Annotated in this window: 123 protein-coding genes, 4 pseudogenes and 1 riboswitch (1 of these 128 cut by a window edge); of the genes and pseudogenes, 54 read left to right on the forward strand and 73 right to left on the reverse strand. The window is 70.6% G+C overall.

What is annotated here, in order from left to right:
• Positions 1–88 precede the first annotated feature (88 nt).
• The gene (locus ACIRVH_RS33645) at positions 89–949 is read right to left on the reverse strand and encodes an SAM-dependent methyltransferase (protein WP_403961235.1); all 861 of its coding nucleotides are present in this window, start codon (positions 947–949) and stop codon (positions 89–91) included.
• A gap of 522 nt (positions 950–1,471) precedes the next feature.
• On the opposite strand from ACIRVH_RS33645, the gene ACIRVH_RS33650 reads away from it, so the two are divergent.
• The 14 genes and pseudogenes from ACIRVH_RS33650 to ACIRVH_RS33715 form a co-directional block, all read left to right on the forward strand.
• The gene (locus ACIRVH_RS33650) at positions 1,472–2,074 is read left to right on the forward strand and encodes a hypothetical protein (protein ID WP_145883433.1); all 603 of its coding nucleotides are present in this window, start codon (positions 1,472–1,474) and stop codon (positions 2,072–2,074) included.
• A gap of 299 nt (positions 2,075–2,373) precedes the next feature.
• Positions 2,374–2,793, forward strand: coding sequence for a 30S ribosomal protein S16 (gene rpsP, locus ACIRVH_RS33655; RefSeq protein WP_023546467.1), 420 nt, complete (start codon positions 2,374–2,376; stop codon positions 2,791–2,793).
• Between the two features lie 5 nt (positions 2,794–2,798).
• On the forward strand, positions 2,799–3,038 hold the full coding sequence (locus ACIRVH_RS33660) for an RNA-binding protein (protein ID WP_005479813.1): 240 nt from the start codon (positions 2,799–2,801) through the stop codon (positions 3,036–3,038).
• Between the two features lie 82 nt (positions 3,039–3,120).
• A complete protein-coding gene (gene rimM, locus ACIRVH_RS33665; RefSeq protein WP_403961239.1) occupies positions 3,121–3,663 on the forward strand; it encodes a ribosome maturation factor RimM in 543 nt (180 codons plus the stop codon).
• Positions 3,663–4,496, forward strand: coding sequence for a tRNA (guanosine(37)-N1)-methyltransferase TrmD (gene trmD / locus ACIRVH_RS33670; protein WP_403961242.1), 834 nt, complete (start codon positions 3,663–3,665; stop codon positions 4,494–4,496). The genes rimM and trmD overlap by 1 nt, the downstream gene beginning before the upstream one ends.
• A 133-nt stretch (positions 4,497–4,629) precedes the next feature.
• Positions 4,630–4,980, forward strand: coding sequence for a 50S ribosomal protein L19 (gene rplS / locus ACIRVH_RS33675; RefSeq protein ID WP_403961245.1), 351 nt, complete (start codon positions 4,630–4,632; stop codon positions 4,978–4,980).
• Positions 4,981–5,025: 45 nt separating this feature from the next.
• Positions 5,026–5,721: a signal peptidase I gene (gene lepB, locus ACIRVH_RS33680; RefSeq protein ID WP_403961247.1), complete on the forward strand. Its 696-nt coding sequence runs from the start codon at positions 5,026–5,028 to the stop codon at positions 5,719–5,721.
• Complete coding sequence (gene lepB / locus ACIRVH_RS33685) at positions 5,714–6,856, forward strand: signal peptidase I (RefSeq protein ID WP_403961250.1); 1,143 nt, start codon at positions 5,714–5,716, stop codon at positions 6,854–6,856. Before lepB (ACIRVH_RS33680) ends, lepB (ACIRVH_RS33685) begins: the two co-directional genes overlap by 8 nt.
• Positions 6,789–7,670 (forward strand): signal peptidase I, encoded by an 882-nt coding sequence (gene lepB, locus ACIRVH_RS33690; RefSeq protein ID WP_403961253.1) that lies wholly within the window; start codon positions 6,789–6,791, stop codon positions 7,668–7,670. Before lepB (ACIRVH_RS33685) ends, lepB (ACIRVH_RS33690) begins: the two co-directional genes overlap by 68 nt.
• Before the next feature lie 65 nt (positions 7,671–7,735).
• A complete protein-coding gene (gene lepB, locus ACIRVH_RS33695) occupies positions 7,736–8,518 on the forward strand; it encodes a signal peptidase I (RefSeq protein ID WP_403961256.1) in 783 nt (260 codons plus the stop codon).
• On the forward strand, positions 8,508–9,032 hold the full coding sequence (locus ACIRVH_RS33700; RefSeq protein ID WP_403961259.1) for an NUDIX hydrolase: 525 nt from the start codon (positions 8,508–8,510) through the stop codon (positions 9,030–9,032). Before lepB (ACIRVH_RS33695) ends, ACIRVH_RS33700 begins: the two co-directional genes overlap by 11 nt.
• A gap of 56 nt (positions 9,033–9,088) precedes the next feature.
• Positions 9,089–9,397, forward strand: a complete 309-nt coding sequence (locus ACIRVH_RS33705; protein WP_043444228.1) for a DUF2469 domain-containing protein — start codon at positions 9,089–9,091, stop codon at positions 9,395–9,397.
• Positions 9,398–9,455: 58 nt separating this feature from the next.
• Positions 9,456–9,851 carry a YraN family protein gene (locus ACIRVH_RS33710; RefSeq protein WP_403961264.1) on the forward strand — a complete coding sequence of 132 codons (396 nt, stop codon included), beginning with the start codon at positions 9,456–9,458 and terminating at the stop codon, positions 9,849–9,851.
• 1 nt (position 9,852) lies between these two features.
• Positions 9,853–10,917, forward strand: a pseudogene (locus ACIRVH_RS33715) (YifB family Mg chelatase-like AAA ATPase); the annotation flags it as partial.
• Positions 10,918–11,013: 96 nt separating this feature from the next.
• Here the strand turns inward: ACIRVH_RS33715 and ACIRVH_RS33720 are convergent.
• From ACIRVH_RS33720 to ACIRVH_RS33965, 50 genes are all read right to left on the reverse strand, one after another.
• Positions 11,014–11,559, reverse strand: coding sequence for an NUDIX hydrolase (locus tag ACIRVH_RS33720; protein ID WP_403961749.1), 546 nt, complete (start codon positions 11,557–11,559; stop codon positions 11,014–11,016).
• Between the two features lie 13 nt (positions 11,560–11,572).
• Complete coding sequence (locus ACIRVH_RS33725) at positions 11,573–12,694, reverse strand: adenosylhomocysteinase (protein ID WP_403961267.1); 1,122 nt, start codon at positions 12,692–12,694, stop codon at positions 11,573–11,575.
• A gap of 95 nt (positions 12,695–12,789) precedes the next feature.
• Positions 12,790–13,227 carry a hypothetical protein gene (locus tag ACIRVH_RS33730; RefSeq protein ID WP_403961270.1) on the reverse strand — a complete coding sequence of 146 codons (438 nt, stop codon included), beginning with the start codon at positions 13,225–13,227 and terminating at the stop codon, positions 12,790–12,792.
• Between the two features lie 77 nt (positions 13,228–13,304).
• Entirely contained in the window at positions 13,305–13,745 is a 441-nt protein-coding gene (locus ACIRVH_RS33735; RefSeq protein WP_403961274.1) for a hypothetical protein, read from the reverse strand.
• Positions 13,746–13,800: 55 nt separating this feature from the next.
• Entirely contained in the window at positions 13,801–15,030 is a 1,230-nt protein-coding gene (locus tag ACIRVH_RS33740; RefSeq protein WP_403961277.1) for a helix-turn-helix domain-containing protein, read from the reverse strand.
• Between the two features lie 210 nt (positions 15,031–15,240).
• Entirely contained in the window at positions 15,241–15,564 is a 324-nt protein-coding gene (locus ACIRVH_RS33745; RefSeq protein WP_403961279.1) for a hypothetical protein, read from the reverse strand.
• Positions 15,561–15,794, reverse strand: coding sequence for a hypothetical protein (locus ACIRVH_RS33750; RefSeq protein ID WP_402037774.1), 234 nt, complete (start codon positions 15,792–15,794; stop codon positions 15,561–15,563). Before ACIRVH_RS33750 ends, ACIRVH_RS33745 begins: the two co-directional genes overlap by 4 nt.
• Positions 15,795–15,819: 25 nt before the next feature.
• Entirely contained in the window at positions 15,820–16,749 is a 930-nt protein-coding gene (locus ACIRVH_RS33755; protein ID WP_403961282.1) for an N-acetylmuramoyl-L-alanine amidase, read from the reverse strand.
• Positions 16,750–16,817: 68 nt separating this feature from the next.
• Positions 16,818–18,653 (reverse strand): hypothetical protein, encoded by a 1,836-nt coding sequence (locus ACIRVH_RS33760; protein WP_403961285.1) that lies wholly within the window; start codon positions 18,651–18,653, stop codon positions 16,818–16,820.
• 14 nt (positions 18,654–18,667) lie between these two features.
• A complete protein-coding gene (locus tag ACIRVH_RS33765; protein WP_403961288.1) occupies positions 18,668–19,522 on the reverse strand; it encodes a hypothetical protein in 855 nt (284 codons plus the stop codon).
• On the reverse strand, positions 19,522–20,622 hold the full coding sequence (locus tag ACIRVH_RS33770) for a hypothetical protein (protein ID WP_403961752.1): 1,101 nt from the start codon (positions 20,620–20,622) through the stop codon (positions 19,522–19,524). The genes ACIRVH_RS33765 and ACIRVH_RS33770 overlap by 1 nt, the downstream gene beginning before the upstream one ends.
• 12 nt (positions 20,623–20,634) lie before the next feature.
• Positions 20,635–21,636 (reverse strand): hypothetical protein, encoded by a 1,002-nt coding sequence (locus tag ACIRVH_RS33775; RefSeq protein WP_403961291.1) that lies wholly within the window; start codon positions 21,634–21,636, stop codon positions 20,635–20,637.
• 13 nt (positions 21,637–21,649) lie between these two features.
• Entirely contained in the window at positions 21,650–22,969 is a 1,320-nt protein-coding gene (locus ACIRVH_RS33780; protein WP_403961294.1) for a phage distal tail protein, read from the reverse strand.
• 3 nt (positions 22,970–22,972) lie between these two features.
• Entirely contained in the window at positions 22,973–25,384 is a 2,412-nt protein-coding gene (locus tag ACIRVH_RS33785) for a phage tail tape measure protein (protein WP_403961297.1), read from the reverse strand.
• A gap of 258 nt (positions 25,385–25,642) precedes the next feature.
• Positions 25,643–26,122, reverse strand: coding sequence for a hypothetical protein (locus ACIRVH_RS33790; RefSeq protein ID WP_403961304.1), 480 nt, complete (start codon positions 26,120–26,122; stop codon positions 25,643–25,645).
• Positions 26,119–26,583: a phage tail tube protein gene (locus tag ACIRVH_RS33795; protein ID WP_403961308.1), complete on the reverse strand. Its 465-nt coding sequence runs from the start codon at positions 26,581–26,583 to the stop codon at positions 26,119–26,121. Before ACIRVH_RS33795 ends, ACIRVH_RS33790 begins: the two co-directional genes overlap by 4 nt.
• On the reverse strand, positions 26,564–27,010 hold the full coding sequence (locus ACIRVH_RS33800; protein WP_403961310.1) for a minor capsid protein: 447 nt from the start codon (positions 27,008–27,010) through the stop codon (positions 26,564–26,566). Before ACIRVH_RS33800 ends, ACIRVH_RS33795 begins: the two co-directional genes overlap by 20 nt.
• Positions 27,003–27,356: a hypothetical protein gene (locus ACIRVH_RS33805; RefSeq protein ID WP_403961313.1), complete on the reverse strand. Its 354-nt coding sequence runs from the start codon at positions 27,354–27,356 to the stop codon at positions 27,003–27,005. Before ACIRVH_RS33805 ends, ACIRVH_RS33800 begins: the two co-directional genes overlap by 8 nt.
• A complete protein-coding gene (locus ACIRVH_RS33810; protein WP_403961316.1) occupies positions 27,353–27,673 on the reverse strand; it encodes a hypothetical protein in 321 nt (106 codons plus the stop codon). The genes ACIRVH_RS33805 and ACIRVH_RS33810 overlap by 4 nt, the downstream gene beginning before the upstream one ends.
• The gene (locus ACIRVH_RS33815) at positions 27,670–28,059 is read right to left on the reverse strand and encodes a hypothetical protein (RefSeq protein ID WP_403961319.1); all 390 of its coding nucleotides are present in this window, start codon (positions 28,057–28,059) and stop codon (positions 27,670–27,672) included. Before ACIRVH_RS33815 ends, ACIRVH_RS33810 begins: the two co-directional genes overlap by 4 nt.
• 3 nt (positions 28,060–28,062) lie before the next feature.
• A complete protein-coding gene (locus ACIRVH_RS33820) occupies positions 28,063–28,212 on the reverse strand; it encodes a hypothetical protein (RefSeq protein WP_403961322.1) in 150 nt (49 codons plus the stop codon).
• On the reverse strand, positions 28,209–29,069 hold the full coding sequence (locus ACIRVH_RS33825) for a N4-gp56 family major capsid protein (RefSeq protein WP_403961326.1): 861 nt from the start codon (positions 29,067–29,069) through the stop codon (positions 28,209–28,211). Before ACIRVH_RS33825 ends, ACIRVH_RS33820 begins: the two co-directional genes overlap by 4 nt.
• 12 nt (positions 29,070–29,081) lie before the next feature.
• Positions 29,082–29,753, reverse strand: a complete 672-nt coding sequence (locus ACIRVH_RS33830) for a hypothetical protein (RefSeq protein ID WP_403961329.1) — start codon at positions 29,751–29,753, stop codon at positions 29,082–29,084.
• Positions 29,754–29,843: 90 nt separating this feature from the next.
• Positions 29,844–29,999, reverse strand: coding sequence for an Rmf/CrpP fold protein (locus ACIRVH_RS33835; protein WP_403961332.1), 156 nt, complete (start codon positions 29,997–29,999; stop codon positions 29,844–29,846).
• A 13-nt stretch (positions 30,000–30,012) separates the two neighbouring features.
• Entirely contained in the window at positions 30,013–31,968 is a 1,956-nt protein-coding gene (locus tag ACIRVH_RS33840; RefSeq protein WP_403961336.1) for a phage minor capsid protein, read from the reverse strand.
• 13 nt (positions 31,969–31,981) lie between these two features.
• Positions 31,982–33,460 (reverse strand): phage portal protein, encoded by a 1,479-nt coding sequence (locus ACIRVH_RS33845; protein ID WP_403961338.1) that lies wholly within the window; start codon positions 33,458–33,460, stop codon positions 31,982–31,984.
• Positions 33,457–33,618, reverse strand: a complete 162-nt coding sequence (locus ACIRVH_RS33850; RefSeq protein ID WP_403961342.1) for a hypothetical protein — start codon at positions 33,616–33,618, stop codon at positions 33,457–33,459. Before ACIRVH_RS33850 ends, ACIRVH_RS33845 begins: the two co-directional genes overlap by 4 nt.
• The gene (locus tag ACIRVH_RS33855; RefSeq protein ID WP_403961755.1) at positions 33,615–34,862 is read right to left on the reverse strand and encodes a PBSX family phage terminase large subunit; all 1,248 of its coding nucleotides are present in this window, start codon (positions 34,860–34,862) and stop codon (positions 33,615–33,617) included. The genes ACIRVH_RS33850 and ACIRVH_RS33855 overlap by 4 nt, the downstream gene beginning before the upstream one ends.
• A gap of 9 nt (positions 34,863–34,871) precedes the next feature.
• Positions 34,872–35,390, reverse strand: coding sequence for a helix-turn-helix domain-containing protein (locus tag ACIRVH_RS33860; protein ID WP_403961345.1), 519 nt, complete (start codon positions 35,388–35,390; stop codon positions 34,872–34,874).
• A 103-nt stretch (positions 35,391–35,493) separates the two neighbouring features.
• Complete coding sequence (locus ACIRVH_RS33865; RefSeq protein ID WP_403961348.1) at positions 35,494–36,567, reverse strand: DUF2637 domain-containing protein; 1,074 nt, start codon at positions 36,565–36,567, stop codon at positions 35,494–35,496.
• 67 nt (positions 36,568–36,634) lie between these two features.
• Positions 36,635–36,928: a hypothetical protein gene (locus ACIRVH_RS33870; RefSeq protein ID WP_403961350.1), complete on the reverse strand. Its 294-nt coding sequence runs from the start codon at positions 36,926–36,928 to the stop codon at positions 36,635–36,637.
• 67 nt (positions 36,929–36,995) lie between these two features.
• A complete protein-coding gene (locus ACIRVH_RS33875; RefSeq protein ID WP_403961354.1) occupies positions 36,996–38,570 on the reverse strand; it encodes a hypothetical protein in 1,575 nt (524 codons plus the stop codon).
• Between the two features lie 152 nt (positions 38,571–38,722).
• Positions 38,723–39,583 (reverse strand): hypothetical protein, encoded by an 861-nt coding sequence (locus tag ACIRVH_RS33880; RefSeq protein WP_403961357.1) that lies wholly within the window; start codon positions 39,581–39,583, stop codon positions 38,723–38,725.
• Complete coding sequence (locus ACIRVH_RS33885) at positions 39,580–39,747, reverse strand: hypothetical protein (protein WP_403961360.1); 168 nt, start codon at positions 39,745–39,747, stop codon at positions 39,580–39,582. The genes ACIRVH_RS33880 and ACIRVH_RS33885 overlap by 4 nt, the downstream gene beginning before the upstream one ends.
• A 41-nt stretch (positions 39,748–39,788) precedes the next feature.
• On the reverse strand, positions 39,789–40,076 hold the full coding sequence (locus ACIRVH_RS33890; RefSeq protein ID WP_403961363.1) for a hypothetical protein: 288 nt from the start codon (positions 40,074–40,076) through the stop codon (positions 39,789–39,791).
• 145 nt (positions 40,077–40,221) lie between these two features.
• Positions 40,222–40,413, reverse strand: coding sequence for a hypothetical protein (locus ACIRVH_RS33895; protein WP_403961365.1), 192 nt, complete (start codon positions 40,411–40,413; stop codon positions 40,222–40,224).
• On the reverse strand, positions 40,410–40,625 hold the full coding sequence (locus ACIRVH_RS33900; protein WP_403961368.1) for a hypothetical protein: 216 nt from the start codon (positions 40,623–40,625) through the stop codon (positions 40,410–40,412). The genes ACIRVH_RS33895 and ACIRVH_RS33900 overlap by 4 nt, the downstream gene beginning before the upstream one ends.
• Before the next feature lie 92 nt (positions 40,626–40,717).
• On the reverse strand, positions 40,718–41,233 hold the full coding sequence (locus ACIRVH_RS33905) for a single-stranded DNA-binding protein (protein ID WP_403961370.1): 516 nt from the start codon (positions 41,231–41,233) through the stop codon (positions 40,718–40,720).
• Positions 41,234–41,336: 103 nt separating this feature from the next.
• Positions 41,337–41,711, reverse strand: coding sequence for a hypothetical protein (locus tag ACIRVH_RS33910; RefSeq protein ID WP_403961372.1), 375 nt, complete (start codon positions 41,709–41,711; stop codon positions 41,337–41,339).
• Positions 41,708–42,412, reverse strand: coding sequence for a hypothetical protein (locus ACIRVH_RS33915; protein ID WP_403961375.1), 705 nt, complete (start codon positions 42,410–42,412; stop codon positions 41,708–41,710). The genes ACIRVH_RS33910 and ACIRVH_RS33915 overlap by 4 nt, the downstream gene beginning before the upstream one ends.
• A gap of 5 nt (positions 42,413–42,417) precedes the next feature.
• Positions 42,418–43,239, reverse strand: a complete 822-nt coding sequence (locus ACIRVH_RS33920) for a helix-turn-helix domain-containing protein (RefSeq protein ID WP_403961380.1) — start codon at positions 43,237–43,239, stop codon at positions 42,418–42,420.
• A gap of 12 nt (positions 43,240–43,251) precedes the next feature.
• On the reverse strand, positions 43,252–43,536 hold the full coding sequence (locus ACIRVH_RS33925; protein WP_403961383.1) for a hypothetical protein: 285 nt from the start codon (positions 43,534–43,536) through the stop codon (positions 43,252–43,254).
• A gap of 136 nt (positions 43,537–43,672) precedes the next feature.
• Complete coding sequence (locus ACIRVH_RS33930) at positions 43,673–44,359, reverse strand: hypothetical protein (RefSeq protein WP_403961387.1); 687 nt, start codon at positions 44,357–44,359, stop codon at positions 43,673–43,675.
• On the reverse strand, positions 44,356–45,015 hold the full coding sequence (locus ACIRVH_RS33935; RefSeq protein WP_403961390.1) for a hypothetical protein: 660 nt from the start codon (positions 45,013–45,015) through the stop codon (positions 44,356–44,358). The genes ACIRVH_RS33930 and ACIRVH_RS33935 overlap by 4 nt, the downstream gene beginning before the upstream one ends.
• Positions 45,012–46,184: a Rad52/Rad22 family DNA repair protein gene (locus ACIRVH_RS33940; protein ID WP_403961393.1), complete on the reverse strand. Its 1,173-nt coding sequence runs from the start codon at positions 46,182–46,184 to the stop codon at positions 45,012–45,014. The genes ACIRVH_RS33935 and ACIRVH_RS33940 overlap by 4 nt, the downstream gene beginning before the upstream one ends.
• Positions 46,181–46,414 carry a hypothetical protein gene (locus ACIRVH_RS33945; protein ID WP_383751602.1) on the reverse strand — a complete coding sequence of 78 codons (234 nt, stop codon included), beginning with the start codon at positions 46,412–46,414 and terminating at the stop codon, positions 46,181–46,183. The genes ACIRVH_RS33940 and ACIRVH_RS33945 overlap by 4 nt, the downstream gene beginning before the upstream one ends.
• The gene (locus tag ACIRVH_RS33950; RefSeq protein ID WP_403961397.1) at positions 46,411–46,737 is read right to left on the reverse strand and encodes a hypothetical protein; all 327 of its coding nucleotides are present in this window, start codon (positions 46,735–46,737) and stop codon (positions 46,411–46,413) included. Before ACIRVH_RS33950 ends, ACIRVH_RS33945 begins: the two co-directional genes overlap by 4 nt.
• Positions 46,734–46,883 (reverse strand): hypothetical protein, encoded by a 150-nt coding sequence (locus ACIRVH_RS33955; RefSeq protein WP_403961402.1) that lies wholly within the window; start codon positions 46,881–46,883, stop codon positions 46,734–46,736. The genes ACIRVH_RS33950 and ACIRVH_RS33955 overlap by 4 nt, the downstream gene beginning before the upstream one ends.
• A 73-nt stretch (positions 46,884–46,956) precedes the next feature.
• Complete coding sequence (locus ACIRVH_RS33960; protein ID WP_403961405.1) at positions 46,957–47,184, reverse strand: hypothetical protein; 228 nt, start codon at positions 47,182–47,184, stop codon at positions 46,957–46,959.
• Positions 47,181–47,393, reverse strand: a complete 213-nt coding sequence (locus tag ACIRVH_RS33965) for a helix-turn-helix domain-containing protein (protein WP_403961408.1) — start codon at positions 47,391–47,393, stop codon at positions 47,181–47,183. Before ACIRVH_RS33965 ends, ACIRVH_RS33960 begins: the two co-directional genes overlap by 4 nt.
• A 340-nt stretch (positions 47,394–47,733) precedes the next feature.
• On the opposite strand from ACIRVH_RS33965, the gene ACIRVH_RS33970 reads away from it, so the two are divergent.
• The 7 genes from ACIRVH_RS33970 (at position 47,734) to ACIRVH_RS34000 (ending at position 53,755) form a co-directional block, all read left to right on the forward strand.
• Positions 47,734–48,150: a helix-turn-helix domain-containing protein gene (locus ACIRVH_RS33970; protein ID WP_403961411.1), complete on the forward strand. Its 417-nt coding sequence runs from the start codon at positions 47,734–47,736 to the stop codon at positions 48,148–48,150.
• A gap of 16 nt (positions 48,151–48,166) precedes the next feature.
• Positions 48,167–48,559, forward strand: coding sequence for a hypothetical protein (locus ACIRVH_RS33975; protein WP_403961414.1), 393 nt, complete (start codon positions 48,167–48,169; stop codon positions 48,557–48,559).
• A gap of 2 nt (positions 48,560–48,561) precedes the next feature.
• Positions 48,562–50,178: a recombinase family protein gene (locus tag ACIRVH_RS33980; protein ID WP_403961417.1), complete on the forward strand. Its 1,617-nt coding sequence runs from the start codon at positions 48,562–48,564 to the stop codon at positions 50,176–50,178.
• 41 nt (positions 50,179–50,219) lie between these two features.
• Entirely contained in the window at positions 50,220–50,870 is a 651-nt protein-coding gene (locus ACIRVH_RS33985; protein WP_403961757.1) for an ATP-binding protein, read from the forward strand.
• The gene (dprA, locus tag ACIRVH_RS33990; protein WP_403961420.1) at positions 50,867–52,027 is read left to right on the forward strand and encodes a DNA-processing protein DprA; all 1,161 of its coding nucleotides are present in this window, start codon (positions 50,867–50,869) and stop codon (positions 52,025–52,027) included. The genes ACIRVH_RS33985 and dprA overlap by 4 nt, the downstream gene beginning before the upstream one ends.
• Before the next feature lie 263 nt (positions 52,028–52,290).
• Positions 52,291–53,133: an RNA polymerase sigma factor WhiG gene (gene whiG / locus ACIRVH_RS33995; RefSeq protein ID WP_145883421.1), complete on the forward strand. Its 843-nt coding sequence runs from the start codon at positions 52,291–52,293 to the stop codon at positions 53,131–53,133.
• A 64-nt stretch (positions 53,134–53,197) separates the two neighbouring features.
• The gene (locus ACIRVH_RS34000) at positions 53,198–53,755 is read left to right on the forward strand and encodes a TetR/AcrR family transcriptional regulator (RefSeq protein WP_386576660.1); all 558 of its coding nucleotides are present in this window, start codon (positions 53,198–53,200) and stop codon (positions 53,753–53,755) included.
• A gap of 96 nt (positions 53,756–53,851) precedes the next feature.
• On the opposite strand, the gene ACIRVH_RS34005 is transcribed toward ACIRVH_RS34000, so the two are convergent.
• Positions 53,852–54,415 carry a murein hydrolase activator EnvC family protein gene (locus ACIRVH_RS34005; RefSeq protein WP_403961424.1) on the reverse strand — a complete coding sequence of 188 codons (564 nt, stop codon included), beginning with the start codon at positions 54,413–54,415 and terminating at the stop codon, positions 53,852–53,854.
• 271 nt (positions 54,416–54,686) lie between these two features.
• Between ACIRVH_RS34005 and rpsB the strand changes: the two genes are divergently transcribed.
• From rpsB to ACIRVH_RS34035, 6 genes are all read left to right on the forward strand, one after another.
• Positions 54,687–55,622 carry a 30S ribosomal protein S2 gene (gene rpsB, locus ACIRVH_RS34010; protein WP_403961427.1) on the forward strand — a complete coding sequence of 312 codons (936 nt, stop codon included), beginning with the start codon at positions 54,687–54,689 and terminating at the stop codon, positions 55,620–55,622.
• Positions 55,623–55,773: 151 nt separating this feature from the next.
• Positions 55,774–56,610, forward strand: coding sequence for a translation elongation factor Ts (gene tsf / locus ACIRVH_RS34015; RefSeq protein ID WP_403961430.1), 837 nt, complete (start codon positions 55,774–55,776; stop codon positions 56,608–56,610).
• 203 nt (positions 56,611–56,813) lie between these two features.
• Positions 56,814–57,572 (forward strand): UMP kinase, encoded by a 759-nt coding sequence (gene pyrH / locus ACIRVH_RS34020; RefSeq protein WP_403961435.1) that lies wholly within the window; start codon positions 56,814–56,816, stop codon positions 57,570–57,572.
• Positions 57,573–57,759: 187 nt separating this feature from the next.
• A complete protein-coding gene (gene frr / locus ACIRVH_RS34025) occupies positions 57,760–58,317 on the forward strand; it encodes a ribosome recycling factor (protein ID WP_403961437.1) in 558 nt (185 codons plus the stop codon).
• The gene (locus ACIRVH_RS34030; RefSeq protein WP_403961440.1) at positions 58,317–59,480 is read left to right on the forward strand and encodes a phosphatidate cytidylyltransferase; all 1,164 of its coding nucleotides are present in this window, start codon (positions 58,317–58,319) and stop codon (positions 59,478–59,480) included. The genes frr and ACIRVH_RS34030 overlap by 1 nt, the downstream gene beginning before the upstream one ends.
• Before the next feature lie 165 nt (positions 59,481–59,645).
• Positions 59,646–60,092 (forward strand): SRPBCC family protein, encoded by a 447-nt coding sequence (locus ACIRVH_RS34035; protein ID WP_403961442.1) that lies wholly within the window; start codon positions 59,646–59,648, stop codon positions 60,090–60,092.
• On the opposite strand, the gene ACIRVH_RS34040 is transcribed toward ACIRVH_RS34035, so the two are convergent.
• The 3 genes from ACIRVH_RS34040 to ACIRVH_RS34050 all read right to left on the reverse strand — a co-directional run bounded on the left by ACIRVH_RS34040 (position 60,089) and on the right by ACIRVH_RS34050 (position 62,142).
• Complete coding sequence (locus tag ACIRVH_RS34040) at positions 60,089–60,874, reverse strand: SMI1/KNR4 family protein (RefSeq protein WP_403961445.1); 786 nt, start codon at positions 60,872–60,874, stop codon at positions 60,089–60,091. The two genes, ACIRVH_RS34035 and ACIRVH_RS34040, sit on opposite strands and share 4 nt — an antisense overlap.
• The gene (locus tag ACIRVH_RS34045) at positions 60,871–61,200 is read right to left on the reverse strand and encodes a deoxyxylulose-5-phosphate synthase (RefSeq protein ID WP_403961447.1); all 330 of its coding nucleotides are present in this window, start codon (positions 61,198–61,200) and stop codon (positions 60,871–60,873) included. Before ACIRVH_RS34045 ends, ACIRVH_RS34040 begins: the two co-directional genes overlap by 4 nt.
• A 306-nt stretch (positions 61,201–61,506) precedes the next feature.
• Positions 61,507–62,142: a TetR/AcrR family transcriptional regulator gene (locus ACIRVH_RS34050; protein ID WP_403961450.1), complete on the reverse strand. Its 636-nt coding sequence runs from the start codon at positions 62,140–62,142 to the stop codon at positions 61,507–61,509.
• Between the two features lie 186 nt (positions 62,143–62,328).
• Here ACIRVH_RS34050 and ACIRVH_RS34055 point away from each other — a divergent pair, with 186 nt between their 5' ends.
• The 6 genes from ACIRVH_RS34055 (at position 62,329) to ACIRVH_RS34080 (ending at position 68,897) form a co-directional block, all read left to right on the forward strand.
• Complete coding sequence (locus tag ACIRVH_RS34055) at positions 62,329–62,898, forward strand: ATP-binding protein (protein WP_403961453.1); 570 nt, start codon at positions 62,329–62,331, stop codon at positions 62,896–62,898.
• Positions 62,899–63,002: 104 nt separating this feature from the next.
• Positions 63,003–64,109, forward strand: a complete 1,107-nt coding sequence (rlmN, locus tag ACIRVH_RS34060) for a 23S rRNA (adenine(2503)-C(2))-methyltransferase RlmN (protein ID WP_403961455.1) — start codon at positions 63,003–63,005, stop codon at positions 64,107–64,109.
• A gap of 35 nt (positions 64,110–64,144) precedes the next feature.
• A riboswitch (TPP riboswitch) is annotated at positions 64,145–64,252 on the forward strand.
• An 83-nt stretch (positions 64,253–64,335) separates the two neighbouring features.
• Positions 64,336–65,409 (forward strand): thiamine ABC transporter substrate binding subunit, encoded by a 1,074-nt coding sequence (locus tag ACIRVH_RS34065; RefSeq protein ID WP_403961458.1) that lies wholly within the window; start codon positions 64,336–64,338, stop codon positions 65,407–65,409.
• Between the two features lie 41 nt (positions 65,410–65,450).
• Positions 65,451–67,052: an ABC transporter permease gene (locus ACIRVH_RS34070; RefSeq protein ID WP_403961760.1), complete on the forward strand. Its 1,602-nt coding sequence runs from the start codon at positions 65,451–65,453 to the stop codon at positions 67,050–67,052.
• Positions 67,052–68,074, forward strand: coding sequence for an ABC transporter ATP-binding protein (locus ACIRVH_RS34075; RefSeq protein ID WP_403961461.1), 1,023 nt, complete (start codon positions 67,052–67,054; stop codon positions 68,072–68,074). Before ACIRVH_RS34070 ends, ACIRVH_RS34075 begins: the two co-directional genes overlap by 1 nt.
• Positions 68,075–68,099: 25 nt before the next feature.
• The gene (locus tag ACIRVH_RS34080; RefSeq protein WP_403961464.1) at positions 68,100–68,897 is read left to right on the forward strand and encodes a maleylpyruvate isomerase family mycothiol-dependent enzyme; all 798 of its coding nucleotides are present in this window, start codon (positions 68,100–68,102) and stop codon (positions 68,895–68,897) included.
• A gap of 63 nt (positions 68,898–68,960) precedes the next feature.
• Here the strand turns inward: ACIRVH_RS34080 and ACIRVH_RS34085 are convergent, their stop codons facing one another.
• The 7 genes from ACIRVH_RS34085 to ACIRVH_RS34115 all read right to left on the reverse strand — a co-directional run bounded on the left by ACIRVH_RS34085 (position 68,961) and on the right by ACIRVH_RS34115 (position 75,671).
• Complete coding sequence (locus tag ACIRVH_RS34085; protein ID WP_403961467.1) at positions 68,961–69,641, reverse strand: LAETG motif-containing sortase-dependent surface protein; 681 nt, start codon at positions 69,639–69,641, stop codon at positions 68,961–68,963.
• 162 nt (positions 69,642–69,803) lie between these two features.
• A complete protein-coding gene (locus ACIRVH_RS34090) occupies positions 69,804–70,928 on the reverse strand; it encodes an LOG family protein (protein WP_403961470.1) in 1,125 nt (374 codons plus the stop codon).
• A gap of 37 nt (positions 70,929–70,965) precedes the next feature.
• Entirely contained in the window at positions 70,966–71,373 is a 408-nt protein-coding gene (locus ACIRVH_RS34095; protein WP_403961472.1) for a VOC family protein, read from the reverse strand.
• Positions 71,374–71,501: 128 nt separating this feature from the next.
• Complete coding sequence (locus ACIRVH_RS34100; RefSeq protein WP_403961475.1) at positions 71,502–72,869, reverse strand: hypothetical protein; 1,368 nt, start codon at positions 72,867–72,869, stop codon at positions 71,502–71,504.
• Complete coding sequence (locus ACIRVH_RS34105) at positions 72,851–73,591, reverse strand: ABC transporter ATP-binding protein (RefSeq protein ID WP_403961478.1); 741 nt, start codon at positions 73,589–73,591, stop codon at positions 72,851–72,853. The genes ACIRVH_RS34100 and ACIRVH_RS34105 overlap by 19 nt, the downstream gene beginning before the upstream one ends.
• Before the next feature lie 191 nt (positions 73,592–73,782).
• Positions 73,783–75,165 carry an aspartate aminotransferase family protein gene (locus tag ACIRVH_RS34110; RefSeq protein ID WP_403961481.1) on the reverse strand — a complete coding sequence of 461 codons (1,383 nt, stop codon included), beginning with the start codon at positions 75,163–75,165 and terminating at the stop codon, positions 73,783–73,785.
• The gene (locus ACIRVH_RS34115; RefSeq protein WP_385167009.1) at positions 75,150–75,671 is read right to left on the reverse strand and encodes an Lrp/AsnC family transcriptional regulator; all 522 of its coding nucleotides are present in this window, start codon (positions 75,669–75,671) and stop codon (positions 75,150–75,152) included. The genes ACIRVH_RS34110 and ACIRVH_RS34115 overlap by 16 nt, the downstream gene beginning before the upstream one ends.
• Before the next feature lie 170 nt (positions 75,672–75,841).
• On the opposite strand from ACIRVH_RS34115, the gene ACIRVH_RS34120 reads away from it, so the two are divergent.
• Together ACIRVH_RS34120 and ACIRVH_RS34125 are read left to right on the forward strand one after the other, a co-directional pair.
• The gene (locus tag ACIRVH_RS34120; protein ID WP_403961485.1) at positions 75,842–77,281 is read left to right on the forward strand and encodes a gamma-aminobutyraldehyde dehydrogenase; all 1,440 of its coding nucleotides are present in this window, start codon (positions 75,842–75,844) and stop codon (positions 77,279–77,281) included.
• Positions 77,282–77,462: 181 nt separating this feature from the next.
• Positions 77,463–78,656, forward strand: a complete 1,194-nt coding sequence (locus ACIRVH_RS34125) for a spermidine/putrescine ABC transporter substrate-binding protein (protein ID WP_403961488.1) — start codon at positions 77,463–77,465, stop codon at positions 78,654–78,656.
• 1 nt (position 78,657) lies between these two features.
• Here the strand turns inward: ACIRVH_RS34125 and ACIRVH_RS34130 are convergent, their stop codons facing one another.
• Complete coding sequence (locus ACIRVH_RS34130; RefSeq protein ID WP_403961493.1) at positions 78,658–79,347, reverse strand: response regulator; 690 nt, start codon at positions 79,345–79,347, stop codon at positions 78,658–78,660.
• Positions 79,348–79,449: 102 nt separating this feature from the next.
• A complete protein-coding gene (locus ACIRVH_RS34135; protein ID WP_403961497.1) occupies positions 79,450–81,159 on the reverse strand; it encodes a SulP family inorganic anion transporter in 1,710 nt (569 codons plus the stop codon).
• Positions 81,160–81,369: 210 nt separating this feature from the next.
• Between ACIRVH_RS34135 and ACIRVH_RS34140 the strand changes: the two genes are divergently transcribed.
• Positions 81,370–82,275 (forward strand): universal stress protein, encoded by a 906-nt coding sequence (locus ACIRVH_RS34140; protein ID WP_403961501.1) that lies wholly within the window; start codon positions 81,370–81,372, stop codon positions 82,273–82,275.
• A 32-nt stretch (positions 82,276–82,307) separates the two neighbouring features.
• Entirely contained in the window at positions 82,308–82,982 is a 675-nt protein-coding gene (locus tag ACIRVH_RS34145; RefSeq protein ID WP_403961763.1) for a helix-turn-helix domain-containing protein, read from the forward strand.
• A gap of 86 nt (positions 82,983–83,068) precedes the next feature.
• Here ACIRVH_RS34145 and ACIRVH_RS34150 read toward each other — a convergent pair whose 3' ends face one another.
• Complete coding sequence (locus ACIRVH_RS34150; protein ID WP_403961504.1) at positions 83,069–83,527, reverse strand: pyridoxamine 5'-phosphate oxidase family protein; 459 nt, start codon at positions 83,525–83,527, stop codon at positions 83,069–83,071.
• Positions 83,528–83,821: 294 nt separating this feature from the next.
• Between ACIRVH_RS34150 and ACIRVH_RS34155 the strand changes: the two genes are divergently transcribed.
• Both ACIRVH_RS34155 and ACIRVH_RS34160 read left to right on the forward strand, forming a co-directional pair.
• Positions 83,822–85,540, forward strand: a complete 1,719-nt coding sequence (locus ACIRVH_RS34155) for a GAF domain-containing protein (RefSeq protein WP_403961507.1) — start codon at positions 83,822–83,824, stop codon at positions 85,538–85,540.
• Positions 85,541–85,664: 124 nt separating this feature from the next.
• Positions 85,665–86,324 (forward strand): CBS domain-containing protein, encoded by a 660-nt coding sequence (locus tag ACIRVH_RS34160; protein WP_403961510.1) that lies wholly within the window; start codon positions 85,665–85,667, stop codon positions 86,322–86,324.
• 30 nt (positions 86,325–86,354) lie between these two features.
• Here ACIRVH_RS34160 and ACIRVH_RS34165 read toward each other — a convergent pair whose 3' ends face one another.
• Positions 86,355–86,816, reverse strand: coding sequence for a cyclic nucleotide-binding domain-containing protein (locus tag ACIRVH_RS34165; protein WP_403961513.1), 462 nt, complete (start codon positions 86,814–86,816; stop codon positions 86,355–86,357).
• A gap of 343 nt (positions 86,817–87,159) precedes the next feature.
• Between ACIRVH_RS34165 and ACIRVH_RS34170 the strand changes: the two genes are divergently transcribed.
• Complete coding sequence (locus tag ACIRVH_RS34170) at positions 87,160–87,669, forward strand: hypothetical protein (RefSeq protein ID WP_403961516.1); 510 nt, start codon at positions 87,160–87,162, stop codon at positions 87,667–87,669.
• Here ACIRVH_RS34170 and ACIRVH_RS34175 read toward each other — a convergent pair.
• Positions 87,647–88,829: pseudogene (locus ACIRVH_RS34175) on the reverse strand (serine hydrolase domain-containing protein). The gene ACIRVH_RS34170 and the pseudogene ACIRVH_RS34175 overlap by 23 nt on opposite strands.
• Before the next feature lie 245 nt (positions 88,830–89,074).
• Complete coding sequence (locus tag ACIRVH_RS34180; RefSeq protein ID WP_403961519.1) at positions 89,075–89,593, reverse strand: hypothetical protein; 519 nt, start codon at positions 89,591–89,593, stop codon at positions 89,075–89,077.
• 345 nt (positions 89,594–89,938) lie between these two features.
• Here ACIRVH_RS34180 and ACIRVH_RS34185 point away from each other — a divergent pair, with 345 nt between their 5' ends.
• Positions 89,939–91,456 (forward strand): fibronectin type III domain-containing protein, encoded by a 1,518-nt coding sequence (locus ACIRVH_RS34185; RefSeq protein WP_403961521.1) that lies wholly within the window; start codon positions 89,939–89,941, stop codon positions 91,454–91,456.
• Between the two features lie 119 nt (positions 91,457–91,575).
• A pseudogene (locus tag ACIRVH_RS34190) lies at positions 91,576–91,827 on the forward strand (sigma-70 family RNA polymerase sigma factor); the annotation flags it as partial.
• Here the strand turns inward: ACIRVH_RS34190 and ACIRVH_RS34195 are convergent.
• On the reverse strand, positions 91,809–92,510 hold the full coding sequence (locus ACIRVH_RS34195; RefSeq protein WP_403961524.1) for a glycerophosphodiester phosphodiesterase: 702 nt from the start codon (positions 92,508–92,510) through the stop codon (positions 91,809–91,811). The pseudogene ACIRVH_RS34190 and the gene ACIRVH_RS34195 sit on opposite strands and share 19 nt — an antisense overlap.
• 42 nt (positions 92,511–92,552) lie before the next feature.
• Entirely contained in the window at positions 92,553–93,674 is a 1,122-nt protein-coding gene (locus ACIRVH_RS34200) for an adenosine deaminase (protein WP_403961527.1), read from the reverse strand.
• Between the two features lie 584 nt (positions 93,675–94,258).
• Here ACIRVH_RS34200 and ACIRVH_RS34205 point away from each other — a divergent pair.
• On the forward strand, positions 94,259–94,690 hold the full coding sequence (locus ACIRVH_RS34205; protein WP_403961532.1) for a DUF4190 domain-containing protein: 432 nt from the start codon (positions 94,259–94,261) through the stop codon (positions 94,688–94,690).
• Positions 94,691–94,784: 94 nt separating this feature from the next.
• Here the strand turns inward: ACIRVH_RS34205 and ACIRVH_RS34210 are convergent, their stop codons facing one another.
• Complete coding sequence (locus ACIRVH_RS34210) at positions 94,785–95,342, reverse strand: NADAR family protein (protein ID WP_403961535.1); 558 nt, start codon at positions 95,340–95,342, stop codon at positions 94,785–94,787.
• A 209-nt stretch (positions 95,343–95,551) separates the two neighbouring features.
• On the opposite strand from ACIRVH_RS34210, the gene ACIRVH_RS34215 reads away from it, so the two are divergent.
• From ACIRVH_RS34215 to ACIRVH_RS34255, 9 genes are all read left to right on the forward strand, one after another.
• Positions 95,552–97,087, forward strand: coding sequence for a gamma-aminobutyraldehyde dehydrogenase (locus ACIRVH_RS34215; protein ID WP_403961538.1), 1,536 nt, complete (start codon positions 95,552–95,554; stop codon positions 97,085–97,087).
• A 52-nt stretch (positions 97,088–97,139) separates the two neighbouring features.
• Positions 97,140–98,375, forward strand: a complete 1,236-nt coding sequence (locus ACIRVH_RS34220) for a PotD/PotF family extracellular solute-binding protein (protein ID WP_403961541.1) — start codon at positions 97,140–97,142, stop codon at positions 98,373–98,375.
• A gap of 7 nt (positions 98,376–98,382) precedes the next feature.
• On the forward strand, positions 98,383–99,537 hold the full coding sequence (locus tag ACIRVH_RS34225) for an ABC transporter ATP-binding protein (protein WP_403961543.1): 1,155 nt from the start codon (positions 98,383–98,385) through the stop codon (positions 99,535–99,537).
• Between the two features lie 2 nt (positions 99,538–99,539).
• Positions 99,540–100,469 carry an ABC transporter permease gene (locus ACIRVH_RS34230; protein WP_403961546.1) on the forward strand — a complete coding sequence of 310 codons (930 nt, stop codon included), beginning with the start codon at positions 99,540–99,542 and terminating at the stop codon, positions 100,467–100,469.
• Positions 100,470–101,267, forward strand: a complete 798-nt coding sequence (locus ACIRVH_RS34235; protein ID WP_403961548.1) for an ABC transporter permease — start codon at positions 100,470–100,472, stop codon at positions 101,265–101,267.
• A 22-nt stretch (positions 101,268–101,289) separates the two neighbouring features.
• A complete protein-coding gene (locus tag ACIRVH_RS34240) occupies positions 101,290–102,720 on the forward strand; it encodes an NAD(P)/FAD-dependent oxidoreductase (RefSeq protein WP_403961551.1) in 1,431 nt (476 codons plus the stop codon).
• Positions 102,721–102,917: 197 nt separating this feature from the next.
• Positions 102,918–103,850: a hypothetical protein gene (locus ACIRVH_RS34245; protein WP_403961554.1), complete on the forward strand. Its 933-nt coding sequence runs from the start codon at positions 102,918–102,920 to the stop codon at positions 103,848–103,850.
• 122 nt (positions 103,851–103,972) lie between these two features.
• Positions 103,973–104,425 carry a hypothetical protein gene (locus ACIRVH_RS34250; RefSeq protein WP_403961558.1) on the forward strand — a complete coding sequence of 151 codons (453 nt, stop codon included), beginning with the start codon at positions 103,973–103,975 and terminating at the stop codon, positions 104,423–104,425.
• 86 nt (positions 104,426–104,511) lie between these two features.
• Positions 104,512–106,326 carry a chitinase gene (locus ACIRVH_RS34255; RefSeq protein WP_403961560.1) on the forward strand — a complete coding sequence of 605 codons (1,815 nt, stop codon included), beginning with the start codon at positions 104,512–104,514 and terminating at the stop codon, positions 106,324–106,326.
• A 49-nt stretch (positions 106,327–106,375) separates the two neighbouring features.
• On the opposite strand, the pseudogene ACIRVH_RS34260 reads toward ACIRVH_RS34255, so the two are convergent.
• Positions 106,376–106,642 (reverse strand): annotated as a pseudogene (locus tag ACIRVH_RS34260) (phosphatase PAP2 family protein); the annotation flags it as partial.
• 57 nt (positions 106,643–106,699) lie between these two features.
• On the opposite strand from ACIRVH_RS34260, the gene ACIRVH_RS34265 reads away from it, so the two are divergent.
• Positions 106,700–106,924, forward strand: a complete 225-nt coding sequence (locus ACIRVH_RS34265; RefSeq protein ID WP_403961775.1) for a hypothetical protein — start codon at positions 106,700–106,702, stop codon at positions 106,922–106,924.
• Between the two features lie 390 nt (positions 106,925–107,314).
• Here ACIRVH_RS34265 and gabT read toward each other — a convergent pair whose 3' ends face one another.
• Positions 107,315–108,649, reverse strand: a complete 1,335-nt coding sequence (gabT, locus tag ACIRVH_RS34270; protein WP_403961563.1) for a 4-aminobutyrate--2-oxoglutarate transaminase — start codon at positions 108,647–108,649, stop codon at positions 107,315–107,317.
• Positions 108,650–108,938: 289 nt separating this feature from the next.
• Between gabT and ACIRVH_RS34275 the strand changes: the two genes are divergently transcribed.
• On the forward strand, positions 108,939–110,362 hold the 5' portion of the coding sequence (locus ACIRVH_RS34275) for an ATP-binding protein (RefSeq protein WP_403961566.1). 703 nt of this gene lie beyond the right edge of the window; only the first 1,424 of its 2,127 coding nucleotides appear in the window; it begins with the start codon at positions 108,939–108,941; its stop codon lies off the right edge, out of view.

Consider the following 110,362-nt stretch of genomic DNA (forward strand, 5'->3'; position numbering starts at 1 on the left):
CGGTGTGTTCCTAGACAGCTCCACCACACCGGAGGTCTTCGCCATGATCAAGCCCAGCCAGTGTCAACAACGCTCGTGATCAATACACCTAGGGCACGCGGGCGATCAGGTAACGGAAGACGTTCGGCATCCACACGGTGCCGTCCGGGCGCCGGTACGGATGCAGCGCCTCCGTCAGCTCCTTGTCCACCTGCTTGCGGTCGGTCGCCGCGACCGCCGCGTCGAACAGGCCCGTCGACAACAGACCGCGTACGGCGCTGTCGAGGTCGGCGTACCCGAACGGGCAGGCCACCCGCCCCGAGCCGTCCGGCTTCAGACCGGCCCGCTGGGCGACCTCCTCCAGATCGTCGCGCCGGGCGGGGCGCCAGCTGCCCGCACTGCGCAGGGGATCGGCCAGCTTCGTCGCCACCCGCAGCACCGACGAGGTCGCGCAGCGCTCCGGCGGGCCCCAGCCGGCCAGCACCACGGCCGCGCCGTGCCCGGCCGACGGCAGCGCGGCCGCCAGCAGCTCGCCGAGCCCCTCGGAGTCGCCCGCCAGACAGCCGATCGGCTCGAAGACGGTCACCAGGGTGTACGCGGGCGTCTCCGCGTCGGCCGCGTCCTCGGGAGCACCCTCGACGAGTCGCGTGCGGGCACGCGCGCGCGTGCCGCGCGGATCGTCCGGCAGCAGGCGCTCGCGTGCGAGGGCGAGCCGCTCGGGGGAGGAGTCGACACCGGTGACCGCGGCCCCTCTGGAGGCCGCCATCAGCAGGGCGAGCCCGGAACCGCAGCGCAGGCCCAGCAGCCTCGTGGCAGGGCCCACTTCAAGTCGCTCGTAGACGGTCTCGTAGAGCGGCACCAGCATCCGCTCCTGGATCTCGGACCAGTCACGCGCGCGTGCGCACAGGTTCACCCGGGGCGGTACGGAGCCCGGATGAGACAGGTGTTCCCGCACGAGCGTAGGTGTCATAGGTAAGCGCCCCATTCCGCCGACAGTTCGCCGCAGTGCCCGATTGCGTGGCCCCCGTGCCGTGCGCTCGCACTATCCACGTATGCCAGGTAACTCCCGGCTCGCGGTGCCGTCCAGGGGTCGTGGGGCCCTGCTTGGGGGCAGGTGCCGAGTGTGGCGAGATTTCACATCCACGCAATCTGGGTGACCGTACGGTGTCCACTCGCCCGGGGCGGGCCGGTGGCCGGGGGCGCGCTTGGGCCCGGTAACGTCACGGGCGTCGCGGACGCTGACTGAGGTGACGGCCTCGTGCGAGAGCGACCGAAACACGTCTTGCGCATCCGCCGCCCACCGTCGTCGCGCCGCTACACGGTGGTTCGTACGTCAGACTACGCACCGGCTTGGTATGAGCTGTGCGGCTTCTCCGCAGATCAGCGCACCCGCCCTCGTCAGGACGCATCAGTGCCAACTGACGGGTAAGTGCAAATTATTTGGGATGGCCCGGAATAGGAACACAGCGGCACCCCCGCTCGTTGTCATTACGTGAGCACGACACAGACACCACCTGTTCTCGCCGCAGAGCTGGCGCAGGCGTGGGCCGACATTCAGCGGTACCACCCCGAGCTGCCGGACCTTGCCGCGCCAGAGTCCCTGATCGGGGAGTCGTCGTCCGCGTGCGGTCACGAACTCTCCTTCGAGCGACTGCTCCATGAGGCAGTCCACGGCATCGCCGCAGCCCGCGGCGTACGCGACACCTCCCGGGCCGGCCGCTACCACAACCGCAGATTCCTCGCGATCGCCGAGGAACTGGGCCTGGACCACCCCGAGGAACCGCATCCCAGCAGCGGCTTCTCCCTGGTCACGCTCAACCCCGAGGCCAAGCGCCGCTACCGCCCGACCATCGAGCGGCTCCAGCGCGCACTGAAGGCCCATACGGTGGCCACCTCCGCCGACACCTCCCGCACCTTCCGCGGTCCGGCAGCCCGGCACGGCTCCTCGGGCGGCGGCGTCCGCGTGAAGGCCGTCTGCGACTGCGGGCGCAACGTCCGGGTGGTCCCGTCGGTTCTGGCCCAGGCCCCCATCGTGTGCGGCGGCTGCGGCAAGCCGTTCCGCATCCCGGAGATCGTGGGGGCAGCGGCGAGCTGAGACTGCGACTGCTCGTGGCAGCCGCATTCCGCTCGCGCACGACAACTTCACAGCACCGGGCGGCGCACCCGACGTGATCTCACCTCCACGCCGGGTGCCGCTGACCCGTGCCCAGCCGCACCCCAGCACCCTCGGCCGGAAGCGACCCGCGGGGTATGGCACAATAGCTAGCTGTACTCGACAGCCGCACAGGACCCCTCTCTCCTCCGGCTGACGCGTCCATCGGGCATTCGGGTACCGCAACCCCACGCGGCAGCTCGCCGTGCCCAACCACGTCAAAACCAGGAGAATCCACTCCCGTGGCAGTCAAGATCAAGCTGAAGCGTCTGGGCAAGATCCGTTCGCCTCACTACCGCATCGTCGTCGCCGACTCCCGCACCCGCCGTGACGGCCGTGCGATCGAGGAGATCGGCAAGTACCACCCGACCTACAACCCGTCGGTCATCGAGGTGGACGCCGACCGCGTGGCGTACTGGCTGGGTGTCGGCGCGCAGCCGACCGAGCCCGTCCTCGCCATCCTGAAGAAGACCGGCGACTGGCAGAAGTTCAAGGGTGAGCCGGCTCCTGCGCCGCTGCTCGTCGCCGAGCCGAAGCCGGCCCGTCCGTCGTTCGAGGCTCTCGGCGGTGACGACGAGGGCAAGGGTGAGGCGATCACCCAGAAGAAGAAGGCTGAGAAGAAGGACGAGGCCGCTGCCGAGTCCGAGTCGACCGAGGCCTGAGCAGCATGCTCGAAGAGGCGCTTGAGCACCTCGTGAAGGGCATCGTCGACAACCCTGACGATGTGCAGGTCGCCTCGCGCGACCTGCGCCGCGGGCGCGTGCTGGAGGTCCGGGTCCACCCCGACGACCTCGGCAAGGTGATCGGCCGCAACGGTCGTACCGCGCGCGCTCTGCGTACCGTCGTGGGCGCCATCGGCGGCCGCGGTGTCCGCGTCGACCTCGTCGACGTGGACCACGTCCGCTGACGCTTCATCGCAACCGGCTCGGGCCGGGGAGGGCCATTGGGCCGTCCCCGGCCCGCAGTCGTATGACAGGAGATCTGTACACGTGCAGCTGGTAGTCGCGCGGATCGGCCGCGCCCACGGCATCAAGGGCGAGGTCACCGTCGAGGTACGTACCGACGAGCCGGAGCTGCGGCTCGCCCCGGGCGCCGTTCTGGCCACCGACCCGGCCTCCACCGGGCCCCTCACCATCGCCACCGGCCGTGTCCACAGCGGCCGCCTGCTCCTGCGCTTCGAGGGCGTCAGCGACCGCAGTGCCGCCGAGGCCCTGCGCAACACCCTGCTGATCGCCGAGATCGACCCCGAGGTGCTCCCCGAGGACGAGGACGAGTACTACGACCACCAGCTCATCGACCTCGACGTGGTCACCGAGGACGGCACGGAGGTCGGCCGGATCACCGAGATCTCGCACCTGCCCTCCCAGGACCTCTTCATCGTGGAGCGCCCGGACGGCAGCGAGGTGATGATCCCCTTCGTGGAGGAGATCGTCACCGAGATCGACCTGGAGGAGCAGAAGGCGGTCATCGCCCCTCCGCCGGGCCTGATCGACGACCGCGCGGTGATCGACTCGACCCGGGACGAGTCCTGATGCGCCTCGACGTCGTCACGATCTTCCCCGAGTACCTGGAGCCGCTGAACGTCTCCCTGGTCGGCAAGGCACGCGCGCGCGGACAGCTCAACGTGCACGTGCACGACCTGCGGTCCTGGGCGTACGACCGGCACAACACCGTCGACGACACCCCGTACGGCGGCGGCCCAGGCATGGTCATGAAGACCGACCCCTGGGGCGACGCCCTCGACACGGTCCTCGCCGACGGCTACGAGACCGGCGCCCAGGCTCCCGCGCTGATCGTGCCCACCCCGAGCGGCCGCCCCTTCACCCAGGAACTCGCGGTCGAACTCTCCGAGCGCCCCTGGCTGATCTTCACCCCGGCCCGCTACGAGGGCATCGACCGGCGCGTCATGGACGAGTACGCCACCCGGATGCCCGTCTACGAGGTCTCCATCGGCGACTACGTGCTCGCCGGCGGCGAGGCGGCCGTCCTGGTCGTCACGGAGGCCGTGGCCCGGCTGCTGCCCGGCGTCCTCGGCAACGCCGAGTCCCACCGGGACGACTCCTTCGCGCCCGGAGCGATGGCCAACCTCCTGGAAGGCCCCGTCCACACCAAGCCGCCCGTCTGGCGCGGCCGGGACATCCCGGAGGTGCTGCTCAGCGGCCACCACGGCAAGATCGCCCGCTGGCGCCGCGACGAGGCGCTGAAGCGCACGACGGCCAACCGGCCCGACCTGATCGAGCGCTGCGACCCCAAGGCCTTCGACAAGAAGGACCGCGAGATGCTCTCCATCCTGGGCTGGGAACCCGACCCGGACGGGGAGCCGTACGGCCGATTTTGGCGCCGGGCCGAGGGCGTGGAAGAATAGACCGCTGTTGTGCGTCCGTCCGGCGTGCGCCCCTGCCACAGGGGGACACGACGCCCGTCCGACCGCACACGGCTTCATGCAAACACCTAGCTCCCGTTGATGACCTGTGGCATCAGCGAAGAAAGCAGACGAAATGTCTCACCTGCTCGACTCCGTCGACGCCGCGTCGCTGCGCAGCGACATCCCGGCCTTCCGCCCGGGTGACACCGTCAACGTCCACGTCCGCGTCATCGAGGGCAACCGCTCCCGTGTGCAGCAGTTCAAGGGCGTTGTGATCCGTCGCCAGGGCGCCGGTGTCCGCGAGACCTTCACGGTCCGCAAGGTCTCGTTCTCCGTCGGCGTCGAGCGCACCTTCCCGGTGCACACCCCGATCGTCGAGAAGATCGAGCTCGTCACCCGTGGTGACGTGCGTCGCGCCAAGCTGTACTACCTCCGTGACCTGCGCGGCAAGGCCGCGAAGATCAAGGAGAAGCGCGACAACTGAGCGCTTTCCCGGGGTCACAGCGGGGCCGGATAGCATCTGGCTCCGATGGACACCGAAGCACAGCCGACGGAACGCGACCGCTCCTCCCACCCCGGTACTCCGGGGCTGGAGGGCCGGTCGCGTTTCGCGTTGGTGTCGCGGCTCGCCGAGTGGCTGCCGGGCGGCAGGATCACCCTCACCCTCTTCGCCTGCCTGGCGTTTTTGCTGCTCCTCAACGCTTTCGTGGCGCAACCGTTCCAGATTCCGAGCGGATCCATGGAACAGGGATTGAGGATCGGCGACCGCGTTCTCGTAAATAAGTTGGCGTACCGTTTCGGTGCCGAGCCACGCCGCGGTGACGTGGTTGTCTTCGACGGGACCGGGTATTTCGGCGACGCCGACTACATCAAACGCGTTGTAGGGGTGGGGGGAGACCATGTGGTCTGCTGCGACAAGGAGGGGAGGCTCGAGGTGAACGGCCGGCCGGTCGACGAGACGGCGTTCCTCTATCCCGGGGACACCCCGTCCTCCGTCCCCTTCGACGTCGTCGTGCCCGCGGGCCGCCTGTTCGTCCTCGGGGACCACCGCAGCGACTCCAGCGACTCCCGCGACCACCTCGGCTCGCCCGGCGGCGGCATGATCCCCGTCGGCGACGTCATCGGCCGGGCCGACTGGATCGCCTGGCCGTACGCCCACTGGACGCACCTGACGCGGCCGTCCGCCTACGCGCGCGTGCCCGCTCCGGACGGTGCGCATGGGTAACCGCGGAAAACCGCGCGGGGTGCCCGGCACGCCCGCCGACGACCTGCTGCCCACCGGCTCGCGGCGCACCTCCGCGCCGGGCGGTGGCCGCACGCGCGCGGAGCGGCGCAAGCTCCAGCGCAAGGTGAAGCGCAAGCGCAGGCGGTCAGCTGTTCGGGAGATCCCCCTTCTGGTCGGTGTCGCCGTCCTCATAGCGCTGGTCCTGAAGACCTTCCTCGTCCAGGCGTTCGTGATCCCGTCGGGCTCCATGGAGCAGACGATCCGGATCGGCGACCGCGTCCTGGTCGACAAGTTCACCCCGTGGTTCGGCTCCAAGCCGCAGCGCGGGGACGTCGTCGTCTTCCACGACCCGGGCGGCTGGCTGGCCGACGAGCAGACCGTCAAGAAGCACGACCCGGTCGTCGTCAAGCAGTTCAAGGAGGGCCTCACCTTCATCGGCCTGCTGCCCTCGGACAACGAGAAGGACCTGATCAAACGGGTCATCGGGGTCGGCGGCGACCACGTCAAGTGCTGTGACGCGCAGGGCCGGGTCACCGTCAACGGCGTTCCGCTGACCGAAGCCGACTACCTGTACCCGGGCAACTCGCCCTCCTCCACGCCCTTCGACATCACCGTGCCCAAGGGCCGTCTGTGGGTGATGGGCGACCACCGGGACAACTCCGCGGACTCCCGCGCCCACCAGAACACCTCGTACGGCGGCACGGTCTCCGAGGACTCCGTGGTCGGCCGCGCCATGGTCATCGGCTGGCCCGTCGGGCACTGGACCAGCCTCGACGAACCTAAAACCTTCGCAAGCGTTTCCAACTCCGTGTCGGGGTCGTCCGCGGCCCCTCCGCCGTCGCATAGGGTTGCCTCCGACGATCCGAACGCATTGACCCGACTCCCGACCCCTGCGGAACTCCCGCTCGTTATGGGAGTGGTGGGCCTGCACCGTGGATGGCGCAGGCGGCGGCACAGAGTAAGGAGTTGGCGTGGGGGATGTGGCGGTTGGCGCACGGTCGGGACACGACGGCGAGGAGCACCGCGGTCACCCCGTGGACGGGAACGTCCCGGCTCCGGACGGCTCCGTGACCTCCGAGTTCTCGGCGGCCGACGACGGCACGCCCGAGGATCGGCAGCCTCGGACCGAGAGTGACGGTACGGACGAGGCCGCACGCCCGCCGAAGAAGCCGCGCTCCTTCTGGAAGGAGCTGCCGATCCTGATCGGCATCGCGCTGGTACTGGCGCTGCTGATCAAGACGTTCCTGGTGCAGGCGTTCTCGATCCCGTCCGACTCGATGCAGAACACCCTCCAGCAGGGTGACCGCGTCCTGGTCGACAAGCTCACCCCGTGGTTCGGCTCCGAGCCCGATCGCGGCGAGGTCGTCGTCTTCCACGACCCGGACAACTGGCTGGCGGGTGAGCCGGCGCCCAACCCGAACGCGGTGCAGAAGGTGCTCAGCTGGATCGGCCTGATGCCGTCCGCGGAGGAGAAGGACCTGATCAAGCGCGTGATCGGGGTCGGCGGCGACACCATCCAGTGCAAGGGCACCGGCCCGCTGACGGTCAACGGCAAGGCGCTGAACGAGCCGTACGTCTACCCCGGCAACACGCCGTGCAGCCAGGACGACCAGGGCGGCCAGTTCAAGGTGACGGTCCCCAAGGGCTACATCTGGGTGATGGGCGACCACCGCCAGAACTCCCGTGACTCCCGCTACAACCAGTCCGACAAGAACCACGGCATGGTCCCCGTCGACAAGGTCGTCGGCCGCGCCATCGTCAAGGCCTGGCCGATCAACCGCTGGGGCACCCTGCCGGTCCCGGACACCTTCGACCAGGGCCTGGACCAGAAGTCCGCCGCCTCGGCGTCCCTGTCGGTGGCGCCCGAGGGTGTCGCGGTGGCCGCGGTCCTGCCGGTGGTCGTGTGGCGGCGCAGGCGGTCGGACCGCCCGGAGTCCAAGAAGCGGTAAGCAGTGGCTCACGCCGCGAAAGAGGGGCTGCCCCTGCTCGGTACTGCCGGGTAGGGTGCGGGTCCATGGGTGGCGAGAGCACGACGCGTACGGCCCCGCGCAGCGCGGGCACAGGCACGGCACAGGCCGGCGGCAGCCGGATCGGGAACCGGTTGTCCGGGGCGGCCATGGCGCTGGGCCTGGTGCTGTTCCTGGCGGGCTTCGGCTGGGCGGCGCTGGTCTACCGGCCGTACACCGTGCCCACCAGCTCGATGAGCCCGACGATCGCCATCGGCGACCGGGTGCTGGCCCAGCGCGTCGACGGCAGCGACGTCCGGCGCGGTGACGTGGTCGTCTTCCGCGACAAGAGCTGGGTCACCAACGCCAACGTGGTCAAGCGGGTCGTCGCGGTCGGCGGCGACACCGTCTCCTGCTGCACGAACGGCAAGCTCACCGTCAACGGCAAGCAGATCGACGAGCCGTACCTGCCCGCCGGCAGCCTGGCCGAGACCCAGAACATCCCGACCGTGACCGTCCCCAAGGGCCGGCTCTTCCTCCTCGGCGACGAACGCCAGGGCTCCCTGGACTCCACCGCCCACCTCACCGACGCCGCCAAGGGCACCGTGTCCCAGGACGCCGTCGTCGCCCGTGTCGACTCCGTCGTCTGGCCCATGAAGGGCATGCTCAAGCGCCCCAGCGGCTTCGAGACCCTGGGCACCCTCTCCCAGCCGGGCCCGGTCCGGACCATCGAATTCATGATCGTCGCCGGGGCCGTACTGGTGCTCGGCGGCGGTGCCTACGGCCCGATCGCCAAGCGGCTGGGCCGCTCCCGCAGCCGTACCGGCGCGGAGCCCGCCGGTGCCCGCTGACACCGTGCGGACCGGCGAGGACACCTACGAGGGCGGTCTGCGCAAGGTCGCCCGGGTGGTCCTGCTCGACCCCCAGGACCGCATCCTCCTGCTGCACGGCCATGAGCCGGAGGACCCGGCCGACGACTGGTGGTTCACCCCCGGCGGCGGCCTGGAGGGCACCGAGACGCGCGAGGAGGCGGCGCTCAGGGAACTCGCCGAGGAGACCGGCATCACCGACGTCGAACTCGGTCCCGTGCTGTGGCGCAGGCAGTGCTCCTTCCCGTTCGCGGGCCGCCGCTGGGACCAGGACGAGTGGTACTACCTGGCCCGTACGACCCAGACGGAGACCGAAGCCCAGGGCCTGACGGATCTTGAGCGGCGCAGCGTCGCCGGAGCGCGCTGGTGGACGTGTCAGGAACTGACCCGGGCACATGAGACGGTGTATCCGACCAGACTCGCCGAGCTGCTGCGCACGCTGCTCGACGAAGGTCCCCCGGCCAGGCCCGTGACCCTTGACACGGAAATCGTCTGAAGGCTCGTCGGACTGGCGCACAATGGTGGGATCGCACGGCTGAAGGGGAACATGCCATGAGCGCCGAGGACCTCGAGAAGTACGAGACCGAGATGGAGCTGAAGCTCTACCGGGAGTATCGAGACGTCGTCGGTCTGTTCAAATTCGTGATCGAGACCGAGCGACGCTTCTACCTCACGAACGACTACGAGATGCAGGTGCACTCGGTCCAGGGCGAGGTGTTCTTCGAGGTGTCGATGGCGGACGCCTGGGTCTGGGACATGTATCGGCCGGCCCGTTTCGTGAAGCAGGTCCGCGTCCTCACGTTCAAGGACGTGAACATCGAGGAGCTGAACAAGAGCGACCTGGAGCTCCCGGGCGGGTGACGGAGTTTTCCACAACCGCCGAGTAGTCCACCAAGATCCACTTCTCCGGACGGGATGCGTGACGGTTGGCGCCGGAGGTGGTGCCGACATGAGCAAGGCACGCAGTGGACTCGGCAGGTACGGCGAGGATCTGGCCGCGCGGCGGCTGGCCGAGGCCGGGATGACGATCCTGCAGCGCAACTGGCGCTGCGGACGGTCCGGCGAGATCGACATCGTGGCCCGGGACGGGAGCACGCTGGTCGTCTGCGAGGTGAAGACACGCAGGGGCGGCGCTTTCCAGCACCCGATGGCCGCCGTCACGGCCGAGAAGGCACAACGGCTGCTGACCCTGGCCGAACGCTGGATCCAGACCCACGGAGGAGCCCCGCCCGGAGGCGTCCGCATCGACCTGATCGGCGTTCTCCTGCCCCGCCGGGGAGCCCCGTCCGTCGAGCACGCGCGGGGGGTGGCCTGAGATGGGATTCGCCCGTACGTGCTCCGTGGCCCTGGTCGGCGTCGAGGGCGTGGTCGTCGAGGTCCAGGCCGACCTGGAACCAGGAGTGGCCGCCTTCACCCTGGTGGGCCTCCCGGACAAGAGCCTGACGGAGAGCAGGGACCGGGTTCGGGCGGCGGTGGTGAACTCGGGCGGCGAGTGGCCGCAGAAGAAGCTCACCGTCGGACTCAGCCCGGCGTCCGTGCCCAAGGCCGGCTCCGGATTCGACCTGGCCGTCGCCTGCGCGGTGCTCGGCGCCGCCGAGCGCATCGACCCCCGGGTCCTCGCCGACATCGTCATGATCGGAGAACTCGGACTGGACGGCCGGGTGCGACCGGTACGGGGCATCCTGCCCGCGGTCCTCGCGGCCGCCGACGCGGGCTACGAACAGGTGGTCGTACCGGAGTGCGCCGCCGCCGAGGCCTCGCTCGTGCCCGGCGTGTCGGTGCTCGGCATCCGCAGCCTTCGGCAGCTGATCGCCGTGCTGACCGACGAGCCCGTGCCCGAGGAGCCGGACGACCAGGGACGCCCGGACCCCCTGCTGGCCGGCCTCCGGGTGCCGGGCGCGGGCGCCGCCACCGGTATGCACAGCGTCGGTGCCGCACCGCACGAACAGGACCACGACCTGGCCGATGTCGTGGGCCAGACCTCCGCACGCACGGCCGTGGAGGTGGCCGCGGCCGGAGGACACCATCTCTTCCTGGAGGGCCCGCCGGGTGCGGGCAAGACCATGCTGGCCGAGCGCCTGCCCGCCGTGCTTCCCCGGCTCACCCGGGAGGAGTCGCTGGAGGTCACCGCGGTCCACTCGGTGGCCGGGCTGCTGCCTCCTGGCAAGCCGCTCATCGACGTCGCCCCCTACTGCGCCCCGCACCACTCGGCCACGATGCAGTCACTCGTCGGCGGCGGCCCGGGCATCGCACGGCCCGGCGCGGTCTCCCTCGCCCACCGGGGCGTGCTGTTCCTGGATAGGGCCTGTAAAACAAGTGGGCTGGGTGGCCTAGTGGGGCCCGTGAGGCGCACAAGCGGTGTCGCCGCGGGCCCTATGAGGCCCTCTCGCGGCCTGTCGCCCGTTTGGAGGGCGCGGATACGCCGACGGCCCCGGCGCTCCCGTGGTGGGGCGCTGGGGCCGTCGTGGTGCTCAGGGTTACAGGCGCGCGGCCATCACCCGGGAGCGCAGGGGTTCGGCCGTCAGCATGTCGGCGTACTGCCAGGAGTACGCCGTCACCTCTTCCTCTTGCAGCTCGATCGTGTCGGCCGCGGTGCGGAACAGGTACCGGAAGTCGAAGTGCTGGTGTGCGTCCTCGCCCTTGTCAGGGTTCGCTGGAATCGGGTGCGCGTCGACGTGCAGCGGTGTCCGGCCGTCCGGCTCGACCTGGTCCGGGCTGATGCCGGTCTCTTCGGCCAGTTCCCGCAGGGCGGCGTCGAGCAGGGTCGTGTCGCTTTCCTCGACGTGTCCGCCAGGGAGCAGCCACTTACGGAGCGCGCGGTGTTCGATGGTGAGCACGCGCCCGTCGGGGCGGAGCAGGACGGCGCCGGCCGTGACGTGTCCGCGAAACTCCTTGCGCGAGGCGATCGAGTCGCCGGCCGCGTCGAGCACCTCGGAGAGGATGGAAAGGCTGTCCTTCTCGTCCGGGTGGTTGGCGAGGTAGGTGTCGAGGGTTTCGCGTACATGCTGTGCCGTGATCGGCATGGGGTGCCGTCTCCTATCGGTTGTAGTAGTTGAGCCACGTTGCCGCGATGGTCGCCCGGTCGTCGGCGACTACCTCGTGCATACCGTGTCCGAGGTCGTCACGGGTCAGCATTCGGACGCCCGCGAGTATCTCGGCCTGCACGAGGAAGATGAAGGGGCCCACGCTGGCGCCGTGCAGGAAGTTGACGGCGTTGCCTCCGTTGAGCAGGTAGAAGTAGTGCCCCGTGGTCTGATACCGGGTCACGTGCTCGCCGTTGGGCGTCCGCTGGTAGACGTCGGGCAGTGCGGCGAGGTCGAGTTCGTCCTCGCTGCTGGTGACCGTTGCGACGTAGGCGCCGTTCCGCAGGGATGAGAAGTCCTCGCCGCGCAGGGACACGGCGCCCGTTGCGCACAGGACCAGGCCGGCGCCGTGCAGGGCGGCGTCGCGGTCGCGTGCCACCGTGAAGCCCTGCGACAGGGCTTGTGTCCGCCGAACGGGGTCAACGTCGTGCACGGTGACCTGTACGCCCTTCGCGTGCAGCAGGCGGGCGATGCTGGATCCGAGCTTGCCGAATCCGATCACGAGCGCGGGGCGGCCGTGCAGGATGTCGCCGCGGCTGCGCATGAGTGCCTCGGTGGAGAACACGACCGACTGACCAACGAGGAAGTCCTCGGGGTCTTTGAGCGGCGAGCGAGCAACGGAGACAACGGGGCAGGGCAGCTTGTCGCGCTCGGCGTACCGCTTGTGTCCGTTCTCGGTGTCCTCGACGACGCCGAGGATTCGACCGGAAAAGCGGTCACACAGAGCGTCGAGGACGGGTGCGAAGTACCCGCCCACGTCGCACAGTACGACGGCCTCGCCGGCGGCCCGCGACTCGACATAGTCGACGGCCGCGTCGACGTCCTCGAACAGTTCGCGCGACAGGGTGTCGCACTGCGTCGTCTTCTCGATCTCCCGGCGTGCGGTGGGGTCGATGGACTTGGGCTTGGGCAGGACGGCCCGCAGTTTGGTCCCGGTCCCGACTGCCCGCACGAACGATGGGCGTTCGGGCAGTAGGTGCGTGATCAGAAAGGATGACGGCCGCTCGGTCGGGGCGAACGTGTCGGCGATTCGCGCGAAATAGGAGTCGAGGCGTGCGCGCTCAAACTGTTCCATGGACTCACTTCCCTGGTCTTGGGGCGGTGGTTCTGGACAGGTGGTGCGCCGCCCCCGCGCCAGGGGGGGAGCCGTTGACGGCGCGGGGGCGGAGTTCATGAGGTGAAGCGCCACCGACGCGGCTTGCGGTGGCGTCCCGCTTCCGCCGGGGCATAGGGGCGACGTCCGGCGGAAGCGGGGTTCTGTGACGCTCTGCTGCGGGTGGGCAGGGCGTAGGCGCGCACGGAGTAACGGGCGTCGTAGTCCGTGACGTTGAGCAGGTAGGTGTTACCGGCGCTGAGGACGCGCAGGGTGTGCTCGTATCGCTCGTCGTTGCTGGCCCATGCGAGCAGGTCGGCGTCGGGGCGCGGGCAGGTCGGGCCGGTGGCGACCAGTAGAAACGACCCCAGGTACGGGGCGGCTGGCTCCGGGGTGAGCAGCCGGGCGAGGCGCTGCGCTTCGGCGCGCATCCATCGCGCGGCGAGGCGGGGGGAGGTGGCCCGGTAGTACGCGAGGATGACTTCGCGGGAGCCAGTCAGGTCATGTCCGGTCACTTCGCAGCGGAACGCGAGGGCGGCGTGCCTTAGTGGGCGCGGAGGGGTTGGCGGTCGGTGTGTCATGACGGCCGCGGTCACCGCCCGTGCTCCCGGGCGTTCTCCCTGCGCTCGATGAGCTGTTCGAGTTGCATGTGATACAGCTCGACTTGCGCCGGCGTGAGGATGAGCACTGACTCGGAGGTGCCCCCGTCTTCGTGGTGCATCGTGACGGGTAGGCCGGCCTGCTGCGCCCGGGCGTCGTACACGACGTCGCGCTGTTGGGGGGTGACGTGCGTGACCGGTACGGCCACGGGGCGCAGGGTGGTGCCGTCGGCTCTTGCACGCCAGTCACCCCCGCCCCCCGGCAAGCGCAGGTGGTACGACTTCGCGCTGTCGCTCGGCAGGTCAACGACGACCCCGATCTGCCCGCCCTTGGAAAGGTCAAGCGCGAGGTCGCCGAGTCGCGGGTGAAACGGGGCGCCTGTTCCTAACTCGACGCCACGCGGGGGGAGTTGTTTCGAGGTTCGTTCGGCCATGCCTCGAAGCTAGGAGCGGGCTTCAGGCCGAATATGAACCGGAGGAATATCACCCTCATCCGTCGAGGTGAAAGCGGTCTGACATGCGGCGCAGCTTCTCGCGGGTGCTCGCTCGTTCGGCGTAGACGATGCTGCGCAGGGTGGACCGGGCGATGGGGTGGTTGCGGATGAGCTGAGGGGCGATGCGCTCGGCGGTCTCCAGTTCCTTCAATGCCTTGTCGCGGTTTCCGTCCCACAGCCACGCGCGGGCGAGGTCCATGTGATGGTGCCCCTGGCGGGAGTTGGGGAGCGCTGCGACCAGTTCACGGGAGGTGCGCCGGTTTATGGCCAGTGCCTTGCGCTGCTCGCGCATCTCCAGGGCGACGCTGATTGCGTGAATTTGAACGTTGCCCGCTGAGAACGTGAGCGAATGCCGGTCGTAGATCGGGGGCCCGACGTGCTCGTTCAACCTGCCGGCGGCGGTCTTCGCGTGCTCGATGCGGTCCTCGGCTTCTGCGGTGTGTCCGCCCCTCGCTGCGGAGACTGCCGCGCGGAGTTGGAGAGATCCCCACGCGCGAACGGCGAGCGGCTCGCCTCGGTCGTACTCCTGCTGAACGCTGCCGATGGCTCGATCTGAGAGGGCGATTGCGTCCGACCAATCTGCGGTGGCCCACATGTCCCACACGCGCATCCAGTCCGCCATGGCCGGCATAACGGAGTCACCAGACAGGCGGGCGGACCATGCGGCCCGTTCGCAGGACATGGCGACCAACTCGGGGTGTCCGAGGGCGTGCGCGGAGGTGTGGGCGAACTTGCAGCACACGGCGTAGATGGCGAACGCTTCCTCGCGTTCGTGGCCGGTGGAAATTTCGGCGAGGGCGCGGGTCTCGCGGAACAGGTCGGGAAGTACCTGAATGATGGCTACGTTCGCGGCTGCGTCGCGCAGGCGGTGCAGTCGGGTTGTCTCCTGCCAGAGCTGTCCTGACGGCCGGGGGGTGCCGTCAAAGACCGGGGTGAGGTCGTATCGGCGCAGTTCGCGCAGGATGGATGACGCGGCCACTTGCCATTGGTTCTCGTCTGGCGAACTGTTGTACGGCCGGCCGATGAGGTCGTTTGGGTGCACGTGCAACTCGGCGGCAACCTGGTTGAGCAGGCCGACACGGTCCAGTTCGATGAGGCCGCGTTCCATCTTGGATACCCACCCCTGAGACTTCCCCAGGGCGATGGCGAGGTCTGCCTGCGGCATTCCGAGACGGAGCCGTGCACGCCGTGCGCGGCGGCCGATCTCCTCGGCTTCCTCCAGCATCAGCGCGCCCCCCTTGCGGCGAGGCGCCGGCGGCTTACAAGCGTTCGGCGAGGCATCGGTGCTCCATCCGTCGGGCTCATACCCATGACGGTACAGAGCGTGCTCGGTGCGTGTGGAGTGCTACAGGTCAGGAAGTACCCGGAAACGACAAAGGCGCCCCCGCGCCGGCGCGAGGCCGGGCGGGGGCGCGTGCTGCTCAGTGTGGCTGGGTCACTCGTCGAGGGTGCGGCGGGTGCGCTCGTCGACGCGGTCGACGGCGTCGCGCAGGCTGCCCCCACTGTTCGGGTGCAGTTCGTGTTCGACGGCGGCGAGCTGCTGCTCGATGGCGTCGAGTCGGGTCATGACGCCCGGGCGCCCGGGGACGCCGGGGCGGGATGGGGTGCCCTGCCAGTCGTCGGCGAGGTCGCCGAGTCGCTCGGCGAGGCGTCGGGCGCCCCGGGTTGCTCGGTAGAGCAGGCCCAGGGCGGCGCCCACGGCGGCGGCGACGCCACACCAGACGACGGCGAGGTCGACGCCGGGGATTCCGGTGCTCACGTTCTCGGGGCCTCCTCGTCGACCAGGCCCAGGCCGACGCGGTCGAGCAGGGCCTCGACGCCGGGCAGGGCCATCACTCGGGCGAGGCCACCCGCGACGGCGAGGGCGCCGGCAACCCACGGGAGGGAGGCCGGAACGCCGGACGCGTCGACGATGGCGGGCAAGACTACGGCGAGGCCGACGGCGCCCTGAATGACGGTGCGGATGGTCCGCTTAGCAGCAGTGGACACGGTTGCTTCTCCTTCGGTTGGGGGATCACTTGGCGTTCGCGGTGCGGTGCAGGTACGCCCACCCCTTCGCGCCGATGGCCGGGTCGTACGATTTGCCGGCGCTGCGGTAGGACGGGTGGGCGTTGTGGAATCGGGCGACGGCGGACTGCGTCTGCGGGCCGTAGTTGTCGGACTCCGCGACGCTCTGCGGCATGAATCCGCAGGTCTTGAGCACGCGCTGCAACACGCGGGCGGACGGCTTGGACTTGCCCGGGGCGAGGCCGGCCGGGAACGCCGGCGGGGTGTACGGCTTCGGCGTCGACGGCTTGCTCGGGGTCGAGGGCTTGCTCGGCGCCTTCTGGTCGAGCAGCTCGGCGACGCGGGCCCGGATGCGCGCCATGGTGAGAGCGGGCCCGCCCTTCTTACCGATCGGGCCGCGCGGGTCGACCTTGCCGGGCTGCCACTCGCTGTGTCCGATGACGGACTCGGCGCCCCACCCGTGCGCGCGGCAGATGCCGGCCGCGGCGCGGGCGATGGCCTCGACCTGTGCCTCGGGCCAGGGGTCGACGTTGTCGCCCAGGTTGATGCACTCGAAACCGTAGAACCTGCTGTTCCCGTCGGTGTTCGCCTCGTTGTCGGCTGGCAGGGCGTGCTCGTTGATGACGGCGGCGAGCACGTCGTCGTCGCCGAGGCCGGCGTGATTCGCGCGGCCGTACCCGACAAGGTGCACGCGGCCGGCCTTGTCGATGACGCCGTGACAGAGCGGGCCCGGGAGCGAGCTGTACCCGTCGCGGCAGATGGCGACCGAGTGGGCGGTGCCCGATGTGACGGTGTGATGGATCATGACGCCTTGCATGGGGCCCCATGCGCCGTGCCCGGCTCGGTTGTGGGTGCGCCACGATCCGACCTCGATGACGTCGACGGCCTCGCCGCGCAGGGCGGACAGGAACGCGGATGCGGTGAGCGGTGGTGCCATGGTGGGTGTCTCCAGACATGAAAAACGCCCTCGGCGACTGCCGGGGCGTACGGGGGAAGCGGGAAGGGTCAGACCATGGCGAGCGCCATGATGGCCGGGTCTAGGCCGACCTCGCCGACTGCCTGATTCACGGTCGCGGGCAGTGACGTTTGGCTGTTCAGGCACCATGCGCGCTGAAAGGTCGTCCCCATGTAGAAGTTGGCGGGGGCGCTGGGGCTCTCGTTCTGTACGTGCATGTAGTAGAAATCCGTGGCGGCGCCGGCGGACATGAGGAACGCGGCCCAGTAGCGGCCCGGGGCGAGCGTCGCCGTGGCGGTGAGCGCGATCGGGACGGCGCCGATGTGGTTGTTGACGGCGCCCGGTGCGGTTCCGGTGAGCTGTCCGGCTTCCGCGACGCTCGACACCAGGCCAGACGTCGCAACGCGCGTCCCGGCTTCGTTGTAGATGCCGACATAGAACCGTGCGGCCGGGACGGCGGCGGATCCTGCCCACCCGCGGGCGAAGATGACCACGCGGTTTACCTGCGTCGACTCGGTGATGTTGACGCCGGACATGTAGAGCCGCTGGATTACCGCGGCCTTCGGTGCCGTGGTCGGGTTGGCCACGTGAGCGGGGTCAACCGACCAGGCTTGGAATCCGAGTGCCTGCGGGGTCCACATGTTCCGGCCGGCGGCGGCAGGGAGCTGCGCTATGGGGATCTTGGTGGACGCGTCGAGCGAGGCAACGCCGTTCGCTGCGGCCCGGGCGGTGGTGGCGAGGGCGCCCACCTGCGCGGCGGTGTGCGTGTGCGCGGCGGTCGCGGCCCCGACGTCGGCCGCGGCGAGGACAACGTCGCCCGTCTTGGTGTTGACGGACGACACGGCGCCGCCCCCGGCGCCGAGGGTGAACACGGTTCCGTCCGACTGGCGAACCTTGATGGTGCCGGCTTCGGCCCACATCAGGGCGGCGCCGGCCGGGTTGGCGGTGGGGGCCGCGGTGTTCTTGAACGCGGTCGGTCCGGCAACGGTGAGCTTGGCCCCTGGGGTGACGGCCGCGGTACCGATGCCAAGGTTGCCGGTTGCCCGCTCGCCGAACAGAACGGTGGACTTCCATTCGCCGCTGTCCGACCAGTTGGCAAGCTCGAAATTCGATCCGGCGTCGGCGCCGGCCTCGGCGGCGTTGTCTACCTGGTAGATCCAACGCGATACGCCGGCCGTGCTGAACGTCAGACCTCGGTAATCGAGGGTGGCGGCGTCGAGTTGCAGGTTTCCGCCGGCCACGAGACCGGACTCGGGCAGGGCGTTCACGTCGGCCGCGGTGAGTACGACAGCGGCCAGCGACTTGCCGTTGACCGACTGCACGACGCCCGGGGCGCCGGGCGTTCCGGGGTCTCCCTTCGCGCCAGCTGCTCCGGTCGTGCCCGTCGCGCCTGTGTCTCCCTTTGCCCCGGGTGCTCCGGTCGCCCCTGTGGCTCCGGTTCTGCCGACCAGGGATACGAGCCACTGCTGCACGGTGCCGACGAACCCCTGCTCGACGGCTACCTCGTACGCCGAGTCGCCCCGGACTGCAACATAGTTGGGCTTGCCTGGGTCGGTCGGCGCGATATCGGCGAGGTCGACGTCAGGGTGCACGGCCGGGAGCAGAACAGCATACGAGCGGTTCGAGGCCACGCCGGCGAGCTGCTCCGTGACGACGTACGCCCACCCGTCGGGGTCCATGCCGGGGGCGTCGGTAGCGGGCACCGTTACCGATATTGCGCCGGTCGCGTCGAGGGCGGCGACGACTGGCCCGCCGAGGATCACGTCGGAGTCGGGGAAAGTCAGGACGGCCGGCGCGCGCAGGGTCACGGATCCGGAGAGCGGCCGGCCGTCGGGGGTGAGATACCGCGCCGTAACGGTGACGGTGGGGATGTTCTCGGGCAGCACGAGCGCGGTTCTCCTTACTCGTCGACGCGGCGCAGGCCGGGCTCGACGGGGCCTTCGGGGGTGGTGGCGAGGTCTGCCTCGGACGCGGCCGGCGCAGCGGCAGCAGCGCCCGTACGGGCGGGCAGGTCGGGGGCCTCGGCGGGTGTGAAGGTGTTGCGGGTGTAAGCGCTGAACATGCGCGTCTCAATGGCGCCGGTGCTCGCGCTGTTGCGGTGCTCGATCTGGAACAGGACAGCGTCGCCCCACTCGGCGTCGTCGAGGGGCACCGTGAACGTCTTGGTCACCCACGTATTGGTGGGCAGGGTCCACGTTTCGAGGACGCGCTCGCTGTTGCCGGGGGCGACGTAGGTGATACGGACCTGTCCGCCGGCGCTGGCGATGCTGGAGAAGTTCAGGACGGCGACAGCGTTCTGCGCGGGCATTCGGCCGACCCATGCGAACTGCCATGAAGTCGTTGACTCCATGGCCGAGTTAGCGGTCGGGTACATGGGGAAGGGAAGCCACGGGCGGCCGAGGAATCGGTCGCTGTAGTAGTCATCCATGACGATGACCTGCCGGGAATCGCGGTCGCGGTTCCACATGCGGATCATCTGCCGGTCGGTGGCGTCGTCGTCGCCCACGGTTAGGGCCGCGGTTCCGTCTTCGCGGCCGATACCGACGCCCCAGTCCCCTTGCGGGGTCTGGCCGACGATGAACGTGCGCTGCCCGCTGGGAGTCTCGGCAAAGAGCTGTCCGCCCTCGCCGATGGTGATGTCTCCGTGCAGGATCTTGTCGAGGGCCGGCCGCATCTGCGAGCGGCCGGTGAGCTCGCGTACCTGCCGTTCGAGTGAGCGGATCCGGTCGAGGATGTCCTGCGGAACTGCTGCCATTACGGAGCCTCCAGATACAAGCGGGCGGACTCGGGCCGGCCTCGCTCGGGCGGGGTGATGCCGAGACCGACGACGCGGTACCGGGCGTCGAGGGTCTCGGGGTGCCACAGGTCCCGGATGCGCAGGCGCACGGTTGCGCCGAGCAGGGCGGGGGACACTGGCGCACGGGACATGTCGAGGGTGACCTCGGGGACGACGGTCCCGGCCCGGGCGGCGACAAGGTCGGCGGCGGCGTGCCCGTCGAGGGTCGCCTGCTCGGTAACCGTGGTGTAGTCGCTGCTCCCGTCGAGGCGCGGCCACCCATCGGCGATGTCCTGCCCGGCGAGCTGCAACGCGGACGTCTTGGGGAAGCTCTCGGCGGCCTGGTTTTCGTTGTCCGTCGCGCCCCTGCTCTGCCACGCGTTCGCGCGCTTGGTGGCGTCGACGGGCCATGTGTAGGCGGTGACCGGCCCGGGATGGTCGAGCACGATGTCGGTGGAGCCGGTACGGATGGTCGGCGAACCGAGTTGCAGCCGCTTGACCCTGCGGCCGTCGGCGTCGCGGAACGACGCGATACGCCACTCGAACCCGCCATCGACGGCGCCGAGTTGGTCGAGTAGGTCCCGGACGACGGGCAGGTCGTAGCGGGAGAACTTCCGCTCGCGCAGGGTGCCCGACACGTCGGTCGGGTACTCGATACCGATGTCGCCGCCCGGGGTGTTCTGCACGTAGTCGACCAGGCCACGGACGATGTCGTACTGATCGGTCGGCGTCGTCGTTTGCAGGGTGTCGTACAGCATCCGGTGTGACAGGTAGGTGTCCCACGTGCCGGCCTGTACCTGTACGCCGAGAAAGCCGCGGCTGTCCGACTGCACGGCGGCCGTCCAAAGGACTCCGCCCCACCAGATGTCGGCGCCCCTCTCCAGCCATACAGCCGTACGGCCCGGGACGATGGCGGCCCGGGCCCGCGCGGCAACGGCGGCATTGGGTATCGGCACGGTGCCGGACATGGCCCCGGACTTGCCTATGTAGTCGTCGAGGCTGAGACCCTGCACCGGCAGGGCGTCGAGCACCTGGTCGGAACGCAGGTCACACAGCAGCAGTCGGTACCCGGGGGAGATCACGCGACCCCCTCACAGGACGTAGCACGAACTGATCCGGATGTTCCGGCCGCTCTGGATGGATCCGCCCGGTACCCACGTCCGCAGGATCACGGTTCCGTTGGTGCCGATCCGGGCGCCCCCGTCGCTGTACCCGTCCGACGCGGCGCCCTCGACGTCGTACACGGGGCGCCACCCGGTGGGGATGGTGGCGACGGTCTGGTCGGTGATGTTCCCGCCGGCCGGAACGCTGATCGCGGTACCGGTGCGGGTGACCTCGACCGTGAGGGAACAGACGCCCCCGACGCGGCGGGCGGTGAACTGCGTGACGCCGTACCCACTCGCCGCGGTGGCGCCGGTGGTGATTGCCTCGACGTCGCGCGGCGGGCGGTAGGTCGTCCACTTCGCCGTGGTGGCGTTCCAGCGTTCGAGGACTCCGTCGACGTCGCGGAACTGTCCGTCGTAGGCGCCGGTGAACGACGTTCCCCACCCGCGCGGGATGATCCCGCCGTAAGAGGCGGTGTATCGGCGCCGGTCGGCGAGGGCCGACCCCCAGTTGATCCCGCCCGTTCCGGCGGACGCGCCGGCCGGGACGGCGATGTTCCACAGGCGCAGGGACGACGGGGGCAGGTTCGGTTCGACGGGGGATGGCTGCGGGGTGCCGTCGACCAACTCGACGGCGACGGACGTCTGCCCGGTTGCGTCGAACAGGCCGTCGCGTACGCGCAGCACGATGGAGTCGATACGGGGGTACTGCGCGTTTCCGTCGCCCACGGTGAGTGTCTCGGGGACGGTCACGGCCACGGGGTAGGCGCCTTGTGCGGTGGTGCCCTGCACCAGGGCGCGGCCGGTGCCGAGCTGCACCTGCATGGCGCCGGCGCCGGTCGCCAGGAGCGGGGCGCCGCCGGCTATCACTCCGTCGCGTGTGGTCAGTTCACCCTCGGGCGCGAACGTGCCGAGGGGGGCGAGGCGGGTGTCGGTGCGGGTCTGTCCGTCCGGGGGTCCGGCGAGCAGCCACGCGGCGCGCACGGTCATTCGGGCGGCCTCCTTACCAGTGAGCCGAACGCCACCGGACGGCGACGGATGCGGCGGGGTCGGATGAGTCGGGCGCGGCCCGGAATGCAAGATCGGCGGTGCCGGGCCAGAGCGCGAACGACTGCTCGGGGACGCTCTGCGCGGTGGCTGTGTAGAGGCGGCTTGCGGTGCCGTTGAGCGTCACCGTGCCCTCGCCGGTGTCCACGACCAGGACGTCGCCGGCGGCGAGGTCAAGGTCGTATTCGAGGACGTCGCCCGTGGCGAGGTTCGTAAGGCTCGGCATGGACACGGGGCCCCGGAACTCGACGACGGGGTGCGCGGGGGCGTTCCCGTCGTTGTGGGCGGTGAGCGTGCCCGTGCTGCCCGGCGGTCCGAAGTCGTACGGGTCGCGCAGACCCTCGGCGCCGAGTCCCGGAATGAGCAGCCGCGACGGGCCGACGGTGGCCGTGGCGGGCGAGGGAACGGTCGCCCACTGCATGATCGGGCGGACGACGGACGCGCCGGCCGGGGCGGTCCCGGTGACGCGTCCGTACGCGCCGCTCGTCGCGGAGACGTAGGCGCCGGCGTCGTCAAGCCAATGCAGCAGCAGGGTTGTTCCGCGCGGCGGGGCGTCGGCGAGGAACGTCACGGACTGCGCCGGCTCGACGGGGAACCCTTCGAAGATGTCCGGTCCGGCCGTCCACGCGAGGCGGGCCTGCGCGGCGGTAACGGTGACGGTGAGCGCGCCCCCGCTGTTGCCCGTCGTGAGGCCGGACAGGGCCCAGAACGACGACGCGCTCGACGCACGCCCGGCGGCCTGGTCGGTGGGGAACACCTGCTGCGAGGGGTCGGCGTTCCAATCGAGGCCCGGTTCGTCCGTGGGCAGGCCGGCCCGTGCGGTGCGTTCGAGCAGCTCGTACCGGCGCGGGTCGCTCGCGGTGAGCTGCACGGCCGCGCCGGTGATGCTGCCGAGGGTGTACCCACGCTCGACGGGGACGGCCCGGGCGGTCACCCGGACCCATGCGAGCAGGGGCCCGCGCTCGTCGAGCTGCACGACGAACGGCTGCTCGTTCTCGGTGATGGTGGTTGCGGCGCCGAGCTGCTGCACGACGGCGCCGATTTCCCCCCGGCGGGCCCGTATCTGGATCCCGTCGAGGGTGACGACGCGCGGCTGTGCGAGCAGCCGGCCCAGGATGGCGCCGTGGGCGTCGGACCGGTTGACGCTCCCGGAGTCGAGGGCGGGAAGGTCTTCCCATCCGGACAGGGAGCGCCACCGGTAGGGGGTGCCGCGTCCGAGCAGCAGCTCGCCGAGCTGCGCGTGCCCGGACGTGTTCACCTGGTCGCCAATGGCCACCGTTCACCCCCTCGCCTTCATGCGCCACGCGAGGGCGTGCGCGTTCTCTTCGGGGGTCTGCTCGCCGCCGTGCCAGTGCTCGATGTGCACGGCCGGCACGCTGCTCTGACCGAACGCGTACGTTCCGCCCCCCATGCCCGGGGTTGTACCTGCGAGGGCGGGCACGGGCGGGGGCGTAACCAGGTTCGACATGGTGCGGTCGAGTACGGCCGAATTGGCGCGGATACCGGCGACGACACCGGCGGGAATCCACCGGCCGACCTTCTTTGCCATGACCCGGGAAGGGCTATGAATTCCGAGTGCCTTTGCGATCGGCCCCGGAATCAGATCCTTTGCCCACGAAATGAGCGTCGACTTTAGCCACGATCCCATGGACTTGATGCCGTTCCACAGACCGCGTACAACGTCAGTTCCCTTGTCGTACAGCAGGCGTCCGAGACTGCCGATTCCGGACGCTATGCGGCCCGGCAGTCCTCGCACCCAATTGACAAGTTCGGTGGCCTTGCGAACGCTGCCGTCCTTGATGCTCTGCCAATGCTTGATGATCAGGCCCGGAAGGGTCCAGGTCAAAAAGAAGTTGATGAGCTTCTGCGGCAGGCCCTTGACCCAATCCACGATGGCGTTCCAGACGCGCACCGTTCCCGTACGAATCGAATCCCAATGCTTGATTATGATTCCAACAAGCGTGAAATTCAGGAACAGGTCGAGCAGGAACTGACCAATTTCCTTAATCTTGTTCCAGACCCAATCCCACGCCGTTTTCGTCGCGGAAACGATGGTGTCCCAGTTGGCGACGACCAGCGCGACCAGGGCGACGACGGCGGCGATGATCAGACCGACGGGGCCCATGGCGATCAGCCACGCGGCGGCCATGCGTGCGGCCTGAATCATGGACTGTGCGCCCATGAGGACCCACGCGGCGACGACGCGTACGGCAGCAGCCGCGGCCCCGGCGCCCTGTGCGATCCAGCCGGCAAGGATCGTTGCGTTCGCGGCGACGAACGAGACGACGGCCCGGGCCCCGGCTACGCCTTGCGCAACCCACCCGGTGACGACGGCCGTTGTGGTCAACCCTGCCTGTATGGCGAGGGCTACCAGGGTCGGCAGGAAGAACGCCGTAATCAGGCCGGCGGCAACCATGAACGCGGTGGAGTGCTGCGAGACGAACGCGCCGGCGGCGGCGAACGCTCCGCCCACGTCGACCAGAAACCCGCCAAGGGTGGTGAGTGCCGGTATGACCACTCCGCCAATGACGGCAACGGCCCCGTGCTCCAGAGTCCGCGTGAACTCCGTCATGCGCGTTGCTGCGTTGTCGCGCATGGTGTTACCCGCCTTCGCGGCGGCGCCCTCGACGTCGCCGAGAGCCTTTACGGCCGTCGACGGGTCGAGCGCGAACAACGCGCCGGCGAGGTCTTCCGACTGCGTACCGAGCAGCGCAACGGCGAGGCGCGACCGTTCGGCCGGATCCTTGACGCCCCTCAGTCGGTCCATGAGGGTGTCGAGCGCTGCGTTAGCGGTCGGCCCACCCTTGGTGAAAGCGGCGGCCATTTGGTCGGCGTTCAGACCGATAGACTTTAGGGCGTCCGCAGCTTCGCCGGACTTGATACGGATGTTCAGCTCTTTGAACGCGTCCGCGACGATATCGGCGTCGCGGGCACCGGCGGAAAGGCCCTGCTGTATAAGGCCCATCGCCTGTTGCCCGGACACCCCCATGTCCCGGAACTGCGTTCCGTACTCATTGAAAGTGTCGAGCAGATCCTCGGCTTTATTCGCACCGTTCTGCGTGCCCTTAACGAGAATGTCGAACGCTTCCTCGGCGTTCTTCGCCATTCCCGTCTTGAGCATTTGCCCGACGGCGGCCGACGTCGGGCCGACATCCTCGCCCATGATCTGTGCAACCTGGGAAAGGCGTCCGCCGATCTTTTCCAGCTCGCTCGACGTTGCGTCAGCAGGTACGAGACCCTGCTGCCACAACCCCTTTAGGGCCTCGTTAGCTTCCTCGACACTGTCCGTGTATCCCTTGCTGTAAAGGGAGCCGGCCGCTTTACCGAGCTGCTTTGCCTGCGCGGGGTTGGCGCCGAGCTGCGCGGCGAGTAGGTCGTTTCCCTTCTCCTCCGCCATGGCCTGACCGACACCAGCCATGACGGCGGCGCCGATGCCTGCCCCGACGGCGGCCCATCCGAACGCGGACAGGGCGCCACTGGCCCCGTCGGCGGCCTGGTCGCCGCCTGCTGCGGCTCCGTCGGCCATGCCCTCGCCGAGGGCGGCCCCGGCTTCTCGTCCGGCTCGGTCGGCGTCGGCGACCATGTTGTCGCCGGTCGCGCGCATCCCGGATTCGGCGCGGGACATGCCCGCCTGTGCCGGGGCGTCGTCGACGGTGATGGTGGCGAGCAGCTCGCCCACGGTGAGCGCCACCGGATCACCTCCCATCGGGGGTCATCCGGCGCGGTCGCCGGTCGTGCGGGTGTCAGCCGGCGGGGATGCCGGTGATTGCTGCGATTTCCGCCGGGTCCGATACGGTCCGGGGGGTACGCGACCATGCGCGCGCGAAACGGGACTCGCCCGGCAGGCCGGTCACCAGGACCAGGAACCTGCGGGTGGACATGGCGGCGAGGTCACGCGGACCGGTGCCGTACTCGCGGGCGAGGTCGGACTCGACGGCGGCCCAATGGGTCAGGATCGCGCGCCAGAACGCGCCCGCTTCTTCGTCTTCGGCTTCGCCCGGCGCTGCGCCCGGTTCGCCGGGGCCTCGGCTTTTCCCGCGTCCTGCTCGGCGTACAGCTCGGCCGCGCGCGCCATGGTGACGCTGCCCGGCTTGCGGATGTTCGCGGCGGAGTACATGAGCACGACGCCGAGCTGCCGGTCGGTCATGCCGTGCTCGGCCCATGTGTCGAGGACGTCGCCCCCGTACAGGGTGGCAAGCATCTTGCGGACGTCGTCGGGGTCGCTGGAGTCCTGTACGCGCTCCATCTGGAGCGTGAAAAGCAGGGGGAGCGACCCGGGCAGGGTGTACGTGGTGCCGTAGAGGGTGAGCTGCTCGCGCGGGCGGGTGGTGGACTCCTCGGCGAAGAACGCGTCAAAGTCCGCCGGCCCGGCGCCGTGGTCGAGCTGCTCGTCGTCCTGGTCGACGACGTCGAGGTCGAGGTCGGTCACGGCGTCACGTCCGCCGTGGTCGCGGCGCCGCACTTCGTGACGGTGGCGCTCCAACTGGTCTTGTCGTTGGTGCCTCCGCCCTGCTCGCCCGGGGTCACCGTGGCATCCCAGACAACCCACTTGGTCTGTGTGTTGTGGCGCCACCGGACCAGGTTCCGGGAGTCGATGCCGAGACGCTCGGCCCACACGTGGTCGACGTACGCCTGCCCGGGATCCTGCGCCTTGGTGGTCTTGTCGATGCGGTACTGACCCTCGATCTCCAGCGAGGCGCCGCGCTGCATCACGTCCTGTTCGTACTGCCCGTCGGAGTCGAAAGCCGTGGTGTCGACGGTCTCCTCGTTCTCCCCCGGGGAGTGCGTGAACGTGGTGATTCCGCTGATGGGGAGCCACGTAGCGGGCTCGGCGTCGATGTCCTGGACCTGGAATATCCAGCCTCGCGCGTCAATCGGCCGTCCGGCCATGGGCGGTACCTCCTGTGTCTGTGGTGGGGCCGGCGACGTCGAGGTCGAGGTTTACGACGTGCTCGTGTCGGCCGTTGCTGTCGGTGCCCATGGGGGCGGGGGTGCCGCGTGCGGCGGCGAGGATGAGCCACGTCCCGTCGGGCAACTCGACGCCCGTAAGGCCGTGCAGGGCCCGGTACAGGGCCTCGCATCGGGCACGGGATACGCGGGGGTCGGCGGTGCCTCGCACGCGCACCTGTAGGCGCCGCTGCTCGACGTCGTCCCGGGAGTCCGGGGCCCCGGCGTCGTACAGGGCGAGGGACACGGCGCGGTCGGGAGTCGGGGGCATGGCCTCGACGAACGTGTCGCCGGTGCGCCCGGTCGGGTCGTAGGTGACCAGACCGGCGACGGCGAGGTGTCGGGCGATCCCGTCGAGCAGGTCAGCCACGGAGGGACCGCCGTACCTGCGCGGCGATGATCTCCTCGACGGTGCCCTGCTCCTCCGCCAACGGCCCTTCAAGGAACTTCGCGGTCCGGCCGTCGTCGTGGTCGAGAGTGAGGTCTTCGTGCTGCCTGGTCGCGTACTTCGTGTCGTACGAAACGCCGGCGGTCAGGGCCTCCTCGTCGACCGACGCGACGCCGGACCGTTCGAGCGTTGCCTCTTCGATCGGCACGCGGCGGCGGGAGACTTCGAGGACGTGCTCGGCGGCGAGGCGCAGGCCGCGTACGGTCCCGGCCCGGGTGCCGCGCAGGGCGGCGTCGCCGTTCCATGTGAGGCGGGCGCGGGCGGTCACTCCGTCATCACCTCCGTACAGGCCGGCACGGGCAGGCCCGGGGCGGTGTGGTCGGCGGTCGATATCGCGGTCGTCACGCGGCCGTTGGGCAGGGTCAACCGGGATCCGGGCGGGCAGTCGAGGCCGGGCAGGGTGATCACCTGTGCCGTGCTGACGACTTCGCGGCCGTCGCTCGCGCGCCGTACCTGCTTGACGGTGTGAGCGACCAGGGCGCGGACGTCGGCGACGGGCGGGTCGTAGATCGGGCCGTACGCCGAGTCACCCCGGTACGGCTCGATGGTCACGCGGTGGCGCAACAGGCCGGCGGGGACCTTCACCAGATCACCCCCGGGAGCAGGCCGGCCGCGCGTAGGGCGCGGTGTGCACGGGGGGCAAGGTCGACGCCGGACGCGGCGGGCGGGCCCGCCGTGCGCCCGGACAGGGACACGGGGCCGATGCTCACGGAATCCCACGCGCCGGCCGCGCCCGTACCGTCGTCGCCCGTGGCGAGCTGGTACTCGACCTGCGCGCAGACGGCCGCGGCCAGTGCGGCGACGACGGCCGGGTCGGTGGGGTCTCCGTCGTCGTCGACGTCGTAAACGGCGGTGAGCAGGGCGGCGTCGACGTCCTCGGACGCGCGGGCGAGCAGCCGGTCGACACCCTCGGGTGCCGGGGTGCCGGTGTAGACGGCGAGCTGCTCGGGGGTCGCATAGACGCGGCCCATGGCTCACCCCCCGTCGGTCTTCTTGGCCTTGCTCGGGGCAGCAGAACGCCCCGCCGGCTTGGTCGCGGGCGGGGCGTTGGTGGGCTGCTCGTTGGCGGCCTGGTCGGACTCCTCGACGTCGTCCGGCGCCCGGTGATACCGGCGCAGGATCATGCGGCGGCCCCCTTGGTCTTCAGCACGACGACGCCCTCGTCGTCGAGCCGGTGCGTGGCGTAGTGCACGTTTGTCGTGACGACCGTGGTGCGCGCGAGAATGTCGCGGTCCGTCTCGACGATGGGGCGCCGCTTGTAGAGCAGGCCCAGGGAGCCGCGGCGCAGAAGCAGCGCGTTGTACGTGGTGTCAGCCCCGGTGCCGGCCGTGGTGAGTCGGTTCGAAACCAGGATGTTCACGCCTCCCACCTGGCCAATCACGCCTCTCGGGATGACGGCCGCGCCGGCGCCGAGCTTGTCCGCGCTGATGAAGTTGGGGTCACGGAGCAGGGCGGCGCGCTGCGTGGAGTGGATGACCAGGCCGGCCATGTTCTCCGGGTCCCACTCGTCCCCGAACCGCTCGATGCCGGATACGACGACGTCCCAGGAAAGGGCCTTGGTCGAGGCGTCCACGGTGATCACGCCGGCGGCCTCGGCGGCGAGGCGCAGGTCGGTGTCGATCTTCCGCGCGATGAGTACGCCGAGCTGCCGCTGCGTCTCCGCGTACGGGTCGCCGAACGCCACAAGCCGGCTCTTGTCCGTCAGCTCGACGGCCTTACCGGCTTCCTTGATCGTGGCGGAGTTGCCCGGGTCAGTGCCGAGCTGCTCCGGGGTCATGGGCGTGCCCTCGGTCAGGTCTTCCGCCTCGCCCAGCGCGGTCCACTTCGGGAAGCTGACGGAGTCGCCCGGCTTCCCTTCGAGGGTGTTGTCTTCGGTGGCGAGGGTGCCCAGGATCATGGCGCCCTTGAACTTCGCCTGCACCATGTCGGCCCAGACATCGGGCACGATCATCTGTGCGGACGTGGTCTTTCCAGCGGGCATTGCGTGCCCTCCTTACTCGGATGCGGCGGAGAGCCGCGCGTACAGGTCGGGGTCGGACTGGTGGAGTGCGACGCGGTCGCCGTAGGACATGGCGGCGAACTGTGCGGCGGTGGGGGCTTCGGTCGTGCCCGGGGTGAAGTCGGCGCCACCCGCGGGCGGGCCGGCCGGGGCGCCCTCGGCGCGCAGGTGGGGGTTTGCCTCGACCGCGCCCGTGATTACGGCGGTGAGCTTCTCTCCGAACTTTGCGTCGGTCGGGTCGAGGTCGGCGAGCTGCTTCTCGACGGTGCGGGAGTCGAGCAGGCGGGCCGGATCTGCGCCGGCGCCGTGCGCGGCCTGGTGCGCGGCCAGTTCCACGCGCAGCGTGCGGGCCTCGGCGAGGGCGGCGTCGCGCTCGGTGGTGGCCTGCGCGGCGAGCTGCGCCGGGTCGGTCTCGGCCGCGGCGCCGGACGGGTCGAGGACTCGGCGCAGGCCGGCGAGCAGCTCGTCGCGCTCGGTCCGGGCCTGCTCGGCGGCCTGCTCGGCGGCGGTCGCGCGCTGCTCGACGGCGGGGTCGACGGCCGGCGCCGCGGGGGCCGCTGGAGTCGCCGGCACGACGGGAGCCCCGGGCGGCGCCGCGGGGGTGACCGGTGCGGCCGGGTCGGTGGACGGTGCGGCCGGGGCGGCGGGGGTCTGGCTTTCGGGCATGGGTGATCGGCCCTCCGTGACCGTGTGAGACATGCGAAAGGGCCCGCCGGTCGACGGGCCCTTGGGGGTCGTGCGGGGTATCTGTGTGGCTTACTCGGCGGGCGCGGCGGCCTGCCCGTATCCGCGTAGCCATGCGGTCCGCAGCAGCGTGCGCGGCGGGTGGGGACAGGCGGTCATGGGCTGCTCGGCGCGGGCCGCGGTGCGGCCGGCGAGCAGTGCGCGAGTGAGTTCTGCGCGGCTTCCCATGACGCCCCCTCGATCATCCGTCCTGCTTGTTTCGAGCGTCCCACATGGCCTGTTGGGCTGCTCGAACATCGCTCATATTCTGGCCTGTGACCTCGGCGACGAACTGCTGCTGCGTCTTACGTTCGTGCTTCCGCCAGAACGCTTTCAGCTCGTCGGACGCGTAGGCGTACGCGATGCGCGCCGGGCCGGTGAACAGGCTTCCCGGGTCGACGCCGGCGGCCTTACCGCGGCGGTTGAGTAGGTACCCGTTCGTCGCGTCCTCGGCGGCCTGATACTGCTGCATGGCCCAATCCCAGTACATTTCGCGGGCCTCGCGCCGGGTGACCTTGTGCACGGGCTCGTCGGCCGGGTGGTCGTCGGCGAGGTGGCGGGCCGCGGGGGGCAGGGCATCGTCGGCAACGTCCGCGTACTGCTGCCACTCGGCCGGCGGCGCCCCCGGTGCGAGGGCGTCGTCGAGGGCGGCCGACGCGGCGAGGACGTCGTCGACGTCGTCCCCCATCGGCAGGGGGTATTCGGGGATTGGCCCCGGGTACCGGCGATCGAGTTCATCGGCGATGCGCAGCAGCTCGTCGTCGGTGGCGTGCTGCTGCGCCCATGCGAGAACCTCGTCGCCCGTGCCGGAGAGATCGGCGAGCAGGCGCCCCTCGGGGAACACTGCGGCGCGCAGGTCGGCGACGTCCCGGCGGTCTGCCTCGGCCTCGATGCGGGCGAGGCTTCGCTCGTCGAGGACTCCGGGGCGGGTGGCGAGGGCGAGCTGCTCGTCGCTCATCTCGCGCAGGGTGGCGTCGTCGCCGGCGCGCACGCGGGCGGCCTGCATGGCGTCGTCCGCCGGCCGGGTGTAGGTGGTGGGCAGGTTCGAGGCGCCGGGCTGTTCGCGGTGGCGCAGGCGGCGCAGGTCCGGGTGTGCGGCGAGGTGCAAGCGCATGGCGCCTTGCCACTGCCGCACCTTGGCCTCGGCCGCGCGCTTGCCCTCGGGCGTCGTCGCCGCGGCAGCCCGGTTCTTGTGCTTGCGTATGTTCCGCTCGATGGCGCGTTGCCTCTGCCCTGCCTCGTATCCGGCGGGGTCCGATTCGGCGTCCTCGGTGCGGGTGATTCCGGGGGTGTAACTGCTCACGCTGTGGCGGCAATTGGGGTGTTGCAGCCCTGCGGCCCTGGCTTCGTCGAGGGATCCGGCGACGTCGACGCGGACCATGCGGCCGTCCTCGACGGCGTGCTCGACGTCGACCGTACGGGCGCCGGACGGGCCCCCGATGGACAACACCTTTCGTTCCCACGGGCGGCAGAGCGGGCACTCGCGCGGCGAGCTGCTGACGACGACCAGGTCGACGCCGGCCGCGGCAAGCGTCGTCATGTGCGCCTCGACCGCGGCGCGGCCTACGGACGTCCGTACGGCCATCTCGGCGTACGACGTGAGTTGCCAACGGCGGCCGGCGCGGTCGCGGAAGCCAGACACGCCCCGGTCGGCAAACCGGGTCATGGCCTGCTGTGTGGCCTGCCGGCGGGTGTCGGTGCCGAGCAGGGGCGCCGCGGTGGCTTCCGCGACGACCTGCCGGTACCCGTCCTCGACGCCGCGGAGAATCCCCCGGTGCGTCGCGGTCACGGTCTCGATGGTCTCGGCGGCGAGGCGGTCGACGGCCTGCGCCTGCGGGGTGCGCTCGGCGACCGTGCGGCGGTCGTCGTCTCCCAGTACGCCGAGTTCGGCAAGAGCGGAGTGCCGGCCGCTGTCGTACGCCTCGGCGACGACGTGCCGTACCTGCTCGTCGACGCCCCGGGCGAGGGTGTCGAGCAGCATGTCGGCCGCGCGGCGCAGGGGGGCGACGGCGGCGAGCTTGGCGACGGCCCACCCGGGCGCCTCCTGCCCGATGGCGAGCTGTCGCGCGCACAGTTCGAGCAGGCGCCGCTCGACGTCGGCGTACAGGTCGGCCGTCGTCGCGGCGAGGTACTCGACCTGATCGGGAGACACGGGCATCGTGCACCCCCGATCACGCGGCGAGCGGGAAGGATCCGACGGGGTCGGGCGCGGCCTGCCCGGTCTCCTCATGGATCCGGGCGACTTCCTCGGCGACGGCCGTGTCGTCCCAATCCGGGTGCAGGACGCGCACCTTCGTATCGGTGGAAACGGCCTGCGCCTGTGCGAGCAGGGACAGGGTTTGCGCGGTGCTTCCCGGGTCCTCGGCGACTCCGTCGCCTATGTCGACCGTGGGGCGCTCGTCGGCGTTCTTCGTGCCGAACTGCGCCCGGTCGATGGCGAGCAGGACGCGCAGAATCTCGGCAATCGCGCGTCGCCAATACCTCGCCTTTTTGCCCCGGGTCACCATCGAACGATGGTCGCGGGCGGCGATTTCCGTTGCGGTGACGGCGGCTCCGTCTCCGTCGAGGCCGACGGAAGATGGGGAGTAGCCGGCCGCGGTCGTGGCCTGCCGCACGATCGACTCGGAAGTCGTGCGGTGCTCTTCGACGCGGATTTCGAACTGACTCAACGTGATGCCGGCGCCCTGCTCGGTGGGCGGGATGGCGAGGGCCTGCCAGACTTCCCGGTCGTCGTCGAATGACGCTCCCTTGCCGGGGCCGTTGTTGCGCAGGTACCCGTCGGGAACGATCAACCGTGCCCGGGCGAGGCGGATGTCGCGTAGCCACGATGACCATGTCTCGTCGAGGGCGTCGAGCAGGTCGTGCACACCCTGCAAGTCACTGCGGCCCCACGGGGCGCCGCGGTGCTTCCTGTTGGGTCCGATGTTCGGCACGTATACGGCCGTGAGCATGGGCACGCCGGTCTCGATGGCGTCGCCCTCGGTGCCGAGGGACGCGGCGAGGCCGGCCGTTTCGGCGTGCTCGGTGAGCGGAACGCGCCTGCCGAGCTGGTCGTCGGTCCCCTCGTACAGGCCGTGAAGGATGCGGCCCCGTTCGTGCCGTTCGAGGTGGCGCCATACGGCCGACCCCGTGCCGGGCAGGGCCCGCCAGAAGGTGACGGCGGTCATGATCCCGAACGTCCACTCGGGTACGGCCTGGTCGGGGTGCACGACGGTGAGCAGCGGGCGGTCGGGGGCGGCGGCCCGGTCCCACGTCACGCGCAGGAACACGCCGGACAGGGCCGCGGCCGTCTCGGCGGCCGTCAGCAGCAGCTCGGGCACGCCCCCCTCGTCGAGCAGCTCGTCGAGGCGGTCCTGCGTCGAGGCGTCCGCCACGGTGATTACGGGGGTGTCGGCGAAAAGCAGGTCGGCGGACGTCTGCGCGATCTCGCCGGCGAGCGGGATGTGCAGCCGTTCCTCGCGCTTGCCCGGCTGACGGTGGCGCCCCCACAAGCGGCGCCGGCCGTCCTTCCGTGCCTGCGGTGCGTACCGGTAGACCTTGGCGAGGCGGTCGGCGTCGCCGGAGTACCACGCGTCGTCGACCTTGATGTCGGCGTACAGGGGCGCGATGCTCCGCGGCGGCCACATGGTGCCGTTGTCGGGCAGGCTCATGTCGGCGCCCCCTCTCCGTCGACCTGGTCGAGGTGGTTGGCGGCGGTGCGCAGCAGCTCGGCGACGGCCGCGGGGATGCCGGCGGGGGCGTCCACGGTGACGGTGCCGATTTCGGCGGCGGTGCTTCCGACGCGCAGGTGCACGGGCAGGGTGATCATGCGGCGGCCTCCCTCGCGGTGATCAGGTGGCGCCACTCGTGCGCGGTGCTGTGCAGCACGTAGCGCAGGGCGTCGACGCTGTGGTCGGCGGTCTTGATCGGCTTGTCTTCGCCCTTCGCGGACGCGGCCGGATCCCATGAGTAACCGGGGATCTCGTCGAGCAGGCCGGTACACGATTCGTGCACGCGGAGCAGGCCGGCGGCGAGGGCGGACGACACGGACCGGATACCGGCCTTCACCTCGTTGTCGGCCCGGGTGACGCCGGGGTGCCCGTCGGCCCATAGCTGCGTCTGGAAAGAGGCGGCCGACGGGTCAATGAACGTCCACTCGGGTTCGACGCTCTGTCGGTCGAGCCACGCGCGGACGGCCTCGCTGTACTGCGCGTCGGTCATCTGCCGGTGAGCGGTCTTGCTGTCGTGGCGCCACTCCGACACGACGTACAGCCGGTCGTCGGCGCCGAGTCCGAGTACCAGGGCGGCGAACGGGTTCGTGGTCCCGTAGTCCGCGGCCATCCAGTACCGGAGCATCGGCGGCAGGGTGTCGACGACGTGCTGCTGCTCGTCCCACATGTCGAATACGGCGCCTTCGGCGACGACCCATGCCCCGTCGATCATGCGGCGGCGCCACAGACCAACGTATTCGGTGGTGAGGTCGGCGACGTACTGACGGGTAAGACTCGGGTTGTCGGCGAGCTTGAAGTGCCAGTGACGCAGGTTGAGTTCGTGCGTCCGGTCGAGGTATCCGACCTTCAACCAGTGGCGGGGCGAGTCGGGGTTCGTGGTGGCGAGCAGGCGCGCGCCGGGGGTGCTGAGTCGGGCGAGTAGCTGCGTCCAGAACGATTCGGGAACGAGCGTCGCCTCGTCGAGGTAGGCGAGTTGGGCCGTGAGTCCTCGCAGGCGGCCCTCGGCGCGGACGTCGGATGCGCCGATAAGGTGCACGGTCCTGCCGAGGATGACGGCCGTTGTGGCGCCCCGGGTGTGGTGGATGTGCTTGGACAGGGGGCCGAACAGGGACGCGTCTTGCAGGGGCTCGAACACGTTGCGTTCGATGGTCTGCAACGACCTGCCACAGATCAGGATGAGTCCCGACGGGCCGGCCGCGGCGACGGCGATAACGAACGCGAGCAGGGATGCAACGGTCTTGCCCGACCTGACGCTGCCGTGCCACAGGTTGATACGGGCCCGGGCGCGGCCGATCGAACGGAGCTGCTTACGCGACAGGGGCAGGTCGACGCCGGCGGGCAGGCGCACGGCTCACCCCTCGTCGTCGGCCCCCTCGTCGTCGGCGAACGCGTCGGCGAGCACTTCGCCGAGGGTGCCCAGCATCGAACGGACCTCGTCGGCGCCCTGGCCTCCCTCGGCGGGGGCGAGTTTCAGGGACTTGTCGACGGCGATAGACACGCCGGCGAGGATCTGCCGTTGGTCGGCGAACTGCGGCCGGTCGAGGTCGACCTGCGACCACTCGTTGTCTTTGCCTCCGAACGCGCCCACGGTGCAGGGCGCAAAGAGCTGCGCGTGCAGCCGCTCGGCGGATTCGTGCAGGGACTCGGCGAACTGCGCGCGGCGGGCGGCGAGGTCGATACGGCGGGCATCGGTCGCGGCGACCACTTCGGGGCCACGGGCGAAACTCAGCGGGGGGTCGAACGATCCGGCGATCTTGGACACGGTCGAGCCGCTGCGCCCGATGGTCCGGGCAATCTCGTTGCGGCTCTTGCCCTCGGCGTGCAGCCGGCGCACGTCGTCGCGGTCCTGGTCGGTGATCGGCTCTCGCACGGCTTCACCTCCCGGACATGGCGACGCCCCGTTGCCGGGGGGATGGCAAAGGGGCGAAGTAGAGGGGGTGTTTCCGGGCACGCCGGGGACGCCCCCCATTAGATCACGGATTGATAACGGCGGCAACGGGAACGCCGAGGGACTGCTCGACCAACCGGCGCAGCTCGCCCCCGCGGGTGCGCTTGACGCCGAGGGCCGTACCGAGGGCGGCGGCCGTCGGTCGCGCGCCGGTCGACTTCCGCAGGCGCCGGTACGCGGCGACGGCGTCGGCCGGCACGGCGAAGGTGTCGGTTCCGGTCGGCGCCGGGGCGTCGGTCGGGGCGTCGTCGTCGACCGGCCTGACGGTCGGGAACGGCGGTGCGGCGAACGTGGCGGCGAGGGGGAGCGGCGCCGGGGCGTCGTCGAGGACGTCGTCGAGGACGGGCGGGCCGGCAACGGCGGCGACGGCCGCGGCGAGATCGACCAGGGCGAGGGGCGGCGCGGCGGCGGCGGTGACGGTCGCGGCGGCCTGCTCCGCACGGGCGGCGGCGTCGGTGGCGGCGCCGGCTGCCTCGACGGTCCGCTCGACGGCGTCGGCGACGGCGTCGCGGGTGTCGGCCCGGGCGGCCAGGGCGGCCTCGGCGACGGTCGCGGCGACGGTGTCGAGGGTGGCCTGCGCGGTGGCGGCGACGGTCCGGGCGGCGTCGGCGGCCTGCTGCGCGCGACGGGCGGCGGCGTCGGCCTGCGCGACCGACGGAGCGACGTCGACGGCGGCGGCAGTGTCGCCGGCGGGCAGCATTCGCACAAGTAGCTCGGTGGCGACCAACTGCGCCACGGGTGGGACGACGGCGATAGCGACGCCGAGCAGCGTTCCATCGGAGTGCGCGACGTTGAACGCGAGGGACACGGCGGCGAACGCGGCGACGGTTGCCCAGTAGGCGGCGACGGGGCGGCCGGTGCGCTTGGCGGCGACCACTCCCACGGTGCCCACGACGGCGCCCCCGTCGACCAGTACGGCGAACATCCACCCGACGTCGGGGTCGACGCCGTGCTCGGCGGCGAGGGCGGTAAGGGCCTCGAACGACAGGCGGAACGCGAGGAACGCGAACGCGGCCGTGGCGAGGACGGCGGCGGCGATGGGCCCGCGCGAGGGGCTGCTCGCCGCCGGTCGGGCGTAGGTAGGGTGATGCGTAGCCATGGCGGGGTTAGCTCCCGTGGTGGTTAGGGCCCGGTCGGTGATGTGCAGTCACCGGTCGGGCCTGCTGCTATTCGGCGCGGTCCTCGCGCAACTTGCGGTAGACGTACGTGGGCGTCACTCCGAACGCGTCGGCGATCCGATCAGGTGTCCATCCGGCGGCGCTCGCCTCGGCCATCAGGCCCGGCAGGGTTGGTTCAACTGCCTTCCAGATCAAGCGGGCCGATGCGGCACGCAGCAACCGGTGATCGAGCGACTCGGCGGCGGCCTGCTCCGCGGCTTTCCGCACGTCGTACTCGCGCAGCGCTTCGCGCATCTGCTCGGCGAGGCGCTGCTCGGCGTTGGATGGCTGCTCGCTGCTCATGCGTGACGCTCCTTCGAGGACGGGCCCGCCCCGCAGGGCGCGGGGCGGGCGAAACGGTACCGGTCCGTCAGACGAACAACGCGCCCTGTTCGGCGTCGGCGGGCAGGTCGAGCAGGGCGGCGTCGGCCGGCGCCGCGGCGATCCACTCGCCCCGCCACGTTCCGTCGACGCGCTCGGCCTGCTCGATCATGGCGAGGACGTCGTCGAGTTCGGCGATGCGCGCGGCGGTCCTGGCCTTGGCCTGCCGCTTGGCCTCGCGCGCGGCCTCGACCTGCTCGGCCGTCGGCTCGAACTGGTGCCGGCGCTTTGGGTCGTCGTCGCACGCGGCGCCGTGCGTGATGCATCGGGGCCGCTCCTCGACGGCGCCCTGCTCGACCGTGTCGGCCGCGGCCTGCTCGGCGGACTCCTCGGCGTTGCACTCCTCGCACTCGTCGACCGACTGCTCGTTGTCGCGGTGGTCGGGGCACAGCAGGTCCCATGTGTACGTCGGGTCGCCGGCCGGGGCCTCCTCCTCGACGTTCCACTCGGCGGCGCGGTTCGCGGCCTGCACGGCGCAGTCGTACGCCTCGACGCAACCCTCGTCGTTGAATACGCCGGCTTCCTGGTTGGGCTGCTTGCGGGCGCACGCCTTGATCGGGTCGCCGGATACGACGGGGCGGACGGCGATCCGGTGCAAGCACTCGGGCGCGGCCGGCTCGACGACGGCCGGCGCCGCGGCGGGCGCGAGGCTGCTTGCCGGTCGCCGGATCCATGTCCACGGGTCAACCAGGAATCCCGACGCGGCCGGAGCCTGCTCCTCGACGACGGCCTGCTCGACCGCGGCCGGCGCGGCGTCCTCGGTGGGACGGTGGGCGAACACGCACTGCGAGGAACGCAGCAGCTTCTCGACGGTCCAGCCGGCGCGCTCCATCGTCCACGCGAGGCAGTCGAGGCTCGCCCCGTACCCCTTCTCGTCGCGGCGGACGATGCGGCCCTCTTCGAGCCAGTACAGGGCGACCCGGCCCTGCCCGCGCGGGTCGAGCAGGTACCCGCGCACGGTGCGCTCGTTCTCGGTCGGCTCGGTCACGTCGTGGTGATCGGTCATGGGCGCCGCGGCAAGGCGGGCGAGGGGGACGCGCGCGGCGGCGACGTCGGGGTGCGAGGCGTTGCTCGGGGTGCTGCCCTCGGCGGTGCCGGCGTGCTCGACGACGACGCCCTCGACGACGCCCTGCTCGACGACCGCCGGCTCGACGGTGGCGCGGTCGGTGAAGAGTGCGCCCTGCTCGGTGTCGCGCTCGATGGGGAATAGGGTCTCGGCGTCGTCCTGCGCGCCGATCCACTCGCCGCGCCACGTTCCGTCGGCTGGGGTCGGCTCGGCGTCGGCCTGCTCGATGGTGTCGACCAGGTCGACGACGGCGGCGGCGAGGGGGGACGCGTCGGCGAGGCGGCGGGCCTCAGCGCGCTTCTCCGCGGCACGGTGGCAGGGCGCGCACAGCTCGTATCCCTTGTCGAACAGGGCGACGGCTTCCTCGACGTCGAGGTACCGCGTGATGGCTCGACCACACAGGCCGTCGTCGTTGCGCGGCGAGTAGTGGACGCGCTTGCCCTTGCCGATCACTGCGTATGTGACGCCGGCCTGCTCGGTGAACGTCTCCTGCTCCATGGGGTTAGCTCCCGTGGTTGTGGTGGGTGCCGGTGTGCAGCCGGCGGGGTGAACAATGCCGACTGTACTAGGTTCTGAACTAGATTCACAAGGGGTTTGAGCAAAGGGCCCGGATCAACTCCGGGCCCTGCTCCGTACGTTGGGGGTGGGGGTCATGCGGCCCGGGGGGTGCCGGCGTCCGGGGCCCCGGGGGTGAGCAGCAGGGGCAGGCAAGCCGGCCACTCCCACACGCGACGGCCGCGGGCGTCCCGTCCGGTGTCCGCCCCGCACGCCTCCCCTGTCCGGCAGGTGACGGTCGGGGGGTCGGCCGGCGCCGCACGGATGACCAGGGCGCCCCCGCACGACGGGCACGGGGTCGGCAGGGTGCGGCTCCCGGTGATCGCGTCCGCGGCGACGATGCGGGCGACGCGCTGCTCGCAGGCCCGGGCCACCCGTGCGGCTTCGTGCAGTGCCCACTCGGGGAGCGGGGCGAACGGGGCGGCGAGCAGGGCGTCGCCGAGCAGCTCGGGCTCGGTGTCCTCGTCGAGCACGCGCCCCTCGACGTACACAGCAGCCCAGTGCAGACCGTGCGCGCGGGATCCCGTGGCGGTGCGCGCGTCCGGTGCGCCCGGGTCGGGGAACGTCCAGCGGCGGACGTCGTCGGGGCCGGCGTGCTGCACGGCCGCGGCGAGGGTGTCGGCGAGGTCGAACACCTGCTGCTCGACGAACAGGGCGACGTCGAGGGCGTCGAGGTTCGCCGGCGCCGGGTGCTGCCGCAGGGTGAGCGGCGCCCGGTCCTCGACCAGTAGGGCCCCCTCGTCCTCGGCCCCGGTGTTCAGGAACGCGCGCGTCTCGGCCGGCGGCCACGTCGAAGGGGCGGGCGGCGTCTCGACGGCGGCGAGCAGGGCGCCCCACTGCTCCCGGATGGTGCGCAGTCGCTCGGCGGTACGTATGGCGACGGGGTGCTGCACGGTTGGTGTCTCCTCGGTGGTGCGTCGGGTCGCGGCCTGCTCGGTGCGCCCCGCGGTGCTCATTCGGCGGCGGGCGTCTGCTGCTGGTGGATGCGGTGCGAGGTGATCAGGGAGCAGCGCCGGCAACGACGGTGACGGCGGGGTGTCCACGACGGGACGACGTCGACGGGCTCGGCCTGGTGGGGCTGCTCCTGCTCGGCGTCACATCCGGGACATGAGTCCTGCATGAGCACGTACCGATGTGCGCACAGCACGTGCGGGCGGGCGGTCACTGCTGCTCGGCGAGGGCCTGCTCGGCGACGGCCGCGCGCTCCTCGGCCTCGGCGATGGCCTGTTCGGCGGCGGCGACGCGCTGCTGCTCCCGGCGTACGGCGGCCTGTTGTCCGCCGGACTCCCGGCGGTACCGGTCGCCCTCGGCTATCTCGGTGGCGACCAGGGTGCGCAGCAGCTCGGCCTCGGCCGGGGCGGTGCGGGCGTACCGGGCGAGCAGGTTGTCGACCTGCGCGCGGCGGGCGAGGCGGGCCTGCTCCCGTGCGGCGCGGGTGTTGCGGCTCATCGTGCGGCCTTCCTGGTGGCGAGGGCGGTACAGGTGGGGCAGGTGGGCGAGCAGACGCCGCGGGTGTCGGCCGGGTGGCGCCTGCTCGGTCGAGGGGATCGGAAGTTGGCGGGGCGGACGATGCCGACTAGGCGGTCGAGGGCTCTCACGGTGTGGTGTCCCGGGCGGTCGAGCAGGCCGTGCAGCCGGACGGGCACGGGCGGCGGGGGTGGGCAAGCAGGGCGCGCAGTTCGCGGTCGAGGTGGTCGGGCCGGCGGCACACTCGGGCGCAGGTCTGCACGATGCCCGGGGAGAACACGACGACCAGGGCGACCAGGGCGACGCCGGCCGGGCTCATCGGGTGACCACTGCCGCGCGCGGCACGTCGTAGAACGCGAGCAGCTCCCCCTCGGCGACGCGCAACTCGGCGTCGTCGACGGGGCGGTCGGCCCGGGTGAGTTCGGCGCGCACGGTGTCGAGCAGCTCGGCGACGTCGAGCAGGGACGCGGGGAGCGGCAGGGCGTGCTCGGTACGGGTCAGGTGGACAGTGCGGCGGGTGGGGCTCGACACGGGGCAGGCTCCGTTCGGGAAGGGGCGGGAAGGGGAGAGGTGGGCGCCGCCCCCTGCGCACGGGGGCGGCATCGACCGGTCGCGGGCGCGACTCAGTACGGGGGCTCGTCTCCGTATCCCTGGGCGGGGTACTGCTGCTGCGCGTACTGCTGCTGGGGCTGCTGGGGGCGCTGCTGCTGCGCGGTGTTCCACGGGTCGTTGGCCGGCTGCTGGCGCTGCTGCTGGTCGTTGCTGCCGTTCTGGCCGGTGGTCTTGGTGACGGTGGCGGTGGCGCGGAGCAGGGACGGGCCGACTTCCTCGACGTCCAGCTCGACGACCGTGCGCTTTACGCCCTCGCGGTCCTCGTAGCTGCGCTGCTTGAGTCGGCCCTGCACGATGACGCGGGATCCGCGGGCGAGGGACGCGGCGACGTTCTCGCCGAGGGTGCGCCACGCCGAGCAGGTCAGAAAGAGGCTGTCCCCGTCTTTCCACTCGTTCGCGGTCTTGTCGAACACTCGGGGGGTAGAGGCGACGCGGAACGCAGCGACGGCCGCGCCGCTCGGCGTGTACCGCAGCTCGGGGTCGTCGACCAGGTTTCCAACAACGGTGATCACGGTTTCGCCGGACAACGGCACTCCTCTTTCGAGCATGAAACGAAAAGCGGAAAAACGAATCGTACGTGAAATCTACCGGGCATGGGTATGCGTTGTCGTCCCGGTTTGGGGAGGGGGTCTACCGAATCCCGCGGCCGTTGACCACGTGCCGGCAGGTACGACGGCCGCGGCTGTCCCGGCTGGTCGGGGCCTGCCTCATGAGCCGCTCGTACATGTCGGTCCGGTCGTCGTCGAGTACGTCCTCGACGGGCGCAGGCGGGGCGACGGGCGCCGGCTTGGGCTCGACCTTCGGGGCCGGCACGGGCGGCCGGTACGTGCGGACATGGCGCCACTGCCAACTACCGACGTCCTGCTCGACGGTGGCCGTGGCGCCGGCCGCGGCCCACTTGCGGGCGAGGGCGACGACGCGGGCCCGGTCGGTCTTCTCGTACCGGCTCTCGGGTGCGGGGGCCGGCCAGACGGCGATCACCCGGAACGTGCGCGGACGGCTCATGCGGCGGACTCCTGACGGCCGGTGTCGTATGCGAGGGCGGCGGCGGCCTCGATACGGCTCGGGTGGGCGGTCTTCATCGGGCGGTGCGAGGTGGCGCCGCCGCGCGGGACGACGCGACGGGCGCGGCAGGACTGGTTCACGGCCGCGCCGCACCATCCGCACGGAACGGCGAGGACGTCGGGGAGTCCCTCGGCGACCAACTGCTCGCGCCGGGCCTTGGCCGGTCGGTACGGGGCGAGGTCTTGCCGGACGTGCGGGGGGATGCACGAACCGATCGCGCGCAGGCGGGCCTCGACGTTCGGGTCGATCGTCGAGCCACTCGTGATGGCGCGCTGCTCGTTCGGGGGGCGCTGTCCGGCGAGGACGGCGTGACGGGTACCGAGCAGCTCGGCCCGCCATGACTCGACGTCGTCCGGGTCGGCGGTTGGCACGGGGTCGGTGTGCCGGGCGAGGCGGTCGGCGGAGTGCTTCGCCCACTGTCGGGCGACGTCCACGGGCAGGATCGGGTACGGCGAGCTGACGACGTGCGCCCGGATCGCGTTCCGGGCGTCCCACCCGTATTCGGTGGCGAGGGGGACGTCGCCGAGCAACTCCTGCCACTGGTCAAGCTGGTCGCCCAACTCGCCCGGGTCGGTGCGCATCGTGCGGGGGTCGAGGCGGCCCATGTAGGCGAGCAGTCCGGCAATTTCACGGCGTTCCATGGGTGTTACTCCGTTCCGGTCGGGGCGTCGTCGAGCAGGGCGAGCAGGGCGGCGGTGTGTGCGTCGGCGCGGGTCATGCCGGCCGGCGGTGCGGGGGCAGGGGATCCGCCGGGCAGGGCGTAGAGGTTCGGGCGGCCCGGGGCGGGGGTGCGCTCCCGGGTGATCCACGAACGCCAGTCAGCGGCCCATCCGGCGACGGGGCGGGGAGCAGCAGCAGCTCGGTACGCGCGCCACTTCTCGTCGGCGGCGCGTAGGCCGGCCTCGCCGAGTCGGTCGAGGTGTCCCTCGCGCTGTGCCCATGCGAGGGCGTCGTCGTCGACCTGCCACTCGGTGGCGGGGGAGAGAGCAGCAGCTCTCTTACCGTTCACCTTCGGTTCTCTTCTGTTCTGGGGGTCGGATTCCGGTCCTGCGCCGGGTCGGACTCCGGTCCCCCCGGGGGTCAGAATCTGGTCCCCCGGGTCGGAATCCGGTCCCCCCTCGGACGGGTCGGCGGGGCTGGAATCCGGTCCCCCGGGGGTCGCATTCCGGTCCCCCTCGGCGGGCTGCTCGGCAAGGAATCGCGCGGCGGCCGGCAGGTGGTAGTACGTCTCTCCGCGCGGTCCCTTGCGGCCGGGGAGCAGCAGCAGCTCGTCGCCGGCGAGCAGCTTGTCGAGGGCGTCGCGTACGGCCGTACGGGAGGCGTTCGCGCGCTTCATCAGGGCGGGGACGGACGCGTACGCCATGCAACGCCGGTCGACGCACCGGTCGGCGATCAGGGCGAGGACCATGCGGGCGGTGCCCTTGCTGCTGCTGTGGTCCCACACCCATTCGCGGGCGTCGTAGCTCATCGGGTCGTACTCCTACAGGTCAAGGTCGAGGGCGAGCTGCTCGGCGCGGGGGCGGCAGTCGTACGGGGGGAGCAGGCCGGGGCGGTGCGGGTGGTGTCCGCGGGGCGGCCGGCAGTCGAGTGCGCACTCGACGACTTCGCGCGGTGTCATCCGGCGGCCGTTCGGCCGGGTGATGGCGAGGGGGTGCGGGGTCGGGTCGAGCAGGTCGCCCCCCGGCGTGCGGATCACGGGGAGTCCGCACGCCGGGCAGGGGATCATCGGCGGTGTCAGGGCGGGCCGTCCCCGCCTGTCGGCCACGGCGCCGGCGTACCGGGCTCGGCCTTCCCGGCTAGGGCCGCGGGCGTGTGCAGGGGGCATCGGGGCCCTTGGATGTACGGCCGGGCCCCGGGGATGCGGCAGTACCGCCGACGGTCGCCGATCCAGTGCGCGCACTTCATGCGGCTGCCCCCTCGACCAGGGCGAGGGCGTCGACCTGCCCCGGGCCGGCCGCGGCCTGCTCGGTCCTCGGCTTGCGCCGGCGGGGCTTGCGCGGTGCGGTGGGCACGGTCTCGGGGTATGGCCGGTCGTCGCCCCCGATGCCGAGCTGCACGGCCGGCGGCGGGAGCAGCAGGGGCCACTCGACGCGGGCGAGAGCCTGCCGGTTCTTCGCCGGCACGGGGGCGAGGGACTCGTCGAGCCAGTCGTGCCCCATGGCGAGCAGCGCGTACGCGTCGGCCTGGTTGTCGTCGCGCAGTGCGACGCCGTACCGCGGGCCGACGGCCTCGACGACGGCCTGCTTTCCGGCCCGTCCGTTGCCCGTGGCGTACTTCGCCCGGGCGGTCGGGGTGACGACGGCGACAGGGATGTCGAGGGCGGCGAGGCGGTCGACGACCAGCCACCAAAGACCTGCGCGGTCCCACGTTCCGGCCCCCTTCGAGCCGTAGCTCGGACCCTCGACGACGGCGAGGTCGCACGGGGCTACGGCCTCGACGATGCGGCCGGCGAGGCGGTGCAGCCGCGTACGGCGCATCGCGTACGTGTCGGTCCGCTTGCCTGTGCTGCCGAGGGTCCGCGCCCACCCGGCGCCGGCAATGCCGGCACCGGTCAGGGACAGGTCGAGTCCACGAACAATGCGGCTCATGCTGCGGCCACGCTCTCGTCGGCCGCGGCCGCGGCCGGGGCTGGCGGCGCGAGGGCGGGCAACACGATCGGGGCGAGGATGCCGGCCCGCCACGCATCTGCGACCAGTTCGCGGCCGGCGCGCTTCACCTTGGTTTCGCGGGTGAAGTTCACGGAGTGCGTACGGGCGCGGCTCGGCTTGATCTCCACGCCCGGAACGTCGAACAGTTCGCCGGTCTCGGCGTCGTGCACCTGCGCAACGCCGGCGGCCGTCATCTGTTCGAGTAGCAGCGTTACGAACCGCGGCTGCACACCCTTGACCAGTCGCGCCGGCACGGGCCGGACCAACTTGGTTATGGCCTCGCTCGGGAACGTCTTGTGCGCCCACTCGACGAACGCCTGCTCGTCTGTGATCTTCGCGGCCGTCTCGCCGCCGCTCAGCCGGACGTCGCCCACCTTGGTCCCGTCCGGCAGGGTGGCGTCGAATTTCGTTCCGCCGGTCGTGCGCTGCTGCTCGTCGAGCATCGCCTGCACGTCCTTGCGTGCGTCCTTGTACGCCCTGTCGACCTGGTCGAGCAGGGCTTTTAGGACGGCCTCTTTCGTCGTCGCGGCCTTGATCTGCGCCGCGGTGAACTTCGGCGCCTCGACGGCCTGCTCGACGCTCTCCTCGGTGCTCATGCGGCGGCCCCCTCGGCGGCGGCGCGCAGGTCGGCGGTCAGGCTGGCGAGCTGCTCGACGGTGCAGTCGGCGGCCTTGCATCCGGTCTCGGCCGTAGCGATGTCGTCGAGGTGCGACGGTTCGAGGGCGAGGGCCTGCCCAGCGGCGAGCAGCTCGGCGAGGGCGACGGCGTGCTGCTGCCGTGCGGCGTCCGCTTCCGGGTCCGGGGTGACGGGCCCGGACGGGACGGCCGTGGGGCGCGTGGATCCGGTCTTCGGCGCGGCCGGCTGGCGCGGCGACTGCTTCTGCGCGGCCTGCTCCTTCTGCTGCGCGATGGCGTCCAGCTTGGCGAGGTACTCCTGCGGGGCGTTCTCGACGACGGCCGCTGCGCGCACCTGGTCGAAGCGCTCGCGCGACTCGGCGGCCTGCGCGTCGGCGAGGTAGTCGCGCGACGGCCCGCCCTGCGCGGCCGGCTGCTGATCCGGCACGGCCCGCGGTCCCTGCCGCGGGGGCGCCTGCTTCTGCTGCTGCGCGGCCGGCTGCTCCCACGGCCCACCCTCGGCGCGCTTGCTGCGCTGCACCTGCTGCTCGGCGGCCGGGGCCTGCTCCTCGACGACGGGGGCCGGCTCGGGCTTCACCGGGGCGTCGTCTGGCACGGCGGGCGTCTCGGCCGTCTTCGGGGCGGTGTGCGCGGCCGACCACAGACCGACTGCCGCACGGGATCCGTCGTTGTAGAGGCTGAGTCCGAACTGATCACCCAAGTTGTGCGCGCACCGCTTCAACGCCTGCGACAGGGCCGTTTTCATGGCCTGGTCGTGCGCGTCGCCGAGGGACGGCTGATTGCGGCTGTCACCCATGGCGGCGTCGTCGTATGCGGTGAGCACGCGGCCGTCGGTCGTCTTCACCGTGAGGCGCACCTGCGCCCGGTAGACAACGGTCCAGCGGCCCGGGTTGATCTCCATCTGTGCCACGGGGGCGAGTTCGAGCGTCTCGTCGGACCAACCACCGAAACCGAATACGCGGTTGAGCCAACGGCGCACGTCCCACGCTTCGAGGTGCGACTGCCCGCGCAAGTTCTGCACGCGGCTCGGGTTGATCGGGGCGAGCAGGGTGGTTACCTGCTCGGGGGTGAGGTCGACGGGGCCGGCGGTGGCGGCCGGCGCGTTGTGGTGCAGGGGGATGACGGTCACGCGGGAACTCCGTTCGTGCTGGGCAGGTCGAGGACGTCGAGCAGGTCCTCGCGGGCGCGGTCGAGGCCGGCGGCGGCCGACTCGCGCCCGTAGTCGGTGGCGGCGGGGTAGTGCCGCATGTGGTCGGCGTGCGCCCGGGCGGCGGCGAGGTCGAGCAGCAGGTGCTCGACCGCGGCCGGCTCGTCGGCGAACGCCTCGGCGAGGGCGTCGAGGACGGTCTCGGCGGTCATCGGAGCTCAGCCGGGATTTCCGTGGTGACGGGGGCGAGGCGTCCCGGGCGGAGGTCGTACCGGTACTCGCTGCTCGACCACTGCGCGCGGGGGTAGGCACGGCGCAGGACGGCGTACGCGGCCCGGTGCGTCTCGGCGTCGACGGCGAGTGGCAGGCGAAGGATGTCGGCGAGGTGGACGTGCACGACCGTGCGCGGGCCGTGGTCCCCGTCGATGAAAACGGGTGTCGTCGTGATGCTGTCGACGTCACCGACGATGCGGCGCAGATCCCGCGCGACGATGACGGCGCGGACGGCCTCGGCGGCGGAGTGGCGGCGGCTCATCGGGTGACCTCCGGGAAGTACAGGGTGGCGGCGGTGGCAAGTGCGGCGATCCGGCGGGGGGCGGGCAATGTCCGGAGCCACGCGAAGAGTTCGGGCAGGTCGACGGCGAGCGGGCGCTGCTGTCGGTGCGGGTGGGTAAGGTTCATGACGGGACCTCTCGTGTTCGGTACGGGGTCTCTCTCGCCGCCCCGGTCGCACCCGGGGCGGTTTTTTCGTGGGTTAGGCGGCGCGGACAGGCGCTGCCGTAGGCGCGGGAGCCTGCTCGACGCGGGCCGCACGGCGGAGTCGGCGCAGAGTCAGTTCGATTTCGTCGGCGCTCTGGAATGAGCCGACGGCGGCCTGCTCGGCGGCTTGCCGAATCGGAAGCGCGTCGCGACGGGCGCGTGCCTGGTCGAGGACACGGCGCGCGTTGGCGGCGGCCTGTTCGCGGGTGATCACGATCGTCATGCGGCGGCGTCCTCTCGCATCAGGTCGACGGGGGTGAGTCCGTACGTCCGCTCGATTGCGGCGAGGCCGGACGGTCCGGGGCTGTTGCGGCCGGTCGCCCACCGGTAGACGGCGAGGTACGGCACGTTCATGCGCCGCGCCATGTCGGCGGGCGTCTGGTCGCCCTTGGCCTGCGCAGCGGCGACCAGGGCGGCGGGGGCGAAAGACATGACGGTTCCTTTCACGACACGATCGCGCTTGATCTCGTTCGTGAATGAAACGTAGCATCAAAATTTCATGCGTGAAATCGATTTGGCGTGCAACCTTTTCGGGCTGCGCTGGGTCGCAGAATCGGGCGGAACCGCCTCGGACCTGGGCAACGTCCTGTCGGACAGTGTTCGCGTCGTAACGGGAGTGACAGGAGTGAAGTCCGGGCTCTATGCTCGGATCGAAGGTTTGTTCGAGACGGAACGGACCTGGCGGTGCTGCACGGGGGAACGGGGGAGGGGTGGACTATGCCAAATCCCGGTCCCGGTCGTGCGGATCTGTCACGCGCGATATCTTTCACGCATGACACAAGATGCGTCGAAGCAGCACACGCCCGAAACCTTCGCCGCGTGGCTCCGAGAAATGATGACCAGGCTTGGTTACCCGGAGCGCGGCGGACAGAAGAAGTTCGCCCAAGACGCCGGCCTCAGCGCCCCGACCGTTTCGCGCCTCCTACGCGCTGACGGGCTCCCAGACACACGGACCCTCGAAGCGCTCGCCGTAGCCCTACGGGTCGGACTTCCGGAAATCCTGGTTCGGGCCGGCGTGGTCAAGCAGGAAGACCTCGCCAAGCTGCGACCCATCAACCCCAACCCCATTACGTCGAGAGAGGCCGCGGCCGAACTCGGCATCACAAGTCCCGAAGGTATCGAGGCGTTCGAACGGATGGTGAGCGGACTTCGAGCAGTCGAGACGGACGAGCGCAGCGCCAACGGATAGCAAGGAGCCGCACCACATGCACATCACGCGCGATCAGGTCGCCGCAGCAGTCGCCTACGCAGTATTCGTCATCGGCCTTGTCCTGGTCGCGGTCGCGTCCGCCCAGGGCGACCGGCCACGCATGGCGGACACCGGCGCCGGCGTCGCCCTCGCGGGACTGCCGTTCGTGATTCTGGCCCAGGTGCGGCGCCAACACCACATGACCGCAGAGAACAAGGAAGCTATCCGCCGAGAGGGTTATCGGCTTGGGCTCGACCATGCCGCCCGTGGCCTGCTTATTCCCCCGCCGCAGCCGAGCGACGGCGCGAGCGCCACCCCCGGCGCCGCGACCGTGCACCGCCTGTACGCAGTCCCGCAGGCCGATGACCGGACTGCGGAACACCACGGAGGGGAACGCAAGGCACGTTGAACATGACAGAGACAGAAATAGAGGAGTGGACCGCGTACCTGCGCGTGTCCACCTGGCGCGAGGACAAGATCTCCCTTGACCTCCAACGCGCGGCACTTCAAGCCTGGGAACGGCGCTACCCCAACCGCCGCATAGTCGAGTGGGTCGAAGACCCAGACGTCACCGGTCGAAACTTCAAGCGAAAGATCATGGGGTGCATTCGCGGCGTCGAAGAGCGCGGCCGGCGCGGCATCGTCGTATGGAAGTTCTCTCGGTTCGGCCGTAACGACGTCGGCATCGCGGTCAACCTCGCCAGGGTCGAGCGCGCCGGGGGAGACCTCGCCTCAGCAACCGAGGACATCGACGCCCGAACAGCAGTCGGTAAGTTCAACCGACGCATCCTGTTCGACCTCGCCGTGTTCGAGAGCGACCGCGCCGGCGAGCAGTGGAAGGAAACCCATCAGTGGCGCCGCGCCCACGGCCTTCCCGCCACGGGCGGGAAGCGCATGGGTTACGTCTGGTACCCCCGGCGCATCCCACACCCCACGCTGCGGGGCGAGTGGACCCTGCAAGAGGAGCGGTACGAGGTCGAGGAAGCGGCGCGCGACCACATCGAGGCCCTATTCGAACGGAAGCTCGGCAAGGAACTGCCGACGCCGGACGGGTACGGACAGCTCGCCGGGTGGTTCAACGATCTTGGGTACCGCACGGCGGACGGCAACCCGTGGCGATACGACAGCCTGCGCCGCTACATGCAAAGCGGGTTCGCGGCCGGCCTCCTTCGCGTCCACGATCCCCGCTGCCGGTGCGACTACACCGCCAACGGCGGCACCTGCAAGAAATGGATCCATATAGAAGGAGCACAAGAGGCGATCATCACGCCGGAAACCTGGGAGCGATACGAAGAACTGTCCAAGGAGCGCGCCGCCCTCACACCCCGGACCAGAAACCCCACGTACCCCCTCACCGGACTCGTCCGCTGTGGAGGATGCCGCAAGGGCGCCAATGCCACATCCGCACGGCGCAGCGGCGGGCAGGTTCGCGGCTACGCCTACGCCTGCGGGGAGTCAAGGCACAAGCTCTGTGACAGACCCGTATGGGTGCAGCGTGCTCTCGTCGAGGATGAGGTGCACATGTGGCTCGCTCGGGAAGTAGCGGCCGTAGTTGACGCGGCCCCATCGTCGCCCGTCGTCCTGAACGATGACCAAGGGCGCAAGCAGGCGCGAGCCGCCAGGGACAGGGCCCGTTTGGAGGCGGAGCACACACGGCTCATGTCGGGGTTGTCGAACCTCGCCGCAGACAGGGCTCTCAACCCGGACGCCTATCCCGATGGGGTGTTCGAGCAGGCGCGCGACCGTCTGCTCGCACAGAAGCGGAACGTTGCCGAAGCACTGGAAGCCGCCGCCGTCGCGGAGGTAGCTCCGGACCGCTCCAAGCTGATCCCTATTGCCGTCGGCCTGCTCGAAGAGTGGGACACGCTTGTTGCCGCGGAGAAGAACGCCATTCTCCGTTCGCTGGTTCGCCGAGTAGTCGCCACGCGGGGAGCCAAGGGCGTTCGCGGGCTGGAGAACAGCGGCAAGACCAAGGTCGCGATTCACCCGCTGTGGGACCCCGATCCGTGGGACGACACCCCCGCCTAAGATCTCGTCCTCACTGGACGTAACGACTCGTTTTATAGGCCCTGTCCCTCGACGAGGCACCCGAATTCCACAGCCAGACGCTGGACGCCCTGCGACAGCCCCTGGAGTCCGGACACGTGGTGATCGCGCGCAGCGCGGGCGTGGTCCGGTTCCCGGCGAGGTTCCTCATGGTCCTGGCGGCCAACCCCTGCCCCTGCGGACGCTTCTCGCAACGGGACTCCCTGTGCGACTGCCCGCCCTCGACGATCCGCCGCTACCAGGCCCGGCTGTCCGGCCCGCTGCTGGACCGGGTCGACCTGCGGGTCGAGGTCGACCCGGTCACCCGCGCCCAGCTCACCGAACCAGGCGCCCGCGGCGAGCCCAGCGCGACCGTCGCCGACCGGGTCAGGGCAGCCCGGGAGCGGGCGGCCGTCCGGCTCGCCGGAACGCCGTGGCGCGCCAACAGTGAGGTGCCCGGACGGGAGTTGCGCAGCCGCTTCCATGCGGCCGCCGGCGCGATGGACGAGGCCGAACGCAATCTGGAGCGGGGCGTGCTCACCGCCCGCGGGATCGACCGGGTGCTGCGCGTCGCCTGGACGGTGGCGGACCTCGTCGGCCACGACCGCCCGGACGCCACCGACGTCTGCCTCGCCCTGCAACTGCGCACCGGAGTGCCGCGGGGCGTGCCCATGGCCCTCGGGGCCCTGACATGACCACAGGACCCGACCCGGCCGGGGAACTGCTCGACCGGGTCTTTCTCGCCCGGGTCATCGAGCCCGGGGACGAGGTCGGCGGACGGTGGCTGCGGGAGTTCGGGGTGGGGAAGGTGGTGCGGCGGTTGCGGGATGGCGGAGAGCCGTTGCCGGGGGTGAGCGGGACTCGGTGGGGCGGGCTGGTCGGGCGGGCCCGGCGGGCCGAGCCGGAGCGGGATCTCCAGGTGGCGCGCGCCGCCGGGATGCGGTTCGTCTGTCCGGGCGACGCGGAGTGGCCGGGACAGCTCGATGACCTCGGGGACGGGCGGCCCACCGGGCTGTGGGTGCGGGGGCCGGCCGGTCTGCGGATGTGGGCGCTCAGGTCCGTGGCCGTCGTGGGAGCACGTGCCTGCACCGAGTACGGCGCCCATGCCGCGGCCACCCTCGCCTCGGGCCTGGCCGAGCGGGGCTGGGTCGTCGTGTCGGGCGGTGCGTACGGGATCGACGGAGCCGCCCACCGCGGCACCCTCGCCGCCGGCGGAGCCACCGTCGCCGTCCTGGCCTGCGGCGTCGACCGGCCCTACCCCCGCGGCCACTCCGCCCTGATCAACAGGATCGCGGAACAGGGTCTGGTGGTGGGGGAGTTGCCACCTGGTGATCACCCGACGCCGAGCCGGTTCATCCTGCGGAACAGAGTGATCGCGGCGCTCACCAGGGGCACCGTCGTCGTGGAGGCAGCCTGCCGCAGCGGTTCGCTGGTCACGGCCCGGGCCGCCGCCCGCCTCGGGAGGTTCACCATGGGTGTGCCCGGGCCCGTCACCAGCGGACTCTCCGCCGGCGTGCACGAACTGCTGCGCGGCGAGGCCGTCCTGGTCACCGATGCCGCGGACGTCGTCGAACTCGTGGGCGACATCGGCGAGCTGGCCCCGCCCCGGAGAGGCCCCGTACTCCCGCGTGACCTGCTGGAACCGGCCGCCCGGGCCGTCCTCGCCGCCCTGCCCGGAAGCCGCGCGGCCCCCGTCGGGGAGATCGCGTGCGGCGCGCGCACCACGCCGGACGACGCGATCGTGAGGCTGTACGAACTCCGAGCACTTGGATACGTCGAACGACACGGCGACGGCTGGAAGTTGACACGCCAGGCGATGATCTCGGCCCGGAGCTGTCACGGTCCGTGCTGACCGAGGAGGTTCGGCCGTCCGGGGGAATCCCCTACACCCTTGGGATTTCCCGGAGTTGACCCCTTTGCCCGGTCACGCAGAGCAAGCTGCGGAGCGCGGTGGCGCGGACGGCGGAAGAGGCCCGCGCAGGAGTGGACCCTCCTTGTTCGCACACCGCGACTCCCCAGTCACGCTACGCTCACGAAAGTCCGGGCGCAGACCGCGCCAACTCGGCATCAGGCAGACAGCTCACCCAGGTACGGCAGAACGGCACAAGGCGACGAATGCCCCAGCACACCTCCGGGTCCGACCGGACGGCGATCCCCGCAGCCGCCCGCGACGGTGGCAGCGTGCGACCGCCCGCTCCCTCGACGCTCGACGAGCTGTGGCGGTCGTACAAGGAGACGGGGGACGACCGGCTGCGGGAGCAGCTGATCCTGCACTACTCGCCGCTGGTCAAGTATGTGGCGGGCCGGGTGAGCGTCGGCCTGCCGCCCAACGTGGAACAGGCCGACTTCGTCTCCTCCGGGGTGTTCGGGCTGATCGACGCGATCGAGAAGTTCGACATCGACCGGGAGATCAAGTTCGAGACGTACGCGATCACCCGGATCCGGGGCGCGATGATCGACGAACTGCGGGCGCTGGACTGGATCCCCCGGTCCGTCCGGCAGAAGGCGCGCAATGTCGAGCGGGCCTACGCCACCCTGGAGGCGCGGCTGCGGCGGACACCGACGGAAGGGGAGGTTGCGACCGAGCTGGGCATGGAGGTCGACGAACTCCATGCGGTGTTCAGCCAGTTGTCGCTGGCCAACGTGGTCGCCCTGGAGGAGCTGCTGCATGTCGGCGGCGAGGGCGGGGACCGGCTCAGCCTCATGGACACGCTGGAGGACACCGCCGCCGACAATCCGGTGGAGGTGGCCGAGGACCGGGAGCTGCGCCGGTTCCTGGCGCGGGCGATCAACACGCTGCCCGAGCGGGAGAAGACCGTCGTCACGCTCTACTACTACGAGGGGCTCACCCTCGCCGAGATCGGCAATGTGCTCGGGGTCACCGAGAGCCGGGTCAGCCAGATCCACACCAAGTCGGTGCTGCAGCTGCGGGCCAAGCTGGCGAGCTTCGGGCGCTGAGTCCTCCCTTCCGGGGTGGGGTGTCCGTAAAGTGGTTGACGTGCCAAGGATTCGAGCGGCCTCCGTGGCCGAGCACCGGTCGATGCAGCGAGCCGCCCTGCTGGACGCTGCGCGGTCCCTGCTGTCCGAGGGTGGGACGGAGGCGCTGACCTTCCCCGCCCTCGCCGAGCGGACGGGGCTGGCGCGGTCGTCCGTCTACGAGTACTTCCGCTCACGGGCCGCCGTGGTCGAGGAGCTGTGCGAGGTCGACTTCCCCGTATGGGCGGCGGAGGTCGCGGCGGCGATGGAGCGGGCGTCGTCGGCCGAGGACAAGGTCGAGGCGTATGTGCGGCAGCAGCTGGCGCTGGTCGGGGACCGGCGGCACCGGGCTGTGGTGGCGATCTCGGCGAGTGAGCTGGATGCGGGGGCGCGGGAGAAGATCCGGGCCGCGCACGGCGGGCTGGTCGCGATGGTCGTCGAGGCGTTGGGGGAGATGGGACACGGGCAGCCCCGGCTGGCGGCGATGCTGCTGCAGGGGGTCGTGGACGCGGCCGTGCGGCGCATCGAGCTCGGCGCCGCCGAGGACCCCTCCGTGGTGACGGATGCCGCGGTGGCCATGGCGCTGCGCGGTGTGAAGGGCTGAGGCCGGCCGGCGCCGGCCGGGGTGGGGTTGCTGCCCGCGCTTGCGGGGTGCCGCTGCGCCCACCCTCGACCGGCCCCCCCACACACACACACGCAGCTACGCAGGCACTCCCAGCACCGGTAGCAGTCTCGACGGCCCCCTGTGCAGTAGCCAGGGCGGCAGCAGGGACAACGGGTCCAGGTACGTCGCATCGCTGAGCAGGCCCCAGTGCACGCACGTACCCGAGCAGTGCGACCCCGTTGCCTCGACCGTGCCCACCACCTCGGCCGCCCCCACCGTGTCCCCCTTCCGCACCGAGGGGCTGACCGGCTCGTACGTCGTGCGTAGGTTCGTGCCGGTCAGCCGGACGGACACCACGCCACGCCCGGCCACGCGGCCCGCGAAGGTCACCCGGCCGGGTGCCACCGCTCGTACCGGGGCACCGGGGGGTGCGGCCAGGTCCACGCCTCGGTGGCCGGGGCCGTAGACCGTCGCCGGGGGCTGCCAGCCTCTTAGCACCAGTGGACGGACGCCCACCGGCCAGGCGCGGGCGATGGCCGGAACCCGTTCCTCCCGGGCCGGTGGGGGCAGGGAGGCCCAGGCCGGGGGAGCCGGCGCCGTCGCCGCCGAGGCCAGCAGCAATCCCGCCCACACGCCCACGCATCGCATCACTCGTCGCATGCGAAGACCCTCCCGTACCCCCGCCGATCATGGCTGGGATCTGTGGACTACTCCCTGGTTGTGGACAGCGGCGTCACCCAGTGCCCCCGCGGTCCCGTACACTTCTTCTGGCGATCCGGGTCACCGGGTCGACTTCGCACGCCCCGACACCTGGTGATCACAAGCCGGTGTCAGCGCTCCTCGGTCCTTTGTGGCACGGCGCATGTGGGCGTCAGGCGCGGGAGCCGTCCGGCATCCGCGGCACAACCGAGAACTTCAAGGAGATACGGCCATGGCCGTCGTCACGATGCGGGAGCTGCTGGAGAGCGGCGTCCACTTCGGTCACCAGACCCGTCGCTGGAACCCGAAGATGAAGCGCTTCATCTTCACCGAGCGCAATGGCATCTACATCATCGACCTGCTCCAGTCGCTGTCGTACATCGACCGCGCCTACGAGTTCGTCAAGGAGACCGTCGCCCACGGCGGCACGGTCATGTTCGTCGGCACGAAGAAGCAGGCGCAGGAGGCCATCGCCGAGCAGGCCACCCGCGTCGGCATGCCCTACGTCAACCAGCGCTGGCTGGGCGGCATGCTCACCAACTTCTCGACCGTCTACAAGCGTCTGCAGCGCCTCAAGGAGCTCGAGCAGATCGACTTCGAGGACGTCGCCGCGTCCGGTCTGACCAAGAAGGAGCTTCTCGTGCTCTCGCGCGAGAAGGCCAAGCTGGAGAAGACCCTCGGTGGTATCCGCGAGATGCAGAAGGTGCCCAGCGCCGTCTGGATCGTGGACACCAAGAAGGAGCACATCGCCGTTGGTGAGGCCCGGAAGCTGAACATTCCGGTCGTCGCGATCCTCGACACCAACTGCGACCCCGACGAGGTCGACTACAAGATCCCGGGCAACGACGACGCGATCCGCTCCGTCACCCTGCTCACCCGTGTGATCGCCGACGCCGTCGCCGAGGGCCTCATCTCCCGCTCCCGTGTCGCCACCGGTGACAAGGGCGAGAAGGCCGCCGCCGAGCCGCTCGCCGAGTGGGAGCGCGACCTGCTCGAGGGTGAGAAGAAGGACGAGACTCCGGCTGCCGAGGCTCCGGCTGCCGAGGCTCCGGCCGCCGAGGCTCCGGCTGCCGAGGCTCCGGCTGTCGAGGCTCCGGCTGCCGAGGCCGCCCCGGCCGCCGAGGCCGCTCCGGTCGAGGAGAAGGCCGCCGAGGGCGAGCAGGCCTGACGTCAGTGTTGACGGCGGGGGCGGTGACATGAAGTCCGCCCCCGCTGTTCACCTGTAGGTCGGCGCGCAGTTCGCGATCCGCGTTCACATGTGGACCGCAGACCGTACCGATCTCCGATCTTCCAAGACTTCGAGAAAGACTCACAGACTCATGGCGAACTACACCGCCGCCGACGTCAAGAAGCTCCGTGAGCTCACCGGCGCCGGCATGATGGACTGCAAGAAGGCGCTGGACGAGGCCGAGGGCAACGTCGAGAAGGCCGTCGAGGCGCTGCGCATCAAGGGCCAGAAGGGCGTCGCCAAGCGCGAGGGCCGCTCCGCCGAGAACGGCGCCGTGGTCTCCATCATCGCCGACGACAACTCCTCCGGCGTCCTCGTCGAGCTGAAGTGCGAGACGGACTTCGTCGCCAAGGGCGACAAGTTCCAGGCCGTCGCCACGGCGATCGCCGAGCACGTCGCCAAGACTTCCCCGGCCGACCTCGAGGCCCTGCTCGCCTCCGAGATCGAGGCCGGCAAGACCGTCCAGGCGTTCGTGGACGAGGCCAACGCCAACCTCGGCGAGAAGATCGTCCTGGACCGCTTCGCGCAGTTCGCCGACGGCTTCGTGCTCGCCTACATGCACCGCACCATGCCCGACCTGCCCCCGCAGATCGGTGTCCTGGTCGAGCTGGACAAGCCGAACGCGGAGGTCGCCAAGGGCATCGCCCAGCACATCGCCGCCTTCGCGCCGAAGTACCTCTCCCAGGAGGACGTCCCGGCCGAGGTCGTCGAGTCCGAGCGTCGCATCGCCGAGGAGACCACCCGCGCCGAGGGCAAGCCCGAGGCCGCGATCGCCAAGATCGTCGAGGGTCGCGTCAACGGCTTCTTCAAGGACGCCACGCTGCTCGGCCAGCCGTACGCGCTGGACAACAAGAAGTCGGTCCAGAAGGTGCTGGACGAGGCCGGTGTCACCCTGAAGCGCTTCACGCGCATCAAGGTCGGCATCTGAGTCCGTACCGCGATCGACGCGCGACCCGAGGAGAATTCTCGATAGGGTCGACAGCAGTCGTCCGCGCACACCGCCACACCCAGGCACGTGGCGGACGGCAGCAGATCTGACGAGGAGGCCATTGCCGCGCATGGGAGCGAAAAGCGACCCCACCGGCAATGGCCTTCTTCGTATGTGCAACACGTGAAAGAGGCGGGATCTCCATGACCACCAAGGCCCAGAAGAGCGACGACGGCAAAGTACGCGGCCGGTTTCTGCTGAAGCTGTCCGGAGAGGCCTTCTCCGGAGGTGGGGGCCTGGGCGTGGACCCGGACGTGGTGCACAAGATCGCCCGTGAGATCGCCGCCGTCGTCCGCGACGGCGCCGAGATCGCCGTCGTCATCGGCGGCGGCAACTTCTTCCGGGGCGCCGAACTGCAGCAGCGCGGCATGGACCGCGCCCGCTCCGACTACATGGGCATGCTCGGCACCGTGATGAACTGCCTCGCCCTCCAGGACTTCCTGGAGAAGGAAGGCATCGACAGCCGGGTGCAGACCGCCATCACGATGGGCCAGGTCGCCGAGCCGTACATCCCGCTGCGCGCCGTGCGCCACCTGGAGAAGGGCCGCGTGGTCATCTTCGGCGCCGGTATGGGCATGCCGTACTTCTCCACCGACACCACCGCCGCCCAGCGCGCCCTGGAGATCGACGCCGAGGCGCTGCTCATGGGCAAGAACGGTGTGGACGGGGTCTACGACTCCGACCCCAAGACCAACCCCGACGCCGTCAAGTTCGACGCCCTCGGCTACGGCGAGGTCATCACCCGCGACCTCAAGGTCGCCGACGCCACCGCCATCACGCTGTGCCGCGACAACAAGCTGCCGATCCTCGTGTTCGAGCTGCTCGCGGAGGGCAATATCGCGCGGGCGGTCAAGGGTGAGAAGATCGGCACGCTGGTGGGTGACCGGGGCAGCCGGGCCTGACCGGCACACCCCCGCCGTCACCCGGGGTACGCCACCTGTCCGGGGGACGGACGGGACGCACCCTGGCCGGGGGATGGACAATGTCCTGCCGGTCGGGAACCGTGCAGGAAGAAGACGCGACGCAGCCGGCCGCCGCCCCGACGAGGAACCGCAGCCGGGCCTTACTCAAGACACGCAGGAGCTAGTGGTGATCGAAGAGACCCTCCTCGAGGCCGAGGAGAAGATGGAGAAGGCCGTCGTGGTCGCCAAGGAGGACTTCGCCGCGATCCGCACGGGCCGTGCGCACCCGGCGATGTTCAACAAGATCGTGGCCGACTACTACGGCGCGCTGACGCCGATCAACCAGCTGGCCTCGTTCTCCGTGCCGGAGCCGCGCATGGCGGTCGTGACCCCGTTCGACAAGAGCGCCCTGCGCAACATCGAGCAGGCGATCCGCGACTCCGACCTGGGCGTCAACCCGAGCAACGACGGCAACATCATCCGTGTGGTGTTCCCCGAGCTCACCGAGGAGCGTCGCCGCGACTACATCAAGGTCGCCAAGGCCAAGGCCGAGGACTCCCGGGTCTCCATCCGCTCCGTGCGCCGCAAGGCCAAGGACGCCCTCGACAAGGCGATCAAGGACGGCGACATCGGCGAGGACGAGGGCCGCCGTGCGGAGAAGGAGCTGGACGACACCACCCACAAGTACGTGGCTCAGGTGGACGAGCTCCTGAAGCACAAGGAAGCGGAGCTGCTCGAAGTCTGATGAGCGACTCTTCCTGGGGGGCACCGCCGATGGCGGGGCAGGCCGGGTACTGGGGGCCCACCGAGGGTGGGCCTGTCCAGGGGGCTGCCCCGGCGGGTCCCGCGTACGATGCGCCTGAGGCGCAGCACACTCGCCCCATGCCCATCGTGCCCGACGTACCCGCGTATGGCGGAGACCAGGACGACGACCGGGGGGCCGCTCGCCTGAACGGCCCCTTGTTCCGAGACGAGACGTTCCAGGACAGCGCGTTCCACGGCAACACGTCCCACGGCAACACGTTCGAACACGACACGCAGAATCCGGAGCCCATGCCCGACGCCCCGCAGCCGGCGCCCGCGCCGCAGAAGAAGAGCGCGGGCCGTGACCTGAGCGCGGCCATAGGGGTCGGTGTCGGGCTCGGTGTGGTGATCATCGCGTCCTTGTTCATCTACAAGGCCGTGTTCGTCGGTGTGGTCGCGGTCGCCGTGGTCGTGGGCCTGTGGGAGCTGACCAGCCGGCTGCAGGAGCGCAAGGCCATCAAGGCGCCGCTCGTGCCACTCGCGCTGGGCGGTGCGGCGATGGTGGTCGCCGGGTATGTGCGGGGTGCCGAGGGTGCCTGGGTCGCCATGGCCCTGACGGCGCTGGCCGTCCTGGTCTGGCGTATGACCGAGCCGCCTGAGGGCTATCTCAAGGACGTCACGGCCGGCGTCTTCGCGGCGTTCTACGTGCCGTTCCTGGCGACGTTCGTCGCGATGATGCTCACGGCCGACGACGGCTCCTGGCGTGTCCTGACCTTCCTGCTCCTGACGGTCGTCAGCGACACCGGCGCCTACGCGGTCGGCTGGCGCTTCGGCAAGCACAAGCTCGCCCCACGCATCAGCCCCGGCAAGACCCGCGAGGGCCTGCTCGGCGCGGTGCTGTTCGCCATGGTCGCGGGCGCGCTGTGCATGCAGTTCCTGATCGACGACGGCAGCTGGTGGCAGGGTCTGCTGCTGGGCCTCGCCGTCGCGGCCAGCGCCACCCTCGGCGACCTCGGCGAGTCCATGATCAAGCGCGACCTGGGCATCAAGGACATGGGCACCTTGCTTCCCGGGCACGGCGGCATCATGGACCGTCTGGACTCCCTGCTGCCGACCGCTCCGGTGGTGTGGCTGCTGATGGTGTTGTTCGTCGGCTCCGCGTGAGCCTTGCTCGCCACGGCTTCCGGGCCTCGTCCTGAACGCAGGACGGGGCCCGTCGTCGTACCCGGCGGGAATCGTCGGCGGGAATGGCGGTGGGGATGGTCGTACCCGCGCCCGAGTGGGACGATTCCGCATATAAGGGATCGGATGCAAGGGAAAGGAGGGCCCATGTCCGCCTTCCATGAGGAGATCGACGTCGACCGGAGCCCCGGTGATGTCTGGGCCTACCTCAGCGACCCCTCCCATCTGCCCGAGTGGCAGGCGAGCGCGGTCTCGGTCGAGCAGCTGGACGAGGGGCCGTTCGGTCTCGGCTCCCGCATCCGGGTCACCCGGCACGTCGGCAGCCGGGAGGTCCCGATGACCATGGAGGTCACCGAGTTCGAACCGCCGCACACCTGGGGCATGCGCGGTATCGACGGGCCCGTCCGGGGCAGCGTCCACGGCGAGGTCATCCCGCTGGCCGAGGGCCGTAGCCGCGTGAGCATGGACCTCGACTTCGAGGGCCGGGGGATCGGCAAGGTCCTGCTGCCCCTCGTCGTACGGCCGCAGCTGCGCAAGGAACTCCCGCACAACGAGCGGCTGCTCAAGGAGCGGCTGGAGCACACGGCGGCCTAGGCGTCGTCGGCGCTCCAGTCCGGCAGCGGCAGGCCGTCGGCCGTGGTGATCTCCAGGACCGTGCAGCCCATGAGGCGTACGGCGGCGAAGAGACGGTCGCGGGCCGTCGCACGGTCTCCGGGCGGCAAGGAGACGCGGATCTGGTGCGGGCGCGAGCGGTCGTAGGTGAGGTGCCAGTCCGTGTCGGCGGTCGCGAAGTGGTCCTGGCCGTGCGCACCGTCGTCGGACTGCCACGATCCCCGGTCCACGGTCGGCGCCAGCACGTCCCGGAGTATCCGCAGCCGTTCGGCGTACGGCCTCGGGCCCTCGGACAGCCGCAGACACCGGTGCAGCCGAGGCCGGAAGGCGTTGAACCAGGGCGCCAGGCCGGGCTCCATGTCGGCCAGGACGGTGGAGCGCACCCGCCCCGTCACCCACCCCTCGACGAACCCGGCCGCACCCGGCGCGAACTCCTCCCGCCCGATGCTCCGGCCCCGCACCACCACCGGCCACTCCTCCGGGTCCCCGTCGGTGCGCCAGCACAGCCGGTCGGCGTCCATCGTGGCGCCCCAGACCAGCAGACCGTCGTGCCGCTCCAGGCGGTTGTACGAGCTCGTACCGAAGGGTGTGCGCAGGTACAGGTAGTCGCAGAACTCGCCCCACCCGTACGTCTCGACCAGCTGCTTGTAGTCACCGGGCAACCGCACCCCGAGCCGCGCCTCCACCTCGGCCCAGTCCCCGCGGGCGTCGACCGGGTCGGGCGGCGGGGACACGGCCCGGACCAGGGCGTCCAGACCCGTCACGGCAGATCGACCCGGCGCAGCGCGGTCGCGGCCGGCTCCCCGGTACGGCGGGCGTACGCCATCCGCTCCCGCACCTCGCGCAGCGTCCGCGGCCGGTAGCCCGGCCCGCCGCAGCAGCTCGCGTGGAAACCGACGCCCGCGTTCAACAGCACGGTGAGTGTCCGCCACGCGGCTCTGTCCCGCTTCGGGGGCGCCGCGAAGGCCGAACCCGCGTACATCAGCGCACCCGCACAGCGCGGGCAGGTCCGCTCCCGCCACGGGTCGTAGCACTGCTTGTACGACACCCGGCAGGACAGACAGACGTACGAGGTCTTGGCGGCAGACATGCGGCCAGACTAGGGAGCCCCCATGACGCCGGCCAAGCAGGTTTCCGGCACCCGGCCCCGAAGGAACCCGGCGGCCCCGGATGCGTGACGCGCTGGATCGCGACGCGCCCCCGGACCGCCGGACCCCGTACCGCTCGGTGGCGCACGTACTGGCCGCCGGCGGTGCCGGGAGGTCGGCCGAAGTGGTGCACGGCGACGGTCACGGAACCGCCTTCGACGCTGATGGTGTACGCGCCGGGGCCCGTGTACGGCACAACGAGACCCCTGTGTCGGATGAACGAACAGCACCCCGTGCCCGCGTCGGGCTCAGTGCGAGGGAGGCGCCTCGACGTCACCTCGTCCTGACCCCGGGGCGTTCCATCCAGGCTCCAGGCTGTCGAGGAGGGCGCGGAAGGCCTTGTCGGCGTGGTCCCAGTGTCCGTCCGCCAGCGGGGCGATCAAGAGGCCGACGGCGGCGTCGGTCAGGAGGGTGGCCTGGGTCCGGGCTCGATCCTGGCCCATGCCGAGGTCGCGGAAGACGGAGCCGAGCAGGGCCGTCCATTCGGTGACGATGTCGCGCATGACGGGCCCGTAGCGGTCCGGGTGAAGCACGCTGGCGCTCATGATCTCGAGATAGAGAGGGAGGGTGGCGCGTACATCGGGGTCTCTGAACTGCTGCCACACCTCCTCGATGAAGCGGCGCAGGCCCGCAGGGCTCGTGGGCGGGCCGACGGTCTTCAGCAGTGCGCGGGCGCGCAGGAGGGGCCGGCGCTCGTAGATGGCGAGGGCTTCGGCGATCATCCGTTCCTTGCTGCCGAAGTAGTACAGGAGCATGCGGTCGCTGGTGCCCAGGGCCTTGGCCAGCGGGCGCAGGGAGAGGTCCGCGAGGCCGTTGCGCATCACGTACTCGCGGACCCGGTCGAGAAGGTCGCGCCGCTTGGCCGGATCGGGCGGGCGAGGCATGCGGGCTCCTGGGGGCGTGAGGGCTGCAACTTCCATCTGTCCGTAAATTCACTTTTGGGCAGGTCTTTACTGTAGCAACCGCTTCGTATATATTTTAGGTGTAGCGACTGCTACATATAGCGCCTGGCGCACGCCAAGCGCATCCACCGGCGGACCCACCGCCGCTGCCCAGAAAGGACAGATCTCATGGTTATCCAGGCCATCGGCCACGCCATCGGCTCTCGCCGGGGAGATCGGTCCTCTCATGCCACTCCATCCTCGTGGCTCGCCAGGCAGTGGGCCCTCTGGTCCCGCACGCTCGCGCCACTGCGACCGCTGGATGCGCCGCGCGGCCGCGCCACCGTCTGGGACGCCTCCTGGCCCCTGCAGCGGGAACTGACCTCGGCCCGCCGAGCCCGCCGTCTGGTGACCGCGCAACTGAGCGACTGGGCGCTGGACGACCTGTCCGACACGGCCGAGCTTCTGGTCAGCGAACTGGTCACCAACGCCCTGCGGCATACGCGCGGCCCGCTCAGGCTCAACCTGCGACTGCGTCACTCCCGCCTGCTGTGCGAGGTCGAGGACACCGAGCCCTCCGGTCCTGTGCACACCGCGGTCGACTCGGACGCGGAAGGCGGCCGCGGCACGGAACTGCTCGACCTGCTCGCCGATGCCTGGGGCAACATCCGGACAGGGACGGGCAAGACCATTTGGTTCGAGCTGCAGGCCGAGGACCACTCCGTGAGGGGTGCACCTGCCGTGACGATGGTGGCCTGAGGAAGTCGCCGCCGGCCGAAGCCGCTCGGTGACGGCCGGTGACGACAGTCGTAGTGAGCGACAGCCGCAGGCCACCCAATTGGATCTGCGACACTGGTAAGGCCATGCCTAAGCCCGGAGAACTCACTTTCGTAGCCCCGCGCGGAGCCAAGAAGCCGCCGCGGCACCTTGCCGACCTCACGCCCGCCCAGCGCAAGGAGGCGGTGGCCGAGGTCGGCGAGAAGCCGTTTCGTGCCAAGCAGCTCTCGCAGCACTACTTCGCGCGGTACGCGCACGACCCCGAGCAGTGGACCGACATCCCGGCCGGTTCGCGGGACAGACTGCGCGAGGCGCTGTTCCCAGAGCTGATGACCGTCGTCCGGAATCTGTCCACCGACCAGGGGACGACCCGCAAGACGCTGTGGCGGCTGTTCGACGGCACGCTCGTGGAGTCGGTGCTGATGCGGTACCCGGACCGGGTGACCATGTGCATCAGCTCGCAGGCCGGGTGTGGGATGAACTGCCCCTTCTGTGCCACCGGGCAGGCGGGGCTCGACCGGAATCTGTCGACCGCCGAGATCGTCCACCAGATCGTGGACGGCATGCGGGCGCTGCGGGACGGGGAAGTGCCCGGTGGGCCCGCGCGGCTTTCCAACATCGTCTTCATGGGCATGGGCGAGCCGCTCGCCAACTACAACCGGGTCGTGGGGGCCATCCGCGCGCTCACCGATCCCGCGCCGGACGGGCTCGGGCTCTCGCAGCGCGGGATCACGGTCTCGACGGTCGGGCTCGTGCCCGCCATCCACCGGCTCGCCGACGAGGGCTTCAAGTGCCGGCTCGCGATCTCCCTGCACGCCCCCGACGACGAGCTGCGCGACACCCTCGTCCCCGTGAACACGCGGTGGAAGGTGCGCGAGGTGCTGGACGCCGGGTTCGAGTACGTCGAGAAGTCCGGGCGCCGGCTGTCGATCGAGTATGCGCTCATCCGCGACATCAACGACCAGGCCTGGCGCGGTGACCGGCTCGGGCGGCTGCTCAGGGGCAAGCCCGTGCACGTCAACCTGATTCCGCTGAACCCGACGCCGGGGTCCAAGTGGACCGCCTCGCGCCCCGAGGACGAGAAGGCGTTCGTGGAGGCCATCGCCGCCCACGGTGTCCCGGTCACCGTCCGGGACACCCGCGGGCAGGAGATCGACGGGGCGTGTGGTCAGCTCGCGGCCACCGAGCGGTAATCTGGCTGCGTTCGATCAGGTCTCATCACATCTTCATATTCCGACAGGGGAGCGCCACAGCGCTGAGAGTGCGGCATACGGGCCGCAGACCCTCTGAACCTCGCCCAGGTCATTCTGGGTAGGAAGTTCGGTCACCACTCATGCTGTCGTGCCCTGCCCGGGTTCTTCCCAGAAGGACCGGGCAGGGCCGCGTTCTTCCTGGCCAACCCCCAGGAGGACAACTCACGTGCACACCAAGACCCTCGTGGCCGCGGCGGTCGGCCTCGGCCTGCTCACCTTGTCCGCGTGCGGATCGACGGACGGCAAGGGCTCGGCGGACTCCAAGACCGTGACCCTCGTCAGCCACGACTCGTGGGCCGTCTCCAAGAACGTGCTCAAGGACTTCGAGAAGCAGTCCGGCTACAAGGTCCGGGTACTGCCGGGCGGCGATGCCGGCCAGGCGGTCAACAAGGCGATCCTGACCAAGGACAACCCGCAGGGCGACGTCTTCTTCGGCGTCGACAACACCCTGCTGTCCCGGGCTCTCGACAACGGGCTGTTCCAGCCCTACGAGGCGAAGGGCCTCGGCACCGTCGGCGCCGCCTACCAGCTCGACCAGGACAAGCACCGGGTCACGCCGGTCGACTACGGCGACATCTGCGTCAACTACGACAAGGCCTACTTCAGCGAGCACAAGCTGACCCCGCCGCAGACCTTCGCCGACCTTGCCAAGCCCGCGTACAAGAACCTCCTCGTCACCGAGAACGCGGCCACCTCCTCACCCGGCCTCGGGTTCCTGCTCGGCAGCGCCGCGCAGTACGGCGACAACGGATGGCAGGACTACTGGAAGAAGCTCAAGGCCAACGGCGTCAAGGTCGTCGACGGCTGGGAGCAGGCCTACCGCCAGGAGTTCTCCGGCTCGTCCGAGGGCAAGAAGGCGGGCGGCGACCGGCCGCTCGTGGTGTCGTACGCCTCCTCCCCGCCCGCCGAGGTGATCTACGCCAAGAAGCGGCCCAGCACCGCCCCGACCGGCGTCGCCACCGGCACCTGCTTCCGGCAGATCGAGTTCGCCGGGCTGCTGAGCAACGCGAAGAACACCAAGGGCGCCAAGGCGTTCATCGACTTCCTGCTCTCCAAGGAGTTCCAGCAGGACATGCCGCTGAACATGTTCGTGTACCCGGTGGTGCAGGGCGCCGCGGTGCCCGACGACTTCACGAAGTACGGGCCGGCCGCCAAGGAGCCCGAGACCATGGCCCCCGGCAAGATCGCCGCCAACCGCGACCAGTGGGTCAAGTCGTGGACGTCGCTCGTACTGAAGTAGCCGAGGGGCGAACGCGCGGGAGCGCGGCGCGGCTGGGGCTCCTGGCCCTGCCCGTCGCGTTCTTCGCCGTCTTCTTCGCCTGGCCCGTCGCCGCGATCGTCGCACGCGGGCTGAAGGTGGACGGCGTCTGGCAGTTCGGACGGATGGCGGACGTCGTCACCCAGCCCGACATCCGGCACGTGCTCTGGTTCACCGCCTGGCAGGCGCTCGCCTCCACCGCGCTCACCCTGCTGCTCGCCCTGCCCGCCGCCTATGTCTTCGCCCGCCTGGACTTCCCGGGCAGACAGCTGCTGCGGGCCGTCGTCACGGTCCCCTTCGTGCTGCCGACCGTCGTCGTCGGCACGGCGTTCCTCGCGCTCGTCGGCCGCGGCGGGCTCCTCGACGACCTGTGGGGCGTACGGCTCGACACCACCGTGTGGGCGATCCTGCTGGCGCACGTCTTCTTCAACTACGCGGTGGTCGTCCGCACGGTCGGCGGGCTGTGGGCCCAGCTCGACCCCCGGCAGGAGCAGGCCGCCCGGATGCTCGGCGCGTCCCCGCTGCGCGCCTGGCGGAAGGTGACGCTGCCCGCCCTCGCACCCGCCGTGGCCGCCGCCGCGCTGATGGTGTTCCTGTTCACCTTCACCTCCTTCGGCGTGGTGCAGATCCTCGGCGGGCCCACCTTCTCCACCCTCGAAGTGGAGATCTACCGCCAGACCTCGGAGATCTTCGACCTGTCCACGGCCGCCGTCCTCACCCTCGTCCAGTTCGTCGCGGTGGGCGCGATCCTCGCCGTGCACGCCTGGACGGTACGACGGCGGGAGACCGCCCTGCGGCTCGTCGACCCGAAGGCGACCGCCCGCCGGCCGCGCGGCGCCGGGCAGTGGGCGCTGCTCGCCGGGGTCCTGGTCACCGCGGCCCTGCTGCTGGTCCTGCCGCTCGCCGTGCTCGTGCGGCGCTCCCTCGACGCGCCGGGCTTCGGCTACTACCGCGCGCTGACCGACGCCGACGGCGGCACCTTCCTCGTGGCGCCGCTGCACGCCGTGTGGACCTCGCTCGAGTACGCCGCCACCGCCACCGCCATCGCCGTGCTGATCGGCGGCCTCGCGGCCGCCGCGCTGGCCCGCAGGGACGCCGGCCGGCTGGTGCGCGGCTTCGACGCGCTGCTCATGCTGCCCCTCGGCATCTCCGCCGTGACCGTCGGCTTCGGCTTCCTCATCTCACTGGACAGGCCACCACTGGATCTGAGGCAGTCCTGGATCCTCGTACCGCTCGCGCAGGCGCTGGTGGGCGCTCCCTTCGTCGTACGGACGATGCTGCCCGTGCTGCGGGCGGTGGACGGACGGCTCAGGGAGGCGGCGGCCGTGCTCGGGGCCTCGCCCTGGCGGGTGTGGCGCGAGGTCGACCTGCCGTTGGTGCGGCGGGCCCTGCTGATCGCGGCCGGGTTCGCGTTCGCCGTGTCTCTCGGGGAGTTCGGGGCGACCGTGTTCATCGCCCGGCCCGACAATCCGACGCTCCCGGTCGCCGTGGCCCGGCTGCTGAGCCGGCCCGGGGACCTCAACTACGGGCAGGCGATGGCCCTGTCGACGATTCTGATGGTGGTGTGCGCGGCGGCCCTGCTGGTCCTGGAGCGGCTGCGCACCGACCGTACGGGGGAGTTCTGATGCTGCTGAGCCTTGCGGACGCGACCGTGCGCCTCGGCGGGCGGCCCGTGCTCGACGCGGTCGACCTCGACGTCGCCGAGCACGAGGTGGTGTGTGTGCTCGGACCCAGCGGCAGCGGAAAGTCGACGCTGCTCAGGGCGGTGGCCGGACTCCAGCCCCTGGACTTCGGCCGGGTGCTGCTCGACGGCCGGGACCAGGCGGCCGTGCCCGCGCACCGGCGGGGCGTCGGGCTGATGTTCCAGGACCACCAGCTCTTCCCGCAGCGGGACGTCGGCGGCAACGTGGCCTTCGGGCTGCGGATGCACGGCGTGCCGAGGGGCGGACGGGACGCCGAGGTCGGGCAGTTGCTGGAGCTGGTCGGACTGCCGGGAGCCGCCGGGCGGGCCGTCGCCGGGCTGTCCGGCGGCGAGCAGCAGCGCGTGGCCCTCGCCCGGGCACTCGCGCCCCGGCCCCGGCTGCTCATGCTGGACGAACCCCTGGGGCAGCTCGACCGCTCGCTGCGCGAACGGCTGGTGGTCGAACTCCGGGAGCTGTTCGGCCGGTTGGGTACGACCGTGCTCGCCGTCACCCACGACCAGGGCGAGGCCTTCGCGCTGGCCGACCGGGTGGTGGTGATGCGGGACGGGCGGATCGCCCAGTCCGGCACGCCGCTGGAGGTCTGGCAGCGGCCCGCGGACGAGTTCGTGGCCCGCTTCCTCGGCTTCGACAATGTGGTCCCGGCGACCGTCGGCGACACGGCTGCGGACACTCCGTGGGGCAAGCTCCCCGTGCCCGACGGCTCGCCCCGGGGCAACCGCCCGCTGCTGGTCCGGCCCGCCGGCGTACGGCTCGTCGCGGCCGACGAGGGCCTGCCGTGCACGGTGACCGCCCGCACCTTCAAGGGCACCCATGTGGCCGTCCACCTCCGGCCCCGGGACGGCGGCCCGCGCCTGGAGGCGGCCTGTGCACTCCGGGACGCGCCGGAGGCCGGGGCCGAGGTGGGGGTCGCGTTCGACGCGGCCGAAATCGTGGTGCTCGGCTGATCACCTCACCCCTAGGGTGAGGGGCATGACTTTGCTCGCACATGACCGTTACTGCGACGAAATCGCCCACCAGGTGGGGCAGTTGAGGGCCGTGCTGTCCTCCGGCGCGGACCTCTCCACCACCGTGCCGACCTGCCCCGACTGGTCACTGGAGGACCTCGTACGTCATACGGGCGGCGCCCTGCGCTGGGTGGACGCGCTGGTGCGCAGCCGCGCGCAGGAGAACATCCCGGAGGAGCGGATCACGCTCGCCGGCGGACCCGAGGAGCGGGGCGACGCGGCGGCCCTGGACAAGTGGCTGGCGGAGACCGGCGAGCAGGTCGTCGGCGCGCTGCGCGAGGCCGGGCCGGACACCAAGGTGTGGAGCTGGCAGGGGAACGCGACCTCTGGCTTCTGGGCCCGTCGCATGACCCACGAGATCACCGTCCACCGCGCCGACGCGACGCTCACCGCCCAGGTGCCCTACGAGGTGGCGCCCGAGATCGCCGCCGACGCGCTCGACGAGTGGCTGGACATCGCCCTGTTCTTCCAGCACATCCGCGGCCAGGAAGAGGCCTTCCGCCTGGACGGGCCCATGCGCACCATCCACCTTCACGCCACGGACGCCGACCCCGCCCTGAACGCCGAGTGGCTGGTGGAGTTCGGCGCGGACGGCATCCACTGGCGGCGCGGCCACGAGAAGGCCACCGTCGCCCTGCGCGGCCCGCTCACCTCGGTGCTGCTCGCCTTCTACCGGCGGCTGCCGCTGGACGCCCCCGGCCTGGAGGTGCTCGGCGAACGCGAGGCGCTGGAGTTCTGGCTCCAGCGGGCGACCTTCGGCTGAGCACGACCGCGGCCCGCCCCCTGGGGATCGGGGACGGGCCGCGGCGATGTACGAAGTGAGGTGTCAGCGGCCGCTGCTCGCCCCACGGCGGCGCATGCCGAAGTAGACCGCGCCACCGCCGACGACGACCAGGGCGCCCGCGACACCGGCGATCAGACCGGTGTTGGAGTTGGCACCGGTCTCGGCGAGGTTCGAGTCAGCGGCCGCCGGGGACGGCGCGTTGCTCGGCGCGCCCGCCGGGGCGGAGCTGCTCTCGGAGGCCGACGGAGTCGGGGTGGAGGTGGACGCCGACGGCTTCGGCGTCGGGGTGGCCGGCGGCGTCGGAGTCTGGGACTCCTCCTTCTTGCAGGCCGTGGACGGGGTCACCAGGTCGGGCTTGACGTCCTCGTCGACCTGGTCGCCGGCCTTGACGTGGATGCGGTAGGTGGCGTTGGGCTTCCAGTTCTCCTGGAAGCTCACCGTGGTGCCCTTGGCGGAGCCCTTGATGTCCTGCGGCGCGCCGACCTGCTTCTCGACACCGGCGGCGTTCTTCGAGAAGACGGTGATCGTGGCCGGGGTGCCGGAGGCGTCCTTGTCGGTGACGACGATGACGCCCTTGTTGCCGCTGCACTGGGCTTCGGCGGAGAACTCGGTGATGTTGCAGGCGAGCGCCTGGCCGGCGACACCGAGGGCCAGCGCGGCGGAGGCGGAGGCAACACCCAGGATGCGCACGGAACGGCGGGCGCTACGGCGGGTTATGGACAACGTCTGTCCTTTACAAGAGTGCAGAACTGCGGGGGGTTGAGGGGGAGACGGGACGACGGATGAGGTGATGCCCCAGCACCCCCAGGAGGCTCACAGGTTTATAAGCGCTCCATAAGAGTGTCAATGCATATGCCCGTGGCGGCCGTTGGCTTTGCCTGCTTATTAACTGCAGAGACGTTTCAACACCTCAGGAGCCTGCTCGATCCGGTCAACGAGGGCGATACGGGACTCCATGGACCGCCCCCGCGCCAGCGACTGCAGCAGCGGCCAGGTCGGCAGTTCCCGTGTCCAGTGCTCCTCGTTCACCAGCACCATGGGCGTGGGCTCGCCCCGCGACTCGTAGTAGTTCGGCGTCGCGTTGTCGAAGATCTCCTGTACGGTGCCGGCGGCGCCCGGCAGGAACACCACCCCGGCGGTGGAGCGGGCCAGCAGGCCGTCCTCGCGGGTGGCATTGGCGAAGTACTTGGCTATGTGCGCGGCAAAGGCGTTCGGCGGCTCGTGGCCGTAGAACCAGGTGGGGATGCCCACCGACTCCCCGCCGCCGGGCCAGCGTTCGCGCACCTCGAAGGCGGCCCGTGCCCAGTCGGTGACGGACGGCCGGAACGAGGGTGCCTCGGCGAGGAGTCGGAGCGCCTCCTCCAGCATGCCGTCGTCGAAGGGGGCGGCGTACGCGCCGAGGTTGGCCGCCTCCATGGCACCGGGGCCGCCGCCGGTGGCGACCGTGAACCCGGCGCGTGCCAGCTCCCGGCCCAGCCGGGCGGCTCCGGCGTAGGCGGCCGTGCCGCGGGCCATCGCGTGGCCGCCCATGACGCCCACCACCCGGGCGCCGGAGAGGAGTTCGTCCAGGGCGTCGGAGACGGCGTCGTCGTGGATCGCGCGCAGCATGGAGGCGAAGACGTCACCGTCGGCCTTGGTGCGCTGGAACCAGGCGTAGGCCCGCGCGTCCGGCGTCGCCTCGTAGCCCTCCTCCAGCGACTCGAACAACTCGTCGGGTGAGTAGGCGAAGCCGCGGTACGGGTCGAAGGGGAGCCCCGGGACCGGCGGGAGCACCAGGGCGCCGGACGACCGGACGTGGGCGGCCGCCTCGGGGTCCATCGGGCAGCCGAGGAAGACGGCGCCCGTGGTGTCGAGGGTGAGCAGAGTCTTCGTACGGTCCGTCAGATCGACGGCCTGGACGCGGTAGTGGGCCAGCGAGCCGTGCTCGGCGACCACCTCGTCGAACTCGGCCAGGGACTCGATCTCGCGGTCGTGGGAGCCGTCGAGCGGCTGGGCGGGTGTCGGATGCACCCGCCCATGCTAGGCACGTCTGTGCGAACGGACCGGGTCAGCCCTGAACCGCCGCCGGGTCCATCCACATGACCTCCCAGGTGTGGCCGTCGAGGTCGTCGAAGGCGCGGCCGTACATGAAGCCGTGGTCCTGCGTCTCGCCGCTGGGCTTCCCGCCCGCCGCGATCGCCTTGTCCACCAGCTCGTCGACCTTCTCGCGGCTCTCGGCGCTCAGACACACCAGCACCTCGCTGGACGTCGTCGAGTCGACGATCTCCTTCTTCGTGAACGTGGCGTAGTGCTGCTTGCTGAGCAGCATCGCAATGATCGTGTCGCTGATCACGACGCAGGCGCAGTCGTCGGTGCTGAACTGGGGGTTGATCGTGTACCCGAGCGCGGTGAAGAACTTCTTGGACGCCTCGACGTCCGCGGTGGCCAGGTTCACGAAGATCATCTGCTGGTACATGGGGGTCTCTCCCTCGGGTCCGTGCGCTTGCTGCCGTTCGCTGGGTCAGACGCCGGGCCGCCGCGGAACTCATCGGCGGCCGGAGATTTTTCTCGGGAGATTTTTCGGGGGACCTTCTCGTACGACACTCAGTGGGCCATCGGCAGCGCCGCCAGGTTGGCGATCACCAGGGCGAGCGGGCCGAACACGGCGAGCAGGGCGGCCGCGCGGAGGGCGGCGGCGCTGCGCAGCATCGCGGCGGGGGCGCCGAGGCGCAGCAGCGCGGCGACGGTGTCGGCACGGCACTGCCGGGCCTCGGTGGCCGCCGTCAGCAGGGTCGCCACCGTGCTGCCGGTGACCACGAGCGCGCCCAGGGTCGTCAGGGGCCCGAAGGAGGGGCCGGGGCCGTCGTACAGGACGGTCAGGGCGTAGACGGCGGACGCCACCGCGCACACCACGCCGAGGGGGCGGCCGACCCGCGTGGCCTCCGCCATCAGACCCCGGCCGGCCAGCAGCCTGAGGGCGCCCGGCCGCACGGACTGCAGGACGCGCCCGCACAGATGGGTGAGGCCGGGGGAGGCGAGGACCAGCCCGAGAGCGGTCAGGACCCAGCCGACCAGCACGGTGAAGGCCTCGACCGGCAGGTCGGTGAGGTCGGGGGCGGGGCTGGTGCGGCCGGCGTAGGCCTGCACGGCGAGGCCGGCGGCGACGGTGGCGATGCCCCAGGGGAGGCCGACGGGGGCCTCGCGGGGCGGCGGGAGGGTGGCGGAGATGTCGGCCTGGTCGGCGTCCTGTTCCGGTGCCTCGCAGTCGGTGACCCCGAGGTGAGTGGTCTCGGGCGGAACCTGCTGGGCGGTCTCCTTCTTTCCGGCGGCAGCACGCGACCCTGCGGGGGCGAGCAGCCGCGCCCCGAACCTCCCGTACGCCCCGAACGTCTCCTGCTGTGCCGAGTGGCCGTACGCACCGAAGCGGCCGAAGACGCGGGTGGACTCGGCAGGCCGGTGCGGGTCCCTGGGGCGCAGGGCGACGGCCACCGCCGTCGAGGCGCACACCGGGACCAGGGCCAGCAGGGTCAGGGCCGCCGGCAGCGGGAGGGGCTGGTCCGCGGCCAGGAACTGGGCCGCCGCGCCGTCGAAGGGCATGCCCGTCAGATCGCCGCGCAGGTGCAGGAAGACCAGCAGCGCCAGCATCGAGCCCAGGGTGGCGGACAGGGCCGTCGTCAGCGCCGAGATCGCCATCAGGCGGGCCGGGCCCAGGCCCACGGCCGACAGGCCCTGCCGGGGTCTGGTGCCGGGGTCCGTGCGGGCCACCGCGACCGCGAAGTACACGGTGGCGGCGAGCGGGACCAGGCACCAGGCCAGGCGCAGCACGGCCGCGCCCGGGGTCTGCGGGTGGCCCAGCGCGTAGCCCAGGGTGCCGAGCAGCAGGAAGCCGGTGCCCCCCGAGGCGGCGGCGACCAGCAGGCGGCGCAGCTGGACGGCGGGCCGGGCCGCGCGGGTCAGGCGGAGAGCGAGCACGCGGCCCGGCCTTCCGTCTCCGGCGCGTCCGGCAGGTGCACGGTCTTCACACGGCGCCCGTCCAGCAGGGAGAGCGCACGGTCGGTGAGGGCTGCGGTGTCGGAGTCGTGCGTGGCCAGCACGACGGTGATGCCGTGCGAGCGGGCCGCCGTGGTGAGCGTGCGCAGCACATGGGCGCGGTCGGCGCGGTGCAGCGGGGCCGTCGGCTCGTCCGCGAAGAGGATCGTGGGCCCGGGGGCGAGCGCGCGGGCGATGCAGACGCGCTGGCGCTCCGCCTGCTGCAGCTCGTGCGGGCGTCTGCGGGCCCGGTCGCCGATGTCCAGCCGCTCCAGCCACTCCAGCGCGGCCACCTTGGCCCGGCGGCGACCGGTGCCGCGCAGCATCAGCGGGAGGGCGGCGTTCTCCCAGACGTTCAGCTCCGGTACGAGTACGGGGGACGGGTCGATCCAGCCGAAGCGGTCGCGGCGCAGCCGCTCACGGGCCGTCGGCCCCAGCGTGTGCAGGGGCGTGCTGTTGAACCAGACCTCGCCCTGCTGCGCCCGCACCAGACCGGACAGGCACCTGAGGAGCGTGGTCTTGCCGCTGCCGCGCGGGCCGTTGACGGCGAGGATCTCGCCCTGCCGCACCTCGAGCGAGACACCGGCCAGGGCGGGCGAGCCGTCGCGGTGCGTGAAGTGCAGGGAGCGTGCCCACAGCACGTCGTTGTCCGGCGGGGCCTCCATGGGCGTACACCTCGGTTCTGATCCGTTGTTCCCTTGCTCCGTCCCCCGTCCGGGGGAACGAAGGCTGGGCCGATCGGTCAATGGAACGCTAGGCAGCCCACCACAGGAGCCTGGACAGCACACGGCCCCGGGCCGCCGTTCTCACTCGAACGGACGGCACCGGGGCCGGTGTTGGTCATCCAGTCGGATGATCAGAGCTTGGTCCACGCCTCCGTGAGGGTGGCCCGCAGGATCTGCTCGATCTCGTCGAAGGTCTCCTGGTTGGAGATCAGCGGCGGGGCGAGCTGGACGACCGGGTCACCGCGGTCGTCGGCGCGGCAGTACAGGCCGTTCTCGAACAGCGCCTTGGAGAGGAAGCCGTACAGGACGCGCTCGGTCTCCTCCTCGTTGAAGGACTCCTTGGTGTGCTTGTCCTTCACCAGCTCGATGCCGTAGAAGAAGCCGTTGCCGCGGACGTCACCGACGATCGGCAGGTCGTGCAGCTTCTGCAGGGTCTGCAGGAAGGCGCCCTCGTTGTCCAGCACGTGCTGGTTGAGGCCCTCGCGCTCGAACAGGTCCAGGTTCGCCAGGCCCACCGCGGCCGACACCGGGTGGCCGCCGAAGGTGTAGCCGTGCAGGAAGGTGTTGTCGCCCTTGTAGAACGGCTCGGCGATCCTGTCGGAGACGATGCAGGCGCCGATCGGGGAGTAGCCCGAGGTCATGCCCTTGGCGCAGGTGATCATGTCCGGGACGTAGCCGAACTTGTCGCAGGCGAACATCGTGCCCAGGCGGCCGAAGGCGCAGATGACCTCGTCCGACACGAGCAGCACGTCGTACTTGTCGCAGATCTCGCGCACGCGCTGGAAGTAGCCGGGCGGGGGCGGGAAGCAGCCGCCGGCGTTCTGCACGGGCTCCAGGAAGACCGCGGCGACGGTGTCCGGGCCCTCGAAGAGGATCTCCTGCTCGATCTGGTCGGCGGCCCAGCGGCCGAAGGCCTCCGGGTCGTCGCCGAAGAGCGGGGCGCGGTAGATGTTGGTGTTCGGCACCTTGTGCGCGCCCGGCACCAGCGGCTCGAAGGGGGCCTTCAGGCCCGGCAGGCCGGTGATGGACAGGGCGCCCTGCGGGGTGCCGTGGTAGGCGACCGCACGCGAGATGACCTTGTACTTGGTCGGCTTGCCCTGCAGCTTGAAGTACTGCTTGGCGAGCTTCCAGGCGGTCTCGACCGCCTCACCGCCGCCCGTGGTGAAGAAGACCTTGTTCAGGTCGCCGGGGGCGTAGTCGGCGATGCGCTCGGCCAGCTCCACGGCCTTCGGGTGGGCGTAGGACCACACCGGGAAGAACGCCAGCTCCTGGGCCTGCTTGAAGGCGGTCTCGGCGAGTTCCGTGCGGCCGTGACCGGCCTGGACCACGAACAGACCGGCGAGACCGTCGAGGTAGCGCTTGCCCTTGTCGTCGTAGATGTAAGTGCCCTCGCCCCGGACGATGGTCGGGACGGGGGAGTTCTCGTACGAGGACATGCGGGTGAAGTGCATCCACAGGTGGTCGTACGCGGTGCGGCTGAGGTCCTTCTGGGCCACGGTTATCGGGTTCCCCACATGTAGGTCTGCTTCTTGAGCTTGAGGTAGACGAAGCTCTCGGTGGAGCGCACGCCGGGAAGGGCCCGGATGCGTTTGTTGATGACGTCCAGCAGGTGGTCGTCGTCCTCGCAGACGATCTCGGCGAGGATGTCGAACGAGCCCGCGGCCATCACCACGTACTCGACTTCCGACATGCCGGTCAGCGCGTCCGCGATCGACTCGACATCGCCCTCGACGTTGATCCCGACCATCGCCTGCCTGCGGAAGCCCACGGTGAGCGGGTCCGTGACGGCGACGATCTGCATCACGCCCTGGTCCAGCAGCTTCTGGACGCGCTGGCGCACGGCCGCTTCGGAGAGGCCGACGGCCTTGCCGATCGCGGCGTACGGCCGGCGGCCGTCCTCCTGGAGCTGCTGAATGATGGCGAGGGAGACGGCGTCCAGCTGGGGACTGTTGCCGTTCCTGGACTCGCGGGACGAGTCCCTCTGGTCTGCGCTTCGACTGGCCACGACCTCACTGTGCACGACGTCTCGACGGTTTCGCAAGGCCATGGCGATGAAATTCGTTGTTTGCGGGTCCAAGACTTGCGGATTTCGCAGAAGAGGCGGCGACGGGGGTGTTGAAAACGTGGGAGCGGCGACTAGGGTGGGTGTCTCAGTGATCGGACAGCTTGAACCAGACCAGGAGGCCGGCAGTGAGCACCGAGCTGCGTCGTCTGCGCAACTACATCGACGGTGAGTTCCGGGACGCCGCCGACGGACGGACCACCGAGGTGGTCAACCCCGCGACGGGCGAGGCGTACGCCACCGCTCCGCTGTCCGGACAGTCGGACGTGGACGCCGCGATGGCGGCCGCCGCCGCGGCCTTCCCGGCCTGGCGCGACACGACCCCCGCCGAGCGGCAGAAGGCCCTCCTGAAGATCGCGGACGCGTTCGAGGAGCGTGCCGAGGAGCTGATCGCGGCCGAGGTGGAGAACACGGGCAAGCCGACCGGGCTGACCCGCTCCGAGGAGATCCCGCCGATGGTCGACCAGATCCGCTTCTTCGCGGGTGCGGCCCGGCTGCTCGAGGGCCGCTCGGCCGGCGAGTACATGGACGGGATGACCTCGATCATCCGCCGCGAGCCGGTCGGCGTCTGCGCGCAGGTCGCGCCGTGGAACTACCCGATGATGATGGCCGTGTGGAAGTTCGCCCCGGCCATCGCCGCGGGCAACACGGTCGTCCTGAAGCCCTCGGACACCACCCCCGCCTCGACCGTCCTGATCGCCGAGATCATGGGCTCGGTCCTGCCCAAGGGCGTCTTCAACGTCATCTGCGGCGACCGTGACACCGGCCGCGCGATGGTCGAGCACGACACCCCGGCGATGGCCTCCATCACCGGCTCCGTCCGCGCCGGCATGTCCGTCGCCGAGTCCGCCTCCAAGGACCTCAAGCGGGTCCACCTGGAGCTGGGCGGCAAGGCCCCGGTCGTCGTCTTCGAGGACACCGACATCGCCAAGGCCGTCGAGGACATCTCGGTGGCGGGCTTCTTCAACGCCGGCCAGGACTGCACGGCCGCGACCCGCGTCCTCGTCCAGGAGTCCATCCACGACGAGTTCGTCGCCGCGCTGGCGAAGGCCGCGTCCGAGACCAAGACCGGTCAGCCGGACGACGAGGACGTCCTCTTCGGCCCGCTGAACAACCCCAACCAGCTCAAGCAGGTCTCCGGCTTCATCGAGCGCCTGCCGGCCCACGCCAAGGTCGAGGCGGGCGGCCACCAGGTCGGCGACAAGGGCTACTTCTACGCCCCGACCGTCGTCTCCGGCCTGAAGCAGGACGACGAGATCGTCCAGAACGAGGTCTTCGGCCCGGTCATCACCGTCCAGTCCTTCAGCGACGAGGAGCAGGCCGTCGAGTGGGCCAACGGCGTCGAGTACGCCCTCGCCTCCTCGGTGTGGACCAAGGACCACGGCCGCGCGATGCGCATGTCCAAGAAGCTCGACTTCGGCTGCGTGTGGATCAACACCCACATCCCGCTGGTCGCCGAGATGCCCCACGGCGGCTTCAAGAAGTCCGGCTACGGCAAGGACCTGTCTGCCTACGGCTTCGAGGACTACACGCGGATCAAGCACGTGATGACGTCGCTGGACTCGTAAGAGCCCGAGAACAGGCATGCGCGGCCCCGGACGGGTTCACCTCCCCGTCCGGGGCCGCGCCCTTTCGCCGTACGGCGCCGGTCGTTCGCACGGTGTTGATCGACAAGGTGTCGGGTCCCACCCGGTGGGATCGACGCAGCGTCGATTGTCCGTGCACGGAGCCTCACGGCATCCTGCCGTGGTGCCCCAGACATCCTCGCTTCCGCGTCCCGTCTCCCGCCGTTACCTGCTGCGCGCGCTCGGCGGCACCGCCGCGCTCGGCGCCCTGGCCGGCTGCGGGGTGCCCGCCGCCTACGTCGAGCCCGGCGACCGTGCCGCGACCGATGTGTCCGCCACCGACAAGAAGCTGACCTGGGCGAACTGGCCGCTGTACATCGACACGGACGACGACAACCCCAACAAGCGGCCCACCCTCGAAGCCTTCGAGAAGCGCACCGGCATCTCCGTCGACTACGTCGAGGAGATCAACGACAACGACGAGTTCTTCGGCAAGATCAGCCCCGCGCTGATGAACCACCAGACGACCGGCCGCGACCTGATCGTCACCAGCGACTGGATGTGCGCGCGGTTCGTCCGCCTGGGCTGGGTGCAGCGGATGGACCGCGCCCACCAGCCCAACGTGGCGAAGTACCTGGACCCGCTCCTGCGCTCACCGGCCTTCGACCCGGGCCGCAGGTGCACGGTGCCGTGGCAGTCCGGCATCACCGGCATCGCCTACAACCGCCGCAAGCTCGGCCGCGAGATACGCCACGTCTCGGACCTCTGGGCGAGCGACCTCAAGGGCCGCGTGACCCTGCTCTCCGGCCTGGACGAGTCGTTCGCGCTGCTGATGCAGGGCAACGGCGTGGACGTCACCACATGGACCGCGGACGACTTCCACCGGGTCTGCGACCAGGTGGAGCGCGAGGTCCACCGGGGCCAGATCCGCCGCTTCACCGGCAACGACTACACCAAGGACCTGGTCAGCGGCGACGTCCTCGCCTGCCAGGCCTACTCCGGCGACGTCATCCAGCTCCAGGCGGACAACCCCGACATCCGCTTCCTCGTGCCCGAGGAGGGCGCCGAGCTGTGGTCGGACTCCCTGATGATCCCCAACCGGGCCCGCCACAAGACCAACGCCGAGCGCCTGGTCGACTACTACTACGACCCCGAGGTCGCCGCGAAGCTCGCCGCCTGGGTCAACTACGTCTGCCCGGTCCCGGCGGCCAAGGAGGTGCTGGCGGCGTCCAAGGACAAGGACACCGCGGCCCTGGCCGACAACCCCCTGATCTTCCCGGACAGCACCATGCGCAAGCGGCTGGCCATCGCCCGGGACATCACCTCCGACGAGCGGGTGGAGTTCGCGAAGCGGTGGAACCAGATCGTGGGGCTGTAGGTCAGTCCTGGTCGCCGTGCTGATCCAGGTGTGAGGCCAGGACCGCTGCCTGGACCCTCCGCTGTACGCCCAGCTTGGCCAGCAGGCGCGAGATGTGGTTCTTGACGGTCTTCTCGGACAGGTACAGCTTGTTGCCGATCTCGCGGTTGGTCAGGCCGTCGCCGATCAGGGCGAGGATGTCGCGTTCGCGCGGGGACAGGCTCGCCAGCTCGGGCGGCAGTGCGGGGGTCTCGGCCGGGCCGGTCCGCAGGGACCGCATCAGGCGGGCGGTCGTCGCGGGGTCCAGCATCGACTGGCCCGAGGCGACCGTGCGGACCGCCGACACCAGGTCGGAGCCCTTGATCTGCTTCAGGACGTACCCGGACGCCCCGGCCATGATCGCGTCGAGCAGGGCGTCCTCGTCGTCGAAGGAGGTCAGCATCAGGCAGGCCAGTTCCGGCATCCGGCTGCGCAGTTCGCGGCAGACCGAGATGCCGTCCCCGTCGGGCAGGCGGACGTCGAGCACGGCGACGTGCGGGCGCAGCGCGGGGCCGCGGGTGAGGGCGTGCTCGGCGGTGTCCGCGTCGCCGACCACGGAGATGTCCGGCTCGGCGTCGAGCAGGTCGGCCAGGCCGCGTCGAACGACCTCGTGGTCGTCGAGCAGGAACACCCGGATCGGGTGCTGCTCGGTGAAGGTGTGTTCCTCGGTCATGACGACCCCTCGTTCCCCGGTCGGGGCAGCCTGAGAACTGCCCCTGAGGTCGATCATCGTCCGTCGGCGCCGTGTGCACCAGGGCCGACCGGCCCTACTCGTTCAGTGGGTGCGGCTCCAGTCCCGGTACGCGGCCACCGCCGTGGGCAGCGTCGGGAAGATGTGGCCGGCGCCGACGGACTCCGCGAGGCCGTACGACTCGAGGTCGTCCAGCAGGTCCTGTTTGACCCGGGCGAGGGCGAAGACGATGCCCCTGCCGGTGAGCTCCTGGCGCAGGTCCTCCACGGCGTCCAGGGCCGTGATGTCGACCTCCACGTTGGCCTCGGTGTTGAGGACGAACCATCGGACCGGTTCGGTCTGCTCGTCCACGGCTTCCAGCGCCCGGCGCCGGAAGTTCTCCGCGTTGGCGAAGAACAGGGGCGAGTCGTAGCGGTACACGAGCAGACCGGGGACCGTACGCGCCGCCGGGTAGTCGTCGACGTCGTGCATGCCCGCCATCCCGGGGACCAGGCCCTCGACCGCGTCGTGCGGCCGGGCCACCCGGGTCAGCAGCTCCGCGATCGACAGGCCGACGGCCACGAGCACCCCGTACAGGATGTCCAGGGCGAGCACGCCCGCCAGGCAGCCCAGGGCGAGGAACAGCTCGCGGCGCCGGAAGGAGGCGAGCCGGCGGAAGCCCGCGACGTCGATCATGTGGGCGGCGGCGTAGACGACGAGTGCGCCGAGCGCGGCGGACGGCATGCGGGACAGCAACGGGCTGAGGAACAGCAGGACGGCCAGTACCACCGCTCCCGCGATCAGCGAGTACAGCTGGCTGCGGGCGCCCGCGGAGGACGCGAGCGCCGTACGGCTGGCGCTGCTGCTGACCGGGAAGCCGTGCAGCACACCGGCGCCGAGGTTGGTGGCGCCCAGGGCGAGGAACTCCCGGTCGGCGTCGAGCGCGTTCTGGTCGCCGAGGTCCGCGAACGCCCGCACGGTGAGGACCATGTCGGTGTACGCGACCAGCAGCACACCCAGTGCCGGCAGCACCAGGCCCGGCACCTCGGAGAGATCCGGCAGCGCGAGGTCCGGAAGGCCGGAGGGCACCGTGCCGATCACCGCGATGCCGTACCGGCCGTCCAGGTCGAAGACCACGACCGCCGCCGTGGCGAGGACCACGGCGAGCAGCGGTCCGGGGAGCGCGGGGAAGAAGTGGGCGACGGCGAACAGGAACACCAGGACGGCGGCGGAGAGGACCACCGTCGCCAGGTGTGCGTCCGTGAGATGAGTGACGAAGGACCACAGCTGGGGGAAGAACTCCGTGCCGCTCGTCCGCACACCGGTGAGCCTGGGCAACTGGTCCACCGCCATGATCAGGGCCACGCCCGCGAGGTAGCCGACCAGGACCGGGCGGGAGAGCAGGTCCGCGAGGAAGCCCAGCCGGATCGCCCGGGCCGCCAGGCACAGCAGGCCGACCGTGACGGCGAGGGCGGCCGCCAGCGAGGCGTAGCGGCCCGGGTCGCCGGCGGCCAGCGGTCCCACCACCGTGGCCGTCATCAGGGCCGTCGTGGACTCCGGGCCGACCGACAGCAGCCGTGAGGAGCCGAGCAGCGCGTAGAGGCCGAGCGCCGGGAGGATCGCCCAGAGCCCGGTGACCGGTGGCAGACCGGCCACACCCGCGTACGCCATGCACTGCGGTACGAGGTACGCGGCCACCGTCACGCCCGCCGGCAGGTCGCCCCGGAGCCGGTTCCGCAGGCGCGCGAGGAGCGCACCGGGCCCGGGCACGGGACCGCGCAGCCCCGGAACCCGCCCGGCCCGTCCTTTGGCCATGCGTCGACCTCCGCCGTTCGCCCTCAGGATCCACCGGCGCACCAGCCACCGCGAGGCGCACGGGCCCCGCCTCACGCTACCCCGCCGTCCGCCCCGCCCCTCAGGGCCGGTCGGTCCCGGCCGGGGACGAGTGGCCCCTGCTTCCGGCGGCATCGGACGGAGGACGGTGGACGTGGTGGAAGTGATTCCCCGCCCCGGGAGGTGGAGAGCATGACCCGGCCGGTCACGGTAGGTCTCGACGGCTCGCCCGAGAGCCGGGCCGCAGTGGAATGGGCGGCTCGTGAAGCAGTGCTGAGGGGCCTGCCTCTGAAGATCGTCCATGTCTGGGAGCCCACGCCCGAGCTGATGGGCCAGGCGCCGCTCCTGGGAGCGGAGACCCACCAGTACTGGACCGAGCGGGTCCCGCGTGAGTCCGCCGAGGGCGTCCGGCTGCGCCACCCCGGTCTCGACGTGACCGCCGAGCAGTGCACCGGGATGCCGGCCGACGTGCTGTGCGAGGCGGCGGAGGCCGCCGAACTGCTCGTGCTCGGCTCGCGGGGTCTCGGCGGCCTCGGCGGGTTCATGGTCGGCTCGGTCAGCCTGTCCGTCATCGCCCGGGTCGAACGGCCCGTGGTGCTGGTCAGGGCGGGTGAACAGGCCGCCGACGAGCACCGGATGGACCCGGCGGGCGTGCCCTCCGCCGCGGCACCCTTCCGGCCCGTCGTCCTCGGCCTCGACACCGCGGACCCCGACGAGACACTGCTCGGGTTCGCCTTCGACGCCGCCGCGCGCCGCAGGGCCCCGCTGCGCATCGTGCACGGCTGGAACCCGCCGCCCTCCGACCCGTACACCCTGTCCGCCGGCTACGACCTGCGCGGATCGGTCGCACGGAGCGAGGCCGACGTCCTGACCGAGGTGGTGCGCCCCTGGCTGCAGAAGTTCCCGGACGTGGAAGTGACCGAGGCGAGCCGGCTCGGCCATGCCGCACCGGTCCTGGTCGCCGCCTCCCGTGACGCCTCTCTGGTCGTCGTCGGCCGGCGCATCCGCACCAGTCGGCTCGGCACCCACATCGGCCACGTCACCCACGCCGTCCTGCATCACGTCGACGCTCCCGTCGCCGTGGTCGCGCACGGCTGACTCCGCCGGCCCGAGGAGGAGAAGTCATGATCATGAAGGAGCGGACGAGGGCGAACGCGGCGCCGGAGGCGCCGCTGGGCGACCTGGGCCGCAGGCTCGCCGCCCGGCGGATCCAACTCGGCCTGACCCGGCGGGAGACGGCGGCGCGTGCCGGGATGGCGGCCGGCTATCTCAGGTACCTGGAGGAGCACCCCGGGGCCACGCCGGGCGCCGGCGTGCTGACGAACCTGGCCACGGCACTGGAGACCACCGTCACCGAACTCACCGGCGGCACCGTCGACCTGCCACCCGGTATCGGACACGCCGCGCCCGCACCGGAGTTCACCCGGCTGCGCACCGGCGAGTGCCGGGCCCTGCTGGCGACGCACGGGGTGGGGCGGCTCGCGGTCAGCACCGCCTCCGGTCCGGTGATCGTGCCCGTCAACTACAGCGTCGTGGACGGTGCGATCGTCTTCCGGACCGAACGCGGCGCCACGCCGGCCCTGGCCATCGGCTACCAGGTGGCCTTCGAGGTCGACCGCATCGACGACGCGTTCAGCCAGGGCTGGAGCGTCCTGGTCCGCGGCCCCGCACACGCGGTCACGGACCCGCAGGAGCGGCGCCGGCTCACGGAACGGGCCCACAGCGCGCCCTGGGCGGGGGGTTCCCGCAACCTGTGGGTGCGCATCGATCCGTTCACCGTGACCGGACGCCGGATCACCGTGTGAGGAGGAGGGGGCGGTACGGCGGAAGGCGACGCAGGTACGACCGTACGGGCGTCGCCTTCCACCGTGCTCCCACGTCGTCGGCGCGGTCAGCCGTCCTGCGGCGCGTCGCCCCTCGCGGTCAGCAGGATGCCCGTGACCAGATCGGGGTGGATCCGCACCGCGTGGTCCATCCCCGGCAGGGCCGCCCACGGCTGCAACAGCCCCCGGATACGGGCCAGTTCGTCCACGTCGGTCACCACCTGCGCGTACCCCGTGACCACCACGCTCCAGCCGAGGTGCGTGTCCGGGTCGATGGCGTCGGCCTCGTAGGCGACGACGACTCCGGGGCTCTCGGCCTGCCGGGCCGTGGAGGTCAGGGCCGCGCCCTCGTGGGTGCGGATGACGATGTCGCCGTCGTCCAGGACGTGGTTGACCGGGCGGACGGTGGGCAGGGCCTGCCGGGTGAAGACGACCCTTCCCAGGGACACGCTGCCCAGCAGCCGCAGGGCCTCGGCACGGTCGAGATCGACGCGCCGGTGCGACGCCGGGTCCTTGTCAGTGATCATGGCGGGACTTCTTCGTGGGGTGCGTCGTTCGCTTCTCATCGGCCTCCGCCTCCGCCTCCGCCTCGGCATCGGCGTCGGGACGGGATGCGTGCGGAGCGACACCGCGGGGGATCGGTGCCGCTCCTGTGTCCACTGTCGCGCGTGCGGCGCCGCCGGGCCAGTGCCGTTCGGTCCTCGTCCGGGGACCGGAGGTCCTCCGACGGAGGTTGTCCGAAAGCACCGGTCGATGACGGATACGGTGGTGAGGACCCGGAGGGGCCGGGTGTGCCGGCCCAGGTGACCTGGAGGAACGTGGTGGCAAGCCCCGAGGGGCCCCGTGTACGACTGCCGCAGCTGAAGCTGGACGAGCTGCTGGAGGAGCTGCAGGCCCGGATCGACGCGGCCCGCGGCACCCGCGACCGGGTGCACAGCCTGCTGGAGGCGGTGCTCGCCGTCGGCCGTGAGCTGGATCTGGAGCAGGCACTGCACTCCATCGTGGAGGCGGCCGCCGTGCTCGTGGACGCGGAGTACGCCGCCCTCGGCGTCATCGGACCGGACGGCACCCGGCTGTCCCGGTTCTACACGGTGGGCGTCACCGAGCAGCAGATTGCCGCGATCGGGCCGTATCCGGCCGGCCACGGCATCCTCGGCGAGCTGATCCGGCACCCTGAGCCGCTCCGGCTCGCGAAGCTCTCCGATCACCCGGCCTCGTACGGCTTCCCGCCGAACCACCCGCCGATGAACAGCTTCCTCGGTGTCCCGATCCGGGTCCGCGACCAGGTGTTCGGCAACCTGTACCTGACCGAGAAGCGGAGCGGCGCGGAGTTCGACGAGGAGGACGAGTCGGTGCTGTCGACGCTGGCCGTGGCGGCCGGCGTGGCCATCGACAACGCGCGCCTGTACGAGGACTCGCGGCTGCGGGAGCGCTGGCTACGGGCGAACGCGGAGATCACGCACAGCCTGCTGTCGGGCAGCGGACGCTCCGAGGCCCTGAACCTGATCGCCGAGCGCGCCCGGGAGATCACCGGCTCGGCCCTCGCGGCGGTCGCGCTGCCGATGGAGGACACCGAGTCGCTCGCCGTGGAGATCGCCGTCGGAGTGGACGCGGAGGAGCACCGGGGACTGGTGCTGCCGCTGCACGACAGCCTGATGGGTCTGGCGTACTGCACCCTCGCTCCGGTCGCGACCGACGACATCACCCAGGACACGCGGATCTCCCGGGAAGCCCCGCGCTTCACCGGACTCGGCCCCGCCGTCGCCGTCCCCATCGGCACGGGGGAGGGCGGTGCCCGGGGTGTGGTCCTGCTGGTGCGCGAGGCCGGCCGCCCGGTGTTCTCGGAGAACGAGACCGAGACGCTGCGGGGGTTCGCCGCGCAGGCCGCGATCGCGATGGAGCTGGCCGAACGGCGGCAGGACGCCGAGCAGATCGCGGTGCTGGAGGACCGCGACCGGATCGCCCGTGACCTGCACGACCTGGCCATCCAGCGACTGTTCGCCACCGGTATGACGCTGCAGAGCGCGGGCCGTTTCATCGAGCACCCGGAAGCCTCCGAGCGGGTCCTGCGAGCCGTTGACGACCTCGACGAGACCATCAAGATCATCCGGTCGACGATCTTCGGGCTGCGGGCGCGCGAGGGCGGTGCCGGGAGCGGACTGCGGGCCAGGGTCGTCCGCGCGGCGGGGGAGGCCGCCCCACTGCTCGGCTTCGCGCCGAGCGTGCGCATGGAAGGCCTGCTGGACACCGACGTGCCGCGCGAGGTCGCCGATCATGTCGTGGCGGTGCTCTCGGAGGCCCTCACCAACATCGCCCGGCACGCCCACGCCGACCGGGCCCAGGTCGTCCTGAAGACCGACGGGCACGAGGTGTCCCTGACGGTCGCGGACAACGGCGTGGGCATCCCGCCCGGCGGCCGCCGCAGCGGGCTGCGCAACATGGCCGAGCGGGCGGAACAGCTGGGCGGACACCTCGCCGTGTCCGGGCCCGAGGGCGGCGGCGCCACACTGGAGTGGCGGGTGCCGCTGCCGGTCCAGTAGGCGGCGGGCCCGTGGTCGGCCGAATCGGGCCCCCGGGTGGGGCCACTCGGCACATGCGGCAGCCGGGTCCGCGGCTGCACGCTTGAGGTGCCGCGAGACGGCTCCGAGCCCCCTGGAGGACGCCATGTACGGCACTCCGACCGTCGTGAACGACGTGATGACCCGCACGGTCGTCGCCCTGCGCACGGGAGCGGCCTTCAAGGAGATCGTGCGGACCATGCGGGAGTGGCGCGTGAGCGCTCTTCCGGTGCTCGACGGCGCTGGACGCGTCGTCGGTGTGGTCTCCGAGGCCGACCTGCTGCCGAAGGAGGAGTACCGCGAGGGCGACCCGGGCCGGCACGGGCAGCTGCGGGACCCCGCCGACCTGCGCAAGGCGGACGGGGTGACGGCGGACGAGCTGATGACCGCTCCGGCCGTCACCGTGGCGCCGGACGCGACCCTCGCCCATGCCGCGCGCGTCATGGCCTGCAGCAGGGTCAAGCGGCTGCCGGTCGTCGACGACCAAGGCGCCCTCATGGGCATCGTCAGCCGCTCCGACCTGCTGACGGTGTTCCTGCGGAACGACGAGGACATCGCCGAGGACGTCGGCCGCGAGGTCGTCACCCGGCTCTTCGGCACGCGGACGGCACCCGTACGGGTCGAGGTGCACGACGGTGTGGTCACGCTCACCGGCCGGGTCCAGGACACCGTCCTCGTACCGCTCGCGACCCTGCTCGCGCGATCGGTGCCGGGCGTGGTCGACGTGCGCTGTGCGCTGACCGCCTTCAGCGAGAGCAGGGGGTGAATGCCGCGGCGATCGTCCCGGAGCCGGGTGTCACGCCAGGCCACCGCTGCCGTACGGGGCGTAGAGGTCGAGCAGCCGGGCCCGGGAGGCGGGCAGGCGCTGAGCCACCACCCGGCCCACCCAGACCGCGATCGCCCGTCCGAACCCGGAGTCGGCGGCGCACATCTCCCGGACCGTCTCGGCGTCGAACTCCCAGGCCCGCACCGGACTCGTCGCCTCGGCGCCCAGATGCCACAGGTAGGGAGGGAAGTGCCAGGACCAGCCGATCAGTTCGCCGTGCCCGACCGTCTCGACGACGGCGGGACGGCGGCCGGGCACACGCAGGTCGAGCGCGACGCTGCCGGTCCGCACGATCCAGAAGCGGTCGGCGCGCCGGCCCTCCTCGAACAGTCGCGCCCCGGCGGCGAAGGACACCTCACGGGCGACCCGCATCAGCCGTTCACGGTGTTCGGCGGGGAGGGCCGCGTTCATGGTGGTCGTGGCCGAGGTCATCGCACGAGCTCCCTTCGTGGCGTCTGACCCCACCCTGTGCCACCCCGGATCCCCGCACCACGGGCCGCCCGGCCCCGGCCCGGGGCCCTTCGGCCCATCCGGCGCCACTGAGAGGCGGGGGCGAGGTGCCATGAAGGGCGGGAAGGGCTCCATCCACTTCTCGCGGATCCTGATTGCGCGGTGCACGGCCGCGAGCCGCTTCCCCGCGTCTCCAAGGGGTCCTTCCCGCCACTTCCAGCACACCACGGGAACGGCCGGTCCACCAGTGCCGGGACGTCCAGAACTGTCAACTACCGACGGGGGCAGTTTTGAACGTGTTCAAATGCAGGCGTACGCTCCTGGCATGAGCGACAGAGCCGCCCTGCTGAAGGGCATTCGCGTCTGGTTGGTCACCTTCGTCGTGTGTCTTGTGCTCAGCGGGGCCACCGCCTTTCCGCTGGTGCACGAACTCCGGTGGACGGAGAGCACATTGCGGGCGCTGTCCGTGCCCGAGCACCTGCCGGGGCTCATGGAGTGGATCTCTCGGGTGCGGGACGGGCTCGACACCGTCGACGCCAAGTACCCCTTCGTGCTGTACGGCACGGACTGGCTGGCGTTCGCGCACCTCGTCATCGCGGTCGCCTTCTACGGGCCGTACCGCGACCCGGTCCGCAACATCTGGGTCGTGGAGTTCGGGATGATCGCCTGCGCGGGGATCATCCCGCTCGCCCTGATCTGCGGACCGATCCGGGGAATCCCCTTCTGGTGGTCGCTGATCGACATGTCGTTCGGGGTGTTCGGAGTCGTCCCGCTGTATGTCGTACGGCAGAAGATCAAGCGGCTGGAGGCGCTCAGCGCTCCGGCTGCTGCCTGAGGGTGGCCATGATGATGCGCTGGGCGACCGGGTTCGCCGACTCGCCCTTGGCGTCCGTGGTGTCGACCGAGTGGACGAGGGTACGGCTCAGGTTCCGGGTGGCGGCGATCGCCGTGCTGTATCCGTAGCGGGCTCCGGACTTGAGCCAGTACACCCCGCTGTAGGTGGCGCCGGTGATGTTCGCCGGCACCGTGAACATCTACTGCAGCTGCGGCTCGGGCACGATCCGGCCCTGGAACAGTGCCGTGATCAGCCGCTCCGGGTCGCCGGTCGTGGAGATCATGTCGCCCGCCGCCGATGGGGTCTCCCCTGCTCGAACGAAGTTGAGAGCTTGGGGAAGGTCCGCCTGGTTCCAGTCGCTGACGTCCACCATCCGCGTGGTCCCGTCGGCGTCCTTCACCAGCTGGTAGCCGTGGTTGTGCGGGCCGTGGATCACCGGGTCGGAGCCGGGGAAAGAGGTGTGGCGCATGCCGGCCGGGCGCGGCACCAGCCGGGTCGCCTCGTGCTCGTACGAGTGCCCCGTCACCTTCTCGATCAGCATCCCGAGGATCGTGTAGTTGATGTTCAGGTAGTCCTGCTGGTCACCGGGGTCGAACTCCGGCCCCTTCGCCACCGCCGAGGCCACCACCTGTTCCGGGGTGATCGTGTCGAAGCGGTGGGCGTACTGGTCCGCGAAGTCGTCGCCCCAGCCGTCGCCCGCCCTGATGCCGCTGGTGTGGTTCAGCAACTGCCGTACGGAGATGGGCTTGAACGCCGGGGTGAGCAGTCCGGGCAGGTAGTGCTGGATGGGCGTGTCCAGGTCGACCTCACCCTCGGCCGCCAGCTTCAGCACGGTCGCCGCCGTCACGACCTTCGTCGTGGAACCGGCCCGGAACCGGGCGTTCGGGTCCGCGGCCCGCCCGCTCGCCAGATCGTGCACGTCCGCGCTGCCCGCCAGGTCCCGTCGGTGCCGCCGACCCGGACCAGCGCGGCGGTCGCGTCGTCACCGGGCAGCCCGGCGAGCGCGGCACCCAGCAGTTCGGGATGCGGGACGGTCGCCGTCTCTCGTGCGGACACCGGGGCGGACGCGGCGAAGGCGGGCGCCATCAGCGGACCGGCCGCCAGGCCGGGGCCAGGGCGAGGGAGACGGCGAGGACGGTGCGACGGCTGCGCGGACGCATGGTGACTCCTTGAGGGGGCGACCTGGGCTTCGCGATCATCGTCCGTCGGATGTGCCGTGATCGGGATCGTCGGCAGGAAGGGGCGCCCCCCTGACGCAACCTCTCCATCAACCAGGGCGAAAATCAGGGGAGTTGTGCGGGATGCCGCCCTAGGCGGGCGTTCGGATGCGTCCGGAAAGGGATGGGGCCCGGTTTCCCGGGCCCCGATCCTTGAGCCGGTCCTGTACGGCCGGCCCGCGCCTCTGTCAGCTGTAGTTGCTGGGGATCCCGCAGACATCGAAGCGGGTGGGGTTGAAGAACGTATCGGTGGCCGGCTTGAGCGGCGCGTGGAGGTCCTCGTCCGACTTGATCCCGTTGGGGAAGTCAGGCGCCTGGTAGCCGTAGAAGTTGGAGGTCGAGGCACCCCTGACGATGATGCCGCGGGCAGCGTACGGGCCGTTGATGCCGAAGTCGACCAGCGGACTGCTGGCGGGGCCGTGAACGCTGAGAGTGACCGAACCGTTGTCGTTCGGCGGGGCGAAGGTGAAGGTCCCGCTGTTCACGGGGATCTGCTGGAACGCGAACGTGAACGCGCCGGTCCCCAGGATGTCTGCGCAGGTCACGCTCGCGTCGTACTCGACGGGCTGCACGCCCGCCGCGCTCGGCGGACCCGGCAGCCGAGCCGCCGACGCGGGGCTGGCGGCGATGCCGAGAGCCACCGCCGTGGTCAGCCCCGCGCAGGCGAGCCGCGCTCCCCATACCTGTGTCTTCGAACGGGTAGTCACTCGCATTACGAGCACTCCTCCTTGTCGGCTTGGGCCCATTCCTCGGGCACCGGATCCCGCCCGCGCGAACTCCCGCGCTTTTCCGTCGAGGGTTCGAGTGCTGGACGTTCGTCCATCACCGGGCGCCCTGAACACTTCCATGGCGCGGTGGTTTGTATGCTTTGCGACTCCTTTTACTGGACCGTTCGAGTCCCATAAAGCGGCCAGAAAGGTTAAGTGGGTGACACGACGGTCGGCCTCGGCCCGGGAGCCACCTCGGGAATCTCTGCATTCAGTATTGTTTGCGGCGTTTTCATTCCCTTGCTTTCTGACCACTCATGTCCCACTTCTACCCCGGGATGTTCCATGCGTCTGAGGAAAAGCACGGCGAGGGTCGTCACCACGGCCTCCGCCGTGGCCCTTCTCGCGGCCGCGCCGCTCGCGACCGCCCACGGCTCGCAGGCACGCAACGAAAAGACCCTGACCGCCGCCCCTTTGGCGACGTGGCAGACCACTGGCATCGTCTGGTCGGTCGAGTACGTCCATGGTGTCGTGTACGTCGGCGGTACCTTCGACCGCGTCCGCCCGCCGGGTGCGAAGCCCGGTGAGAAGGAAGTCGCCCGGAAGAACTTCGCCGCGTTCGACGCCGTCACCGGCAAGCTGCTGCCGTGCGCCCACTCCTTCACGGAGGCCGAGGGGACCGTACGAGCGCTGAAGGCGTCGCGCGACGGCAAGGTGCTGTACGTCGGCGGATCGTTCGGCAAGGTCGACACGACCGGCGTGGCCAGCGCGGTCGCGCTCAACACGGCCAACTGCTCACTGCGCACGGACTTCCGTCCCGCGGTGGCGGCGACGGTCCGGGCCATCGACACCACCCGCACCACGGTTTACCTGGGCGGCGATTTCATGGCCGTCGACGGCAAGACCAGGAAGTACGTCGCCTCGCTCAGCCCCAAGGGGTCACTGCTGCCCTTCAGGGCCGACATCGACCAGCCGGTCCGGGCCATCCTGGCCGCTCCCAAACAGGGCAAGGTCCTCGTCGGTGGTGACTTCCACCAAGTCAACGGCGCGCAAGTACAGGCGCTGGTCGCCCTGAACCCTTCGACCGGCTCGACCGTGACCACGTACCCGCGGTGGCTTCCGAAGCGTTCGTCGGTGAAGACGCTGGCACGGGACAAGACCAACTTCTACGTAGGAGCCGAAGGCAGAGGGACGGGCGTCTTCGACGGTCGCATCGCCGGCCGTCTGTCCGACGGCAAGATGGTGTGGAAGGACATGTGTCAGGGCGCCACCCAGACCGTCCTCGTGCACCAGGGCATTCTCTACAGCGCCTCCCATGCGCACAACTGCGTCCGTACGCCCGGGGGCTTCCCCGACGGGCGCCGTCGGCACTTCCTGGCCCAGTCCGTCAAGGACAGGCGCATCCTGCACTGGTTCCCCGACACGGACGACGGACTCGGGGAGCAGATCGGCCCCAGAACGCTGGCGATGGCCAAGGGAATCCTCTGGGCGGGAGGCGAGTTCACGATGGTCAACGGCAGACCCCAGCAGGGGCTGACGCGCTTCGCGGCTGGGCCCGCGAACACCGCTCCCGAAGCAACTCCCCAGCTCAGAGCTGGGAGTTCACGCGCCGGGAAGATCACTCTCAGCTGGCAGGCCACCTGGGACCGGGACGATGCGCGGCTGACGTACCTGATCTATCGCGATGGAGTCCGCGTGGCCTCGCTGAAGCAGCGGTCGGTCGACTGGAAGCTGCCGGAGATGACGTACACGGACTCCGTCGCCTCTGGCTCTCGCCACCAGTACACGATCGCCGTCACCGACGGCAGGAACACCACACCCCGATCGGAGCCACTCGCCGTGCCCGCGGTCGCCCATAAGTGATCGGTGGGAGAACCGTGGCGGATGAACCCCTTCTCCACCCGGTAGAGCGAAGGCAGCCCGGAAAAAACTGTTATCCGGCCCCCGCCGAGCCCGTCTCCACAGTGTGATCTACGGCGTTGCAGAACGAGTACTTCTACGTGGACGGCACGGTCACCCTCACCCAGGACGAACGCGGCTGCGACTGCGGCCTCGTCGTCTTCCCGTCCAGCTGGCAGGCGGTGCACCAGGACGTCGTCACCGGCCCCGCGCAGGGAGCCGTCCGCTACGGTCTGGTCCGCGACGACGGCTTGGACTCGGCACCCGTCCCGCAGTACGTCACCCGCACCACCCCCACGGACCCGGCGACGGTCCCTCAACGCTCGCGCGTGTAGCCGCCGTTGCGCAGCGCGTGCAGGGCGTCGACGCGGTTCGTGGTGATGGAGTCGACGCCCAGGTCGAGGAGACGGCGCATGGAGCGGCGGGTGTCCGGGGTCCAGACGGACAGCAGGTATCCGTCGCGGTGGACGCGGGCCGCGAGGTCCCGGTCGACCAGGGAGAAGCGGTAGTTGAGCCAGCGCGGGCGCACCACGTCCAGCAGCGCCGGGCGGGGCGGGGCCAGGGTCGTCCAGGTCAGGGCGATCTCGGCGGCCGGGTCGGCGGCGCGGACGGCGAGCATGGCCTCGGCGTGCGCGCAGTAGTACACGCGGTCCCGGGCCCCGCCCTGCCGGACCACGTCCATCACCCGGCGCACGGTCCGGCGGTCGACCCGCCCGCACAGGTCCATCAGCACCCGGCTGTCACCGGTGGCGGCCAGCGCCTCCGCCAGCGTCGGCACCCCGCCCGCCGTGAGCCCGCGCACCTCGTCCGCCGACAGCGAGCGCAGGGGCCGGTCGTGTTCCCACAGCCGCTTCAGCGTCTCGTCGTGCAGCAGCACGGGGACGCCGTCGCGGGTGAGGCGTACGTCGATCTCGACCGCGTCCGCACCCAGGTCGAGCGCGGAACGCAGCGAGTCGAGCGTGTTCTCGCGGAAGCGGTAGGGGGCGCCGCGGTGGGCCACGGCGGTCACGGTCTGCATGGCCCCCATTGTGACCATCGCGCGATGGTCACCGCGCAGGGGTCAGGGGGCGAGCCACGTGGTGGTGTACGTGTCGATCTCCGCCGCGATCCTGGCCTTGCCCGGCGCGTCCAGGAAGGACGCCTCCACGGCGTTCTTGGCGAGGTCGGCGAGGCCCCGCTCGTCTAGGTCGAGGAGGCGGGCGGCCACCGCGTACTCGTTGTTGAGGTCGGTGCCGAACATCGGCGGGTCGTCGGAGTTGATCGTGACCAGCACGCCGGCCCGGGTGAACTCCTTGATCGGGTGCTCGTCCAGGGTGCGGACCGCGCGGGTGGCGATGTTGGAGGTCGGGCAGACCTCCAGCGCGATGCGGTGCTCGGCGAGGTGGGCGAGCAGCTCGGGGTCCTGCGCCGAGCTGGTGCCGTGCCCGATCCGCTCGGCACGCAGCTCGGTCAGCGCGTCCCACACCGTCTCGGGGCCGGTCGTCTCCCCGGCGTGCGGGACGGAGCGCAGGCCGGCGGCGATGGCCTGGTCGAAGTACGGCTTGAACTGCGGCCGGGGCACACCGATCTCGGGCCCGCCGAGCCCGAACGACACCAGGCCCTCGGGGCGGATCCGGTCGTCGGTGGCGAGGCGGGCGGTCTCCTCGGCGGACCGCAGACCGGCCTCGCCGGGGATGTCGAAGCACCAGCGCAGCACGGTGCCGAACTCGGCCTCGGCCGCCTTGCGCGCGTCCTCGATCGCGGCCATGAAGGCCAGCTCGTCGATGCCGCGCCGGGTCGAGGAGAACGGGGTGATGGTCAGCTCGGCGTAGCGCACCTGCTGGCGGGCCAGGTCGCGGGCGACCTCGAAGGTCAGCAGCCGGACGTCCTCCGGGGTGCGGATCAGGTCCACGACGGACAGGTACACGTCGATGAAGTGCGCGAAGTCCGTGAACGTGAAGTAGTCGACCAGCGCCTCGGGGTCGGTGGGGACCTTGGAGTCGGGGTGGCGGGCGGCCAGTTCCGAGACGATGCGGGGGGAGGCGGAGCCGACGTGGTGCACGTGCAGTTCGGCCTTGGGCAGTCCGGCGATGAAGGCGTGCAGATCGCGGTCGGTCAAGGGTTCCTCCCCGGGAACGGCGCCCGTGGAGCGAGGTCCGCCGTCCGGGCGCGGGTGATCGGCTGATCGATGACTCGGGATCATCGTAGGCCCCGGCCCGCGGCGGCCCGACCCGCGCCGTAGCATGATGGGACGACGATCACAGGGGGGCCTGAGCGATGTCCGACGAGGTGCCACAGCCGACGCCACGGGAGCACGGCGCCGGGGACGGGGCTGAGCCGCCTCGGGTTTCCCTGAACAAGGGGAGCGGGGAGCGAGGGGCGCCCGGGCGGGCGGCGGAAGCAGAGCCGGCCGACGCACAGCCGGGAGCGCCGCGGCCCGCGGGCACAGGTCCGTCCGCGTCTCCTGGGAGCGGGCAGGGAGCCGGTGACACGGTTCTCTCCGGTGCGCCGGGAGCCCCGGCACAGCCGCACCCTTCGGTCCACGACCAGCAGACGGTCGTCTCCCTCCCCACCCCGGACGCCCCTGCCGACGCGGTCCCCCCGGCGTGGGCCAGGCCGGCCGATCCGTACGCCCCTCCGGCCGCCGCGCCGCCCACCGGAGCCCCGGCAAACCCGTTCGCACCCCCTGCGAACCCGTTCGCTCCGCCCGTTGCCGGCCCCTCGGCCGGCAACCCGGTGAGCCCCTACGCCCCTCCGGTCGCCCCCGGCAGCCCGTACGGGCTGCCCATGGCATCTCCGTCCCAGCCCCAGGAGACGGCCCCCGTACCCCCGCCGCCCATGTCCCCCGACGGCCCCGGACAGGTGCCGTACGGCTACCCGGTCCAGCAGCCGCAGCCGGGCTACGGCGGACCTGGCATCCCGTCCTACCCCGCGGCGGGCGGCTACGGCTGGCCGGGTCTGCAGCCGCAGCCGAACAACGGCATGGGTACGGCCTCCCTGGTGCTCGGCATCCTGGCGACGGTCGGCTTCTGCGCGTGGCCGGTGGCCCTGGTGATGGGCGTCGTGGCCGTGGTCCTCGGCGCTCTGGGCCGCGGCAAGGCCCGCCGGGGCGAGGCCACCAACCCGGGCGTGGCCCTGGCCGGGATCATCTGCGGTGCCGCCGGCATCGTCCTGGTACTGGGCCTCTTCGCGTTCTTCATCGCCGTCTACAACCGCTGACCGTCCGACGACCGCTGACCGTCCGACGACCGCTGGCCGTCCGACGACCCCTCTGCCGCCCCGGCCCGCTCACCCCCGCCGAAGGCCCGCGGCATCACACCCCCGTCAGCCGCTCCCGCGCCTTCATCAGCGCGAAGCCCAGCAGGTTCGGTCCCTGCCAGCGCTCGGGGTCCGAGGCCGCCTCGTCGTCCGCGGCGAGGCCGATGCCCCATACGCGGTCCACAGGGCTCGCCTCCACCAGGACACGGTCGCCGGTGTTCCGCAGGAACGTCCGGAGGTCTTCGTCCGACCCGAACTTGTGGACGCTGCCCTCGACCACGATCCGGAAGCGCTCCCGCTCCCATATCGCCTCGTCGAAGTCGCGGACCAGCCGTCCCGCCTTCTTGGCCTCGGCGGGATGACCCGCGGCCAGCACCCGGCGCTCCGCCTCCGCGTCGCCGAACAGCCGCGCCTTGCCGGCCATCATCCAGTGCTCGGCCGTCGCGTATTCGACACCGTCCACCACGAAGGGTGACGGCCACCACTGGCTGAGGCAGCTCGCCCCGAGCCGGCCGTCCGGCCGCGGACGGTGTCCCCAGAAGTGGAGGTACCTGATTCGAGCCCCCGCCTTGACTTCCCTGATCAGGGCTTCCACCCCGTCGATCTTCCCCATGCACGCGAGTGTGGCACGTACCACTGACACTACGTCCGCCGTTTTCCGTGCCGACTCGACACCTGGTCGACAGATTCCGTCGCGTAATCAAAAGGCAACAACGGAATCACTTGTTGGAGTCCTATTGCTCTGTCAGGATCGGCACTCAAATCGAGCTGGAGCTACGCCACCCACCCCCCGGGACGGGGCGAACGGCGGAGGAGAGCGACATGCACAACCCGGGCACCGCCACCCCGGAACGATTCCCCGCACAGGAGCGTTTCGCGGAAGGCGCGCAGTTCATCGCGGGCCGCCTGACGAAGGGCACCTCGGGCCGTACCCACGCCGTGGTCGACCCGGCCACCGGCGAGGAGGTGTACACCTACGAGCTGGCCGGCGCCGACGACGTCGACGCCGCCGTGGCCGCGGCGCGCGAGGCGTTCCCGGGCTGGGCCGCCACCACCCCGGGCGAGCGCTCGGACGCCCTGCACCGCTTCGCCGCCGTGCTCGCCGAGCGTGCCGAGGACTTCGCGCGTGCCGAGTCCCTGCAGTGCGGCAAGCCGCTGAAGCTGACCCGCGAGTTCGACGTACCGGGGACCATCGACAACACCGCGTTCTTCGCGGGCGCTGCCCGGCATCTGCAGGGGCAGTCGGCCGGTGAGTACTCGGGCGACCACACGTCGTACATCCGGCGCGAGCCCATCGGTGTCGTGGGATCGATCGCGCCCTGGAACTACCCCCTCCAGATGGCCGCCTGGAAGATCCTTCCGGCGATCGCCGCGGGCAACACCATCGTGCTCAAGCCCGCCGAGCTGACCCCGCTGACCTCGCTGATGTTCGCCCAGGCCGCCACGGACGCGGGCATCCCGGACGGTGTCATCAACATCGTCACGGGGGCCGGCAAGGAGGCCGGTGAGCACCTCGTCGGGCATCCCGACGTGGCCATGACCTCCTTCACCGGGTCCACCGCCGTCGGCAAGCGGGTCGCCGAGATCGCCACCGCCACCGTCAAGCGCCTCCACCTGGAGCTGGGCGGCAAGGCCCCCTTCGTGGTCTTCGACGACGCCGACCTGGAGGCCGCCGTCAACGGCGCGGTCGCGGGCGCGCTCATCAACACCGGGCAGGACTGCACGGCCGCCACGCGCGCGTACGTGCAGCGACCGCTCTACGAGGCCTTCGTGGAGCGGACGGCCGCGCTGATGGAGACCGTACGGCTCGGGGACCCGTTCGCTCCCGGCACCGACCTCGGCCCCCTCATCTCGCACACCCAGCGTGACCGGGTGGCCGGCTTCGTGGACCGGGCGCGTGCCTACGCGCGCGTGGTGGCCGGGGGCGAGGCCCCGCAGGGTGACCTCAAGGACGGCGCCTACTATCGGCCCACCCTCGTCGCCGACGCGACCCAGGACAGCGAGATCGTCCAGTCCGAGATCTTCGGTCCGGTATTGGTCGTTCTGCCGTTCGAAAGTGATGATGAGGGCATCCGGCTGGCCAACGACACCCCGTACGGCCTCGCCGCCTCCGCCTGGAGCAGCAATGTCTACCGGGCCAACCGCGCCACCCGCGAGATCAAGGCGGGCTGTGTGTGGATCAACGACCACATTCCGATCATCAGCGAGATGCCGCACGGCGGCTACAAGGCGTCCGGCTTCGGCAAGGACATGTCGGCGTACTCGTTCGAGGAGTACACGCAGGTCAAGCACGTAATGTTCGACAATACGGCGGTGGCGCGGAAGGACTGGCACCGCACGATCTTCGGGGACCGATAGTCATACCTCCGGCCGCTCGGCGCGGCCGGCTTCCCGAAAGGGCATCTAGCGCATGAGGCAGTACGAGCCCGACCGCCCTACCCCGGTCGAATTGGCCGCCATCCGGCGCAGTCTCCGCTCCGGCCGGGCCGCCCTGGCCCGCCGGTCGTTCCTGGGCGGCGCGCTCGCGGTGGGCGGCGTCGGGGCGCTGAGCGCCTGCGGCATCCCCGCGGCCGGCAAGTCCCAGGGCGGGGTCTCCGCCGACGACCGCTCGGCCCAGGAGAAGGTCGTCAACTTCTCCAACTGGCCCGAGTACATCGACGTGGACGACAGCGGGAAGACCCACCCCACGCTGGACGCGTTCCGCAAGCGGACCGGCATCTCGGTCAAGTACACCGAGGACATCAACGACAACGACGAGTTCTTCGGCAAGATCCAGCCGCAGCTCGCCGCCGGCCAGGACACCGGCCGTGACCTGATCGTCCTCACCGACTGGCTGGCCGCCCGCGTGATCCGGCTCGGCTACGTCCAGAAACTGGACGCGGCCAACCTGCCGCACGCCTTCGCCAACCTGTCGGACCAGTTCCGCAGCCCCGACTGGGACCCGGGCCGCGCCTACTCGTACCCCTGGCAGGGCATCTCGACCGTCGTCGCCTTCAACAAGAAGGCCCTCAAGGGTGTCGAGGTGAAGTCGGTCTCCGATCTGTTGGACAACCCCGCGCTCAAGGGCCGGGTCGGTCTGCTGACGGAGATGCGGGACACCGTCGGCATGACCATGCTCGACATGGGCATCGACCCGGGGACGTTCACCGACGACGACTACGACGCGGTGATCGCCCGCCTCCAGAAGGCCGTCGACAAGGGGCAGATCCGCCGGTTCACCGGCAACGACTACACCTCGGACCTCAGCAAGGGCGACCTGGCCGCCTGTGTCGCCTGGGGCGGCGACATCGTGCAGCTCCAGGCCGACAACCCGGACGTCGCCTACGTCATCCCGGACAGCGGCTACATGACGTCGACCGACAACATGCTGATCCCGAACAAGGCGCGCCACAAGACGAACGCCGAGCGGCTCATCGACTTCTACTACGAGCCCCAGCCGGCCGCGGAACTCTCCGCCTACGTCAACTACGTCAGTCCGGTCGCGGACGTGAAGCCTTACCTTGCCAAGATCGACAAGTCGGCGGCGAGCAACCCGCTGATCGTTCCCGACAAAGCCATGCAGGCCAAGTCCCATGCCTTCCGCGCCCTGAGCTCGAAGGAAGAGACGGCCTACCAGCAGAAGTTCGCGAAGCTCACAGGGGCGTGACGACACCATGACGACAGACAGCAGCGGCGACGTCCGCCTCACCGGCATCGGCAAGACCTACGACAACGGCTTCACCGCCGTACACCCGCTGGACCTGACCGTGCCGCAGGGCTCCTTCTTCGCCCTCCTCGGTGCCTCCGGCTGCGGCAAGACCACCACCCTGCGCATGATCGCGGGCCTGGAGGAGCCGACCAGCGGCACCGTGCACCTCGGCGACCAGGACGTCACCCATCTGCCGCCGTACAAGCGGCCGGTGAACACGGTCTTCCAGTCCTACGCCCTCTTCCCGCACCTCGACATCTTCGAGAACGTCGCCTTCGGTCTGCGCCGGCGCGGCATCAAGAGCGTGAAGAAGCAGGTCGAGGACATGCTCGACCTGGTCCAGCTGGGCGAGCAGGCCCGCAAGAAACCGCACCAGCTCTCCGGTGGCCAGCAGCAGCGTGTCGCGGTGGCCCGGGCGCTGATCAACCACCCGAAGGTGCTGCTGCTCGACGAGCCGCTCGGCGCCCTCGACCTCAAGCTGCGCCGCCAGATGCAGCTGGAGCTCAAGCGCATCCAGACCGAGGTCGGCATCACCTTCGTCCACGTCACGCACGACCAGGAGGAGGCCATGACCATGGCCGACACGGTCGCCGTGATGAACGCGGGCCGCGTCGAGCAGCTCGGCTCGCCCAACGACCTGTACGAGAACCCGCAGACCACCTTCGTCGCGAACTTCCTCGGCACCTCGAACCTGATCGAGGCCGAGGTCGACACGAAGAACGGCGACGACATCGTGCTGAAGGCGGGCGGCGGCAAGCTGGTGCTGCCCGAGGCGCGCTGTTCCGCGCGGACGACGACCGGCGGCAAGGTGCTGGTCGGCATCCGCCCCGAGAAGATCGCGCTCACCCACGCCGACGACGCCGGCTCCATCTCCGAGAGCCGCAACCGCATCACCGGCAAGATCGCCGACGCCAGCTTCATCGGCGTCTCCACGCAGTACGTGATCGACACCCCGGTCTGCGACGAGTTCGCGGTCTACGTCCAGAACGTCGAGCGCGACGGACGGCTGGTCCCCGGTGCCGACGTCGTCCTGCACTGGAGCCCGGCCCACACCTTCGGCCTGGACGCGGCCCAGGACATCGACGCCGGCGTGGAGTCCGTCGAGGAAGAGGCCGCGTAGACATGTCGACGCTCACCGAGGCACCCCCGCCTCTCGCTCCCGCCGAGGCGGCGAAGCAGGCGCCGCGCAAGCGCGGCAGGTTCACGCCGTACTGGCTGCTGCTCCCCGGCCTCCTGTGGCTGATCGTCTTCTTCGCGCTGCCGATGATCTACCAGGCCTCCACGTCCGTGCAGACGGGCTCCCTGGAGGAGGGCTACAAGGTCACCTGGCACATCGCGACCTACTGGGACGCCCTGGCCGAGTACTGGCCGCAGTTCCTGCGGTCCGTGTTCTACGCGGCCGCGGCGACCGTGCTGTGCCTGCTGCTCGGCTACCCGCTGGCGTATCTGATCGCCTTCCGCGCGGGCCGCTGGCGCAACCTGATCATGATCCTGGTGATCGCGCCGTTCTTCACCAGCTTCCTGATCCGGACCCTGGCCTGGAAGACGATCCTCGCGGACAACGGCCCGGTCGTGCACACCCTGAACTCGCTGCACATCCTGGACCTCACCAACTTCCTCGGCTGGACGGCCGGCGACCGCGTCCTCGCCACGCCACTGGCGGTGGTGTGCGGTCTGACGTACAACTTCCTGCCGTTCATGATCCTTCCGCTCTACACCTCGCTGGAACGGATCGACGGGCGGCTGCACGAGGCGGCCGGCGACCTGTACGCCAAGCCGTGGACCACCTTCCGCAAGGTGACCTTCCCGCTGTCGATGCCGGGCGTGGTCTCCGGCACGCTGCTGACCTTCATCCCGGCGGCCGGTGACTACGTCAACGCCGAACTCCTCGGCTCGACCGACACCCGCATGATCGGCAACGTCATCCAGACGCAGTTCCTGCGCATCCTGGACTATCCGACGGCGGCCGCCCTGTCCTTCATCCTCATGGCCGCGATCCTGTTCATGGTCACGGTCTACATCCGCCGCTCCGGGACGGAGGATCTGGTCTAAATGCCCTTCGTCACCTGGCTCAAGCGCCATCTCGTCGTCATCGCGGGACTGCTGACGCTCTCCTATCTGCTGCTGCCGAACATCATCGTGACGGTGTTCTCCTTCAACAAGCCGAAGGGGCGCTTCAACTACGAGTGGCAGCAGTTCTCCACGGACGCCTGGAAGGACCCGTGCGGCGTCGCCGACATGTGCGGCTCGCTGTCCCTCAGCCTTCAGATCGCCGTCTGGGCGACGATCGGCGCCTCGATCCTCGGCACGATGATCGCCTTCGCGCTGGTCCGCTACCGCTTCCGCGCCCGCGGCGCCGTCAACTCGCTGATCTTCCTGCCGATGGCGATGCCCGAGGTCGTCATGGCGGCCTCGCTGCTCACCCTGTTCCTCAACATGGGCGCCCAGCTCGGCTTCATGACGATCCTGATCGCGCACATCATGTTCTGCCTCAGCTTCGTCGTCACCGCGGTCAAGGCGCGCGTGATGTCGATGGACCCGCGGCTGGAGGAGGCCGCCCGGGACCTTTACGCCGGCCCGGCGCAGACCTTCCTGCGGGTCACCCTGCCGATCGCGGCACCCGGAATCGCCGCGGGCGCGCTGCTGTCCTTCGCGCTCTCCTTCGACGATTTCATCATCACCAATTTCAACGCGGGCTCGACCGTCACCTTCCCCATGTTCGTGTGGGGTTCGGCGCAGCGCGGAACCCCCGTTCAGATCAACGTCATCGGTACGGCCATGTTCCTCGTCGCCGTGCTGTTCGTCCTGGTCTCGATGCTCATCACCAACCGCCGTAGTCAAAAGGCGTAAAGCTCTGTAGGGAGTTGAAATCATGGCCCCAAGCGCCATGAGTCGTGGTAAAGACAGCTGGATCTCCTCTCTTTCCGAAGCCCAGCCGGTCCCGTACTGGCTGGAAGACCCCGGCAAGCCACACGCCGAGCCCGCCCTCACCGGCACCGAGACCTGTGACCTGCTGGTCGTTGGCGGCGGCTACAGCGGACTGTGGACCGCGCTCAACGCCAAGGAGCGCGACCCGCAACGCGATGTGGTGCTGCTGGAAGGCCGCGAGGTGGGCTGGGCCGCCTCCGGCCGCAACGGCGGCTTCTGCGCCGCCTCCCTCACGCACGGCCTGCCCAACGGCCTTGCCCGCTGGCCGGACGAGATCAACCGGCTGGAGGAGCTGGGCCGGCGCAACCTCGACGAGATCGAGGCGGCGGTCGCCCGGCACGGCATCGACTGCGACTTCGAGCGCACCGGCGAGATCGACGTGGCCACCGAGACCTACCAGGCCTTGGAGCTGCGCGACTGGCACCGGGAGCTGGAGGAGAAGGGCCTCGCCGACGGCATCGAGTTCCTCGACACCGACGCCGTGCGCGAGCAGGTGAACTCGCCCACCTTCGAGGCCGGCCTGTGGGACCGCCGGGGCGTGGCCATGCTGCACCCGGCCAAGCTGGCCTGGGGCCTGAAGCAGGCGTGCGTCAGGCTCGGGGTGCGCGTGTACGAGCACACGCCCGCTCTCTCCCTGAAGCAGTACGGCGCCGGCATGGCCGTACGCACGCCGTACGGCTCCGTCCGGGCCCGCAAGGTCGCGCTCGGCACGAACATCTTCCCGAGCCTGCTGCGGCGCGTGCGCTCGTACACCGTCCCGGTCTACGACTACGCGCTGATGACCGAGCCGCTGAGCGCCGACCAGTTGGCCTCGATCGGCTGGAAGAACCGCCAGGGCCTCGGGGACTCGGCGAACCAGTTCCACTACTTCCGGCTGTCCGCAGACAACCGGATCCTGTGGGGCGGCTACGACGCGATCCACCACTACGGCGGCCGGGTCCGCGCCGAGTACGACGACCGCCCGGAGACGTACGCCAAGCTCGCGGGGCACTTCTTCTCCTGCTTCCCGCAGCTGGAGGGCGTCCGCTTCACCCACGCCTGGGGCGGCGCGATCGACACCTGCTCCCGCTTCTCGGCGTTCTTCGGCACGGCCCACCGCGGGCAGGTGGCGTACGCGGCGGGCTACACCGGCCTGGGCGTCGGCGCCACCCGCTTCGGCGCCGACGTGATGCTGGACCTGCTGGACGGGGAGCGCACCGAGCGGACCGAGCTGGAGATGGTTCGCAGGAAGCCGCTGCCGTTCCCGCCGGAGCCCTTCGCCTGGACCGGTATCGCCCTGACGAAGTGGTCGCTGGCCCGCGCGGACGCGCACGGCGGCCGCCGCAACCTGTGGCTGCGGGCGATGGACCGGCTGGGCCTGGGCTTCGACAGCTGAGCCCTTTCCGACGCCTCCTTTTTAGCAAATGCCCAGGTCACAGACCTGGGCCTTTGTGCTGCTCCGCCGTTTACGCCTGATTTCCTCCTCGGTCAAGTCCCGAATCTTCGGAGCATGACCCCGCCGGGCGGTTCCGGCCTACTGGAAGTGCGCCGAGAAAGCGTCGAACCCCTTCCAGCAGGAGCAGGAGAGACATCATGACTCGCGTCATCCGCAAGAACGACGATTTCCGTTCCAAGCGCCGTATGGGCCTCGCGGCGGCGATCGCCTCGGCCGCGGCCGTCGCCGGAGGTGCCGTCCTGCCCGTCGCGACCGCCACGGCTGCCCCGATGTCGCAGGCGCCGACGGTGAGCAAGGGCGTCCAGGAGCACGGCGGGCACAAGATCTACTGCTGGGACAAGCACCACAAGTCCCACTGGAAGAAGCACCACAAGTTCTACTGCTGGGTCGACAACTACAAGTACTACTGGGACGACCACCACAACTGCTTCTTCGTGCTGGTCGAACATCACCGGTACTACTTCTGGGACTCCTACGACAACTTCCACTACTTCTGGCACCACCACCACGACCACCACGGGGACGTGCACGACCAGGACCACTGGAAGAAGGAGCCTGGCAAGTCGGACTGGGACAAGGCCGAGTCGGAGAAGAAGGACGAGCGGAAGGATGAGAAGAAGGACGAGAAGAAGGACACCGACAAGACCGACCCGGGGAAGACGGACGGGGACAAGGCGGATCCGGGGAAGTCCGACACGGACAAGACCGACCCGGGGAAGAGCGACACGGACAAGACGGACCCGGGAAAGTCCGACACGGACAAGACGGACCCGGGAAAGACCGACGAGGACAAGACCGACCCCGGCAAGACCGACACGACCCAGCAGGACCCGGCCGAGCCCGACACGCCCCAACAGGACCAGCCGCAGCAGGATCAGCAGCCGGGCCAGGCCGAGCAGGATCAGGCGAAGCAGGACCAGGCGCCGGATGACCAGCCGCAGCAGGACCAGCAGCCCGGTCAGGCTGAAGAGGATCAGGCGAAGCAGGACCAGGCCCCGCAGGATCAGCCGCAACAGGACCAGCCGCAGCAGGACCCCGGTGCCGGTGACGTCGCCCCGGCCGATGGGTGATGCCCCACAGGGAATGTGACCCGGGTCACTCCAAAGTGAAGCCGGAATCCGCGTAATGACCGCCGTAGGGCCCCCTCTCTCTCGTGACGCGACAGCGTCCACGAGAGAGAGGGGGCCTTCTCATGACAGGGGCGAAGACGGCGGTCGAGTGGCTGGCATCCGTCGCACCGGACCCCGAGGCCTGCCGCTGGGAATGGGAGCGCAACCCACTCGGGATCGCGTTGCTCCCCGCGGGCAAGGCCTGGGACGTGCTGGTCCTGCCGGGTGAACTCGGCTGTCCCACGCTCGATGTGCTCACCCGGGTGCTCGATCGACCCGGCCCGGTGCTGGTCGACTTCGGCGACAATCGGGTCGGCTTCTTCGTGCCGCCGGGCACCGCGGCCCGCTGGCTGGGCACCGGCATCCGGACCGCCGGAGCCGGCACCTGGATCGTCGTGCCGTACCCGGGCCGGGCGACACAGGGCGTGCGCTGGCTGGTCCCGCCGGACGGCTCCGGCATGCTGACCGACCCGGCGCTGCTGGAGCTGGCGATGCACGAGGCGGCGGCCGGGCTGGCCAGGAAGGAGCAGGGGTGACACCCCGGGAACCTTGACAAGAGGATTGGTCTGGACCAGGTTGAGTGCGCTCCACCCCTCCAACTCCCCCTTCACCGGAGGCCCTTGTGGACCGCGCCCGACGCGCCAGACGCCCCAGATCCGTCCTCGCCCTGCTCACGGCCGCGCTGCTGGCCGTACCCGGGATCACCGCCCTCTCGTCGGCCGCCCGTGCGGCCGACGCGGACCTCGCTAAGAACGGCGGCTTCGAGTCCGGCCTCGACGGCTGGACCTGCACGGCCGGAACGACGGTCAACTCACCTGTGCACAGCGGGAGTTCCGCGCTGCAGGCGACCCCGGCCGGCAGCGACAACGCGCAGTGTGCACAGACGGTGACCGTCCAGCCCAACGCCCAGTACACGCTGTCCGGTTACGTCCGAGGCTCCTACGTCTACCTCGGCGCGAACGGCACCGGCACCACCGACGTCTCCACCTGGACCCAGTCCGCCCCCGACTGGCAGAAGCTGACCACCACCTTCACCACCGGCGCCGCCACGACGAAGGTCACCGTCTACACACACGGCTGGTACGGCACCGGCGCCTACTACGCCGACGACATCTCCCTGGTCGGCCCGGGCGCGAGCACCGGACAGCCACCCGCCGCGCCGACCGGCCTCAGAACCGGCACGGTGACCTCCTCCTCCGTCGCCCTGTCCTGGTCGGCGGCGACCGGCGCCACGAGTTACGCGGTCTACCGCGACGGGGTCAAGGTCCAGACGGTGAGCGGCACTTCGGCCACCGTCACCGGACTCGCGCCCTCGACGGCGTACAGCTTCCAGGTCACCGCGAGCAACGACGCCGGCGAGTCCGCCAAGTCGGCCGCGGTGACCGCGACGACCACGGCAGGCACCGGCGGCGGCTCGACCGACCTGCCCGCCCACGCCCTGGTCGGCTACCTCCACGCCAGTTTCGCCAACGGCTCCGGCTACACCCGCATGGCCGACGTACCCGACAGCTGGGACGTCATCGACCTCGCCTTCGGCGAACCCACCTCGGCCACCTCCGGTGACATCCGCTTCAACCGCTGCCAGGTCACCGAGTGCCCGAACGTCGAGAGCGACGCCGACTTCAAGGCGGCGATCAAGGCCAAGCAGGCGGCCGGCAAGAAGGTGCTGATCTCGATCGGCGGCCAGAACGGCCAGGTCCAGCTGACGACCACGGCGGCCCGCGACGCCTTCGTCTCCTCGGTCTCGAACATCATCGACACCTACGGCCTCGACGGCCTGGACATCGACTTCGAGGGCCACTCGCTGTCCCTGAACGCGAACGACACGGACTTCAGGAACCCGACCACGCCCGTGATCGTCAACCTCATCTCGGCCCTGAAGACCCTGAAGGCCAAGTACGGCTCGAAGTTCGTCCTGACGATGGCCCCGGAGACCTTCTTCGTCCAGATGGGCCACCAGTACTACGGCACCGGCAAGTGGGGCGGCCAGGACCCGCGCTGCGGGGCGTACCTTCCGGTCATCCACGCCCTGCGCGACGACCTCACCCTGCTCCACGTCCAGGACTACAACTCGGGCCCGATCATGGGCCTCGACAACCAGTACCACTCCATGGGCGGCGCCGACTTCCACATCGCCATGACCGACATGCTGCTCACCGGCTTCCCGGTCGCAGGTGACGCGAACAGCGTCTTCCCGCCGCTGCGCCCGGACCAGGTGGCGATCGGCATGCCGGCGTCGACGAACGCGGGCAACGGGTACGTGGCTCCGTCCGAGGTCACCAAGACCCTGGACTGCCTGACGAAGAAGACGAACTGCGGCTCGTATCCGACCCACGGGACCTGGCCCGCTCTTCGGGGTCTGATGACGTGGTCGGTGAACTGGGACCGCTACTCCAACTGGGAGTTCGAGAAGAACTTCGACGCCTACTTCGGCTGACCACCAGGGACAGGGTGGTCAGCAGCACCGTGCCCAGGCACCAGCTGGCCACCACGTCCAGCGGCCAGTGCCAGCCCCGGCGGACCAGGCCGTAGGAGACGCCGAGCACGAGCGCCGCGCAGGCGCCGACGAGCGCCCGGCGGGCGGCGGGGGAACGCAGCCAGGGAAACACGAGCAGGGTCGCGGAACCGTACGCGATCGCCGCGGTCGCCGTATGGCCGGAGGGGAAGTAGCCGACCCCCGGGGGCATCAGCGGGGTCCCCGGCCGGGCGGTCCAGTCCTTCAGGGGGACGACCAACGCCGGGACCAGCGCCATCAGTACGGCCGCCGCGGCGGGCGGCAGCCACCAGCGGTCCGTGCCCGTCGCGTGGCCGTGCCAGGCGGAGTACCCGAGGGCGAGGACGAGCACCGGGACGGCGACCTGGACGTTGCCGAGGTCGGAGAGGAGTTCGGAGAACCGGTCCGGGCGGACGAGTTGCCGGCTCAACCGCGCGTCGAGGCGCAGGAGCGGGCCGTGGGCGACGACCTGCCAGGTGATCAGGGCGAGCAGAAGCGTGGGCAGGGCCAGGAGCGCGTACTTCGGGCGCGGATCCGGTGACGTCGACACGCGGCACAGCTTCTCAGACCCGCCGGGGGGAGGAAGGAGGTCGGCCGCCCCGGAACAGGGGGGGTGGTTCCGAGGCGGCCGTCCGGATCGGGACGTCGCGCGCCCCGGGGGGTTTGGGGCGGCGACCGTCCGATCGGTGAGGAGATCCCGGAACCGTCAGGCTCCGGTTGTGTGCGCGAGGGCACGACCAGGTCGAAGCTGGGGAGGCCCCGGCCTGAAATCGCCCACAGTCCCCTGTGGGCGGGGTGTATCTCTCATCTGGGTAGAACCTACGGCAGCCCGGGGCGCTTGGGCAGACGGAATCGCGTCCCGCCATCCACCTCGCACACCTTCTTCACACGGCCTGCCGTAGGCCACCCTCCAGAGGGGCGAACCCGCCGCTCAGATGCGTGCGAACGCCTGCTCGATGATGTCGAGACCCTCGTTCAGGAGGTCCTCGCCGATCACCAGCGGGGGCAGGAAACGCAGCACGTTGCCGTAGGTGCCACAGGTCAGGACGAGCAGGCCCTCCTGGTGGCAGGCCTTGGCGAGGGCGGCGGTCGCCTCCGCGTTCGGCTCCTTGCCGGCGCGGTCCTTGACCAGCTCGATGGCGATCATGCCGCCACGGCCACGGATGTCGCCGATGATGTCGAACTTCTCGGCCATGGCGGTGAGGCGCGCCTTCATGATCGCCTCGATGTTCTTCGCCTTGGCGTTGAGGTCCAGCTCCTTCATCGTCTCGATGGCGCCGAGCGCACCGGCGCAGGCCACCGGGTTGCCGCCGTAGGTGCCGCCGAGGCCGCCCGCGTGCGCGGCGTCCATGATCTCGGCGCGGCCGGTGACGGCGGCCAGCGGCAGACCGCCGGCGATGCCCTTGGCGGTGGTGATCAGGTCCGGGACGATGCCCTCGTCCTCGCAGGCGAACCACTGGCCGGTGCGGCAGAAGCCGGACTGGATCTCGTCCGCGACGAAGACGATGCCGTTGTCCTTGGCGAACTGGCTGATCGCGGGCAGGAAGCCCTTGGCCGGCTCGATGAAGCCGCCCTCACCGAGCACCGGCTCGATGATGATCGCGGCCACGTTGTCGGCGCCGATCTGCTTGGTGATCTGGTCGATGGCCTGCTTCGCGGCCTCCGGGCCACAGTTCTCCGGGCCGGTCAGCCAGCGGTAGCCGTACGCGACGGGGACGCGGTAGACCTCGGGCGCGAACGGGCCGAAGCCGTGCTTGTACGGCATGTTCTTGGCCGTCAGCGCCATCGTCAGGTTGGTGCGGCCGTGGTAGCCGTGGTCGAAGACGACGACGGCCTGGCGCTTGGTGTACGCGCGGGCGATCTTGACGGCGTTCTCGACGGCCTCGGCGCCCGAGTTGAACAGCGCGGACTTCTTGGCGTGGTCGCCCGGCGTGAGCTCGGCCAGCGCCTCGGCGACGGCCACGTAGCCCTCGTACGGCGTGACCATGAAACAGGTGTGGGTGAAGTCGGCCAGCTGGGCGCTCGCGCGGCGTACGACGGCCTCGGCGGAGCCGCCGACCGAGGTCACGGCGATACCGGAACCGAAGTCGATCAGACGGTTGCCGTCGACGTCCTCGATGATGCCGCCGTCCACGCGCGTCGTGAACACGGGCAGCACGGAGCCCACGCCCTGCGCGACCGCGGCGAGGCGGCGGGCCTGCAGTTCCTGCGACTTCGGGCCGGGGATGGCGGTGACGACGCGACGCTCCTGCGGAAGTGCGGTCATGAGGGCTCCCTGATGATCTTGCGTACCGGGTGTTCCCGGGCGGTACCGGACGGTGCGTTTTACTGACGCTTGTCTCTTTCTTCGCAGGCTAGGGCCGGAAGTGGAGGGTGGGCATGCTCCATGTGGGCGTTGTCGGGAAGATTGGTTGTCCGTCGTGGACATAGCACTGGGGGAGGGGCGCGCCCGGTCCGTGCGGCCTGTCGGCCGCGTAAACGGTGAACTCCCTTTGTCGGGGCGTTAGATTGGCTCGCTGATGGTGGATGGAACGGCTGGTCAGGGGGCAAGGGCGATGGAGAGCGACGGGACGCGGGACGCGCGCGGTACGCATGCGAATCCTGTGCCGCGCCCGGCGGTGCCCCGGGAGGGCTCCGCCGTGCCGCCCATGCCCGCCGGGCCACCCGGGGTTCCGCCCAGGCCGGACGGCTCGGCCTTCCTGGCCTGGCTGCGGGCGTCCCGGCCGGAGGCGGCGCCGGGCGTGTGGCGGTTCGGGTACCGGCCCCGGCCCGCACAGGAGCCCGAGCGGATCCCGACCCGGCAGCTGCTGAGCGGCGCGCTGATCGCCTTCCTCGTGGGCTGGCTGGTGTGGTCCCTGCTGTGGAACGGCTACCTCGGGGGCTGGTGGGTGCTGCCCCTGGAGCTGTTCACGCCGGACTCCTGGCGCCAGAGCAACGACCAGTTCGGCAACGCGCTCCTCTGGTACTCGTACTACACGCTCATCGCCGTGGTCATCATGCTCGTCGTCGGCCGCCTCGGCCGCTGGGGCGAGGTCTGGCGCCGCTTCGGCCCGCCCGCCTGGCGGGCGGCCGTACCCGCCGCCGAGCCCACGCCCGCCCCCGAGCAGGACCCCGCCGAATGGCCCCAGCTGCGGCACGCCGGAGCCCATGAGGCCGCCGAGCGGCTGGCCACCGAGGCGAAGGCCGGGCTCATGCGGGACGTCGACCACGCCCGGATCAGCCGGGCCTGGCAGGGCGTACGGTCCGGCACGCACACGCTCGCCTCCTTCACGGGCGCCGTGCTCAAGGACGGCTCGGCCGCCTGTATGCACCCCTCCGGCGAGCGCGACCTGCCCGCCCGCCAGGCCCGGCACGACCTGCTCACCGGGCAGGTACGGCTCGGCACCACCGCCGACGACCCCCGCAACCCGTACCACTACCGCGGCTCCGGACTCGCCCTCGGCCCCGAGCTGCTCGGCACCTCGCTGCTCGCCGTCGGCCCGGCCGGCTCCGGCAAGACCGGCGCGGTCATCCGGCCGCTCGCCGAGTCGCTGTGTCTGCACGCCCTCGCCGGACGGGCCGCCGTCGTGGCCGTCGGCGCGGCGGGCGCGGGGCTCGGCCCGGTCGAGGCGTACGACGTCGTCGTACGGATCGGGCACCCGGAATCCGTGTACGACCTCGACCTGTACGGCGGCACCACCGACCCGGACGAGGCCGCCGCCATACTCGCCGAGGCCCTCGTCGGCGACCTCGCCGACCCGCACCCCGGTGGCGACAGCCGCCGCTCCACCACCGTCCTCGCCCAGCTGCTCGGCCCCTTCCGCGCCGTCCACGACCGCTTCCCCTCGGTCCCCGAGCTGCGCCAGCTCCTCGACGGCACGCCCGGACCGCTCGCCGCACTCCGCAAGGCCCTGACCGACACCGGGCAGGAGTCGCTGCTCAGGGAACTGGACGCGCGGGAGCGGCAGATGGCCCACCCGGGCGATGTCGGCGCGGTGCT

Source organism: Streptomyces sp. NPDC101165, assembly GCF_044768135.1.
Classification (GTDB): domain Bacteria; phylum Actinomycetota; class Actinomycetes; order Streptomycetales; family Streptomycetaceae; genus Streptomyces.

Bases quoted from the DNA above. Each gene is read 5' to 3' on its own strand.
- ACIRVH_RS33645 (WP_403961235.1), bottom strand. From the start codon at position 949: ATGACACCTACGCTCGTGCGGGAACACCTGTCTCATCCGGGCTCCGTA.
- ACIRVH_RS33660 (WP_005479813.1), top strand. From the start codon at position 2,799: ATGCTCGAAGAGGCGCTTGAGCACCTCGTGAAGGGCATCGTCGACAAC.
- trmD (WP_403961242.1), top strand. From the start codon at position 3,663: ATGCGCCTCGACGTCGTCACGATCTTCCCCGAGTACCTGGAGCCGCTG.
- rplS (WP_403961245.1), top strand. From the start codon at position 4,630: ATGTCTCACCTGCTCGACTCCGTCGACGCCGCGTCGCTGCGCAGCGAC.
- lepB (WP_403961247.1), top strand. From the start codon at position 5,026: ATGGACACCGAAGCACAGCCGACGGAACGCGACCGCTCCTCCCACCCC.
- lepB (WP_403961250.1), top strand. From the start codon at position 5,714: ATGGGTAACCGCGGAAAACCGCGCGGGGTGCCCGGCACGCCCGCCGAC.
- lepB (WP_403961256.1), top strand. From the start codon at position 7,736: ATGGGTGGCGAGAGCACGACGCGTACGGCCCCGCGCAGCGCGGGCACA.
- ACIRVH_RS33705 (WP_043444228.1), top strand. From the start codon at position 9,089: ATGAGCGCCGAGGACCTCGAGAAGTACGAGACCGAGATGGAGCTGAAG.
- ACIRVH_RS33720 (WP_403961749.1), bottom strand. From the start codon at position 11,559: ATGCCGATCACGGCACAGCATGTACGCGAAACCCTCGACACCTACCTC.
- ACIRVH_RS33725 (WP_403961267.1), bottom strand. From the start codon at position 12,694: ATGGAACAGTTTGAGCGCGCACGCCTCGACTCCTATTTCGCGCGAATC.
- ACIRVH_RS33735 (WP_403961274.1), bottom strand. From the start codon at position 13,745: ATGGCCGAACGAACCTCGAAACAACTCCCCCCGCGTGGCGTCGAGTTA.
- ACIRVH_RS33740 (WP_403961277.1), bottom strand. From the start codon at position 15,030: ATGCTGGAGGAAGCCGAGGAGATCGGCCGCCGCGCACGGCGTGCACGG.
- ACIRVH_RS33755 (WP_403961282.1), bottom strand. From the start codon at position 16,749: ATGGCACCACCGCTCACCGCATCCGCGTTCCTGTCCGCCCTGCGCGGC.
- ACIRVH_RS33765 (WP_403961288.1), bottom strand. From the start codon at position 19,522: ATGGCAGCAGTTCCGCAGGACATCCTCGACCGGATCCGCTCACTCGAA.
- ACIRVH_RS33775 (WP_403961291.1), bottom strand. From the start codon at position 21,636: ATGACCGTGCGCGCCGCGTGGCTGCTCGCCGGACCCCCGGACGGACAG.
- ACIRVH_RS33795 (WP_403961308.1), bottom strand. From the start codon at position 26,583: ATGGCCGGACGGCCGATTGACGCGCGAGGCTGGATATTCCAGGTCCAG.
- ACIRVH_RS33815 (WP_403961319.1), bottom strand. From the start codon at position 28,059: ATGGGCCGCGTCTATGCGACCCCCGAGCAGCTCGCCGTCTACACCGGC.
- ACIRVH_RS33820 (WP_403961322.1), bottom strand. From the start codon at position 28,212: ATGATCCTGCGCCGGTATCACCGGGCGCCGGACGACGTCGAGGAGTCC.
- ACIRVH_RS33825 (WP_403961326.1), bottom strand. From the start codon at position 29,069: ATGCCCGCTGGAAAGACCACGTCCGCACAGATGATCGTGCCCGATGTC.
- ACIRVH_RS33830 (WP_403961329.1), bottom strand. From the start codon at position 29,753: ATGCCCGAAAGCCAGACCCCCGCCGCCCCGGCCGCACCGTCCACCGAC.
- ACIRVH_RS33835 (WP_403961332.1), bottom strand. From the start codon at position 29,999: ATGGGAAGCCGCGCAGAACTCACTCGCGCACTGCTCGCCGGCCGCACC.
- ACIRVH_RS33840 (WP_403961336.1), bottom strand. From the start codon at position 31,968: ATGCCCGTGTCTCCCGATCAGGTCGAGTACCTCGCCGCGACGACGGCC.
- ACIRVH_RS33845 (WP_403961338.1), bottom strand. From the start codon at position 33,460: ATGAGCCTGCCCGACAACGGCACCATGTGGCCGCCGCGGAGCATCGCG.
- ACIRVH_RS33850 (WP_403961342.1), bottom strand. From the start codon at position 33,618: ATGATCACCCTGCCCGTGCACCTGCGCGTCGGAAGCACCGCCGCCGAA.
- ACIRVH_RS33865 (WP_403961348.1), bottom strand. From the start codon at position 36,567: ATGGCTACGCATCACCCTACCTACGCCCGACCGGCGGCGAGCAGCCCC.
- ACIRVH_RS33870 (WP_403961350.1), bottom strand. From the start codon at position 36,928: ATGAGCAGCGAGCAGCCATCCAACGCCGAGCAGCGCCTCGCCGAGCAG.
- ACIRVH_RS33875 (WP_403961354.1), bottom strand. From the start codon at position 38,570: ATGGAGCAGGAGACGTTCACCGAGCAGGCCGGCGTCACATACGCAGTG.
- ACIRVH_RS33880 (WP_403961357.1), bottom strand. From the start codon at position 39,583: ATGAGCACCGCGGGGCGCACCGAGCAGGCCGCGACCCGACGCACCACC.
- ACIRVH_RS33885 (WP_403961360.1), bottom strand. From the start codon at position 39,747: ATGCAGGACTCATGTCCCGGATGTGACGCCGAGCAGGAGCAGCCCCAC.
- ACIRVH_RS33890 (WP_403961363.1), bottom strand. From the start codon at position 40,076: ATGAGCCGCAACACCCGCGCCGCACGGGAGCAGGCCCGCCTCGCCCGC.
- ACIRVH_RS33895 (WP_403961365.1), bottom strand. From the start codon at position 40,413: ATGAGCCCGGCCGGCGTCGCCCTGGTCGCCCTGGTCGTCGTGTTCTCC.
- ACIRVH_RS33910 (WP_403961372.1), bottom strand. From the start codon at position 41,711: ATGAGCCGTCCGCGCACGTTCCGGGTGATCGCCGTCTGGCCGGCCCCC.
- ACIRVH_RS33915 (WP_403961375.1), bottom strand. From the start codon at position 42,412: ATGGAACGCCGTGAAATTGCCGGACTGCTCGCCTACATGGGCCGCCTC.
- ACIRVH_RS33920 (WP_403961380.1), bottom strand. From the start codon at position 43,239: ATGAGCTACGACGCCCGCGAATGGGTGTGGGACCACAGCAGCAGCAAG.
- ACIRVH_RS33930 (WP_403961387.1), bottom strand. From the start codon at position 44,359: ATGAGCCGCATTGTTCGTGGACTCGACCTGTCCCTGACCGGTGCCGGC.
- ACIRVH_RS33935 (WP_403961390.1), bottom strand. From the start codon at position 45,015: ATGAGCACCGAGGAGAGCGTCGAGCAGGCCGTCGAGGCGCCGAAGTTC.
- ACIRVH_RS33945 (WP_383751602.1), bottom strand. From the start codon at position 46,414: ATGACCGCCGAGACCGTCCTCGACGCCCTCGCCGAGGCGTTCGCCGAC.
- ACIRVH_RS33950 (WP_403961397.1), bottom strand. From the start codon at position 46,737: ATGAGCCGCCGCCACTCCGCCGCCGAGGCCGTCCGCGCCGTCATCGTC.
- ACIRVH_RS33955 (WP_403961402.1), bottom strand. From the start codon at position 46,883: ATGAACCTTACCCACCCGCACCGACAGCAGCGCCCGCTCGCCGTCGAC.
- ACIRVH_RS33960 (WP_403961405.1), bottom strand. From the start codon at position 47,184: ATGACGATCGTGATCACCCGCGAACAGGCCGCCGCCAACGCGCGCCGT.
- ACIRVH_RS33965 (WP_403961408.1), bottom strand. From the start codon at position 47,393: ATGTCTTTCGCCCCCGCCGCCCTGGTCGCCGCTGCGCAGGCCAAGGGC.
- ACIRVH_RS33970 (WP_403961411.1), top strand. From the start codon at position 47,734: ATGACACAAGATGCGTCGAAGCAGCACACGCCCGAAACCTTCGCCGCG.
- ACIRVH_RS33975 (WP_403961414.1), top strand. From the start codon at position 48,167: ATGCACATCACGCGCGATCAGGTCGCCGCAGCAGTCGCCTACGCAGTA.
- ACIRVH_RS33980 (WP_403961417.1), top strand. From the start codon at position 48,562: ATGACAGAGACAGAAATAGAGGAGTGGACCGCGTACCTGCGCGTGTCC.
- dprA (WP_403961420.1), top strand. From the start codon at position 50,867: ATGACCACAGGACCCGACCCGGCCGGGGAACTGCTCGACCGGGTCTTT.
- whiG (WP_145883421.1), top strand. From the start codon at position 52,291: ATGCCCCAGCACACCTCCGGGTCCGACCGGACGGCGATCCCCGCAGCC.
- ACIRVH_RS34005 (WP_403961424.1), bottom strand. From the start codon at position 54,415: ATGCGACGAGTGATGCGATGCGTGGGCGTGTGGGCGGGATTGCTGCTG.
- rpsB (WP_403961427.1), top strand. From the start codon at position 54,687: ATGGCCGTCGTCACGATGCGGGAGCTGCTGGAGAGCGGCGTCCACTTC.
- tsf (WP_403961430.1), top strand. From the start codon at position 55,774: ATGGCGAACTACACCGCCGCCGACGTCAAGAAGCTCCGTGAGCTCACC.
- pyrH (WP_403961435.1), top strand. From the start codon at position 56,814: ATGACCACCAAGGCCCAGAAGAGCGACGACGGCAAAGTACGCGGCCGG.
- ACIRVH_RS34030 (WP_403961440.1), top strand. From the start codon at position 58,317: ATGAGCGACTCTTCCTGGGGGGCACCGCCGATGGCGGGGCAGGCCGGG.
- ACIRVH_RS34035 (WP_403961442.1), top strand. From the start codon at position 59,646: ATGTCCGCCTTCCATGAGGAGATCGACGTCGACCGGAGCCCCGGTGAT.
- ACIRVH_RS34045 (WP_403961447.1), bottom strand. From the start codon at position 61,200: ATGTCTGCCGCCAAGACCTCGTACGTCTGTCTGTCCTGCCGGGTGTCG.
- ACIRVH_RS34050 (WP_403961450.1), bottom strand. From the start codon at position 62,142: ATGCCTCGCCCGCCCGATCCGGCCAAGCGGCGCGACCTTCTCGACCGG.
- ACIRVH_RS34055 (WP_403961453.1), top strand. From the start codon at position 62,329: ATGGTTATCCAGGCCATCGGCCACGCCATCGGCTCTCGCCGGGGAGAT.
- rlmN (WP_403961455.1), top strand. From the start codon at position 63,003: ATGCCTAAGCCCGGAGAACTCACTTTCGTAGCCCCGCGCGGAGCCAAG.
- ACIRVH_RS34075 (WP_403961461.1), top strand. From the start codon at position 67,052: ATGCTGCTGAGCCTTGCGGACGCGACCGTGCGCCTCGGCGGGCGGCCC.
- ACIRVH_RS34080 (WP_403961464.1), top strand. From the start codon at position 68,100: ATGACTTTGCTCGCACATGACCGTTACTGCGACGAAATCGCCCACCAG.
- ACIRVH_RS34095 (WP_403961472.1), bottom strand. From the start codon at position 71,373: ATGTACCAGCAGATGATCTTCGTGAACCTGGCCACCGCGGACGTCGAG.
- ACIRVH_RS34105 (WP_403961478.1), bottom strand. From the start codon at position 73,591: ATGGAGGCCCCGCCGGACAACGACGTGCTGTGGGCACGCTCCCTGCAC.
- ACIRVH_RS34130 (WP_403961493.1), bottom strand. From the start codon at position 79,347: ATGACCGAGGAACACACCTTCACCGAGCAGCACCCGATCCGGGTGTTC.
- ACIRVH_RS34135 (WP_403961497.1), bottom strand. From the start codon at position 81,159: ATGGCCAAAGGACGGGCCGGGCGGGTTCCGGGGCTGCGCGGTCCCGTG.
- ACIRVH_RS34140 (WP_403961501.1), top strand. From the start codon at position 81,370: ATGACCCGGCCGGTCACGGTAGGTCTCGACGGCTCGCCCGAGAGCCGG.
- ACIRVH_RS34145 (WP_403961763.1), top strand. From the start codon at position 82,308: ATGAAGGAGCGGACGAGGGCGAACGCGGCGCCGGAGGCGCCGCTGGGC.
- ACIRVH_RS34150 (WP_403961504.1), bottom strand. From the start codon at position 83,527: ATGATCACTGACAAGGACCCGGCGTCGCACCGGCGCGTCGATCTCGAC.
- ACIRVH_RS34160 (WP_403961510.1), top strand. From the start codon at position 85,665: ATGTACGGCACTCCGACCGTCGTGAACGACGTGATGACCCGCACGGTC.
- ACIRVH_RS34165 (WP_403961513.1), bottom strand. From the start codon at position 86,816: ATGACCTCGGCCACGACCACCATGAACGCGGCCCTCCCCGCCGAACAC.
- ACIRVH_RS34170 (WP_403961516.1), top strand. From the start codon at position 87,160: ATGAGCGACAGAGCCGCCCTGCTGAAGGGCATTCGCGTCTGGTTGGTC.
- ACIRVH_RS34185 (WP_403961521.1), top strand. From the start codon at position 89,939: ATGCGTCTGAGGAAAAGCACGGCGAGGGTCGTCACCACGGCCTCCGCC.
- ACIRVH_RS34195 (WP_403961524.1), bottom strand. From the start codon at position 92,510: ATGCAGACCGTGACCGCCGTGGCCCACCGCGGCGCCCCCTACCGCTTC.
- ACIRVH_RS34200 (WP_403961527.1), bottom strand. From the start codon at position 93,674: ATGATCCCGAGTCATCGATCAGCCGATCACCCGCGCCCGGACGGCGGA.
- ACIRVH_RS34205 (WP_403961532.1), top strand. From the start codon at position 94,259: ATGGCATCTCCGTCCCAGCCCCAGGAGACGGCCCCCGTACCCCCGCCG.
- ACIRVH_RS34210 (WP_403961535.1), bottom strand. From the start codon at position 95,342: ATGGGGAAGATCGACGGGGTGGAAGCCCTGATCAGGGAAGTCAAGGCG.
- ACIRVH_RS34215 (WP_403961538.1), top strand. From the start codon at position 95,552: ATGCACAACCCGGGCACCGCCACCCCGGAACGATTCCCCGCACAGGAG.
- ACIRVH_RS34220 (WP_403961541.1), top strand. From the start codon at position 97,140: ATGAGGCAGTACGAGCCCGACCGCCCTACCCCGGTCGAATTGGCCGCC.
- ACIRVH_RS34225 (WP_403961543.1), top strand. From the start codon at position 98,383: ATGACGACAGACAGCAGCGGCGACGTCCGCCTCACCGGCATCGGCAAG.
- ACIRVH_RS34230 (WP_403961546.1), top strand. From the start codon at position 99,540: ATGTCGACGCTCACCGAGGCACCCCCGCCTCTCGCTCCCGCCGAGGCG.
- ACIRVH_RS34235 (WP_403961548.1), top strand. From the start codon at position 100,470: ATGCCCTTCGTCACCTGGCTCAAGCGCCATCTCGTCGTCATCGCGGGA.
- ACIRVH_RS34240 (WP_403961551.1), top strand. From the start codon at position 101,290: ATGGCCCCAAGCGCCATGAGTCGTGGTAAAGACAGCTGGATCTCCTCT.
- ACIRVH_RS34245 (WP_403961554.1), top strand. From the start codon at position 102,918: ATGACTCGCGTCATCCGCAAGAACGACGATTTCCGTTCCAAGCGCCGT.
- ACIRVH_RS34250 (WP_403961558.1), top strand. From the start codon at position 103,973: ATGACAGGGGCGAAGACGGCGGTCGAGTGGCTGGCATCCGTCGCACCG.
- gabT (WP_403961563.1), bottom strand. From the start codon at position 108,649: ATGACCGCACTTCCGCAGGAGCGTCGCGTCGTCACCGCCATCCCCGGC.